Here is a 111420-nt window from a genome sequence, read left to right on the forward strand (position 1 = left end):
CCCGCCCGTGGTCGTGTCGCCGACACGTCAGTCGCGCGGACTGATCGGGGACGACGGCGACTCGCACCGTCGGCGCCTCGCCTCCTCAGGGGCGGGGTGGGCCCTGGTGGATGGCGTCGAGGAGGGACTCCGGGGTCGCGGTCTCGGGGTTCCAGCGGGACTCGACCCACCAGGTGGCGCCCGCGTCGGCGAGGCCGGCGAGCTGGTCCGCCGCTGCCGAACGGTCGGACGGGAGCTCGCCCTGGACGACGACGTCGAACGGGCGGCCCGTGTCGAGGCCCAGCTCCGCACGGCGCGTGGTGAGCCAGGCGACCAGGGCGGAGACGTCGTCGGGCGTGGGGACGTCGAAGCCGCGCTCGCCGCGGAGCTGCAGCACGATCCCGTCCGCGCGCAGCGTGCGGTCGAGCGAGCGCAGCGGCGGGCGCTCGGCGTCCCAGACGCCCACGGGCCACACCGGCACGTGGTGCCCGACGACCGGGCGCTCCACGGGTCGGGGGAGGAACAGCATCTCGCCCGCGTGCACGTGCGTGCCGTCGAAGGTGAACTTCTCGCCCGACCAGGCGCGGTCGAGGTAGGCGATCGCGTCGTCGAGCAGCTCCGCGCGCTCACGCAGGGACTGGGGCTGGCCCGGGACGGCGGAGAAGCCGCCGTCGTCGAGCACGCCCACGCCGACGGGCAGGACCAGGCGTCCGCCCGACAGGTGGTCCACGGTGAGCGCCTGCCGCACGACCTCCCACGGCCGGCGGCGCGGGAGGGCGAAGACCATCGCCCCGAGCGCGATGCGCTCGGTCCGGACCGCCGCTGCGGCGAGCACCGCCCACGGGTCGAACGTGTCGACAGGCATCGACAGCAGGCTCAGCCCGTCCCACGAGAAGAACCCGTCCCAGCCGGACTCCTCGGCGCCGACCGCCATGTCCAGCACCTGGGCCGCGGAGCCGAAGCTCCCGACCACCCCGACCTTGATCTCCGACCCTGTCTCCATCGCTGCGCTCATCCCGAGGACGCTACGCCCCGCCACCCACACCCGAGCCCGTCGAGTGCTGGGCAGGTGTCGTCTCCGGGCGCCAGCGACGACGAGTCCCCAGCACTCAGGGGAGCGGGGTGACGTCGAGGCGGACGATGCGGCGGCGGGCGACGTCGGTCACGGTGAGACGGCGGTCGTCGACGTCGACGTGGTCGCCCACCGTCGCCAGCCGGCCGAGCTGCGCGACGACGTACCCGGCGACCGTCTCGTAGGGACCGTCGGGCAGCTCGACGCCGGTGCGCCGCGCGAACTCCTCGATCGTCTGGCCGGCGTCGACGCTCGTCGCGGTGCCGTGCTCGCGCGCCGGGGAGGGCTCGTCGGGGTCGTACTCGTCGCGGATGTCGCCCACGAGCTCCTCGACGAGGTCCTCGAGCGTGACGATCCCGTCGGTCCCGCCGTACTCGTCCACGACGACGGCGATGTGCACGCCCTCGCGGCGCATCTGCGACATCGCGGGGAGCACGGTGTTCGTCGCGGGCAGGGCGAGGATCGGGCGGACGACGTCGCGCACCGCGAGGGCGCGCCCCGTCGCCGGGTCGGTGGCCGGGTGGTCGGGGCAGTCGCGCCCGAGGAGGTCGCGGACGTGGAGGAACCCGACGACGTCGTCGAAGTCGTCCCCGGTCACGGGGTAGCGCGAGTACGGGCCCGCCGCGACGGTCTCCGCGGCGTCGGCGAGCGTCGTGTCGGCGCGCAGGAACGCGACCTCGCCGCGCGGGGTCATGGCCTCGGCGAGCGACCGGTCGCCCGCCTGGAACACGTCGTCGAGGATGCGGCGCTCGTCCTCCGGCAGCGACTCGTGCGCGAGCACGATCTCGCGCAGCTCCTCCTCGCTCATCTTCTCGCTGCGCGCCGACGGGTCGCCGCCGAGCAGGCGCACGACGCCGTCGGTCGAGCGCGACAGCAGCCAGATGACGGGCCGCATGAGGGTCGCGAACCGGTCCAGGGGAGGGGCGACGACGAGCGCGACGCCCGCCGAGCGCTGGAGCGCGATGCGCTTGGGCACGAGCTCCCCGAGCACGAGCGAGAGGTACGCGATGACGAGCGTCAGCCCGACGAGCGCGACCGTGTCCGCGAGCCCGCTCGACAGCCCGAGGCCCTCGAGCGACGGCGCGAGGTCAGGGGCGAGCGTCGAGGCGCCGTACGCGGCCGAGAAGAACCCCGCGACGGTGACGCCGATCTGCACGGCGGCGAGGAACCGGTTGGGGTCGCGCGCGACGGCCGCGACCCGCGCGCCGCGCGCGGACTGCTTCTCGAGCCGTGCGACCTGGCTCTCGCGCAGCGAGACGAGCGCGATCTCGGTGCCGGCGAACACACCGCCGACGAGGATGAAGAGCAGCACGAGGCCGATGTTGGCCCAGGTACCGGAGTCCATGCTCCATCCAAGCAGGCCGCCCGGCCCGACGTGGGATCAGCGGTCGGTGGGGCTCCGGCCGGGGTCCGTGGGCTCGGGGTCGCTCGGCTCGGGATCGGCCTGGTCTGCATCGGCCGGGGCGGAGCCCTGCGGCTCGGCCGCCGGTGCGGCGGCCCCGGTCGCCGTCCCGGCCGTCGCGTCGTCGGTCGCGTCGTCGGTCGCGTCGCCGGTCGCGTCGGTCGTGCCCTCGGCGGTGGCCGGCTCGGCGTGCTTGCGGCGCGGGACGACGTGCGCCACGAGGACGACGACGCCACCCACGACGATGCCGACGACCGCCGAGCACGCCGTGTTGACGAGCCAGCCGAGGAACCCGCCCACGCCCGCGACGCCGGTGACCGCGTGCTCGAGGTGGTGCACGACGTCGTACGGGCCGTGCCAGCCGAGGTCGTAGGCGCCCTGCAGCAGGATGTGGCCACCGACCCAGAGCATCGCGATGATGCCGACGAACGAGATGACGGACATGACCCTGGGCATCGCGCCGACGAGCCCGCGACCGAACGACTGGACCCAGGGCGTGTCGCGCCGCGCGAGGTGCAGGCCGATGTCGTCCATCTTCACGATGAGACCCACGACCCCGTACACGAGGACCGTGATGAGCACCGCGACGATCACGAGGATGATCAGGCGCGACCAGAAGGCCTCCGAGGCGACCTCGTTGAGCGCGATGACCATGATCTCCGCGCTGAGGATGAAGTCGGTGCGCACGGCGCTCGACACCACGGAGTCCTCGTCGACGGCCTTCTTCTCGGCCTTCGTCTCGACCTCGGCGTGGTGCCTGCCCGAGACGAGCTCCCACACCTTCTCGGCGCCCTCGAACGCGAGGTAGGTCCCGCCGAGCATGAGCAGCGGCGTGAGCAGCTGGGGCAGGAACTGGCTCAGCAGCAGGATCGCCGGGAGGATGAACAGCAGCTTGTTGCGCAGCGACCCGGTGGCGATGCGCTTGACGACCGGCAGCTCGCGCTTCGCGGCGAGGCCTTCGACGTAGCGCGGCGTGACGGCGGTGTCGTCGATGACGACGCCCGTCGCCTTGGCGCTCGCGCGCCCGGCGGCGGCGCCGACGTCGTCGATCGACGCGGCGGCGAGCTTGGCGAACGCCGCGATGTCGTCCAGGAGGGCAGCGAGTCCGAAGGCCATGGGGAGGTGCTCCGTGCGCCGGCCCGCGTCGCCGCGCACGGGCCCGCTGGTCGTGTGGACGCGGCGGCAGCATCGTAGCGAGTGCGGGCCCCGCGGCGTCGCGCTCGCCCACCGTCGCCCGGCGGCGCCCGGCACGGGGTCGGCGCCCGGTCCCGTCGGGACGCGGGCGCCGACCGTGCTCAGCGTGCCGTGGGGCGGGTCACGACGTTCACGAGGTGCGGCGCGCGCACGACGACGCGCACGACCTCGCGCCCGGCGGTCGCCCGCGCGACGCCGGTCGACGCGAGCGCGAGGTCGTGCAGCGTGCGCTCGTCGACGTCCGCGGGCACCCGCACCCGGCCGCGGACCTTCCCGTCGACCTGGACGACCGCCTCGACCTCGTCGGCGACGAGGAGCGCCGGGTCCGCGACGGGCCAGGTCGCGTCGGCGACCGAGGGATCGCGGCCCAGCCGGTGCCAGGCCTCCTCGGCGGTGTGCGGGGCGAACAGGCTCAGCAGCACCGCGACGACCTCGGCAGCCTCGCGCACGGCCGCCCGGTGCGGCGCGTCGGGCTCGCCCGGCGCCGGGCCGGCGTCGGACGCCCGCCGCGCGGCGGTGACGAGCTCCATGACGCGCGCGACGACCACGTTGAACCGGCTCCGGTCGAGCAGGTCCTCCGCCTCGTGCACGGTCGTGTGGGTCGCACGGCGCAGGTCGTGCGCGCGCGACCCGGGCGCCACCTCGGCGAGCGAGGCGTCGTGGGTCGCCGCGCCCGACCGTGCGCCCGGCCCGACGACCGAGCCTCCGGCCGACCCCACGGCCGGGCCGACGGCGTCGGCCAGCCGCAGCACGCGCGCGCAGAAGCGTCGCATGGCGCCGGGGTCGACGTCCGCCCAGTCCACGTCGTCCTCGGGCGGCCCCGCGAACACCATCGCGAGGCGGACCGCGTCGGCGCCGTGCCGGTCGAGCTGCTCGCCCAGGTCGACGCCGTTGCCGAGCGACTTGCTCATCGCCCGACCACCGTGGAGGACCTGCCCCTGGTTGAGCAGCGTCGCGAACGGCTCGACGACGTCCACCCAGCCCTCGTCGTGCAGGAACTTCGTGACGAACCTGCTGTACAGCAGGTGCAGGATCGCGTGCTCGACGCCGCCCACGTACTGCGCCGCGGGCATCCACCGCCGCGCGTCCCCGGGCCGGAACGGGGCGTCGCCGGGCGGGCCGTCGTCGCCCGGCGAGCAGTACCGCAGGAAGTACCAGGACGAGTCGACGAACGTGTCGAGCGTGTCCGGGTCCCGCTCCGCGTCCGCGCCGCAGCGCGGGCACGGCACGCGCCGCCACACGGCGGCGGCGGGCGACGCGAGCGGCGAGCGCCCGCGGGGGAGCAGGTCGTCGCCGGCCAGGTCCGGCAGCCGCACGGGCAGCTCGTCGTCGGGGACCGGCACGACGCCGCACGCCGGGCAGTGCACGACCGGCACCGGGGCGCCCCAGTAGCGCTGGCGCGAGACCAGCCAGTCCCGCACCCGGTACGACGTCGCGCGCTCGCCCGCGCCGTCGGCCTCCAGCCGTGTGATCGCGTCGTCGACGTCGGGCCACGTCTCGCCCGACCCCGCGGGCAGGCCGTGGGCGGCGGCGAAGCGCGCGTCGCGGTCGTCGTGCGCGGGTACGCCCATGACCGCGCCCGTCCCGTAGCCGGGCAGCACGTGGTCCGCCGCCCAGACGGGCAGCCGCTCGTCCGTCACCGGGTGGCGCACCCACGCACCCAGGAACGTCCCGGCGCTCGTGCGCTGCGCGTTCGTCCGCTCGATCTCACCGGAGGCCAGCGCGGCCTCCCGGTGCCGCGCGAGCGCCTCCGCGTGCTCCGGCGCGCACAGCACCGCCGCGAGCGGTCCGTCCGGCGCGACGGCGACGAACGTCGCGCCGGGCAGGGTGTCGGGGCGCGTCGTGAACACCTCGACGTGCTCGGGGCGTGCGCCCGGCCCGGGCGAGGCGCTCGCGGCGGCGCGGGGGCCGCCGTCGGGCACGACCGCGAAGCGCACGCGCGCGCCCGTGCTGCGCCCGATCCAGTTCCGCTGCATCGTCAGGACGCGGGCGGGCCACGCGCCCTCGAGCGCGTCCATGTCGTCGAGCAGCCGGTCGGCGTACGCGGTGACGCGCACGAACCACTGCGTGAGCTCGCGCTGCACGACGGCCGCCCCGCACCGCTCGCACCGCCCGCCCACGACCTGCTCGTTGGCGAGCACCGTCCGGTCCGCGGGGCACCAGTTCACGGGGGCCGTGGTGCGGTAGGTGAGGCCGCGCTCCAGCAGCCGCAGGAACAGCCACTGCGTCCAGCGGTAGTACTCCGGGCGGTGGGTCTCCAGGCGTCGCGACCAGTCGAACGACACCCCGTACCGGTGCGCTGTCGCGGCCTGCGTCGCGATGTTGGTCTCGGTGAAGACCGCGGGGTTCTCGCCTCGGCGGATCGCCGCGTTCTCGGCGGGGAGCCCGAACGAGTCCCAGCCGATCGGGTTGAGCACGTCGTACCCGCGCAGGCGCCAGTACCGCGCGACGACGTCCTCCAGGGCGAACACCTCGGCGTGACCCATGTGCAGGTCGCCCGAGGGGTACGGGAACATCGTCAGCAGGTAGCGGCGCGGTCGCGCGCCGTCGTCGCGCGCGCGGAACGTCCCGTGCTCGGCCCAGTACCGCTGCCAGCGGTGCTCGATCTCGCGGGTCGACGGGGGAGACGGGGGTACGGAGGGGTGGGGTGGGTGTGCGGCGTCCACGGGGAGGCTCCTCGAGAAGGTGGGCTTCGTCGTCGGGCACTCGCCCGGTCCGTGGGGACGCGCGGGCATCGCCGCGCTGAGCGTGCCCGCCCGGCGGGCTCAGCGCGGCCGGCGAAGGAGGAGCCGCAGGTGTCGCATCCCGGACATCGTGACCTGCCCGACGACGCAGGGTCAACCCTCCCGGGCCCGCGGGTGTGGCGGACGTCGCCCGCGCGGGCGCGCCACGGCCGATCCCGCGCCATTAGGCTGGACGCCATGGCATCCCACTACGACGTCGTCGTCCTCGGTGCAGGTCCCGGTGGTTACGTGGCCGCGATCCGTGCAGCCCAGCTGGGCCTGTCGGTCGCGGTCGTGGAGGAGAAGTACTGGGGTGGGGTGTGCCTCAACGTGGGCTGCATCCCGTCCAAGGCGCTCCTGCGCAACGCCGAGCTCGCGCACATCTTCCAGCACGACGCCAAGACCTTCGGCATCTCCGGAGAGGTCAGCTTCGACTTCGGCGCGGCGTTCGACCGCTCGCGCACCGTCGCGGAGGGGCGCGTCAAGGGCGTGCACTTCCTCATGAAGAAGAACAAGATCACCGAGTACGACGGCCGCGGCACCTTCCGCGACGCGCACACGCTCGACGTGAAGCTCGCCGACGGCTCGACCGACCAGGTGACGTTCGACAACGTCATCATCGCGACCGGCTCGAAGGTGCGCCTGCTCCCGGGCGTCGAGCTGTCCGAGAACGTCGTCACGTACGAGAAGCAGATCCTCACGCGCGACCTGCCCCGCTCCATCGCCATCGTCGGCGCGGGCGCGATCGGCATGGAGTTCGCCTACGTCCTCAAGAACTACGGCGTGGACGTGACGATCATCGAGTTCCTCGACCGCGCGCTGCCCAACGAGGACGCCGACGTGTCGAAGGAGATCGCCAAGCAGTACAAGAAGCTCGGCGTCAACCTGCTCACGTCGACCGCCGTCCAGACGGTCACCGACAACGGCGCGAACGGCGTCACGGTCACCTACAAGGGCGTCAAGGACGACAAGCCGGGCGAGCTCGTCGTCGACAAGGTCCTCATGGCCGTCGGCTTCGCGCCCAACGTCGAGGGCTTCGGCCTCGAGAACACCGGCGTCCAGCTCACCGAGCGCGGCGCCATCGCGATCGACGACGTCATGCGCACCAACGTCGAGCACATCTACGCCATCGGCGACGTCACCGCGAAGCTCATGCTCGCGCACGTCGCCGAGGCGCAGGGCGTCGTCGCGGCCGAGACCATCGGCGGCGCCGAGACCCTCACGCTGGGCGACTACCGCATGATGCCGCGCGCGACGTTCTGCCAGCCGCAGGTCGCGAGCTTCGGCCTCACCGAGCAGCAGGCGCGCGACGAGGGTTACCAGGTCAAGGTCGCGACCTTCCCGTTCATGGCGAACGGCAAGGCGCACGGCCTCGGCGACCCGGTCGGCTTCGTCAAGCTCATCTCCGACGAGACCTACGGCGAGCTGCTCGGCGGCCACCTCATCGGCCCCGACGTCTCCGAGATGCTGCCCGAGCTCACGCTCGCGCAGAAGTGGGACCTCACGGTCAACGAGGTCGCGCGCAACGTGCACACCCACCCGACGCTGTCCGAGGCCGTCCAGGAGTCGATCCACGGCCTCGCGGGGCACATGATCAACTTCTAGGCAGCAGGCCAGGTCGGACGCCGTCCGATCGCATGGTCAGAGGCCCGGATCCGCGGAGTTCCACGGTTCCGGGCCTCTTTCTGTCTGGGGGCCCGGTGCGCACCTGAGACAGGCGTGCCCCCTGCGGGCCACTCGGAGAGGCACGCAGGAGGCGGAACAACGCCTGGGCCGAGGCGCGGACCGGGGTGGGGGGCTGCCCGCGGGATAGACACCGCCGACGTCCCAGCATGCTCGACGCCTTCGACGGGGCCCACCTGCCGTAGCGGTGAGCTCAGCCGAGCAGGTCGGCCGGGGTGAGGATCGTGATGCCGTCGATGCTGCCCCCGGAGCGGGACGCGGCGATCAGCGGGGCGTCCTGGTCGGCCCCAGGGACGACGCTGCGCTGGTTGACCAGCTCGGTGGCGTCATGGAGATCGAAGGGTGCGGTCTCGCGCCACTTGATCGAGCCGATGAAGGTGACGGTCTTCGCGGGTCGCCGATCGGCGCCGACCAGGTCGACCTCGACGTCGCCCTTGCGGTTCCACCAGCCGCCGACGACGGCGGACGCCGGCACGACGTCGTCGTCGAGCGCTCGCTCCCAGAGGAGCCGCCGGACGACGGGCTCGACGGCTCGTCCGCGCCACGTCGACCACCCGCGCTCGATGCGCCGCGTCACGATGTCGCCACGGCCTGCATCGATGAGGTCGGCGGCGTCGTGCAGGAACGCGAGCCAGAAGCGCATGTACGGGTCGTCGATCCGGTACTGCTTGTGGTGGGCAGGCTTGGTCGAGAGGGGCTCGTCGACGGCGACGACGCGCCGCTCGACCAGCTGGTCGAGCGAACGCGAGAGCGAAGCGCGTTGGTCGACCTGGGCAGCCTGGCCGATCGCCGTGAACGTCCGGGCGTCCGCGCCGATCGCGCGCAGCACGTCTTTCGCCTGGGTCTCGGAGGGGAACTCGGAGGACAGGACCCGTTCGCCCGACACGACCAGCGTGCTGATCGAGGTGGACAGGCCGTCGGCGAGGTAGTCCGCGACCGACTGCCCACGTCTCCACGCCGTGACCAGCGGGGGCAGGCCGCCTGTCACCAGATAGGCATCGATCGCTGGTGCCGCGTCCAGGCCCGTCATCGTCGCCACGTCCTGCGGGGTGAGCGGAAGGATCTCCTTGTCGACGCTGCGGCCGTAGAACGGGCGTCCGTGGCTGGTGAGCCGTTCCATCCCTGACTGATTCGACCCCACGAGGACGAGGAGCACGGGCAGCGCCGAGAACCGGGTGTCCCACACGCCTTGGAGCGCGCCCTCGAACCCTGGGTCGCCGGTCAGGTAGGAGACCTCGTCCAGCACGATGATCGACACCCGGTCCGTTGGCAGCGCGAGGGCCAGGACGGTCAGGGCGTCCTGCCAGGAACCGGAGACGGCGTATCCGGCGGCGTCCGCACCGGGCAGACCGGAGGCGGCGACGGTCTCGAGAAGTCGGCGCTGTTCGAGCTCGGGGCGCGATCCGTCTGCCAGGAAGTACAGCGACGGCACCCCTGCACGCTCGACGAACTCGGTGACGAGGCGGGACTTGCCGACCCTGCGACGTCCACGCAGGGCGATCGCCTTCCCCGGCCTGTCGGAGGTCGGGTTCCGCACCTGCTCCAGGACGTAGTCGAGGTCGGCGAGCTCGCGCTTCCGACCGACGAAGCCGGTCACCATGGTTTCCTCCGATGTAGGTCGCATCGAATGTTACCTACTTTTGATGTTACGTACAGGCCCATGATGGCGCCCATCCGGAGCCGGGGAGGGTGCGACCGTTACGAGAGCGTCCGCGTCACGTGCTCGAGCCAGCGGCTCACCGTGGCCAGCTCGTCGGGGGTGAAGCCGTCGGTGAGGCGGTCGTTGAGCTCGGCGAGCGCGGCGCGGACGTCGTCGAGCGCCGCGGTACCGGTGGGCGTGAGGTCCAGGCGGACGGTGCGTCGGTCGTCGGGGTCGGTGCGACGGCGCACGAGGTCCGCGCGCTCCATGCGGGCGAGCAGGCCGCTGGTGCCGGCGGGGGAGGCCTGCAGCGCGGCCGTCACCTCGCCGATCGTCGCGCCGGGGTGGTCGGCGAGGTGCAGCAGGACGCCGGCGGCGGGGGCGCCGAATCCCTGGCCGCCGGTCCCGGTGCCGTGTGCGCTGCCGCGTCGCGCGATCCAGCGCCGCATCTGGCGCTCCGCCGCGGTGGTGAGGAACACCAGCCGCGGCGGGCGACGCGTCATCGTCGCGGCTTCCTGGCAGGGAAGCGGACGTTGCCGTCCTCCTGTGCCGGGGCGGCCCCCGCGCGGGCGTCGAGCCAGGCGAGGAGCTCGGGCCAGAGCGTGTCGCGCAGGCCTCGGCGGAAGAAGCCCATGTGACCGATCGCCTGCACGCCGCCGTCGGCGGGGCTCCACGTCCGTCGCTCGACGCGAGCGGCCGTGAGGCGGTCGGTGATCGCGTCGATCTGCGCGGGGGTGGCCCACGGGTCGTCGGTGAACCCGACGGCGAGGACGTCGCCGGTGACGCGTGCCGCGTCCGCGGCGGCGGTCATGGTCGGGTCGTCGAAGAAGTAGCCCGGCAGGGTGGTCCAGCGGCTCCACTCGAGCATCGCGGCGGCGGGCATGTCCTCCCCGAGGCTCAGGCGACGGCCGGGGACGTAGCCGAGCACCCGGGCCGCCGCGGGGCCGAGCACCCGCAGGATGAGCCTGACGCGCGCTCGCTCCGCGCGGTCGGGGATCGTGGACGTCGCGGCGACGTGCGACGCGACCGTGACGAACCCGGCCAGGCCCCGTGAGCCCTTGCCGAGCGCGAGCGCGTGCCCGCCGATGCTGTGCCCGACGGCGAGCTGCGGCACGTCGCCGAACCGCGGGCGGGCCCACGCGGCGACCGCGGGGACGTCGTCGGCCATCCAGTCGCGCATGCGCAGGCCGCGGTGGGAGCGCGGGCTGCCGGACCGGCCGGTGCCGCGGTAGTCGTAGGTGACGGCCACGTACCCGTGGGTGGCGAGGAACTCCGCGAACCCCGTGTACAGGCGCTCGGGGACCGCCGTCGCCGGGTGGATCACCACGACGCCGCGGGGCGGCTCCTCGGCGGGCCGGCGCACCGTGCCGACGACCCAGCCGCCCGCCGGGATCTGGATCCGCAGCTCCTCGGAGGCCACCGCCGCAGGGTCGTCGTTTCGCATGCGAAGCACCCTAGCGGGCGTGGCGAGCCGTGGCCGAGCGGCCGAGAACGGGTCGTGTGTGGCACGCTTCCGTCGTGAGTTCGCCGAGCCGGCCGCGACGGGGCTTCTGGTACCAGGTGTGGCGACCGTTCCGAGCCCTCGGGCGCGGCATCGCCAGAGTCCTCGAGCTCGTCGACCTCGTCAGCGTCGTCGTGAACGTCGGGCGCGGCGTCGTCTGGCTCGTGCGGGGTGCGGGGAGCGTCGTGGCGCGCGTCGTCGACTGGTGACGGTGCTGGACGCGGCGCGGGGCCGTACTCGCGGCGACGCGGGAGCTGCCCGGCCGACCTCGACCGACGGCTGCCGGCGAACGCGCCGGGCGGCCTCGACGACGGCGGACGAGACGCCACGACGACACGGGAGACCGACCGGCACATGACACTGACGCTCGAACCGATCCTGCGCAGCGGGCTCATCGACCCCGCGGAGGCCCTCGTGATCCGGCACGCCTTCGTCAAGGAGCACGAGGACACGGGCCTGCCGGGCATCCACGCCGACTCGACCGATGACGAGATCCTGGCGTACACACGCCGGCAGTCGGCGTCGCCGCGGATCTTCCCGGCTGCTCCGCCGGGCATCTGGGTCGTGTTCGTCCGCGAGGGTGGAGACCGGGCGCGGCTGTGGTCGGTGCTGGAGAACCGCGGTGAGGTCGCGAACGACGGGGCCCTCCGCACGTTCGACCTGGTCGAGTCCGAGCGGCTCGCGGACCTGAGGGACCGGCTGGTGATCGGTTGGCGGTCGCCGCGCACGTGGCGGCTCAACGGCCCGACCGCGGCGGGCTACCCGGTCATGGAGATCGCCGACGCGCGGCCCGTGCCGTTCCCGGGGTTCGACCGGCTCGTGCTGGACCATGCGCAGCTGCAGGCGGTGATGCGCGAGCACCGCTACGCCGCGTGGCGCACGGCGCTGGCCTCCGTCGTCGGCGTCTACCTGATCACCGACACCCGCGACGGTCGGCACTACGTGGGCAAGGCCGACGGTGCGGAGAGCATCCGGCAGCGCTGGACCGCGTACGCGACCAACGGCCACGGTGGCAACGTCGAGCTGCGCACCGTCGACCCGACCGGCTTCCGCTTCTCGCTGCTGCGGGTGTTCGACCCGTCGACACCGACGCGGGTGATCGACGAGGCAGAGAGCCACTTCAAGGTCGCCCTGGACTCGCGGAGGCACGGCCTGAACCGCAACTGAGCTCCGGGCATCACGAGGCGGGTCTGCCGCGGCGTGGGTCCCCCGTGAGAGCTATCCGGACTGCTCACCCGGGGGTGATTCGCCGGAGCGCCCGGATTCCTAGCGTTGCCGGTGGTCGCCCAGCAGGGCGGTCACGCACAGCGACGGAGGCCCGCATGAGCACGACGACCACGACACCTCGCCCCCGGACCCGGGAGGACGACGGCGGCGGCCCGATGTCCCGCTTCCTGCGGCACCCCCTGACGTGGATGCTGGTCGGCGTGGTCGGCGTCGCCCTCGTCGGAGGTCTGACGGCGTCGGCCGAACAGTTCCTGCTGCTCCCCGTGCTGGGCGCGGCGCTCGCGGTCGTCGTCTACCGGGTGGTCATGCGGTGCGTCGCCCACCGCCGCACGCCCGAGCTCGCGGCCCGCCGCGCCGTGCCGGAGGCGCTGCTGGGCGCCGGGGTCGGGCTCGGCTTCGTCGCGGTGTCCGCGGCCGTCGTCACGGCCCTCGGCGGCTACACGTTCCGCGTCGCCGACGGCGACCTCCTCGCGGTGGTGGCACCGATCGTCGCGGTGACCGTCGGCGCCGCCGTCACCGAGGAGCTCATGTTCCGTGGCTTCGCGCTCCAGGCGCTCGAGCGTCTGCTCGGGAGCTGGGTCGCGCTGGGGATCACGGCCCTGTTCTTCGGTCTCACGCACCTGTTCAACCCCGCCGCGACCGCGTGGAGCGCGCTGGCGATCGCGATCGAGGCGGGCGGACTGCTCGGCGCCGCGTTCCTCTGGCGGCGGAACCTGTGGTTCGCCATCGGCCTGCACCTCGCCTGGAACGCCACGATCGCGCTGCTCGGCATCCCCGTCTCGGGGCACGCCTCCGCGGGCCTGCTGGTCGCCGACGTCTCGGGGCCGAGCCTGTTGACGGGCGGAGCGTTCGGCATCGAGGGATCGGTGGTGACCGTGGTGCTCGGCACGCTGATCGCCGTCCCGATGCTCGTGCTCGCGCGCCGGCGTGGGACGTGGGTCCTGGCCCGCCGTCGTCGCCCGTAGGCTCGGGCCGTGCCCGACAACCCCGTCCTCGACCGGGCGTCACGCCCCGGTGAGCCGCGTCGACGGTGGCGACCGGGACGGCAGGACGCGCTGGACGCGTCGCTCGCGGTCGCCCTCGCGGTGCTCGGGTTCGTCCCGACGCTCTCGACGATCGGCGTCGAGCTCGGTGACCTGCCCGAGCGGCCGACGGACGCGCTGGCGGTGACGCTCGCCCTCGCGCAGTGCCTGCCGCTCGCGTTCCGCCGCCGCGTACCCGGGGTCTGCCTCGCCGTCGTCGGTGCCGCCTTCGCCGCGGCGCAGGTGCTGGCCTGCCCGCCGACGTTCGCGAGCGTCGGCCTCTACGTGGCGCTGTACACCGCCGGGGCCCACCTGGCGCGGTCTCGTCGGGTCATCGCCGCCGTGGTGACCGGGGGCTACGTCGTCCTCGCGGCCACGCTGTCCGGGCTCGGTTCGCCCAACCGGCTGCCCGTGTTCCTCGCGTTCTACCTCGTCCTGGTGGTGATCTGGTCGGCCGGCGCGGGAGTGCGTCGCCGGCGGGCCGAGGAGGTCGAGCGTCGGCGTCTCGCGGCCGCCGTCGCGACCGCTCAGGAGCGCGCCCGGATCGCGAGGGACCTGCACGACGTCGTGACGCACCACGTGACCGCGATGGTCGTGCAGGCCGACGCCGCGCAGTACCTCCTGCCCGCGGCGCCCGACCGCGCCGCCGAGGGGCTCGTCGCGATCAGCGGCACCGGGCGACGCGCCCTGACGGAGCTCCGGCACCTGCTGGGCGTGCTCGAGGCCACGGGCGAGGCGGCCCCGGCGGAGCGGGCGCCGGTCCTCGGCCGCGTGGGCGACCTCGTCGACCAGGCCCGCCGGTCCGGCAACCGGTGGAGTGGACCGAGGAGGGTCGACGGCGCGAACTGCCCGACGCCGTCGGGCTCGCCGCCTACCGGGTGGTGCAGGAGGGCCTGACCAACGCGCTCAAGCACGCGCCCGGGCGCCCGACCACGGTCCGCGTGCGGCACGGCGCCGACCACGTCGAGGCCGAGGTGAGCACCGGCGGACCCGACTCGTCGGTCGCCAGGCCGGGAACTCCGTCGCCGGACGGGCCTGGCACCGTGGATCCGGCGCCACCGGCCGGTCGCGGGCTCGCCGGTCTGCGCGAGCGCGTCCGCGTCCTCGACGGGGACCTGGAGACCGGTCCCACGCCTGACGGGGGATTCCGCGTGCGGGCCCGGATCCCCACCGCCCCGACCACCGCCCCGACCAGGAGCAGCCCATGACCGTCCCGCCGGGGCCACGGCCCCCGATCCGCGTCCTGGTCTGCGAGGACCAGGAGCTGGTGCGGGTCGGCTACGTCACGATCTTCTCCGCGCAGGCCGACATGGAGGTCGTCGGCGAGGCGCAGGACGGCCGGGCGGCCGTCGAGGCCGCACGACGGCTGCGCCCCGACGTCGTGGTCATGGACATCCGGATGCCCGTGCTCGACGGCATCGAGGCGACACGGCAGATCGCCGGGCCCGACGTCGAGACGCCGGCGAAGGTGCTCATGGTCACCACGTTCAACGTCGACGAGTACGTCTACGAGGCGCTGCGCGCCGGGGCGAGCGGGTTCCTGCTCAAGGACGCCCCTCCCGCCGAGCTGGTCGAGGGCATCCGGACGGTCGCCCGGGGCGAGTCCCTGCTGGCCCCGAGCGTCACCCGCGCCCTCGTCGGCCGCTACGCCGAGCGGGTGCGGCCGACCGACACCTCCCGCCCCGCGCGGGACGACGTCGTGCGTGCCCTGACCCCGCGCGAGCTCGAGGTGCTCGAGCAGCTCGCCGCGGGGCTGTCCAACGCGGAGATCGCGAGCGTGCTCGTCATCACCCCCGAGACCGTCAAGACGTACGTGTCCCGGATCCTGGCGAAGCTCGGGCTCCGGGACCGGGTGCAGGCGGTCGTGCTCGCCTACCGCGTGGGTCTGGTCTCGGCGACGGACTAGAGGTGGGTGGGCCGACGGGGCGGTCCCCGCCGGCCCACCGTCGTCGCGCGTCAGTCGCAGGCGACCCCGTCGAGCGTGAACCCGGTGGGATCGGGGTGGGTGCCGGCCGTCGTGGTCGCGCCGTTGTAGCCGAACGTGACCGACTGCCCCGGCGCGATGCTCGACTGCCACGCCGGGTGGGTCGCCGTGACCGTGGTGCCCGTCTGGGCGACGGCCGCGCTCCATCCCGGCGCGTCGACCCGCTGACCCCCGGGGTAGTCGAACGTGACGACCCAGTCGTCCACGGTCGCGGCGGACGTGTTGGTCACCGTGACCGACGCGGTGAACCCGGTGCTCGTGCCGCCCCAGGCGGCCGCGGAGTAGTCGACGGTGCACGCGCCGGTGGGCTCGGGGGTGCCGCCGTCGTCCAGCGTGGTGAACGTGACGTTCCTCGTCCCGGAGACCGCCCCGGTGTGGTCGTTCCGCGACCGGACCTCCACCGTGTACGCCGTGTCGGGCTCGAGACCGGTGAGGTCGACCATGGGCGACCCGTCGGTGCTCGCGAGGACTTGGCCGGTGACGGGGTCGAGCACGTCGTACCCGGTGACGCACCCGGACTCGGCGGCACCCCACATGACGTGCGCGCTGGTCGCGGTGACGGACATGGCCATCACCGTTCCCGGGGCGCCCGGCGCCTCGTCGGGGCACGCGGGCTCGGTCGGCTCGCCGCCGTCGTCGCCGATCCCCGTGACCTCGCCGTCGCCCCCGTCGAACGCGACGTCGGAGCACGAGTAGAAGTTCTCGTTGCTGTCCGAGCGGACCCAGTGGGTGAAGATCATGTGGTCGCCGCTGCGGTCGGCCGGAAGCGTGACGTCCCAGTAGTAGTAGTTCAGGGCACCCGGTCCGCCCGTGTCCGGCGGGTTCGTCACGCTGTCGACGAGCTCGAGGTCGTCCCAGGCGAGCGGGCTCGACGGGTCCCAGCCCTCCCGGGTGACGTACACGTCGAAGCGCCCCGGGTGCTCGGCCCAGTTGTTGTGCTGGAACTGGTAGGTCTCCCCGGCGGTCAGGTGCGTCCGCGGCCAGTCGTCGCGCACGGCGTTGAACCCGCTGAAGTCGTACGGGCCGCGCCCCCCGCCGTCGCAGATCTGCCCGTCGGGGACGTAGCCGACCGTCCGGCCCGCGCCGTTCGAGTCCAGGTTCCCGAACCAGTTGTAGAACGCCGAGGTCCCGCTGACCGCGTAGGCGTTCGCGCACGCCGGGTTCTGCGGGTCGACCTGCCCGTTGCCCGTCTGGCCGTCCACCCAGCACAGGTACTGGCGGCTCCCCGGGAACACCTCCGCCCCGTGCGCGGCGGCCGGGGCGGGTGGCGAGGCCGCCACGAGCCCGGCCGCGCCGAGGACCACGGCGGCGGCCCACGCTGCGATGCGTCGCATCTCTCCAGCTCCTTCGCTCTCGGATGTCGAACGCGACGACCATGCCTCGCCCCCGCCCGCGGCGTCAGCCGCCTAATCGATTCGGGCCGCCACCGTCCCCGCGAGCCCGACGCCGGTGCGGCCGTCCGGGAGCGGGTGCGCCCCGGCGTCGTGCACGGGGGAGGATGGGGGCGGGGGGACACCGACCCGAGAAGGAGACCCATGCCCGCGCCCACGACGCCCACCCGCGAGTTCGTCACCGGCCTGCCCAAGGCGGAGCTGCACCTGCACCTGGAGGGCACGCTCGAGCCCGACCTCAAGCTGCGGCTCGCGCAGAAGAACGGGATCGACATCGGCCAGACGACGGTCGAGGAGGTGCGCGCGACCTACGCGTTCGACTCCCTGACGAGCTTCCTCGCCGTGTACTACCCGGCGATGGAGGTGCTGCAGACCGCGGACGACTTCTACGAGCTCGCCGACGCCTACCTCGCCCGCGCGGCGGCGGACGGCGTGAAGCACGCCGAGATGTTCTTCGACCCGCAGGCGCACACGTCGCGGGGCGTGCCGTTCGAGGCGGTCGTGACGGGCTACCACCGCGCCGCGGCCGAGGCGCCGAGCAAGCACGGCATCGACGCGCACCTCATCCTGTGCTTCCTGCGCGACCACTCCGCACAGAGCGCGGCAGAGACGCTCGAGGCGTCGGTGCCGTTCCGGGACAAGATCCTGGGCGTCGGGCTCGACTCGGACGAGCGCGACAACCCGCCGCAGAAGTTCGCCGAGGTCTTCGCGCGCGCCCGCGAGCTCGGCTACCGGCTCACGATGCACTGCGACATCGACCAGGTCGGCAGCATCGACAACATCCGGACCGTGCTCGACGAGATCGGCGTGGACCGCGTGGACCACGGCACGAACGTCGTGGAGGACCCCGCGCTCGTCGACGTCGTGCGCGAGCGCGGGCTGGGCCTGACGACGTGCCCGATCTCGAACTCGTTCGTCACCGACGACATGAAGGCGACCGAGATCGCCGGCCTGCTGCGCTCGGGCGTGCGGGTCACCGTGAACTCCGACGACCCGGCGTACTTCGGCGGCTACGTGGCCGACAACTACGTGGCGCTCGCGGGCGCGGCGGACCTGACCACGGAGGAGGTCGTGCAGCTCGCGCGGAACTCGTTCGAGGCGTCGTGGCTCGGCGACTCCCAGCGGGCCGCCTACCTCGCCGAGATCGACCGGTACGTCGCGGGGTTCGACCCGACCGCCGTCTGACCCGGCCTCCGGCTGCACCGAGGGAGAGCCCCGGTCCGCCGAGGGAGAGAGCCCTGGTCCGCCCAGGTAGAGCCCTGGTCCGCCGAGGTAGAGGCATGGTCATGACCAGGGCTCTACCTCGCGGGACCAGGGCTCTACCTCGCGGTTCTGGGCGCTCGTCCCGCGCAGGCGTACCGGGGAGTAACGTGTCGGGGACGGCCGCCGCCGTCCGGATGGCGGCGAGCATGCCCGCGGGGGTGAATAATCTCCGGGTGCCGCATGTTGGCGCACTCGGGCCCCGCGCCCGCGGACGAGCCGTCCGCGGCCACGACACGCGGGACCGGGCCCGCAGGGGCACCACGGACCATCGGCTGGCGAGAGGGCGACCAGAGCTCATGAAGGATGTGCTGTACGTCAACGGCGGGACCCCGCTGGACGGGACGATCACCGTGCGGGGCGCGAAGAACTTCGTGTCCAAGGCGATGGTGGCGTCGTTGCTGGGGGAGTCGCCGAGCGTGCTGCGCAACGTGCCGCAGATCCGCGACGTCGGCGTCGTGACGGGGTTGCTGGAGCTGCACGGCGTGGCGGTGAAGTCCGACCCGGACGCGGGGATCCTCGACCTGGACCCCTCCAACGTCGAGTCGGCGCACGTCGCGGACATCGACGCGCACGCGGGCTCGAGCCGGATCCCGATCCTGTTCTGCGGCCCGCTGCTGCACCGCCTGGGCGAGGCGTTCATCCCCGACCTGGGCGGGTGCCGGATCGGCGACCGGCCGATCAACTACCACCTGGACATCCTGCGCCAGTTCGGCGCCGTCGTGGACAAGCGCGAGAACGGGATCCACATCCGCGCCCCGCGCCGCCTGCAGGGCACCAAGATCGCGCTGCCGTACCCGTCGGTGGGCGCCACGGAGCAGCTCCTGCTCACGGCCGTGCGCGCCGAGGGGATCACGGAGCTCGCGAACGCCGCGATCGAGCCCGAGATCATGGACCTCATCGCGGTGCTCCAGAAGATGGGCGCGATCATCTCGGTCGACACCGACCGCGTGATCCGCATCGAGGGCGTGGACCGCCTCGACGGGTACACGCACACGGCGCTCGGCGACCGCATCGAGGCGGCGTCGTGGGCGTCGGCCGCGCTCGCCACGGGCGGCGACATCACGGTCAAGGGCGCGACGCAGCCCGAGATGATGACGTTCCTCAACACGTTCCGCAAGGTCGGCGGCCGCTTCGACGTCCAGGACGACGGCATCCGGTTCTGGCACCCGGGCGGCGACCTGTCGCCGATCGTCCTCGAGACGGACGTGCACCCCGGCTTCATGACGGACTGGCAGCAGCCGCTCGTCGTCGCGCTCACCCAGGCCAAGGGCCTGTCGATCGTGCACGAGACGGTCTACGAGAACCGGTTCGGCTTCACCGACGCGCTGCGCGGCATGGGTGCCACCATCCAGGTCTACAAGGAGTGCCTGGGCGGGCGCGACTGCCGGTTCGGCCAGCGCAACTTCCACCACTCCGCGGTGATCTCCGGCCCGACGCCGCTGGCCGCGGCCGACATCGAGGTCCCCGACCTGCGCGGCGGCTTCTCCCACCTCATCGCCGCGCTCGCGGCGAAGGGCACGTCGACCGTGCGCGGCATCAGCCTCATCGACCGCGGCTACGAGAACTTCCAGGAGAAGCTCGTCGCGCTCGGTGCCGACGTCCGCCGCGACTGACCCCGGGACATCGTCACCGCAGGTCATGACGCCTGTCACGGCGCTGCGGCGCGCGTGCGTGCGACGCTGGTCGACGTGATCACCCGACCACGCACGTTCCTCGACGTGTGGAGCCGTCGGACCGCGCCCGAGCGGTTCGACGCCTACACGCGCTGGTCGCTGTACCTGCTCTCGCTGTTCGAGCCGTTCCTCGCGCTCGCGCTCGTCGGCGTCGACCAGACGTTCCGGCCAGGGGCCGTCAACGCGTGGCTGCTGCTCGTCCTCGCGCACACCGTCACGTGCCTCGCGATGCTCCGGGCGGGGGTGGTGCACTTCCTCGGGGGCCCGGTCGTGCGCCCGTGGCTGCTCGCGCTCCACGGCGCCGTGTCCCTCGCGGTCGCGGTGGTCGGGTTCTGGACCTTCCCGGTCGGTTCGGCGGACGACGTCGCCGGGAGCGCCCGGTACTACGCGCTCCTGCTGGGGTTCGGGTTCGGCACGCTCGCCGTCGTGCCGCTCCTCACCTTCCGGCGCCTCGCCCTCCTCGCCGTCCTGTTCGGCGCGGTCACGGGGTGCTCCGTGTGGGTGGGCACCGGGCCGATCACCTCGACGACCGCGGGCATGGCGTTCGGCCTCGGGCTGTCGGGCACGATCATGCTCGTCGCCGTGTTCGGGTCCTACCGCGTGTCCGTGTGGATGCTCGGCATCGTGTGGGAGCAGGAGCGCACACGCGTGCTCCACGCCCGGCTCGCCGTCGCGGAGGAGCGGCTGCGGTTCTCCCGCGACCTGCACGACGTCTTCGGGCGGACGCTGTCCGTCGTCGCCGTGAAGAGCGAGCTCGCCGCGGAGCTGGCCGCCCGGGGCCGCCCCGGCGCGGAGGAGCAGATGCTCGAGGTGCGCCGGATCGCGCAGGACGCGCTGCGCGAGGTGCGCGCCGTCGTCGCCGGCTACCGCACCGCCGACCTCGGCGCCGAGCTCGTCGGCGCCCGCTCGGTCCTGCGCTCGGCGGGCATCGAGACGACCGTCCACGGCGAGGAGACCCCGGTCGGCGCCGCCGCGCAGGAGGCGCTCGCCTGGGCGGTGCGCGAGGGCGTCACCAACGTGGTGCGGCACTCGACCGCCCGCACGTGCACGATCACGGTGCACCGGGACCGGACGTCGAGCGTCGTCGAGATCGTCAACGACGGCGCCCCCACGGGGACGGGCGACGGGCGCGGCTCCGGGCTGGTCGGTCTCCGGGAGCGGCTGGAGGGCGCCGGCGGGAGCCTGCGCACGTGGTCCGACGGCGGCCGGTACCGCCTCGTCGCGCGCGTGCCCGACGACGGCGCGGCCCGGGGGGCACCGGCGCGGGGCAGCGCTCGCGACCTTCCCGCCCCCACCACCGAGAGGACCACGCGCGCGTGATCCGCATCCTGCTCGCCGACGACGAGAACCTCATCCGCGACGCCGTCGCGTCGCTCTTGGCCCTCGAGGACGACCTGGAGGTCGTGGCGCAGGCGGCCTCGGGTCCCGAGGCCGTCGCCGCCGCCCTCAAGCTCGAGCCCGACGTCGCGGTGCTCGACCTCCAGATGCCCGGGCTCGACGGGGTCGAGGTCGCGCAGCGCCTCGCGCGCGACCTGCCGTCGTGCGGTGTGGTGATCGTCACGAGCCACGGCCGGCCGGGCTATCTCAAGCGCGCGCTGGAGGCGGGCGCGCGCGGGTTCCTGCCCAAGACGGTCTCGTCGCGCGTGCTCGCCGACGTCGTGCGGCAGGTGCGCGACGGCGGCCGCTACGTCGACCCCGAGCTGGCCGCGGAGGCGATCGCCGCGGGCGCGAGCCCGCTCACCGCGCGCGAGGCGGACGTGCTCGAGCTCGCCGCCGACGGGGCGCCCGTCGAGGAGATCGCGACGCGCGCCCACCTCGCCCCAGGAACGGTGCGCAACTACCTGTCGTCGGCCGCCGCGAAGCTCGGGGCGGCGAACCGTCACGAGGCGGCGCACGTGGCGCGGCGGCACGGCTGGATCTGAGCGGCGGGCCGCGCCCGGTAGGCTCGGTGACCGTGCCGAGCCTGCCCGAGACCCCGCGCGCGTACAAGACCCTCGCGTTCTTCCTGCGCCCGATCCTCTTCGCGATCACCCGCCGTGACTGGCGCGGCGCGGAGAACCTGCCCCCGACCGGCTTCATCGCCGCGGCGAACCACGTCACGGAGGTCGACCCCGTGACGCTCGCGCACTTCCTCTACGACCAGGGGCGCGCGCCCAAGATCACGGCCAAGGCGTCGCTGTTCACGGTGCCGGTCCTGGGCGGCATCCTGCGTCGCACGGGCATGATCCCGGTCCACCGCGGTACCGCGGGCGCCGCGCAGTCGCTCGTCGACTCCACCGCGCGCCTCGACGAGGGGGAGTGCGTCGTGTTCTTCCCCGAGGGGACGCTGACGCGCGACCCCGACGGCTGGCCCATGGTCGGCAAGACGGGCGTCGCGCGGCTGGCCCTGACGAGCCGCGCCCCTGTGGTTCCCATCGCGCAGTGGGGCGCCGAGCAGCTCCTCGCGCCGTACGGCAAGGTGTTCAAGCCGATCCCGCCCAAGCGGGTGGCGGTGCACGCCGGCCCGCCCGTCGACCTGTCCGACCTCTACGACCGCCCGCAGGACACCGCGACGCTGCGCGAGGCGACCGAGCGCATCATGGCGGCGATCACGCACCAGCTCGAGGAGATCCGCGGCGCGAAGGCGCCCGCGGAGCGCTTCGACCTGCGTCAGCACCCGGGCTCGGAGCGCCGTCGGTGAGCGGGGACCAGACCGTCGAGATCGGTCCCGCGCCGCTCGGCGCCGACGACGCTCCTGCCCCGGAGCGCGTCGTCGCCGCGGTCCTCGGGTCGGGGAGCTGGGGCACGACGTTCGCCGCCGTGCTCGCCGACGCCGGCTGCGAGGTCCGCCTGTGGGGCCGCGACCCCGAGGTCGCCGCGCAGGTGAACGTCGAGCGCCGCAACGAGAAGCGGCTTCCGGGCATCGAGCTGCCCGCGGGCATCCGGGCGACGACCGACGCGCGCGACGCGCTCGCCGGGGCGGGCCTGGTGGTCGTCGCGATCCCCTCGCAGGTCGCGCGCACGACGCTCGCCGAGCTGCGCCCGCACCTGGAGCTCGACGCCGTCGCGGTCTCGCTCATGAAGGGCGTCGAGCTGAGCACCGACCGCCGCATGAGCGAGGTCGTCGCCGAGTCCCTCGGGCTGCCGCCCGAGCGCGTCGCCGTGGTGTCGGGCCCGAACCTGGCGCGCGAGATCGCGCACCGCCAGCCGACGGCGACCGTCGTGTCGTGCGTCGACGAGGACGTGGCGCGGTACGTGGCGCGTGCCTGCTCGTCGTCGTACTTCCGTCCCTACACGAACCGCGACGTCGTCGGGGTCGAGCTGTGCGGCGCGGTCAAGAACGTCATCGCCCTCGCGGTGGGGATCGCCCAGGGGCGGGGGTTCGGCTACAACACCACGGCCACGGTCATCACCCGCGGGCTCGTCGAGATCACGCGCCTGGGCCTCGCGCTCGGGGCGGACGCCGAGACGTTCCCCGGCCTCGCGGGCATGGGCGACCTCGTGGCGACGTGCTCGTCGCCGCTCTCGCGCAACCACACGCTCGGCAAGCACGTCGGCCAGGGGCTGAGCCTCGACGACGCGATCGCCGCCACCGGCGGCACGGCCGAGGGCGTCAAGTCCTGCCGGTCGGTGCTCGAGCTCGCGCAGAAGGTAGGCGTCGAGATGCCCATCACGGCCGGCGTCGTCGCGGTGCTGCACGAGGGCATGCCCGTCGACGAGATGGCGCGCGGCCTGCTCGCCCGGCCGCAGAAGGCCGAGGGGATCTCGGCGGAGCGCTGAGGACGGCTGCGGGGCCGGGCGCGGAGCGTCAGTCGTCGTCGCGGACGTCGACCACCACGCGCGTCGGGTCCTCGAGCGAGAACGCCCGGAAGGGTCGCTGCTCGTCGTCGACCCCGACGAACGCCTGCGTGTAGCCCTCGAAGACCCCGCGCAGCAGGACCTCCTCGACCTCGCCGTCGTCGCCGGCGCGCACCGGGTTGGGGCCCGCGTACTCGTCGACGCCCGTGTCCATGGGGTATCCCGAGCCGGAGATCATGACCTGCAGGTAGGCGTCGCCGTCGACGGTCGCGACGTTGCCGCTGCCGTCGTCGATCGGCTGGTCGACGTACTCGACGCGCCACCCGGGCGCCCCCGTGCCGCCGAGCTCGAAGACGACGCGGTCGAAGCCGTCGTGGTGACCGATCCGGATGTCCGTCACGGTCAGGGCTGCGTCCGCGGACGGGTCCTGGGTGTCGGGATCGGTGTTCGCGGGGAACGGCAGCGGGGCCTCGGTCGCGTCGTCGGCCGGTGCCGACGAGTCGTCCGTCGGGCTCTCGCCCGACCCGTCGGACGGCGAGTCCGTGGGGCTGGGCGAGTCGCTCGTCGCGGTGCCCGACGGCGACGGGGAGTCGTCCGTGCCGCCCGGCGTGCACGCGGCGAGGGCCAGCACGAGCCCCGCTGCCGCGGCGGCTGCCGCGGGGCGTCGTCGCGGCCTCGACAGGGCGGGCCGTCCTCGCCGGCCTCCGGTCTGCACCGCTCGTCGTGTCCTCATGGCTCGATCGTAGAAAGCGCAGGTCACGCCCGCGCGGCGGACAGGGCACGGTCCGGTTCCGGTCGGGTCACGGCGGTGTCTCGGCACGATGTCGACGTCGTCCCGGGGTCGTGTGCGCGGGGCCTTGCCGTCGTGGTCCGGTCGGGGTGGTCGACGCTAGGCTCGGGAGATGCTGCAGGGGATCGGCGCAGACGTGGTGGGCGTGCTCGTCGCGGTCGCGCTCACGGTGCTGCTCGTCGTCGGGATCACGAGGTTCACCTCCGGCGCCGAGGCGCGCGCCCGCCGCGACGCAGGTGGGGGCGAGAGCGCGTCGTCGGGCATGTTCGGCGAGATCGTCGAGATCTTCCAGCCGAGCCGCACGCACCTCACCGAGGAGAAGGAGCGCCAGCGCCTCGACATCGTGCAGCGCCCCGCGGAGGGGCGTCCGTTCGACGTCGACCTCGACGACGGCGTCTTCTACGTCCCGGCGGGCCCGGTGGGCACGCCCGACCCGTCGCGGCCCGGGCGCCCGGACGTCGAGGCACGGTAGCGCACATCGGGGGAAGTCAGCCGGCGGGTGCCCGCAGCGCGCGGTCGAGGTCCTGCCAGAGGTCCTCGACGTCCTCGATGCCCACGGAGAGCCGCAGCAGGTCCTCGGGGACCGTGAGCGACTCGGTCGCGAACCGTCGGCGACGCTCCAGGCTCGACTCCACGCCGCCGAGGCTCGTCGCCGGCACCCACAGGCGCACGGCCGCGACGACCGCGTCAGCCCCCGACGCTCCGCCGCGCGGGCGGACCCCGAGGATCGACCCGTAGCCCGTCATGAGGCGCGACGCGCGCTCGTGACCGGGATCCGTCGGCAGGCTCGGGTGGCGCACCTCGACGACGTCCGGGTGGTCGGCGAGCCGCCTGGCCAGCTCGGCCGCGTTCGCCTGGGCGCGCTCGACGCGCAGCGCGAGGGTGCGCAGGCCGCGCAGCGCGAGCCACACCTCGAACGGGCCCGGGATCGAGCCGTGCAGGGTCCGGTACGCGCGCAGGGCCGCGACGAGCTCGGGCGTCCGGGCCACCGCGGCGCCGAGGACCACGTCGGAGTGCCCGGCGAGGTACTTCGTCACCGAGTGCACGACGACGTCGGCCCCGTGCGCGAGCGGCTGCTGCCCGAGCGGTGTCGCGAACGTGTTGTCGACGGCGGTGAGCACGCCCCGGTCGCGCGCCGCCGCGAGGAGCACCGGCAGGTCGGCGACCTCGAGCATGGGGTTGGTCGGCGACTCGACGAGCAGGAGCGAGGCGCCGTCGAGAGCGGCGAGGACCTGGTCGGTGTCCGCGACGTCGACGCGGACGACCTCCACGCCCGCGCGCGCGGCGAGGTCGTCCGCGAAGCCGAGCGTCACCTGGTAGGCGTGCCGGGGAAGGACGACCTTGCCACCGGCGGGGACGAACGAGAAGACGGCCGCGACGGCCGCCATCCCCGAGCCGAAGACCACGCCCGGTTCCGCCGCGCCCTCGAGCGCGGCGAGCGCCTCCTCGAACGGGTGCCAGGTCTCGGTGTCCATCCGCGTGTACAGGAGCTCACCAGGCTGCTGTACACCCTGCGAGACGTACGTGGACGACAGGACGATCGGCGGGTTCACGGGCGCCCCCTGCCCGCGTTCGGGCCGCCCGGCGGCGACGGCGACGGTCGCGGGGGAGAGGGCGGCGGGGACGTGCGGGTCGCTCATGGCCGCAGCGTACGCCCGCCTGCGCGACGGCTGCCCCGACCAACCACCCCCTGACCACCACCCGACTCGGCGGGTGGAGGGAGGGAAGGTCAGGCGGGCGGGCCCAGGAGGGACTGGGCGACCGTCGAGTGGGCCGACTCGTCGTCGGACGGGTGGAAGATCCCGGCGAGCACGTCGCGGTACAGGCGGCCCAGCTCGTTGCCGGCGAAGTAGCTCGACCCGCCGGCGACGCGCACCATCTGGTCGACCACCGTCTTCGCGGTCTCCGTGGCGCGCACCTTGAGCCCCGCGGTCGCGCGGAACCAGCCCGCGCCACGGTCGACGAGCGCGTCGAGCTCGCCCGCGACGGTGTCGATCTGCGGCCAGACCGCGTCGAGCGCGAGCGCGGCGTCGGCGAGTCGCCACCGGATGTCCGGGTCCTGCGCGAGCGACGCGCCGTCGTTCTTCATCGACGTGCGGCGGCGCGCCGCGGCGACGCCGAGCTCGAGCGCGCGCTCCGCGATCCCGGTGTAGACGGACGCGAGGAGGGTCTCGAACGTCGTGAAGATCCCCACGACGAGCGGGTCGAGCGTGGGGCCGGGCGCGAGGCGCCGGACGACGCGGTCGGCGGGCGCGTGAGCGCCGTCGAGCACCGTGGACCGGGACTGCGAGGCCCGCATGCCCATCGTGTCCCAGTCGTCGAGCACCTCGACCCCGGAGTCCCGGGGGACGAACGCGTGCACGAGGCGCGGGGCGTCGTCGGACGCAGTGTCGAGGCCGAGGACGCCCAGCCGCGTCCACGCGGGCGAGTTGGACGTGAAGATCTTGCGGCCGTGGAACGTGTAGCCGCCCGCGCCGTCCGGTCGTGCCTCGGTGCGCGAACCGAGCAGGACCAGGTCGTTGCCGCCCTCGGAGTACCCGAAGCCGAACACCTCGCCGCGGCCGGCCTCCTCGAGCAGCCAGTCGAGCGACGAGTCGCCGCGCTCGTGCAGGTAGCGCGCGACGCCGGTCCACACGTGGTGCATGTTCACCGCGAGCGCCGTCGCGGGCGCCGCGCCCGCGAGCCGCGCCTGCTCGTGCGCGACCTCGCGCAGGCCGAGCCCGGCGCCGCCGAACGACGTGGGGACGAGCGCGCGCAGGTATCCCGCGTCGACGAGCGCCGCGAGGTCCTCGTCGAAGAACGCGTTGTCGCGGTCGTAGCCCGCGGCGCGGCCACGGACCGCGTCGAGCAGGTCGTCGGACAGGAGGGAGCGGGGCTCCGGGAACGGGGGAGCGAAGGAGGACGGGGAGGACGACGGGGTGACGGGCGTGGGCATGGCCTGCCTTCGGTCGGGGCGGACGGCGAGGGGCCCCGGCGACGCGCGTCGCCGAGGCCCTCCACCGTACGCCGGGCAGGTCAGCCGACGAGCGCGGGCACCGGATCCTCCGGGGTCGGCAGGATCCGGCGCAGCACGTCGGCGAGCGTCACGACGCCGACGAACCGCTCGCCGTCCATGACGACCGCGAGCTGCTCGCTCGACTCGCGCATGCGCGCGAGCGCGGCGTGCACGGTCGTCCCGGACGCGAGGACGAACCCCGGGCGCGCGAGCTCTCCGGCGGGCCGGTCGTCGGGCTCCAGCAGCGTGTCGCGCACGTGCACGACCTTCGGTACGACGCTCCCGTTCTCGACGAGGATGCGCAGGTGGCCCGACCGGGCGGACGCGGCGCGCACGTCCGCGGCCGTGGCGGTCGCCGGGACCGACGTGGGTCGGCCCTCCGCGGGCACGAGAGCGTCGACAGTGAGGGTCTCCAGCTCGATGACACCGGAGATCTGGACGCGGTACGACGCCTCGAGCGCGCCGACGTTCGCCGAGTGCTCGACGAGGTGGCGCAGGGTCGCGGGGTCCTGACCGCCGCCCTCGACGTGCTCGACCGGCTCGACGCCGACGGCCCGCACGCAGCGGTTCGCGAGCGCGTTGAGCCAGCGCAGGAGCGGGCGGAACGCCCACATGAACCCGCGCATCGGGAGCGCCAGCAGGGTGGCCGAGCGCTCCGGGTGGGCGATCGCCCACGACTTCGGCGCCATCTCGCCGATGACGAGGTGGAGGAACGTCACGACGATCAGGGCGAGCACGAAGCCCGCGACGTCCGCGGCCCACAGGGGCGCGCCCCACGCCTCGAAGACGGGCGTGAGCCAGTGGTGGACGGCCGGCTTGGTGATGGCGCCGAGCGCGAGCGTGCACGCCGTGATGCCGAGCTGCGCGCCGGCCATGAGGAGCGTGAGCTCGTTCGAGCTGCGCAGCGCGGCGCGCGCCGCCCGGCTGGTCGGGGCGGCGTCCTCGAGGCGGTGCCGCTTGGCGCCGAGGAGCGCGAACTCCACGGCGACGAAGAACGCGCTGAGCGCGATGATCGCGACGGTCGCCGCGACGACGACCCAGGGGTTGCTCATCGGGGCTCCTCCGCAGCGGTCGCCGGGCGTGTGGTCGGTCGGGCGCTCTCGCCCGTCTCGTCGGCGGCGGGTGCGTCGCCCCGCTGCTCCACGAGCCGGACCCGCACGAGGCGCGGCACGTGCCGCTCGACCGACAGGACGTCGACGACGAGCGAGCGGTGCACGGGCACGTCGTGGACGAGGTCGGCCGGGTCGTCCGGCAGCGGGACCTCGATCGTGTCGCCCGCGCGCGGCAGGGCGCCGTGCTGGGCGATGAGGAGCCCGGAGACCGTCTCGTGGTCGCCGCGCGGCAGGTCCTGCCCGATCGCGCGCTCCGCCTCGTCGACGTGGACGTCGCCGCCCATGACCCACACGCCGTCGTCCTCGGCCGTGACCGTGACGGGCTGCTCCGGGTCGTGCTCGTCGGTGATCTCGCCCACGAGTTCCTCGGCGAGGTCCTCGACCGTGAGCACGCCGGTGAACCCGCCGTACTCGTCGATGACGCACGCGAGCTGGTTGCGCGTGGCGTTGAGCTGCGCGAGCGCGTCGGGCAGCGTCATGAGCGTGGGCAGCACGACGGCCGGGCGCATGAGCGCGGTGACGGGCGCGCCGTCGGGCAGGTCGGTCGCCAGGACGTCGGCGAGCTGGACGACGCCGAGCGGCTGGTCCGTCTCGTCGACCACGGGGTAGCGGGTGTGGGCGCGGGCCATGAGCTCGCGGACCTCGGCGACGGTCGCGTCGGGGCGGACCGTCCCGACGCGCGAGCGCGGGATCATCGCGTGCTCGACGTCCCGCTGGGGGAAGTCGAGGATGCGGTCGAGCAGCACGGAGAGCTCGTCGGGCAGGTCCCCGCTCTCGCGCGAGTCGGCCACGATGTGCTCGAGGTCGCGCGCGGTCGCGGTGTTGTCGACGTCGTGCACGGGCTCGATCTTCAGGAGGCGCAGCAGGGCGTTGGACGCCTTGTCGAACACCGCGATGAGCCAGCCGAACACCGTGAGGTAGGCGGTCGTGGAGCGGGCCAGGCCCTTCGCGAGCGGCTCGGGCCGCGCGATGGCGAGGTTCTTGGGGAACAGCTCGCCGAAGAGCATCTGGACGATCGTCGAGAGCACGAGGGCGAGCACGGTGCCCACCGCCACGCCGACGCCCGTGGGTACTCCCACGCCGCCGAGCATCGTGCCCAGCGACTCGCCGATGAGCGGCTCGGCCACGTAGCCGACGAGCAGGCCCGTCACGGTGATCCCGAGCTGGGCCCCGGACAGGACGAAGGACGTGCGCCTCGTGACGGCGAGCGCGCGCCGGGCCGACTCGTCGCCGGCCTCCGCCTTGGCTCCCAGGCGGGAGCGGTCGACGGTCATGTAGGCGAACTCCTGGGCGACGAAGTACGCCGTCGCCGCCGTGATCGCGAGAACCACGAGGAGCCCGAGCAGGAGGGAGAGGAAGGTCGTCATCGTGCCCGCACCGCCCTCCGGTCGTCGGGGACGCGTTCGCGCGTCCGCTCGCTGCCGGGGCCGGTGCGGCCGGGACTATGGTCGGGGTCGTCGGCCGCGGGGGCCTCGAGAGTCGTGTCTTCCACGGCAACCCCAACGCGGGACGCCCCCGGATCGTTCCCGGGGCGACGGACCTGCGCGCGTCGGGCGCGCGAGCAGGCGTCCGGTAGGGTCGTCCGCGATGTCCAGCCAGAGCCCCGACCGGTCCGTGCCGTCCACCGACGAGCACCCCACCGGCGCGCCCCGCAAGCCCCGCGTCCTCGTGCTGTTCGGGGGCCGCTCGGGCGAGCACGCCATCTCCGCCGCGACCGCCGCGGGCGTCCTGCGCGCGATCGACCGCTCGCGCTACGACGTGGTCCCCGTCGGGATCACGCCGACGGGCGAGTGGGTCCTCGCGGCCGACGAGCCCGCGCGCTGGGAGATCACGGAGGGGCGCCTGCCGCAGGTGGAGCCGACCGGCGAGGAGGTCATCCTGCCGCTGTCGACCGGGCGCCGGGAGCTGCGCGTCCTCACCCCGGGCGACGTCCCGCGCGTGCTCGGCGAGGTGGACGTCGTCTTCCCGCTGCTGCACGGCCCCTACGGCGAGGACGGCACGCTCCAGGGCATGCTCGAGCTCGCCGACGTCCGCTACGTCGGCGCGGGCGTGCTCGCGTCCGCCGTCGGCATGGACAAGCACTTCATGAAGCTCGTGCTCGCGGGCGAGGGGCTGCCCGTCTCCCCGTACACCGTGATCCGCCCGGGCGCGTTCGAGCGCGACCCCGAGGCGTGGACGCAGACGGTGGCGGCCCTCGGCCTGCCCGTGTTCGTCAAGCCGGCGCGCGCCGGGTCGAGCCTCGGCATCTCCAAGGTCGACGACCTCGCGGACCTGCCCGCCGCGATCGCCGCCGCGCAGGAGCACGACCCCAAGGTGATCGTCGAGGCGGGCGTCGTCGGTCGCGAGATCGAGTGCGCCGTCCTCGGCGGGCGCGGTGGCGCGCGCCCGCGCGCGTCGCTGCCCGGCGAGATCGTCGTCACGGGCGAGGCGCACGACTTCTACGACTTCGAGGCCAAGTACCTCGACGAGGCCGGGGTCGAGCTGTCGTGCCCCGCCGACCTCCCCGAGCACCTCGTGGAGCGCGTGCGCGAGATCGCGGTCCGCACGTTCGAGGCGGTCGGCGCCGAGGGCCTCTCGCGCGTCGACGTGTTCGTCACGCCCGACGAGCAGGTCGTCGTCAACGAGATCAACACCATGCCCGGCTTCACGCCGTTCTCGATGTACCCCCGCATGTGGGAGAAGTCGGGGCTCAGCTACCCCGAGCTCATCGACGAGCTCGTCGCGCTCGCGCTCGAGCGGCCCACCGGCCTGCGCTGACCCCGTGCGCCGACCCGGGCGGGTTCAGCCCAGGTCGCCCGCGCCGACGCACGCGCGCGTCTGCGGGACCTCCATGACCGCGCGCCCCAGGTCGGCGATGAACGACGTGGAGTGGCTCTCGGTCACGGCCGGCGGCACGACGACCTGCACCGCGGGGTCACGGCCGTAGGTCGTGAACGTCCACGTGCCCTGGTCCTCGACGACGAGCCAGTCCACGGTGCCGCCGGCGGACTCGACGCTCTGGCACGTGGTCGTCGTCGGGCCGGGCACCTCGACGCCGCACCGCAGCGTCACCGCGGCGCCCGGCTCGCCCCAGGCCGCGGTGGCCTGGCTCGTCGTCCCGACCTTCGCCAGGTCCTCGCCCAGGGTGTCCGGCAGCGCGAGCACGACGTCCGCGCACAGCGGGTTCTGGGCGTCGTCCGCGACCGGGACGCCGATGCGCGGCGCGCACGCGGCGGTCGCCGCGACGACGCCGAGGAGCGCCGGCACCGCGAGGGCTCGGACGAGGGGGTGCGAACGGCGGGGCCGGGGCGCACCGGGGTGGGTGGACGGCGAGGCGGGAGGGACGGCGTCGAGCACGCGACCACCGTAGCGGCCCGCGGAGGGTGCCCGTGACCGCCCGGGCGGCGACTAGGGTGGCGGCGTGAGCGAGACGCCCCTGCTGGTCCGCGACGTGCCCGAGGAGGCGCTCCTCGCCCGGATCTTCCCTCTGCTGCCCACCGCGCCGACCACCCTCGTCGGTCCGGGGGACGACTGCGCCGTCGTCGCGGCGCCCGACGGCCGCTACGTCGTGTCGACCGACGTCCTCGTCGAGGACCGGCACTTCCGTCGGCGCTGGTCGTCCGGGTACGACGTCGGGTGGCGGGCCGCGGTGCAGAACCTCGCCGACGTCGTGTCCATGGGCGCGCGCCCCGCGGCGCTCGTCGTCTCGCTCGTCATGCCGGGCGACCTGCCCGTCGACTGGGTCACGGGCCTCGCGCGCGGGCTCGCCGACGCATGCACGCCCCTCGGCGCCGCGGTCGTCGGCGGGGACCTCTCGGGAGGAGACCAGGTCGTCGTCGCGGTCACCGTCCACGGCGACCTCGAGGGCCGCGAGCCCGTGCTGCGCTCCGGCGCACGGCCGGGCGACGTCGTGGCGCTCGCCGGGGGCCTCGGCCGGTCCGCGGCGGGCCTCGCGCTGCTCGACGCCGACCGGGCGGACCTCGACGACGCGCTCGTCGTCGCGCACCTGCGCCCCGACCCGCCGCTCGCCGCGGGGCCCGCGGCCGCCGACGCCGGCGCGACCGCGATGATGGACGTGTCCGACGGGCTGCTGCGCGACGCGGGCCGGATGGCGCGGGCGAGCGGCGTCGTCGTGGACCTCGAGCTCGCCGCGCTGGGCGCGGACCGCGACCGCCTGCGCGCGGCGGCGGTCGTGCTCGACGGCACGAGCGGGGACGGCGACGCCGCGACGGACGCCGGCGGCCGCGCCGAGGGCTGGGTGCTGTCGGGAGGCGAGGACCACGCGCTGCTCGCGACGTTCCCCGCCGACGCCGACCTGCCCGACGGGTTCCGGGCGATCGGCACGGTCCGACGTGCGTGGTGCGACGATCCCGGCGTCCGGGTCGACGGCCGCGTGGTGCACCGCGCGACGGGGTGGGACCACTTCCGCGCCTGAGCGCGGCGGTCAGCCCCGGCGGTAGCGGACGGCGGTCAGGTCCTTGCCGCCGATGTCGTCCCGTCGCTCGACGCCGTCCGGCACGAAGCCGTGGCGACGGTAGAAGCGGCGCGCGCGCTCCGCGTCCTCGAGGACCCAGAGCGTGACCGTCGTGCCGGGACGCACCTCGCCGAGCATGGTGCGCATGAGGTCGCGCGCGACGCCGCGGCCCCAGGACTCCGGGTCGAGATAGATGGCGTAGATCTCGAGGTCACCGGGCTCGGCGTCCTCGTCACGGCTCGGGCCGAGCGTCGCGAAGCCGATCGTGCGGCCGTCCGCGTCGGCGAGCCACGTGCGGGCGCCCGCGGTGGCGAGGCTCTGGACCCAGTGCTGCTCGCGCTGGTCGTGGTCGAGCGAGGCCAGGTACTCGTCGGGGACGATGCCCGCGTACGCGCCCCTCCAGGACGCGATGTGCACGGCCGCGATGGCGCTCGCGTCCGCGGGAGCGGCCGGGCGGATGGTTACCTCGCTCAGTTCCGTCACCATGCACAAAGACTGCCACCGCGGCCCGGATCCGCCAAACCGGTTTGTCCCGATCTCCAGGAGATCTCCGCATCTCCGGGGGTCGTCGCCCGTGGTCGCGGGGCTGGTCGTGCCGCAGAGACGACGAGAGCGCCTGCCGGGAACCGGCAGACGCTCTCGTCGCAGAGTCTCGCGATGCTCAGGCGGGGCGGGTGACCTTCCCGGCCTTGAGGCAGGAGGTGCACACGTTGAGGCGCTTGGGCGTCCCCGCGACCACGGCGCGCACGCGCTGGATGTTCGGGTTCCAGCGGCGCTTCGTCCGGATGTGGGAGTGCGAGATGCTGTGCCCGAAGCCCGGGCCCTTGCCGCAGACGTCGCAGTTGGCAGCCACGGTTTCTCCTGATCGTCGTGCACGTCGCGCACGCAGCGGCGACGTCCTGAATGGTCTGTAGGGTGTCTCGCCCGGTGTTCCTCGGCGGCTCCTCGACGGTGTCGAGGGCGCGCGAAGCACCCGGGCAACCTCGTCAGGGTAGCCGATCCGAGGGCCCGAGCTCAAACCGGGCGCTCGTCACACCCGCGCGGCCCGGAGGCGGCCCGGCGGGCGCCCCCACGGCGCGCGGTTGACTACCGTGGTCCCGACGGCCCGCGGTGCCGTCCGACCGTCCGGCCACCCGGCGCGGTCGTCCCCCGAGCGCGAGGAGCCGGTCCGACGTGAGCCCCGGAGCCGACGTGGTCGACGCCGCCGTCGTCGTCGCGTGGGGCCACGGTGGCGTCCGTGCGCTCGCCGCCGCGCGCGAGTCGCTCGACCGCGTGAACGTCTTCCCGGTCGCGGACGCGGACACGGGCACCAACATGTACCTCACGCTCCTGGACGCGGTCCGCGCGCTGCCCGGCGGCGACCCGGCGGGAGGCGGGGAGACGGGGGCCGCGGGCGGCGCCGGCGACCTGCTCGTGCGCCTGGCCCGCGGTGCGCTCGTCGGGGCGCGCGGCAACTCGGGCGTCATCCTCAGCGAGTACCTCCGCGGGCTCGCCCTCGCGCTCGCGGAGCACCGAACCGTGACCGGTGCCGCGCTCGCGGGGGGCCTGGACCGCGCCGCCCGCACCGCCCGCGGCGCGGTGGCCCGCCCCGCACCCGGCACGATCCTCACGGCCGCCGACGCCGCGGCGCGCGCGGCCGCGACCGCGGCGGACGGGCCCGGCGCCTCCTCACCCGCGGTCGTCGCGGCCGCGGCCCGGGACGGGGCGCGCGCCGCGGCGCTGCGCAGCACCGGCGAGCTCGACGTGCTCGCGCGGGCGCAGGTCCTCGACGCCGGAGCCCTCGGCCTGGTGCTGGTCCTCGGCGCGCTCGTCGCGGCGCTCGACGCGCGAGGCACGGGTGCCGTCCCGGCGGTCGACCCCGTGGAGGCCGCCTCGGCACCGGCCCCCGCACGCGACGCCGCGGGGCCGGCAGTGGCGGGTGTGTCGGAGGTGCTCGGCATGATGGCCGGCATGGTTCCGGTGGCGGGCTCGCCCCGGGAGGCAGGTGCCGGTCCGCAGGACGTCCACGAGGGGGGTGCGTTCGAGGTGATGTTCGTGGTCGACGTCCCCGCGGGTGGAGCGGTGGACCCGGCCGGCACGCCCGTCGAGGGCCCCGCCGAGCCGCTCCGTGCCGAGCTCGCGCGGATCGGCGACTCCGTCGTCGTGGTGGGCGGGCCGGGTGACCACGGCTCGGGGCTCTGGCAGGCGCACGTCCACACCGACGACCCGATGGCCGCGGTCGCCGTCGGACGTGCCGCGGTCGCGGGCCTGCGGTCCGCGCGGGGCGTCGGCGAGAAGGCCGCGTCGACCACGGGGGGAGACGACGCCGCGCTGCGCCAGGTGCGGGTCCGGCACCTCCCGGGGCCCCACGAGGAGGGCCACGCCCTGGACACCGCTGCCGACGGGGCGCACGACGCGGCGACCGTGGCGGCGGACGGCCCGGGTCTGGTCGCCGTGACCACGGCGCCCGGTCTCGTCGCGGACCTCGCCCGCGCGGGCGCCGTCGTGCTGCTGCGGGAGGCTCCCGGTCCCGTCGACCTGACCGCCCTGCACCGCGTCGCGGTCGACGCCCGCGCGTCGCACGTCGCGCTCCTGCCCGGCGCGGACCTGCCGGAGGACGACGCCGCGACCCTGCGCGCGACCCTGCGCGAGGACGGGGTCGAGACGCTCGAGGTGCTGCCCGCCGTGACCGACCTGCACGTCGCCGTGGCGCTCGCCGCCGCACAGCTCGTGGAGCCCGGTGCGGCGCAGCGGCTCGAGGCGGCACGGTCGGCGCTCGCCGCCGCCCGGTGGGCTCGGCTCGACGCCCCGGGCGTGCCGGTGCCCGAGCTGGCGCGACGGCTCGCGGACGGGCTCGAACCCCTCCGTGTGCGCGCCGGCACGCTCGTCACGGTGCTCGCCGACGACGACGTGCCGGACGCGGCCCTCGACGCGCTCGCGGCGCGCGCGACCGGGGACGGCGCCGAGGTCGTGCTCCTGCGCTCGGGCCGCGACGGCGGTGCCGTCACGCTCGCCGCCGAGGGGCCGGAGGACGCTGCCGACGACATCGAGGTCACCGTGGAGGCCGAGGGATGAGCGACCGCCTGGCCGAGCCGCTGACCCGCGCGGTCGGCACGCGCAGCGCGGGTCCGCTCGCGAAGCTGGGCCTCGAGACCGTCGGGGACCTCCTGCGGCACTACCCGCGGCGGTACGGCGACCCGGGGCGCCTCACCGACCTCGGGGGCCTCGCGCTCGGCGAGCACGTGACGATCGTCGCGCAGGTCCGCAGCGCGACGGTCCGGCGCATGCGCAACCGCGCGGGCGCGATCCTCGAGGCGGTCGTGACCGACGGTCCGCAGCAGCTCTCGCTCACGTTCTTCGCCAAGAGCCCGAACGTCCTGCGCTACCACGAGCAACGGCTGGCGCCGGGGCGGCACGGGCTCTTCACCGGCGTCGTCGGGCTGTACCGCGGCACGCGGCAGCTCACGCACCCCGACTACAAGATCATCGGGGTCGACGACGACGCCGAGGACGCGGAGAGCGCCGTGCTCGAGGCGAGCCGGCCCATCCCGATCTATCCCGCGAGCGCGAGCATCCCGAGCTGGAAGATCCAGCCCGCGGTGCGCACCGTGCTCGACCCGCTGCGCGAGGAGGACGTCCCGGACCCGCTCCCGGACGCCGTGCGCGAGCGGCACGGGCTCGGGACGCGGCTCGAGGCGCTGCGCGACGTGCACGAGCCCTACGACGAGAAGCAGTGGCGGCGCGGGCGCGACCGGCTGCGGTACGAGGAGGCGTTCGTCCTCCAGGCGGCGCTCGCCCAGCGCCGGGCCCGCGCCGCGGCCGAGCCCGCGACGGCGCGACCCCTCCGTGGCCCGGGGGAGCCGAGCATCCTCGCCGACTTCGACGACGCCCTCCCGTTCACGCTGACGACGGGTCAGCGCGAGGTCGGGGAGGAGATCGCGGCCGACCTCGCGCTCCCGCGCCCGATGCAGCGTCTCCTGCAGGGAGAGGTGGGCTCCGGCAAGACGGTCGTCGCGCTGCGCGCCATGCTCCAGGTGATCGACGCCGGCGGGCAGGCGGCGCTCCTCGCCCCGACCGAGGTGCTCGCCGCCCAGCACGCGCGCACCCTGCGCGCGCTGCTCGGGCCGCTCGCGGAGGGCGGCTTCCTCGGGGGCGCCGAGCACGGGACGCGCGTGGCGTTGCTCACGGGGTCGCTCGGCGCGGCGGCGCGCAAGGAGGCGCTGCTCGACGCCGCGAGCGGCGCCGCCGGGATCGTCGTCGGCACCCACGCCCTGCTGTCGGAGAACGTGCAGTTCGCCGACCTCGGCCTCGTCGTCGTGGACGAGCAGCACCGGTTCGGCGTCGAGCAGCGCGACGCGCTGCGGGCCAAGGCCCGCACGAGCCCGCACCTGCTCGTCATGACCGCGACCCCCATCCCGCGGACCGTCGCGATGACCGTGTTCGGCGACCTCGAGACGTCCTCGCTCACCGAGATCCCGGCCGGGCGCGCCGGCATCACGACCCACGTCGTGCCCGCCGGCAACGCGGCATGGATGGAGCGCACGTGGGCGCGCGTGCGCGAGGAGGTCGACGCCGGGCACCGCGCGTACGTGGTGTGCGCGCGCATCCACCCGGACGAGCCGGACGCCGACGCGCCGTCGAAGCGGACCGACGACTTCGACGAGGTGCCCGACTTCCTCCTCGACCCCGACGCCCCGGACGCCTCGGACCGCGCGCCCTTGCGGGCGGTGCTCGAGGTCGCCGAGGAGCTGCGCGCGCACCCGCGCCTCGCGGGGCTCGAGGTCGGGGTGCTGCACGGGCAGATGCCCCCGGCGGACAAGGACGCCGTGATGGCCGACTTCGCGTCCGGCGCGGTCCAGGTGCTCGTCTCGACGACCGTCGTCGAGGTCGGGGTCGACGTCCCCGAGGCGACGGCGATGGTCGTACTCGACGCCGACCGGTTCGGCATCTCCCAGCTCCACCAGCTCCGCGGGCGCGTCGGGCGCGGGTCCGCGGCGGGGCTGTGCCTGCTCGTCTCGACCGCGCAGCCCGGCACGCCTGCCGCGACCCGCGTCGAGACCCTCGCACGCACCACCGACGGGTTCGAGCTCGCGACCGTCGACCTCGAGCTGCGCAGCGAGGGCGACGTCCTCGGGGCCGCGCAGTCGGGGCGCGCGAGCTCCCTGCGGCTCCTGCGCGTCGTCAAGGACGCGGACGTCATCGCGACCGCGCGCGCCGACGCCGCCGCCGTCGTGGCGGAGGATCCGGACCTGACCGGCCACCCGGCGCTCGCCGACGCGATCCGCGACCAGCTCGACCCGGAGCGCGAGGAGTTCCTCGAGCGGGCGTGAGGCGGTCGTGGTCCACCGTCCCCGTCGTCCCCCGGTCGTCGAGGCCGCGGGCGTCGCGACGGTGCGCGCACGCTCGCGCCCTGTCCCGGACCGGGCCCTGCTACGCCGTCTCGGCCCAGGGCCGTCGTTCGACAGGCTCTAGGCTGGGCGCGTGACGAGGATCGTGGCGGGGACGGTAGGGGGACGCACGCTGCAGGTCCCGCCGCGCGGGACGCGGCCGACGAGCGAGCGCGTCCGCGAGGCGATCTTCTCGCGCCTCGAGCACCTGGGCGTGGTCGACGACGCGCACGTCCTCGACCTCTACGCCGGCTCGGGCGCGCTCGGTCTGGAGGCCGCGAGCCGGGGCGCCGCCGACGTGACGCTCGTCGACTCCGCCCGGGTCGCCGCCGACGTCGCCCGACGCAACGTCGCCGCCCTGGGCCTCCGCGACGTGCGGGTCGTCGCCCAGCCGGCCGAGGCGTTCGTCGCCGGCGTGGCGGCCGCCGCGGCGCAGCGCCCGGCCGGCGGGGCGGACGGAACGCCGGCCTCCGTTCGGGCGGGCCACGGCCCGTACCACCTCGTGCTCGTCGACCCGCCGTACGACGTCACCGCCGAGGCGCTGGAGCGCGTCCTCGCCCACCTCGCCGCGCCCGGCGTCCTCGACCCGGCCGCCGTCGTCGTCGTCGAGCGCTCCACCCGGACCCCGGAACCGGCCTGGCCGACAGGCTGGGAGCTCGTCGCGCGCAAGGACTACGGCGAGACGACGGTCTACTTCGTCGGCCCCGCCCTCCCGTAGCCCATCCCTGACCGCCGAGCGGGTGGTTCTGGCGCGTCCGGTTCGCAGGACGCGCCGGAACCACCTGCTCGACGTGTCGGGAGGGCCTGGTCGGTGGCGAGGCGGGGGGTCAGGGGGGTGGGGCGTGGGTCTCGGAGGGGGCGAGGAGGCCGACCGGGGCGGTCGCGAGGGCGGTGGGGTCGGCCGGGTCGACGAGCGCGACGCGGTCGCCGCTCGCGGCGTCGAGCAGGCGGCGGGTCGCGGTGTCGTCGGCGAGCGTGCCCTCGCTCGCGCGGAGGTTCTCCGCGAGGAAGGCGCGCAGCGGGGCTGCCGGGACGTCGTCGGCGGTGCCCTGGCCGAGCGGGAACGACACGAGCAGGAGCGCCGGGACGCGCTCGCCGCCGGGGCCGTCGCCGGGCTGGAAGTAGGGGAGGGCGAGGACGCGCGCGCCGAGCCGTGCGTAGAACCGCAGCCGCGCGACCGGGTCGCCGTGCGCCTCGCTGCCCAGGTGGTGCGCGGGGTGCTCGACCTCCCCGACGACGAGCAGCGGGTCGAGCGCGCGCCAGTCGTCGAGGGCGGCGGCGACCAGCCGGGCGCCCACCCCGCCGCCGCGCCGACCCGGGGCGATCGCGAGGTAGAGGACGAGGAGGACGCGCGCGTCGGGGAACCACTCGCCGACGACGCCGGCGACGACGCGCCCGTCCTCGACCACCCCGAGGCTGCGCAGGCGCCCGGTCGCGTGGGCGTCGACGAGCTCGTCCCCGTCCATGAGCTCGGCGGGCGGGAACGACGGCGTCAGCACGTCGCGGTGGAGCGAGCGGACGAGCTCGGGCGTGGCGAGCGGGACGACGGCGGGCTCCTCGGGGGCGGTCACGCCGACCATCGTCGCGCGCGGGGCCGATCCGCGCCCGCCCGGCCGTGCCGCCGGGGTCCGCGCGCTCCCGTGTACTACCGTGACGAGGTGACCACAGCCGTCTGTCCCGGGTCGTTCGACCCGATCACCCTGGGCCACCTCGACATCGTCCGACGCGCCCGCGCGCTCTTCGACGAGGTCGTCGTCGGCGTCGCACGGAACGCGTCGAAGTCGGCGCTGCTGAGCGTCGACGAGCGCGTCGCGCTGGCCCGCGCGGCCGTCGACGACGCCGGGCTGGACGGGGTCCGCGTCGAGGTCGTGCCGGGGCTCCTGGTGGACTTCTGCCGCGAGATCGGGGCGGTCGCCGTGGTCAAGGGCCTGCGCGGTGGCGCGGACTTCGACGCCGAGCTGCCGATGGCGCTCATGAACCGGCACCTGGCGGGCGTCGAGACCGTGTTCGTCGCGGGCGACGCCGCGCTGCAGCACGTCGCGTCGTCGCTCGTGAAGGACATCGCGCGGTACGGGGGACCGGTGGACGACCTCGTCCCGCCGGGGGTGGGCGACGCCGTCCGTGCGGCGCTGGCACGGGTGCAGGGGAGCAGCAGGTGAGCACGACGGGGAGGACCGGGTACGTGAGCGAGCAGCAGGACCGGCGGGTGACGCACGAGGAGCGCGCGACGGAGGAGGCGCAGGTCGGGCTGAACGCGATCCTCGACGACCTGACGCACCTCGTGGAGACGGCGCGCGCGATGCCCATGTCGTCGTCGGTGCTGGTGCACAAGGGCGACGCGGTCGCGCTCCTGGACGAGCTGCGCGGCGCGCTGCCGGAGCAGCTCGCGCACGCGGACGAGGTGCTCGCGCAGGCGGACGCCGTGCTGGAGGACGCGCACCGGCAGGCGGAGGAGATCCTCACGACGGCGCGGGCGCGCGCGATCGAGCTCGTGCAGGCGGAGCAGGTCGTCGTGCAGGCGGAGTCACGGGCCCGGGAGATCGTCGACGAGGCCGAGGAGGCCGCGGCCGTGCTCCGACGCGACGCCGACGACTACTGCGACCGCAGGCTCGCGGACTTCGAGGTCGACCTCGGCAAGCTGCTCGCACAGGTCCAGGGCGGCCGCGCCAAGCTCGCGGACCGTCTCGGGGACCGCGTCGCCGAGCCGGAGGAGTCGCCGTTCCCGGCGACGATGCGCGAGCGCACCGGCCGCTGAGTCCCTCACCGGGCCGGCGCGGAGCGCCTGCGGTGCCGACGACCACCGGCTGCTCGGCGGCGGGCCGGGTCGTGGGCTCCCGACAGGACGTGGCAGGTGGCGGTCGGGCCGTGGCGTGACGTAAGATCGATGTTTGGCTCGGCGCGTCGCGCGTCGGCCTGTGCCTGGCAGTCGCCTCGAGCGGCCGTCGGCCCCCGACATCGTTGACCATCCGTCCGCGGGCCCCCACGCCCGCGGCCTGGCGATCCTGGAGCGCGCCATCACCGCCGAGAAGACGTCGCCGCTCGTGCTCGACACGCACGAGCTCGGTCGGCGACCCGGGAGCATGCGGACGGTCGTCGCGACCGTCCCCGCGCCCGCCGACCTCGGGACCGCGGTCATCGGGATCCCCGAGGGCAGCGAGCTCGAGCTCGACCTGCGCCTCGAGGCGGTCATGGAGGGCGTGCTGGTCTCCGGGACGGTGACGGGCCGCGCGGTCGGGGAGTGCGTGCGCTGCCTCGACACCGTCCACGAGGACGTCACGGTCGAGCTCGCGGAGCTCTTCGCCTACCCCGAGCGGGCGAAGGCCGCGGAGGAGTCGGGCGACGACCTGGAGGACGCCGAGGACGTGTACGACCTCGACGGCGACCTCGCGGACATCGAGCCCGCGCTACGGGATTCGGTCGTCACTGCACTACCATTCAGTCCGGTGTGCCGAGCGGACTGCCCGGGGCTGTGCTCCGAGTGCGGTGCGCGCCTGGCGGACGACCCGGGCCACACCCACGAACTTGTCGACCCTCGGTGGTCGGCGCTGGAGAGCATGTTCGACACCTCGAACGTGTCCGACGAGACGAAAGAGAGCTAGCCGTGGCTGTTCCGAAGCGCAAGATGTCGCGCAGCAACACCCGTGCGCGTCGTTCGCAGTGGAAGACGACCGCCGCGAACCTCACCACCTGCCCGCAGTGCAAGGGCGACAAGCTGTCGCACGCGGCGTGCCCGACGTGCGGTACCTACAAGGGCCGCCAGTACGCCGAGGCGCTGCGCACCGAGCACGCAGGCTGAGGCGCGTGGCACCGGCTGCACCGGCATCCGGTCTTCTCGAGAAGCTCGGGGTCCATCTGGACCCCGAGCTTCTCGTGCTTGCGCTCACGCACCGGTCGTTCGCGCACGAGAACGGCGGCATCCCCACGAACGAGCGTCTCGAGTTCCTCGGTGACACCGTCCTGGGCCTCGTCGTCACGGAGACCCTCTACCGCCGCCACCCCGACCTGTCCGAGGGCGAGCTCGCCAAGATGCGGGCCGCGACCGTCTCGCAGAAGTCGCTCGCCGCGATCGCGCGCCGGCTCGGCCTGGGGCAGTACGTGCTGCTCGGCAAGGGCGAGATCCGCACGCGCGGCAACGACAAGGACTCGATCCTGTCGGACACGGTCGAGGCGATCATCGGCGCTGTCTACCTGAGCCACGGGCTCGAGCCCGCACGCGGCCTCGTGCTCCGTCTCGTGGAGCCGACGCTGTCGGCCGCCGCAGGGCTCGGCGCGGGGCTGGACTGGAAGACGTCGCTCCAGGAGGCCGCCGCCGCCGCAGGGCTCAGCGCCCCCTCCTACTCGAGCGACGCCGTCGGGCCGGACCACGCGCGCGTCTTCACGTCGTACGTCCACCTCGACGGCCGGCTCTACGGGACCGGCAGCGGCACCGCGAAGAAGTACGCCGAGCAGGAGGCCGCCGAGCGCGCCTACCGCGCACTGGCGGCCGAGCGCGCGGAGCCGGAGCCGTCCGACGGGCGCGCGGCCACGACGGTGAAGGCGGCCGAGGACGCCGGTGCCTGAGCTGCCCGAGGTCGAGACCGTCCGCGACGGGCTCGGCCGCCACGTGCTGGGCTCCCGGGTCGTCGACGTCGAGGTGCTGCGCGACTACAGCGTGCGGCGCCACGACGGCGGCCCGGCCGACTTCCGGGACCAGCTCCTCGGCCAGCGGCTCGACGCCGCGGTGCGCCGCGGCAAGTTCCTCTGGCTCCCGCTCGTGCCGGGCGGGTCGACGGGCGGGCCGACGGGTGGGCCCGACGACGGCCCCGCGGCCGCGCTGCTGGCCCACCTCGGGATGTCGGGCCAGCTCCTGGTGCGCTCGGGGCCGGGCCTCGGGGAGCGGTCGCCGCACCTGCGCGTGCGCCTCGTGCTCGAGCCTGACGGCGCCGGCCCGGCGGGCGCGCTCGCGCTCGACTTCGTCGACCAGCGCACGTTCGGGCACCTGTCCGTCCAGGACCTCGTGCCCACGCCCGACGGCGCGCCCGGCGGGCTCGGGGCCGACCTCGCCGCGGTGCCCGCCCCGGTCGCGCACATCGGCCGCGACCTCCTCGACCCCGCCCTGCGGCGCGACGACGTCGTCGACGCGATCCGCCGCCGTCGGACCGGCGTGAAGCGCGCGCTGCTCGACCAGACGATCGTGTCCGGCGTCGGCAACATCTACGCCGACGAGGCGCTGTGGCGCGCCCGCCTGCACTACGCGCGCGCCACCGACACGCTGCGCCGCCCCGAGGCGCACCGCCTGCTCGACGCCGCGGCCGAGGTGATGACGGAGGCGCTCGCCCAGGGTGGGACGAGCTTCGACGCGCTCTACGTCAACGTCAACGGGCAGTCCGGCTACTTCTCGCGCTCGCTCGCCGTGTACGGGCAGGAGGGCGAGCCGTGCCCGCGCTGCGGGACGCCGGTGCGCCGCGACGAGTTCATGAACCGCTCGTCGTACACATGCCCGCGGTGCCAGCCGCGCCCCCGCAACGGCCGCTGGTAGGTCGTCGGCCCGCCCCCGCTCCGGCGTCGGCTCTCCGGTTCGTCTCGCCGTCGTCGCCGGGTCAGCGGGGGACGACGTTGCGGAGCTCGCGGCCCGCGCGGAGCGCGTCGAGGTTGGCGTTCACGAGGTCCGATGCGCGCTGGGGGCGGTTGCCCGCGACGTGCGGCGTGAGGATCAGCCGCGGCGCGGCCCACAGGGGTGACGCCTCCGGCAGGGGCTCGGTCTCCGTGACGTCGAGGGCGGCACCGCCGAGGCGGCCGTCGTGCAGGGCCGTGACGAGCGCGTCCTCGTCGACCGTGGCGCCGCGGCCGACGTTGACGAAGACCGCGTGGTCGGGGAGCTGGTCGATCCGGGCGGCGTCGAACGCGTGCCGGGTCGCGTCGAGCGCGGGGAGCAGGGAGACGAGCACGTCGGTCGAGGCGAGCACGTCGGGGAGGTCGTCGTCGGTCACGACGGGGAACCCGTGGCGCTCGCCACGGCGGCTCGCGACGCCCGTCACCTCGGCGCCCAGCGCGGCGAGCAGCGGGGCGAGCCGTGCCGCGATCGAGCCGAAACCCCAGATCGTCACGCGCGCGCCGTCGAGCGTGTACCGCGCGGCCGTCGCGGGGTCGGCCTGGGCGCGGTTCACGGCGGTGTCCCACCGGTGGTCGCGCTGCGCCGCCCCGAGCACGTCGAGCCGGCGCACGGCCGCGAGGACGAGGGCGAGCGCGTGCTCGGCGACGGGACCGTCGTGCAGCGACCGCCCGGACGTGATCGTCACGTCCGGGCCGAACCCCGCGGCCAGCACCGCGTCCGGGCCCGCCGCGAGCGTCTGGACCCAGCGCAGTCGCGTGAGCCGCGCGGCGGCGTCCGCGAGGTTCGCGGGGGTGTTCGCCCACGCCACGAGCACCTCGGCGTCGGCGTCCTCGGGACCGAGCGGTGCCGCGGCGTCGTAGCGGACGACCTGGTCTCCCGGGCCGCCGCGCACGTCGAGGGCGATGGTGCTGGGCACGAGGATCTTCAACGCTGCTCCCGGGGTGGTCCGTCGAGGTCGCGGCCTCCCGGCGCGGGTCGGGCCGCCTCGCGAACGTACCACCGTGCCGTCCGGCGGGCGGCCGGCTGCCGCACGGCTGCTGCTCGGGGGCGCCTCGCCCGTCCCACCTGCGCTTCCGCAGGCGCGACCTCGCCGCCGGGGATATGTTCGCGGTGTTCCGACGACGCGCCGTCCGCGCGCCGTCCCGGTCGGCCCCGCGGGGTCACGGCTTCGGGGGTGGGGATGGGCTCGTCCACGGGCGCGCCGACGCACGCGGAGGTGCGCGCGGCGATCACGGCACGGACGCCGAAGAACTACATCACGTGGCTCACGCTCGCGTTCATGATCACGTCGTCGGTCGCGAGCCTGCGCGCCGCGCCGACGATGGCGGTCTACGGACTCGCGGCGGTGTTCCTCTACATCGTCCCGGCGCTCGTGTTCCTGCTGCCGACGTCCCTCGTGTCCGCCGAGCTCGCCTCCGGCTGGTCGGGCGGGGTGTACCGGTGGGTCGCGGACGGCGTGTCCAAGCCGCTCGGCTTCCTCGCCGTCTGGTGCCAGTTCGCGATGACGATCTTCTACTACCCGAGCCTGCTCGGGTATGTCGCGAGCACGTTCGCGTACGTCATCAACCCGAGCCTCGCCAGCAACGGGCTGTACGTGGCGATCGTCATCGTCGTGCTCTTCTGGACCGGCGTGTGGCTCTCCTCGCAGGGCACCAAGACGGTCGCCGGCCTGTCGAGCTGGGGACTCATCATCGGCACGCTCATCCCGGCCGCGATCCTCGTCGTGCTCGGCATCGTGTTCCTCGGGCAGGGCAACCCGTCGGCCGCGCCGATGGACGCGCAGCACCTGCTCCCCGCCTGGACGGGCCTCGCGTCCCTCGTGCTCATCGTCAACAACTTCCTGTCCTACGCGGGCATGGAGATGAACGCGGTCCACGTCACGAGCCTGCGCAAGCCCTCGACGGAGTTCCCGCGGTCGATGTTCCTCGCGATCGGGCTCGTGCTCGTCATCTTCATCCTCCCGGCCGTGGCGATCAGCTGGGTCATCCCGGCCGACCAGCTCAGCCTCACCGCGGGCGTCATGCAGGCGTTCGACGCGTTCTTCGCCAACTTCGGCGTGAGCTGGCTGACGCCGATCCTCGGCCTCATGCTCATCGCGGCGTCGCTCGGCGGCATGCTCACGTGGCTCGCCGGGCCGTCCAAGGGCCTGCTCACGGTCGCGCGCGAGGAGGGCTACCTCCCGCCGTTCCTGCAGCGCCTCAACAAGCACGGGGTGCAGCAGAACATCCTCGTCACCCAGGGCCTCATCACGACGGGGATCGCGCTCCTCTACGCGTTCATCCCGGACGTGTCGAGCGCCTACTGGATCCTGTCCGTCATCACGACGCAGGTGTACCTCGTCATGTACCTGCTGCTGTTCGTCGCGGCGGTGCGGCTGCGTCGTCGCGCGCCCGACCACCCGCGCGGCTACCGCGCGCCCGTGCTCACGCTCCTGTGCGTCGTCGGGTTCTGCGCGTCGGTGGCCGCGATGATCATCGGGTTCGTGCCGCCGGCCCAGTTCTCCAGCGGGAACGTCGGGGTGTACGTGCTCATCGTGGGCGGCGGGCTCGGCATCATCGGCCTGCTCGTCCCGGCGCTGTTCTACCTGCTGCGCAAGCCGTCCTGGAAGGACCCGGAGGCCGCGGCCATCGCCGCCGCGGACGAGGCGGGGGAGGGCGAGGCGGCATGACCACGACGCGACCGGACCACGTCCCCGTGCACGAGCCCGAGCCGGCCTCGTCCAAGCGGTGGGTGACGTACACCGCCGCCGCGCTGCTCCTGGTCGCGCTGGGGGCGGTCATGCTGATCGTCTTCGACAACGTGCGGTCCACCCGCGACGCGCGCGAGGCCGAGCAGAAGGCCGCCGAGCTGCACGACCGCTTCGCCGAGATCGGGATCACGGCCTTCAGCGAGGAGACCATCGCCGACGTCCTCGGCGACGACGGCGGCGGGTTCTGCACGGACCCGGCGGCCCTCGTCGAGGCGACGGCGAACCTCGGCGCCGCGAACGGGGCGGCCGGGCCGGGGCTGCGGCCGTCCGTCCTCGACGAGCGCCGCCTCGCGGGCGACCGGCTCGTCATCGAGGTCTACTGCCCCGACCAGCTCGACGCGTTCGACGCGTACGTCGACTCGCTCGACCTCGACCCCGGCCGCACGACGGAGCCGGGCAGCGACGCCACCGAGGGCGCCGACGCCACCCCGACCGAGGAGGACGCGTGAGCCAGCCGAGCACCGGAGCACGACCGGGCGCCACGGGGCACGTCGAGGAGGTGCGTGCCGCCGTCCAGGGCCTGGTGCCCCGTGCGCTCGACGACCTGCGCACGCTCGTCGCCATCCCGTCCGTCGCCGACGAGCGCCTCTACCCCCGTGCCGAGTGCGAGCGCGCCGCGCAGTGGGTCGCCGACGCGTTCCGCGCCGAGGGGATCGACACGCGGCTCGAGGTCACGCCCGACGGGTCGCAGGTCGTGCTCGGGCACCGTCCCGGCCCCGACGGCGCGCCCACGGTGCTCCTCTACGCGCACTACGACGTGCAGCCGCCGCTCGACGACGCCGCGTGGACCACCCCGCCGTTCGAGCTCACCGAGCGCGACGGCCGGCTCTACGGGCGCGGGGCCGCCGACTGCAAGGGGAACATCGTCACCCACCTGACCGCGCTCCGGGCGCTGCGCGCGCTCGGCGGCGAGGACTACCCGGTCGGCGTCCGTCTCGTCGTCGAGGGCTCGGAGGAGCAGGGGACCGGCGGCCTCGACCGGTGGGTCGAGGCGAACCCGGGGGCGCTCGCGGCCGACGCGATGCTCGTCCAGGACACCGGCAACGCCGAGCTCGGCCTCCCGACGCTCACCGTGACGCTGCGCGGCGCGGCGAACGTCGTCGTGCACGTCGAGGCGCTCGAGGGCGAGATCCACTCGGGCATGTTCGGCGGGGCCGCGCCCGACGCCCTCGCCGCGCTCGTCGCCGTGCTCGCGAGCCTGCGCGACGAGCACGGCGACACGACGATCGACGGCGTGCCGGACGCCGTCACCCACGGGACCTGGGACGGCGTCGCGTACGACGAGGAGCAGTTCCGCCACGACGCGGGAGTGCTCGACGGCGTCGGCCTCGTCGGGACGGGCAGCGTCGCCGACCGGCTCTGGGCCCGGCCCGTGGTGACGATCCTCGGGATCGACGCCCCGAGCGTCGTCGGCTCGGCCGCGGCGATCCAGCCCCGCGCCTCGGCGCGGCTCAACCTGCGTGTCCCGCCGGGCTCCGACGCCCAGGACCTCCAGGACAAGCTCGTCGCGCACCTGGAGGCCCACGCGCCCTGGGGCGTGCGCGTCCGCGTGGAGCGCGACGCCGTCGGGCAGCCGTTCGCGGCCCGCACGAGCGGGCACGTGTTCGACACGCTCACGGGGGCGCTCGCGGACGCGTACGGGCGCGAGACGGTCACGGCGGGGCAGGGCGGCTCGATCCCGCTGTGCAACGTGCTCGCCGGGCAGTACCCGGACGCGGAGATCGTGCTGCTCGGCGTCGAGGAGCCGGCGTGCCTCATCCACGCGCCGAACGAGTCGGTCGCACCGAGCGAGATCGAGAACCTCGCGGTCGGCGAGGCGCTGTTCCTCGCGCGCCTCGGCGAAGGCTGACGGCTACCACTGACACCGGCCGAGATCGACCCGTCGGTCTCCAGATCGACCCTCGGAGGGTCGATCTCGGCCGCACGGGTCGATCTCGGGGCTACCGCGGTGCGGGCGTCTCCTGGTCGAGCGCCCACCGGTAGGCGGGGAGCCCGAGCAGCTCGGCGTGCGTCCCGCGTGCGACGACGCGCGCCGGGGCGTCGTCCGGCGCGCCGTCCGGGACACCGAGGAGCAGCACCTCGTCGACGGCCTCGAGCGCGCTGAGCCGGTGCGTCGCGAGCACGACGCCGCGTCGGCCACCTCCGGCCGACGCGCCCGCCGGCGCGCGGGTCGTCGCGACGAGGTGCCGCACGAGCGCGTCGGCGCCGGCCGCGTCGAGGTGCTCGGCCGGCTCGTCGAGCAGGAGCAGCGGCGCGGGTGACAACAACGCCCGCGCGACGAGCAGACGACGACGCTCGCCGCCGGAGACGGTCGTGGCGTCCGGGCCGAGCAGCGTCTCGACGCCGTCCGGCAGCGCGGCGAGCCAGGCGTCCAGGCCGACGTCGTGCAGCGTCGCCACGGCCTCCTCGGCCGTGACGTCGCCTCGCGCGACGCGCAGGTTCTCCAGCACCGTCGTGTCGAACACGTGCGCGTCCTCGGCGACGAGCACGACGCCGCGCGCCGTGGCCTCGCGGGGGAGGGCGCTCACGTCGGTTCCGTCGAGCGTCACCCTCCCCGCGAGCGCGGGGACGAGCCCGGCGGCGGTCGCGAGCAGGGTCGTCTTGCCGACGCCCGACGGCCCGACGACCGCGACCGCCCGCCCAGGGCGCAGGTCGAGGTCCACCCCCGCCACGACGACGCGCGCCGCGCCCGGCCAGCCCGCCGCGACGTCGTCGAGCGCGAGCGACGCCTGCTCGGGGGACGACGGCTCCGCCGGACCGGGGACGGACGCGTCCGCGGCGGGGGCCGCCGTCGTGACGCGGGGTGCGGAGCCGTCGAGGAGCGCGACGACGCGCGCCGCGGCCTGGCGCGAGCGGTGGAGCTGGACGGCGGCGGCGGGCAGGGCGTTCGCGGCCTCGAACACCGCGAGCGGCGTGAGCACGATGACCGACAGCTCCACGGGCGCGAGCGTCCCGGCCGTCACGGCTGGGATGCCGAGCAGGAGCGACGCGAGCACGGCGAGGCCGACCGCGAGCGCGGCGATCCCGGCGGCCACCCCGGCGGGGCGGGCGCCGTCGTCGGTCACGCGCGCGAGGGCGCGGTCCGTCGCGCGCAGGTCGTCGAGGCGCGCGTCGAGACGGCCCGAGACGGCGAGCGGGCCGGACTGCTCGAGGATCTCGAGCGTCGTCGCGGTCATCGCCGCGCGCGTCGTCGCGCCGCGCGCCTCGACCTCGCGCGCCGACCGCGCGGAGAGCCACGGCGCGACGACCGCGGCGAGGAGCAGGCACAGCGCGAGCGCGACGCCCGCGGCGGGCAGGAACGCCCCGACGAGCACCACGGATCCCACCGAGATCGCCAGCGCGACACCGGCGGGGACGAGCGCGCGCACGACGACGTCGCCCACCGCGTCGACGTCCGCCCCGACCCGCGCGAGCAGGTCTCCGCGCCGCAGCCCGACGAGCGCGCCCGGGGAGCCCTCCGCCAGCGCGGTGTACAGGTTCGCGCGCAGGGCGGCCATGCCGCGCAGCGCGACGTCGTGCGAGGCGAGGCGTTCGAGGTAGCGGAAGACGCCGCGCGAGATGCCGAACGCGCGCACGGCGACGACCGCGACCGACAGGGTGAGGACGGGAGGCATCTGCGAGGCGCGGGCGATGAGCCACGCGGCGACGGCGGCGAGGCCGACGGCGCTCCCGAGCGAGAGCGTGCCGAGCACGACGGCCCAGGCGACGCGGCGCCAGCGCACGTCGAGCAGCCCGACGGCGCGCCACAGCGGGTCGTTCGCGAGGCGGCGGCGGGGCCCGGTCACGGGTGCCTCCCGTCGGTCGGCGCGGCGGCGGCGGGGGCGAGCGAGGCCGCGTCCTCGTGCCGAGCGTGCTCGGGGAGGGCCGGGTCGTCGAGCGGCGTCGCGCGGACCTCGACGACCTCGTCCGCCGCCCGGACGAGCGACGCGCGGTGCGCGACGACCACGACGGTCCGGCCCTGGTCGCGGAAGGCCCGAACCGCGTCGAGCACGACCTGCTCCCCGCGCGCGTCGAGGTGCGCCGTGGGCTCGTCGAGCACGACGAGCGGGACGTGCGCGGGGTCGCCGAGCAGGGCCGCGGCGAGCGCGACCCGCTGCCGCTGGCCCACGCTCAGCCCGACGCCGCCGCGTCCCACCTCGGTGTCCCAGCCGTCGGGCAGCGTCGTGAGGACGGAGTCGAGGCCCGCGGTGCGCGCGGCACGGTCGAGGTCGGCGTCGCCCACGGGCAGGCCGCCCGCGACGACGTCGCGCAGACGCCCCGGGGCGAGCACCGGCCGCTGGGGGAGCCAGGCGACCTGGGGCCAGTACGTGGCCGGGTCGAGGTCGGCGAGGTCGGCCGCCCGCCCGGACGCGGTGATCGTGACGGTGCCACGGTCGGGGCGGACGAGCCCGAGCAGGACGAGCGCCGTCGTCGTCTTCCCGGCGCCGCTGGGGCCGGTGAGGGCCACGACGCGGCCCGCCGACGTCCCGGGTGCGAGGTCCAGGTCGAGGCCGGCCGGTGCCAGCACGTCGCGGTCGCCGGCGCGGACGCTCACGCCGCGCAGGGCGATCGCCGCGCCGGCGAGCGGCGGCGCGGCGACGGTCCCGGGCTCGGTGGCCTCCTCGTCGAGGATCGCGAACGCCTGCTCGGCCGCGGCGATGCCGTCGGTCGAGGCGTGGAAGTGCATCCCGACCTGGCGCAGCGGCAGGTACACCTCGGGCGCGAGCACGAGCACCGCGAGCGCGGGCTCGAGCTCCATGCCCCCGTGCACCAGCCTCAGCCCGACGCCCACGGCCACGACGGCCACCGACAGCGTCGTGAGGAGCTCGAGGACCATGCCGGAGAGGAAGGCGATGCGCAGCGTGCCCATGGTCGCGCGCCGGTTGGCCTCCCCGAGCGCCCGCACGCGCCGCTCGGGCCCGCGCGCGCGGCCGAACGCGAGCAGGGTCGGCAGGCCCGCGAGCAGGTCGAGCACCTGGGCGCCGAGCCGCTGCATGACGACCAGACGGCGCTCCGACGTCCCGGCGGTGAGCCGACCCACGAGGACCATGAAGAGCGGGACGAGCGGGATGGTCACGGCGATGATCACCGCCGAGACCCAGTCGAGTCCGAGCACGACGGCGAGCGTCGCGGGCGTGACCGTCGCGGCGAGCAGGAGCTGGGGCAGGTAGCGCACCATGTACGGCTCGAGGGCGTCGAGCCCGCGCGTCGCGAGCGTCGCGACCTCCGGTCCACGCCCGGACGCGAGCCACCGCGGCCCGAGGGCCACGGCGTGCGTGACGACCTGCTCGCGGAGCTCGGCCACGGTCCGGGTCGCGGCGCGCAGCGCGAACCGCTCCTGCGCCCAGGACGTCGCCGCCCGGGCCGCGACGACCCCGGCGAGCAGCCCGACCCGCGGCCCGAGGTCGGCCAGGTCGGCCGTCCTCTGGATCGCCGGCGCGAGGACCGACGCGAGGACGACCGCCTGGGCGACGACCAGGGCCGCCGTGGCGAACCCCAGCACCGCCGTCAGGACGACGTACCCTCGCGCGGCCCGCGCGTGGCGCAGGAGCCGCGGGTCGAGCGGCTTCACGCGTCTCCCGACCCGCCGGTCCCGAGGCTGCGTCCGGCCGAGCCACCGGAGGACGCACCGCCGAACGCCGCCTCGCGGACCTTCTTGAGCGAGAGGCCGACGGGCGCGGGGATGTCCTTCGTGGACAGTCGGCGGCGGAACACCCAGTAGGTCCACGACTGGTAGGCGATGACGAGCGGCGTGAGGATCACCGCGACCCACGTCATCACCGTGAGCGTGTAGTCCGTGGACGACGCGTTGTGGATCGTCAGCGAGTTCGCGGGGTCGACGGCGGGCATGACGTCGGGGTACATCGAGCCGAAGATGAGCACGACGGCCGCGACGATCGTCACGGCGGAGGCGGTGAACGCCCACCCCTCGGCGCCGCGCCGGTTGGCGACGAGCGCCGCGACGAGGCCGCCGGCCGCCACCACGACCGCGGCCCACGTCCACGGCACGGAGTACGCGACCTGCGCCCACACGGCCCAGCCGCCCGCGAGCACGAGCGCCGCGACGCCGAAGACCGAGGCGTGCTGCCGGGCCCGGGCGCGGATCTCGCCGTCGGTCTTCAGGGCGACGAACACCGAGCCGTGCAGCAGGAAGAGGCTCAGCGTGACGAGGCCGCCGAGCAGCGCGAACGGCGACAGGAGCGAGAAGAACCCGCCGACGAACTGGTGGTCGGCGTCGAGCTGCACGCCGCGCACGAGGTTGGCGAACGCGACGCCCCACAGCACGGCGGGCACCCAGGACCCGACCTGGATCGCGACGTCGCAGCGGCGCGCCCAGCCCTCGTCGCGGATCTTGCCGCGGTACTCGAACGCGACGCCGCGCACGATGAGCGCGACGAGGATGAGCAGGAGCGGCAGGTAGAAGCCGGAGAAGAGGGTCGCGTACCACTCGGGGAACGCGGCGAACGTCGCGCCGCCCGCGGTGAGCAGCCAGACCTCGTTCCCGTCCCAGACGGGGCCGATGGTGTTGATGAGGACGCGGCGCTCCTTCTCGCGGTGCTCCTTGTCCCCGCGCGGGAGGATCGACAGCAGCATGCCGACCCCGAAGTCGAAGCCCTCGAGCACGAGGTAGCCGGTCCACAGGACCGCGATGAGCACGAACCAGACGACGGCGAGATCCACGGTGGTGTTCTCCTGAGATTCTGGGCGGGTCCGGGCGCGTCAGTACGCGAAGGACAGCGGGCGGTCTGCGGCCTCGGTGCGGTCGTCGGGCGGCTCCTGCGCCTCGGGCGACTCGTCGTGCACCACCAGCGGCACGCCCTCGATCGCGTAGCGGCGCATGAGCGTGAACCAGACCGCGGCGAGCGCGCCGTAGACGAGCGTGAACACGATCATCGACGTGAGCACGACGCCGGGGCTCACCACGGTCGACACCCCCCGCTCGGTGAGCAGGCGGATCTGGTCGATGCCCGTCGGGTTCGGCGCGACGACCCACGGCTGGCGGCCCATCTCGGTGAAGATCCAGCCGAAGGAGTTCGCGAGGAACGGCATGGGGATGGCGACGAGGCCGACGCGCGCGAACCACACGTTGTCGGTGACGCGGCCCTTGCGGGTGAGCCACAGCGCCATGAGCGCGAGGAGCACGGAGCCGGCGGCCATGCCGATCATGAGCCGGAAGGACCAGTAGGTCATCGCGAGGTTCGGCGTGTACGTGACGGGGTCGCCGGCGGCCGTGACGTCGCCGTAGCGCTCGGTCATCTGCTCCTGGACGTCCTCGACGCCGGGCAGGTACGACTCGGGGCCGGAGAAGTGGCCCGTGCCGAGGTACGACGCGAGGCCGGGGATCTCGATGAGGTGCGTGACGTTCTCGCACGAGTTCGACAGGTCGCCGATCGTGAGGATGGAGAACGCGGCGCCCTCCTGCCCCTGGCACAGCGCCTCGGCCGAGGACATCTTTCCGGGCTGCTGCTCGTACATGATCTTGCCCTGGACGTCGCCGGAGACGGCGACGCCGATCCCGCCGACGAGCATCGCGATGACGCCGAGGGTGACGGCCGGGCGGTAGACGTCGCGCGCGAGCTCGACGTTCTCGGCCTTCTTGGTGCGGACCAGCCGGACCATCCACCACGCGGCGATGCCGGTGACGAACGTGCCCGCGGTGAGGAAGGTCGCCGTGATCTGGTGGGGGAAGGCGGCCCACAGGGTGTTGTTCGTGAGGACGGCGCCGATGTCGTTCATCTCGGCGCGCCCGGTCTCGGGGTTGAAGATCGCGCCCACGGGGTGCTGCATCCACGAGTTCGCGGCGAGGATGAAGAACGCGGAGAGGTTCGTCGCGATCGCGACCGCCCAGATGCACGCCAGGTGCACCTTCTTGTTGAGGCGGTCCCAGCCGAAGATCCACAGGCCCAGGAACGTCGACTCGATGAAGAACGCGGCGAGCGCCTCCATGGCGAGCGGCGCGCCGAACACGTCGCCGACGAACCGCGAGTACTCGCTCCAGTTCATGCCGAACTGGAACTCCTGCACGATGCCGGTCACGACGCCGAGCGCGAAGTTGATGAGCAGGAGCTTGCCGAAGAACTTGGTCAGGCGCAGCCACCGCTCGTTGCCGGTGCGGACCCAGGCCGTCTGCATGATCGCGACGAGGGGCGACAGGCCGATCGTCAGCGGGACGAAGATGAAGTGGTAGACGGTCGTGATGGCGAACTGCCACCGGGCGAGATCCAGGGCTTCCACGTGCGCTCCTCGGGGGGCCGACGGGTCGGCGGGCTTCAGGGGGAGGTGCTGAGCTACGGCGCCGGTCAGGACGGTCCGGGAGAGGACCGCCCGTGTCCTGACGCTAGGTCCAATCTGCCCCATCGGCAGGGCGGGAGATGACGGCAAGTGCTGAAAACACGGCGCTTGTGACTATGTTCACAAGCACGCGGGACCATGGTCCCGGTCCGGCGGGACCCGGGGCCCGGGGCGCGGTGCGTGTCGCCGGGGTTCGTTCGCGCCCCTGTGCGATACTGGGCGGAGCCGGGTGGGCTCCGCATCGCCCTCCCGACGAGCACGAGATCGCGGCACCAGCGGACCGCGGCAGTCGGAGCGCCGACCGGGGCGAAGGGCCCGGTGGCAGGCGCCCGCGCCGCGCACGCGGACCGCGGCCGTGGCCGACGACTTCCGTCGCCGGACGACGCGCTCCGGTGCGCTCGTCACGAGCGACGACCGACCGCCCCGAAGGGCCGCACGGTGCGGGGCGGTCCCTGTGGCAGCAGGAGCACGACGCGTGACGCTCGACAGCACCTCCGACAGCACCCCCTCAGAGTCGACGGCGGACGCCGCCGCGACCCAGGACCGGGCCGAGAGCCCGACCACCACCGGGCGCAAGCCCGCCCGCCGCCGCGCGACGCGCAGCGCCGCCCCGCCCCAGACGCCGGCCGTGCCGGACGGGGGCGCGACCGCCCCCACCGACGCCCCCGCGGCTCCCGCCGACGTGGCTCCCGCGGCCGACGTGGCCCCGGCTCCCGACACGGCCGAGAAGAAGCCCGCGCGCCGTTCGCGCCGCGCGACCCGCACGACGTCCGCGCCCGTCGAGCCCGCCCCGGACGCGGCCGAGGCCCCCGCGACGACCGCCACGGACGCGGCGGCGGCAGGCGCCCCCGTGGTCGCCGTCGAGGCGTCCGGCGCCGAGGCGGCACCGGAGGCGAGCGCGCCGAAGGGACGCGCGCGCACCGCGCGCCGCGCCCAGGGCGGCGCCAAGAAGGCTGCCTCCGCCCCGGCCGACGTCCCGCTCGACGTGCTCTCCGAGTTCGGGCTGAGCGCCCCGCCCGCCGCGGAGCCGGCACCCGCGACCACCGGCCCGGACGCGGACGCGCTGCTCGGCGCCCCCGACGCGCCCCGCAAGGCCAAGCGCACCCGGACGACGCGCACGACGGCCGCGGACGACGTCGCGCCCGAGGCCTCCGCGGTGGAGCCCGCCGGTCCGACCGAGCCCGCGCCGGACGCGTCCGAGGCTCCCGCGGAGAAGAAGCCCGCGCGCCGCTCGCGCCGCGCGACCTCCGCGGCCGGCGCCCCGACCACGAAGACCCCGACCACGAAGGCCCCGACCGCGACGGTCGCTGACGCGGCTCCGGCCACGACGTCCGACGCCGACGCACCCGCGGCCGAGGCCTCCGCGCCGCCCGTCGAGCCGGAGGCGACGGCCTCCGAGGAGGCGCCGAAGAAGCCGGTGCGCCGCTCGCGCCGCGCCACCTCGAAGGCCGCCCCCGCCGAGGCCGCGCCCGCGCCGCAGGAGACGGCCGCGCCGACGTCGACCGCCACGCCGGCACCCACGGCCGCGCCCGAGGCGCCCGTCTCGCCCGCCGCCACCGGCGCCGGCACGAGCACGCCGCGCCTCGCGACGACCGCCCTGCTCTTCCAGGCGCCCGACCCCGCGGCCGCGCCGCGGCGTCCTCGCCGGGCCCAGAGCCCGGCCGGTCCGCCGCGCCACGTCGAGCCGGCCCCCGTGGCCGAGGAGCCCCCCGCCGCGGCCGGACCGCGCGAGCGGAGGGAGCCCGCGGCGGCTCCGGTGGCGTCCGAGCGCACGGAGGACGTGACGGTCGAGATCGCCCTCACGGGCGAGGACGCCGCCGCCGTCGAGGAGATCGAGGCCATCGAGTCGGAGCTGGTCGCCGAGGGGATCGAGCTCCCCGACGACGCGTTCGGCCCGGAGGACTTCGCCGACCTGGACGAGGGCGCGCCCGACGGCACCGAGGACCAGGCCGCGTCCGACGACGCGGAGTCCGGTCCCCGGCGCCGCCGTCGCCGCGGTGGCCGCGGTCGCCGCGGTCGCCCGGACACCGGTCGCGACCAGGACGAGAACGACGAGACCCCCGCCGAGGGCGACGAGCCGGTCGACTCCGGCGCGGCCGCCGACGTCGACGAGCCCGAGCACGACGCGGCCGACGCCGAGCCCGGCGAGGACGAGGCGGGCAGCAGCCGCCGTCGGCGTCGCCGCCGCCGCGGTGGGCGGGGCGAGAGCGGCGAGAGCTCCTCGACGCGTTCGCGGCCGCGCGAGCGCAGCCTGGCCGACGAGGTCACGGCGCTCAAGGGCTCGACCCGCCTCGAGGCGAAGCGCCAGCGGCGCCGCGAGGGCCGCGACGCCGGTCGCCGCCGCCAGATCATCACCGAGGCGGAGTTCCTCGCGCGCCGCGAGTCGGTCGAGCGGTCGATGGTCGTGCGCGAGCGCGCGGGCCGCACGCAGATCGCCGTGCTCGAGGACGGCGTGCTCGTCGAGCACTACGTCTCCCAGCAGTCGCAGGCGTCCATGGCGGGCAACGTCTACCTGGGCCGCGTCCAGAACGTGCTGCCCAGCATGGAGGCCGCGTTCATCGACGTCGGCAAGGGCCGCAACGCGGTGCTGTACGCGGGCGAGGTCAACTGGGACGCGGCAGGGCTCGAGGGCCAGCCGCGACGCATCGAGCAGGCGCTCAAGTCGGGCGACTCCGTGCTCGTGCAGGTGACCAAGGACCCGATCGGGCACAAGGGCGCGCGTCTCACGTCGCAGATCACGCTCGCGGGCCGCTACCTCGTGTTCGTCCCGGGCGGCGGCATGACGGGCATCAGCCGCAAGCTCCCGGACACCGAGCGCAACCGCCTGAAGAAGATCCTCAAGGAGGTCGTGCCCGACGGCGCGGGCGTCATCGTGCGCACCGCGGCCGAGGGGGCGAGCGAGGAGGAGCTGCGCGCCGACGTCGAGCGCCTGCGCGGCCAGTGGGAGGCCATCGAGAAGAAGTCGAAGACGGCGTCGGCCCCCGCCCTGCTCCAGGGCGAGCCCGACCTCGCGATCCGCGTGGTCCGCGACATCTTCAACGACGACTTCAGCTCGCTCGTCGTCGAGGGCGACGGGGCGTGGAGCGAGATCTCCTCGTACGTCGAGGAGCTCGCCCCCGACCTGCGCGAGCGCGTCTCGAAGTGGACGGGTACGCAGGACGTCTTCACGGTGCACCGGGTCGACGAGCAGCTCGCCAAGGGCATGGACCGCAAGGTCTGGCTGCCCTCCGGCGGCTCGCTCGTCATCGACCGCACCGAGGCGATGACCGTCGTCGACGTCAACACGGGCAAGTTCACCGGCTCGGGGGGCACGCTCGAGGAGACGGTGACGCGCAACAACCTGGAGGCGGCCGAGGAGATCGTGCGCCAGCTCCGGCTGCGCGACATCGGCGGCATCATCGTCATCGACTTCATCGACATGGTGCTCGAGTCGAACCGCGACCTCGTGCTGCGTCGTCTCGTCGAGTGCCTGGGCCGCGACCGCACCAAGCACCAGGTCGCCGAGGTCACGTCGCTCGGGCTCGTGCAGATGACGCGCAAGCGCGTCGGCCAGGGCCTGGTCGAGGCGTTCAGCGAGACGTGCGAGCACTGTCACGGGCGCGGGTTCATCGTGCACACCGACCCGATCGAGAAGTCCGGCGGCAACGGCCGCGGGGGGCACGACCACGGCGGTGGCGCCGCCACCCCGGCTGCCGCCGAGGAGCCGGCCGAGGCCGGCCGCTCGCGGTCTCGCCGCAAGCGCGGCTCGGGCTCGGGTGCCGCGGCGGCCAAGGACGCCCCGATCACGCTCCCGCAGCCGGCGGTACCGGTCTTGCCGGAGGTGACGTCCGAGGCCCGCGCGGCCGTGAAGGCCACGCTCGCCACGATCGCGGCGGCGGCGGCGCACGCCCACGAGCACGAGCACGACGGCGCGGACTCCGCGCCGGTCCCCGGCGACGACGCGCACGCGGAGCCCGGCGAGGAGTGACGGGCACAGCGCCCGGCGGCGTGCCGCTGTACGCCGCCGGGGCGCGCGCCCGCCTGCGCGGGTGGCGCGCGGACGACCTCGCCGCGTACCGCGAGTGGCTGCGCCCGGTGCACGAGTGGCACCGGTGGGACGGCCCGTACTACCCGGTGCCCGACGACGCCGCGTCCGACGCGGCGGTCGCACGCCTCGCGCGCGCCGCCGCCGCGCAGGCCGCCCGCCCGGGCGGGCTGGACGACGACGGGCTCCCGCCCCGGCGCGTCGTCGTCGCCGACGAGGAGGACCGGCTCGTCGGGACGTGCTCCTGGTACTGGGAGTCCGCGGAGACGCAGTGGGCGCGCGTGGGGATCGGCCTGTACGACCCCGCGGTGCGCGGGCGCGGACTCGGTCGCGACGCGCTCGGCGCGTGGATCACGTACCTCTTCTCGGTGACCGACTGGGTCCGGCTCGACCTCGCGACGTGGTCCGGGAACGCCGCGATGCTGGGCGCCGGCCGGGCGCTCGGCCTCGTGGAGGAGGGCCGGTTCCGCGACGCCCGCGTCGTCGACGGCGCCCGGTACGACGCGGTCGTCCTGGGCGTCCTGCGCCGGGAGTGGGCCGCGCGGGCCTGACCGTTCCGGGTCGTCTTCGTCCGCGTCACCCGCACCTGGCATCATGCCGCCATGGGTTACGACCTCTCGGGCCGCCTCGTCGTCGGCGTCGCCTCCTCCGCACTGTTCGACCTCACCGAGTCCGACCGCGTGTTCCGCACGCAGGGGGAGGCGGCGTACCGCGACTTCCAGGAGCGTCACCGCGACGACGCGCTGGCCCCGGGCGTCGCCTTCGGGTTCGTGCGCCGCCTGCTCGCGCTGAACGACCTGGCGCCGTCGGCCGACGACCCGCTCGTCGAGGTCATCGTCATGTCGCGCAACTCGCCGGAGACGGGCCTGCGCGTCATGCGCTCGATCCGGCACCACGAGCTCGACATCACGCGGGCCGTGTTCCGCCAGGGCCGCAGCCCGCACGAGTTCATCCGCCCGCTGCACGTGGACCTGTTCCTCTCGGCCGACGAGCGGTCCGTGCGCGACGCGGTCGACCTCGGCCTGCCGGCCGGGTACGTGCTGGACCCGACGTTCGCGGACGAGGCGGGCGACGAGCTGCGCATCGCGTTCGACTTCGACGGCGTCCTCGCGGACGACTCGTCGGAGCGCCGGTTCCAGGACGGCGGCCTCGCGTCGTTCCGCGAGCACGAGGAGCTCAACGCCGACGTCCCGCTCGGGCGCGGCCCGCTGCGCGAGCTCCTCGTGGGCATCCACCGGGTGCAGGTCGTCGAGCGGGAGCGGCACGCGGCCGACGCGTCGTACCGGCCGCGCGTGCACGTCTCCCTCGTCACGGCGCGCTCGGCCCCGGCCCACGAGCGCGCGGTCGCGACCCTGTCGTCGTGGGGCGTGACCGTCGACGACGCGTTCTTCCTCGGCGGCGTGGACAAGGACGGCGTCCTCGAGGTGCTGCGCCCGCACATCTTCTTCGACGACCAGCGCGCCGTCGTCGAGGCCACCCGCCGGGTCGCCCCGTCGGTGCACGTGCCGTACGGCGAGCTCAACCGGGGGATCCTGCCGGCAGACCCGGCGGTCGACGATCGGCGGACCCTTCCGGCGGACGCCGTGCCTCCTGCCCCGACGCGCCGCGAGGCCGCGACGCCGCCGGCCCCCGCTGCACCGGCGGCCGAGCACGACGCCGAGGACGAGCCGGCGCGGGAGCGCGCCGAGGAGCCGACCCGACCGGCGGGCACGGGTACGCGCGAGCTCCCGCTCGTGCGGTCGGTCCCGGGCATCGGTGGGGCGGGCCTCGCCGGGATCGCCGCCGGGGCCACCGTCGCGCCGGTCGCGGAGCCGGCGCGCGAGGCCGAGCGACGCGACCCGGCCCCCGCACCGACGGCTCCGGCCGCCCCGGCGGACGGCGGGGCGGCCGCGCCTCCGACGGCGAGCCCGGAGGCCACAGGCCGCCCGTCCGGGGCCGAGGACCCGGGGTCCACGGGGACCACGCTGCTCAGCCGTCGCGACGCCGGTCGCGCGGGCGCGCCCGACCGCGTGTCGGTGCTCGGCCCGGCGGGCGAGCCCAAGCCGCTCCCCGTGCGTCCGTCGTCGAACGGATCGGCCCGGCACCACTGACCCGGGCGCCGGTCCCGCGTCGCGCGCTGCCGGTGCCGGGATGGTTCACTGCTCGCATGAGCGGCGCCGCGCGAGTCCCGGACGCCTCCCGCGCGGGCGGGCGGGTCGAGGTGGTGTGCGGCCCGATGTTCGCGGGCAAGACCGAGGAGCTGCTCCGTCGGGTCCGCCGCGCCGAGGTCGCGGGGCGGCGGGTCGAGGTCGTCGGTCATGTCCTCGACACCCGGCGCGGGACGGGCACGGTGAGCTCGCACTCCGGTCTGGCGATCCCGTCGCGGACCGCCCACGACGCGGCCGACCTCGCGCGCCTGGTGCGTGACGGCGGACCGCTCGACCTCGTCGCGGTCGACGAGGCCCACTTCTTCGGGCCCGACCTGGTCGACGTCGTGCAGCGCCTCGCGGACGACGGGCTCGTGGTCGTCGTCGCCGGTCTCGACGTGACGTTCGACGCACGCCCGTTCGAGCCGCTGCCCACGCTCGCCGCGCTCGCCGAGCGCGTCGACAAGCTCACCGCGGTGTGCGCGGTGTGCGGTGAGGACGCGGCGTTCCACGTGCGGGTGGTCCCGGAGACGACGGCGGAGGGCGGCGGGCCTCGCGACCCGCTGGTCCCCGTCGCCGCCCACGTCGGCGGGGCCGAGAGCTACGAGGCGCGCTGCCGGGCGCACCTGCCGACGGCCCCGTGGCGGCCTCAGGCGGGCGGCTCCTCGACGAGCGGGACGAACGAGTAGGAGCCGTGCTCGCTGAGCCGGACGCCACCGGGCTCGCTCCGCTCGGCCTCGACGAGCACCATCGTGTGCCGGACCGGGACGACCATCCGCCCGCCCGGCGCGAGCTGCTCCACGAGGGCCTGGGGGAGCGCGTCGGCCGCGGCGGAGACGAGGATCCGGTCGTACCGCTCGCCCGGCGTGCCGAGCGCTCCGCGCGACGCCGTGACGATGCGCGCCCACGGGGCGCGGCGGGTCGCGAGGTTCGTCGCCCCCCATGCGGCGAGGTCGGGGTCGCGCTCGACGCCCAGCACGTGTCCCTCCGGGCCGACGAGCACGGCGAGCAGCGCCGTCGTCCATCCCGAGCCGGCCCCGACGTCGAGCACCCGGGCGCCGGGGCCGACGTCCAGCAGCCGCAGCATCGCCGCGACGGTCGACGGCTGCGAGTTCGTCTGGCCGTGCCCGATCGCGAGCGGGCGGTCCTGGCCCGCCCAGCGCCGTTGCGCGCGAGGGAGGAACGCGCGGCGGTCGACGGCGCGCATCGCGGCGGCGACGGCGTCGTGCCCGCGACCGTCGACCCCGTCGTGCGGGCGTACCGGGCGCATGCGACCACCTCCGCCGCCAGCGTAGGCACGGCCGCGCGCGGCCCGCCCTCCGTCGCGGCTGCCCGCGACGTCGAGGGAGTCGGGCCCGGCCCCGGTGGCGAGGGACCGCGGGCGGCGGGATGCTCGACGGGTGCGCGGGCGCGTCGGTGCGCCCGCCCCGGACGGGGGAGCCCGGCATGAGCGGCACGGTGGCACGGATCACGCACATCAGCGCGCGGTCGGACACGAGCTTCGAGGACGCCGTGAGGATCGGCGTCGAGCGCGCGGCGAGCACGCTGCGCAACGTCTCGGGTGCGTGGGTCAAGGAGCAGAAGGTCGACATCGTCGACGGGCGCATCACGACCTGGCAGGTCGTCCTCGAGGTCACGTTCGTCCTCGAGTAGGAACCAGAGTCCGGCACGCCGCGGGACACGGGCCGCCGCGCGGACGAGAGCGGGCAGGCACCGCCCGCGCCATTTGACCTGCCCAGCCGATTTCCGTACTCTTGAACGTCGGCGCGCCCAGGCGCGCCGGTCCCGTGTGCCCACGGACGACTCGCACTCGCACGCCGCGGCGTGGTCGGAGTCTCCAAGACGAACTCGCCGTGACGAGCACGCCAAGACTAGGAGAGATGAGCAGCAACGTGGTGTACGCGATCGTCAAGGCCGGTGGCCGGCAGGAGAAGGTTTCCGTCGGCGACATCGTCGTGGTGGACCGGGTGTCCGCCAAGGTCGGTGAGTCCCTCGAGCTGCCCGCTCTCCTGCTGGTGGACGGGGAGAAGGTGACCACCGACGCGGCGAAGCTCGCGAAGGTCAAGGTCACCGCCGAGGTCGTGCGGGACGAGAAGGGTCCGAAGATCACGATCCTGCGGTACAAGAACAAGACCGGTTACCGCCGTCGTCAGGGTCACCGCCAGCAGCTGACCCGCCTCAAGGTCACCGGCATCAAGTGACCTCGCCCGGCGCGAGGTAGCGGCCACGGGCCGCCCCGCGCCGACCGGCACCCTCCCTCAGCAACCAGCACGAAAGCAGGTTCGTCATGGCACACAAGAAGGGCGCGAGCTCCTCGCGCAACGGTCGCGACTCGAACGCCCAGCGCCTCGGCGTCAAGCGCTTCGGCGGTCAGGTCGTCAAGTCGGGCGAGATCATCGTCCGCCAGCGTGGCACGCACTTCCACCCCGGTGAGAACGTCGGCCGCGGCAAGGACGACACGCTGTTCGCCCTGGCCGCCGGTGCGGTCCAGTTCGGCACGCGTCGTGGCCGCAAGGTCATCGACATCGTCGCCGTCGAGGGCTGAGCGACAGCCACAGGCTTCGAGCAGGAGGGGCGCACCGACGCGGTGCGCCCCTCCTGCTGTTTCTCGCACTCCCACCTCTGAGAGGATCGTTCCATGGCCAGCTTCGTCGACCGTGTCGTCCTGCACGTCTCCGGCGGCAACGGCGGGAACGGGTGCGCCTCGGTCCGTCGCGAGAAGTTCAAGCCGCTCGCGGGCCCCGACGGCGGCAACGGCGGGGACGGCGGGACCGTGCGTCTCGTCGTCGACGCGCAGACCACCACGCTGCTGGAGTACCACCACTCGCCGCACCGGCACGCGACGTCGGGCACCCAGGGGATGGGTGACGACCGCGACGGGGCGAACGGCGAGGACCTCGTCCTGCGCGTGCCGGACGGGACCGTCGTCAAGGCGGCGGACGGGACCGTGCTGGCCGACCTCGTGGGCGACGGCGCGGAGTACGTCGTCGCCGAGGGCGGTCGCGGCGGGCTCGGCAACGCCGCGCTGTCGTCCCCGCGCCGCAAGGCGCCGGGCTTCGCCCTGCTGGGCGAGCCGGGCGAGGAGCGGGACGTCGTCCTCGAGCTCAAGACGATCGCCGACGTCGCGCTCGTCGGGTACCCGAGCGCGGGCAAGTCCTCGCTCGTCGCCGCGATCTCGGCCGCGCGGCCCAAGATCGCCGACTACCCGTTCACGACGCTCGTGCCGAACCTCGGCGTCGTGCAGGCGGGCTCGGCACGCTTCACCGTCGCGGACGTCCCGGGCCTCATCCCGGGCGCCAGCGAGGGCAAGGGGCTCGGGCTCGAGTTCCTGCGCCACATCGAGCGCACCGCCGTGATCGTGCACGTCCTGGACTGCGCGACGCTCGAGCCGGGTCGCGACCCGATCAGCGACCTCGACGTCATCGAGGCGGAGCTCGCCGCCTACGCCCAGGACCTCGACATCGAGGGCGGCCGCGTGCCGCTCACCGAGCGCCCGCGGCTCGTCGTCCTCAACAAGATCGACGTGCCCGAGGCGCGCGAGCTGGCCGACCTCGTCAAGCCCGACCTCGAGGCGCGCGGCCTGCGCGTGTTCGAGATCTCGACGGCCAGCCACGAGGGCCTGCGCCCGCTGACGTACGCGCTCGCCGAGCTCGTCGAGAAGGCCCGGGCCGAGGCGCCTGCGCCCGAGCCGACGCGCGTCGTGCTGCGGCCCCGGGCCGTCGACGAGGCCGGGTTCACCGTCACGCGCAAGGGCGGGGCCACGGACTACTGGTTCGAGGTGCGCGGCGCCAAGCCCGAGCGCTGGGTGCGCCAGACGGACTTCAGCAACGACGAGGCCGTCGGCTACCTCGCCGACCGCCTCGCCCGCCTGGGCGTGGAGGAGAAGCTCTTCGCGGCCGGGGCCGTCGGGGGCGACGAGGTGCGCATCGGCACCGACGCCAACGCCGTCGTCTTCGACTGGGAGCCGACGCTCATGACCGGCTCGGAGCTGCTCGGCGGCCCGCGCGGCTCGGACAACCGCCTCGAGGAGCGCCTGCGCCCCACGCGCTCGGAGAAGCGTCGCGAGCACCACGAGCGCATGGACGCCAAGGCCGAGGCACGTCGCGAGCTGTGGACCGAGCGCGAGGCCGGCACCTGGACGGACCCCGACGCCGACTGACGCGGGCCCGCTGTGGGCATGGAATGGGCCTGGTCTCCTTCTCGGGACCGGGCCCCTTCCATGCCCACAACCGGTCCGGGGCGTCCTGGTCCGTGAAATCGTGCGCGCCCGCGACCGTCCGGCGGCGATGATGGACGCGTGAACGCGCTGTCCTCCCGCTCCGAGATCGCCTCCGCCCGCCGCGTGGTGGTGAAGATCGGCTCGTCCTCGCTCACGGGCGCGGACGGTCACCTCGACCTCACGGCGCTGCGGGCTCTCGTCGACGTCCTCGCGGCGCGACGCGCCGCGGGCGGCCAGGTCGTGCTCGTCACGTCCGGTGCGATCGCCGCCGGCATCGGGCCCCTGGGGCTCGCGAGCCGACCGCGCGACCTGGCGACGGCGCAGGCGACCGCCTCGGTCGGCCAGGGCATGCTCGTCGCCCGCTACACGGAGGCGTTCGCCGGGCACGGGCTGCGCGTCGGCCAGGTGCTGCTCACCGCCGAGGACACCGTCCGCCGCGGGCACTACCGCAACGCCCAGCGCTCGCTCGAACGTCTGCTCGACCTCGGCGTCGTGCCGATCGTCAACGAGAACGACGCCGTCGCGACCGACGAGATCCGGTTCGGCGACAACGACCGCCTCGCCGCGCTCGTCTCCCACCTCGTGCGTGCCGACGCGATGGTCCTGCTCACCGACGTCGACGGCCTCTACGACGGCCCGCCGTCGCGCCCCGGCACGCGCCGCATCGCCGAGGTGCGCTCCGCGGCCGACATCGAGGGCGTCGAGGTCACGGGCCGGGGGAGCGCGGTCGGGACGGGCGGCATGCTCACCAAGCTCGAGTCCGTCTCCATCGCGACCGGGACGGGCATCCCCGTCGTGCTGACCCAGGCGCAGAACGCCGCCGCCGCGCTCGCGGGCGACCCCGTCGGGACGTGGTTCGCCGCGACGGGCAAGCGGACGACCCGCCGTCGCCTCTGGCTCGCGCACGCCGCGCGCACGCGCGGTCGCCTGGTGCTCGACGACGGCGCGGTGAAGGCCGTGCAGGGCGGGCGCGCGTCGCTCCTGCCCGCGGGGATCACGGCCGTCGAGGGGGAGTTCGACGCCGGGGACCCGGTCGAGCTGGTGACGTCGGACGGGCGCGTGGTCGCCCGCGGGCTCGTCGCGTTCGAGTCCCGTGACATCCCGGACCTCCTCGGCCGGTCGACGGGCGAGCTGCGGGCCGAGCTGGGCGAGGGCTACGACCGGGAGGTCGTGCACCGCGACGACCTCGTCCTGGTGCGCAAGCGGCCCCGCTGACCGGCCGTCGGACGGCGCCCCCGGGGTGAGCCCGGCCGACGTAGGCTCGGTCCATGACCACCACCGAGGACGCGCCCGTCGTCGCGGGCGCCACCGAGCCCCAGCCCGCCGGTCCCGCCGCAGCCGGCCCCGCGACCGACGTCGCGACCGCCGTCGAGGACGTCGCGCGCCGCGCGAAGGTCGCCTCGCGCACGCTGGCGACCGCCACGCGCGCGACCAAGGACGCGGCTCTCCTCGCGCTCGCCGACGCGCTCGTCGCGGCGACGGACGAGATCGTGGCCGCGAACGCCGTCGACCTCGCGCGCGAGCGCGCGAACGGGATGAGCGAAGGCCTGCTCGACCGGCTCGCGCTCGACGGCCCGCGCATCGCCGCGATCGCCGACGCGCTGCGGGCGCTCGCGGGCCTGCCCGACCCGGTGGGCGAGGTCGTGCGCGGCTCGACGCTGCCGAACGGCCTGCGCCTGCGCCAGCTGCGCGTGCCCATGGGCGTCGTCGGCATGATCTACGAGGCGCGGCCCAACGTCACGGTCGACGCCGCGGGACTCGCGCTGAAGAGCGGCAACGCCGTGATCCTGCGCGGCGGGTCCGCGGCTGCGAGCTCCAACGAGGTCATTGTGGGCGTCCTCGCCCGCGCGCTCGAGGCGCAGGGGCTGCCCGGCGACCTCGTGCAGTCGATCGACCGCCACGGGCGTCCGGGCGCCGTCGCGCTCATGCACGCGCGCGGGCTCGTCGACGTGCTGGTGCCGCGTGGCGGGGCGGACCTCATCCGCACCGTCGTGCGCGAGTCGACCGTGCCCGTCATCGAGACGGGCGTCGGCAACGTCCACGTGTACGTCGACGCGAGCGCCGACCGCGCCATGGCGCTCGAGATCCTGCTCAACGCCAAGACGCAGCGCGTGGGCGTGTGCAACGCCGCGGAGACGCTCCTCGTCCACGCGGACGCCGCATCCGAGTTCCTCCCCGCCGCGCTCGCCGCGCTCACCGAGGCGGGCGTCGTCGTGCACGGCGACGACCGCACGGCCGGCCTCGCGCCCGAGGGCACGGAGGTGCTCGCGGCGACGGACGAGGACTGGGCGACCGAGTACCTCGCGCCCGAGATCGCCGTGCGCGTGGTCGACGACCTCGACGCCGCGATCGAGCACGTCCGCACGTGGACGTCCGGGCACACCGAGGCGATCGTCACGCGCGACCTCGCGGCGTCCGAGCGCTTCGTCGCCGAGCTCGACTCCGCCGCCATCATGGTCAACGCCTCGACCCGGTTCACCGACGGCGGGCAGTTCGGCCTCGGCGCGGAGATCGGCATCTCGACGCAGAAGCTCCACGCGCGCGGCCCCATGGGCCTGGCCGAGCTCACGACGACGAAGTGGGTCGTGCACGGCGACGGTCACGTCCGTCCGTGACGAGCGGTTCGTCGGCACGTACCTGATACCTGCCGGACCGGGCCGCCGAGCGGTCGTGAGAGACTGGTCGGCGACCGGAGCCCGTCCGGTCCGCCGTCGGGCCGGTCCCGGCAGGCGAACCGTTCCACCGCACCACCCCGGACCGCGGCACGACACCGTCCGCCCCGGGGACGACCTTCGAGGAGGACGTCGTGATCTCTGCCGTCGTGCTGGCCGCCGAGGAAGGCGCCGAGGCCGCGTCGCACCTGCCCATCCCGCCGCTCGCCTACGGGCTGCTCGGGTTCGGCGGGCTCGTGGCCCTGCTGCTCGTGACCTACGCGTTCCGCAGCGTCGGCACGCGGCACTGACCGGTAGCGAACGACGGAAGCGCCCGCGACCGATGACGTCCCGATGAGCCCGCGCCGTCCCCGCCTGGGGGTGATGGGTGGCACGTTCGACCCCATCCACCACGGCCACCTCGTCGCGGCGAGCGAGGCCGCGGCGCGGTTCGACCTCGACGAGGTCGTGTTCGTCCCCACGGGAAAGCCGTCGTTCAAGCAGCACCAGAGCGTCAGCCCGGCCGAGCACCGGTACCTCATGACGGTCATCGCGACCGCCTCGAACCCGCGCTTCACGGTGAGCCGGGTCGACGTCGACCGGCCGGGACTGACCTACACGGTCGACACGCTGCGCGACCTGCGGGCCGCGCGTCCGGACGCGGAGCTGTTCTTCATCACGGGTGCGGACGCGATCGAGCAGATCCTGACCTGGAAGGATGCCGACGAGCTGTGGAAGATGGCACACTTCGTGGCTGTCTCCCGCCCGGGCCACAGCCTGAGCGTCGAGGGTCTGCCGCCGGGCGTGGTCACCACGCTCGAGGTCCCGGCCCTCGCCATCTCGTCGACGGACTGCCGTCGGCGTGCGGAGGAGGGCCAGCCGGTGTGGTACCTGGTTCCGGACGGCGTGGTCCAGTACATCGCCAAGCACGGTTTGTATCGAGGTCAGCACGATGAGTGACAACGGCAACATGCAGCCCGTCCGCCCGCTGACGCGGCGCGAGATGCGCGAGCGCGAGCAGGCCGCCGCGGCCGAGCGGTCCGCGCAGCCCGGCACGCCTCCACCCGCCCCGGCGCCCGGCGCCGGCGGGTGGCAGCAGCCTGCTCCCGCGCGGCCCGCCGCCCCGGCGACCCCGCCGCCGTCGCGCCGCACCCTGCGCGAGACGACCGGTCCGACGGACTTCCCGTCGCAGCCGTCCGTCGTCCGTCCTCCGGCCGCCTCGGGCGGCATGCGGGGCCTCGACGAGACGGGTCGCCTCACCCCGGTGCAGGAGACCGCGGAGCGGGTCGCGATCCGTCCGCCGGTCCCGACGCCCGTGGTGCCGACGCGCACGAGCTCCCGCCCGCCCGCGGGCCCGCCGCGGCCCGCCGCGCCGGGCGCCACCGGCCCCGTCCGTCCCCCGACGCCGTCCGCCCCCGCGGGTGGCTTCGGGTCCGCGCCGGTCGGCCGGGTCGGAGCGCCCGAGGCGCCGCCGGCCCAGCCGCAGCGGCTGTCGGCCTTCTCGGCTCCCGCGGCAGCACCTGCCGCGCCCCCCGCCACACCGTCTCCCGCGCCCGCTCCGTCGCCGTGGGGTGCGACCGCGGCGCCCGCGCCCGAGCGCACGCCGGCCGCCGCGCGGCCGGCGGCTCCGCCCGCCGCGGCCGCGCCCGCCGAGGCCCCGGGAGCGGCGCTCCCGTGGTCGGCGATCACGTCCGGGTCGGCGCCCGAGCCGGCGAGCGCGGGCCGCGAGCCCGCGCCTCCCTTCGGCGGCGTGCGCGAGACGGCGGCCGCGGCACCCGCTGTCGGCGGCTCGTCCGACGACCTCTTCCCCCGTGTGCGCGGCCGTGCCGACGAGCTCGACGGCGAGGCGGACGACGACCTCGACGACGAGCCGCGCGGCCCCTCGTACACGTGGCTGCACTACCTCATCCTCGTCGCCGTGGCGTTCGTCCTCGGCCTGCTCGTGTGGACGCTCGTCTCGCGCGACGACCCCGGTCTCGCCACCGAGGACACGAGCGCCTCGGCGACCGCCGTGTCGTGGGACGACCCCGGCACCCTCGACACCGGCCGCTGAGCGGCCGCACCACGAACGGAGACACGTGACTGCCACCGAACGAGCCGTAGAGCTCGCCGTCATCGCGGCGCGGGCGGCGTCCGACCGCAAGGCCGAGGAGATCATCGCCCTCGACGTGAGCGAGCAGCTCGTCCTCACGGACGTGTTCCTCATCGCGTCCGGGTCGAGCGAGCGCCAGGTCTCCGCGATCGTCGACGCGGTCGAGGAGGCGATGTTCAAGGCGGGTTCCAAGCCGATCCGCCGCGAGGGCAAGCAGGAGGCCCGCTGGGTCCTCATCGACTTCGGCGACGTCGTCGTGCACGTGCAGCACTCCGAGGACCGCGTCTACTACGCGCTCGAGCGCCTGTGGAAGGACTGCCCCGTCGTCGAGCTCCCCGAGGACGCGCGCGGCGGTGACGGCACGGCCGACGACGCCGACGACACGACCCGCGGCGACGGCGCCATCCGCCTCTCGGGGGAGCCCCTGGCGTGAGCGCCGGAACGCTCGTCCTCCTGCGCCACGGCCGGACGGCGTACAACGCCGGGATGCGCCTGCAGGGCCAGGTCGACATCCCGCTCGACGGCGTCGGGCAGTGGCAGGCCGAGCACGGCGCGAAGGCGCTCGCGAGCGCGCACCGCGCCACGCGCGTCGTCGCGTCGGACCTCGTGCGCGCCACCGACACCGCGCGCGCGTACGCGGACGCGATCGGCGCGGACGTCCTGCTCGACCCTCGGCTGCGCGAGCGCGGGTTCGGGGAGTGGGAGGGACTGACCGGCCCGGAGATCGCCGAGCGGTGGCCGGAGGAGTACGCGGCGTGGCGCCGGGGCGAGGAGCCCACGCGCGCGGGCGCCGAGACCAAGGCCGCCGTGGCCGCGCGCCTCGTGGAGGCCGTCACCGAGCACGTCGAGGAGCTGGAGCACGACGACACGCTCGTCGTCGTGTCCCACGGCGCCGCCATCACGCTCGCCGTCACCGCGCTGCTCGGGCTGGACCCCGAGGGCTGGCGCGGGATCTCCGGCCTGCACAACGTCCACTGGTCCCACCTGCACCGCTCCGCGCCCGCCGCGACGCCCGCGTGGCGGCTCGTGGCGCACAACGTCGGCGCCGGGTTCCCGCTCGACGAGTGGAACGCGGGACCGGATTGGAATCTGGAGCCGGTTTCTGCGTAGACTAGCGACGCTCCGCAGGACGGGAAACCGGCCGGGGGAGTGTTCATCCAGTGTTTGACCAGGATCTTCGCAGATCCACGGGGCTGTGGCGCAGCTGGTAGCGCACCTGCATGGCATGCAGGGGGTCAGGGGTTCGAGTCCCCTCAGCTCCACCGGATCGAAGCGGGGCGTCGTTCATCGGCGCCCCGCTTTCGTCGTTTCTGCGCTGCGTCGGGTCGTCGCTCTCGCTCTCCTGCTCGGCGCGCCTCGGCGGCCATGAAGTCTGGCCGGTAGGGTCGGCCCCGCCTGTGCTGCCGTCCGGCGGCTGGGTGGTCCCCACGGGAAGCGGAGGCTCGCATGCCGGGTTCGACAGGCGTCTTCGCCGTGCTGGCGGACGCGATCGGCGCACCACGCGCCGAGCAGGTGCTGACCCGGTTCGACCGCTACTCGAACCAGCCGAACGCCATCCAGGGGGCCGTGCGCCTCCCGAGTGACCCCGCGCTGGAGCGTGCGGCGTTGCGGGTGTTCGAGGACCCGGGCCTCAGGGCGGTTGCCGGTCTCGACGCGTCGAGCCTCGCGGAGGCGCTCGACGCACGGACGCTCTGGGCGCTCCTCGCGCTCGCGGCCCGGGCGGACGTGACCGTCCTCGACCGGCTCCCCGCCGAGACCGCAGAGCGGGGCGCTCCGAAGATCGCGACGATCCGCCGGGCGGCCGCGAAGCACGCGGCGGCGCTGGGGTCCGTGCCGGCGGCTCCGGCGTCGGCTGAGGCTCCTGACGTGCCGCTCGCGACCGCGGGGAGCGACGTCCCGGCGCTCCCCGAGAAGGTGGCGCAGGTGGCGCCGTGGCTCGCGGCTCGTCCCGGCGCGGACCCCCGGTGGTTCGCGGCACGCCCGGGGCAGCGGGCGGCCGAGCGGCGGGTGGCCCTCCGGGCGCTGGGAAGCATCGGGACCCCGGCGGCGCTCGACGTGCTCGCCGGGTACGCGCGCGACGGCTACCCCGACGTCGAGCTCGCGGAGCTGCACCGCGCGTGGGGGAGGTTCGACCGGCGGGAGTTCGCCGCGACGATGTTCCGCCCCGGGGGTGCCGTGCTCCAGCTCGGTGCGTGCCCGTCCGTCGAGGGCATCGGCGCGGTGCAGGGACTCACGGGCCTCCGCATGGTCCTCACCGAGCGCGCGGACCTCGCGCCCCTGGCGGAGTGCACCGATCTCCAGCGGCTGGACGTGACCGTCACCGGTGGCCCTGGCAGCCCCGACCTCACGGGCGTCGAGGCGCTGTCCCAGCTGCCCGCGCTCACCGAGCTGCACCTGCTCGGCACGACCCGGGGTGCCGACCTCACCGCGCTGCGGCACACCGCCGTCGAGCGGCTGTCGCTGAGTCTGGACGGCGCCGACGGCGCGTTCCTCACGCACGTGCCGCACCTGCGGTCGCTCAAGCTCTCGGGCGGGTCAGGCCCGGAGGACGCCGGGTACGACGACGAGGACGGCCTCGCTCCGCTGCCTGCGCACCCCGGGCTCGTCGACGTGGTGCTGCGGCTGGTCGCCGACGGCGTCCAGGTGGTCGTCTCTCACCACGAGCGTTCCTGGGTGTCGCGCCTGACGGCCGCGGTCCCGTCCGACGTCTTCGTCGTCGAGCGCAGCGGCTACGTGGGGCTGACCCGTGACGGGTCGGACGTGGACGCCCTGGGCAGGAGGCTGTTCTCCAACGTCGTGCCGTGACCGTGCGGTCGTGGCCTACGACGTGCTGACGTGCACGTGGTCGAAGTGGTTCGCGGTCGTGCCGCCGCGGTCCTCCATGCCGGACCACGCGCTCGCGGGGTCTCCGGCCATCCAGATCTGCTGCTGGTAGATGAGGTAGGTGATCCCGAGGGCGCCGGCGTTGGCCTGGAGGTAGCGCGCGATCTCCCAGCCCGTCTCGCCCGTGATCATGATGTCGAGGGCGCGGCCGGTGCCGTGGTCGCCGCTGTCGCCCGGGCGGATCCCGCCGTAGGACGTCACCTGCGGGAAGATCGCGCACACCGCCCGGTAGACCGCACGGGCGTTGGACCGGAGCGAGGACTCGATCCCGGAGCTCACCGAGCAGGCGGCGTCGGAGATGCCGCTCGCGCTGGACCCGCCGCTCGCGGCGGTCGCCGCCGGCGCCTCCGGCTGGGAGTCCGCGAGGAAGCTGGACTTGATCCAGGCCGCCGCGCCGTCCCAGACGACCTGGCTCCACTCGCCCTCGGTCGTCCCGGTGACGTCGACGGCGGTGCCGAACGCGGCGGTCGCGACGCGCCCGGCGTCGGCAGACGGCCCGGTGCGGACGTTGACGGCGTCGGTGGTCCAGAGCTGGCCGGTGGCGACGGGGACGACCGGGGCGACCTCGGCGGCCGGGACCACGGTGATCGTCGCCGAGGTCTCGACGAGCGGGGCCTCCTGGGCTGCCGCCGGGGGAGCCGTGCGCTCGGACGAGCGGCTGGCGGCGCCGGTCCCGCGCTCGACGGTCGATCCGCTGGCCGGCTCGACGCTCAGCGGCGCGAGGTCGGGGTTGCCCTCGGCGGGCTGCGGCCCTGCACCGACGACACCCGCGCCGAGCAGCCCGACGAGCGCCAGCGCCGGGAGCTTGAGGGCGCGCGCCGGGAGTGCCGGGAGGGCGGGCAGAGCCGGGAGCCGGAACGAGCGTGCGGGAGCTGCGGGGGCTGCGCTGTGGCGGCCTCGGGACATGATGCGCTCCGGTTCGTTCGTGGTCAGGACCGCGCCCATGTAACCAAACCGTGATCTACAAAGTCCAGCCCGGATCTCGCGCAGCAGGTCAGGGACTCATGAGCGGGAGCGCTGAGTCGCACGACCCGCGGTCGTTGGACGGCTGGACGCCCCGTTCCTAGGCTGGAGGGCATGACCGCTCCCACTGTCCCGACCGTGACGCTCAACTCCGGGCACACCATCCCCCAGCTCGGCTTCGGCGTCTTCCTCGTGCCGCCGGACGAGGCCGAGAAGGCCGTGAGCGAGGCCCTCGAGATCGGCTACCGCCACATCGACACGGCGGCGATCTACCGCAACGAGGAGGGCGTCGGCGCCGCGATCGCGAAGAGCGGCGTCCCGCGCGACGAGCTCTTCGTCACGACGAAGCTCTGGAACGACCGTCAGTCCGGCGAGCAGCCGCACGACGCGATCCGCGAGAGCCTCGACAAGCTCGGCCTCGAGTTCGTCGACCTCTACCTCACGCACTGGCCGGCGCCCGCGCAGGACCAGTACACGAACGCGTGGGCCAAGCTCGTCGAGATCCGCGACGCCGGCCTGGCGCGCTCGATCGGCGTCTCGAACCACCTGCCGGAGCACCTCGACCGGATCATCGCGGACACGGGCGTCGTCCCCGCCGTCGACCAGATCGAGCTGCACCCGGCGTACCAGCAGCGCGACGTGCTCGCGTGGGCGGACGCGCACGGCACCAAGGTCGAGGCGTGGGGCCCGCTCGGCCAGGGCAAGTACCCGCTGTTCGAGCGGCAGGCCGTCGTCGACGCCGCGACCGCCCACGGCGTGACGCCCGCGCAGGCGGTCCTGCGCTGGCACCTGCAGCGCGGCTTCATCGTGTTCCCCAAGTCGTCGCGCAAGGAGCGCATGGCGGAGAACTTCGACCTCTTCGGCTTCGAGCTCACGGCCGACGAGGTCGCCGCGATCGACGCCCTCGACACCGGTGACGGCTCGGGCCGCGTGAGCGCCCACCCGTCCGAGGTCAACTGACCCGGTCCCGCCGCGGACCCACGACGAAGGGGCGCCGTCCGGTCGGACGGCGCCCCTTCGTCGTGCGTCGGGGGACCCGGTTCAGCCGCAGTCGTCGCAGATGCCCGTCGCGGGCAGGACCGTGAAGCACGTGGGGCACACGGCCGGCGGCTTCTCGGGCTCGGACGCGCGCGGCGTCGTGGTGCGCCGGGGGGCGCGAGGCGTGGTGGCGGCCTTCGCCGCGGTCCGACGCGCGGGCACCGGCGCCGTAGGAGCGGCGCCGGGCACGTCGAACCCGCGCTTGCGGAGCAGGTCGGCGACGCCGACGGGGCTGTTGCGGAACTCCTCGGCCGTCGCCACGCGCCCGGTCGCGTAGCGGTGCGCGACGCCGAGGATCGCCTGGGCGTCGTACGCCCGGTCCTCGTGCAGGAGAGGCGTCCCGGGGCTGGCGGTGAAGCCGTAGACCCCGAGGAACGCGTCCCGACCCCGGTCGTCCCAGTCCGCGATCGCCTGGAGGATGTGCTGCCGGGTCACTGCCGAGAAGGTTGCCACGGCACGAGCCTAGACCGCCCCGCGGGGCGGCCCGGACGGCCCGTGCGTGACCTTCGGCACGGGCGTCCGGGACGCCCCGCGCGGGACGCCCGTCAGGGGACGGTGTAGCCCGCGGCGCGGAACAGCTCGTACCACTCGGCGCGCGTGAGCGGCACGTCGGAGCCGAGGGCCGCGCCTGCGACGCGCTCCGGGTTCGTGGTCCCGAGCACGACCTGCATCCGTGCCGGGTGCCGCGTGATCCAGGCGGTCGCGATCGCGATGGGCGGCACGTCGTACTGCGCGGCGAGCCGGTCGATCACGGCGTTGAGCTCGGGGTACTTCTCCGAGCCGAGGAAGACGCCGGTGAAGAACCCCGCCTGGAACGGCGACCACGCCTGGACGGTGATGTCGTGCAGGCGGCAGTAGTCGAGGATCCCGCTGTCGCGGCTCATCGACTGGTCGAGTCCCTGCATGTTCGCCGCGACGCCCTGCGCGACGATCGGCGCGTGCGTGATCGAGAGCTGGAGCTGGTTCGCGACGATCGGCTGCTCGACGTACCGGCGCAGCAGCTCGATCTGCCCCGGCGTGTGGTTCGAGACCCCGAACGCGCGCACCTTGCCCGCGGCGTGCAGGTCGGCGAACGCGCGCGCGACCTCCTCGGGCTCGACGAGGGCGTCGGGCCGGTGCAGCAGGAGGATGTCGAGGTAGTCCGTGCGCAGCGCGTCGAGCGAGCCCTCGACGGACGCGACGAGGTGCTCGTAGGAGAAGTCGAAGTACGGGCCCTCGCGCACGATCCCGGCCTTGGACTGGATGACCCACTCCGCGCGCTCGGCGGGGGAGAGGGCGAGCGCCTCGGCGAACCGGCGCTCGCAGCCGTGCAGGTCGGTGCCGTAGACGTCGGCGTGGTCGAGGAAGGTGATCCCGGCGTCCCGGGCCGTGCGCACGAGCGTGCGGACCTCGTCGTCGGTCTTGTCCTGGATGCGCATGAGGCCGAGCACGACGTCCGGGACGACGAGGTCGGTGCCGGGGAGGGTGAAGGTCTTCACCGCTGAGCTCCTTCGCTGGTGGGGACGCGGTGGACGTCACGCGGCGGACAGCCGCGCGACCTCCTCCGGGGTGAGGACGACGTCGGCGGCGCCCGCCGAGTCGAGGATCGACGCGGGCCGCGAGGCGCCCGGGATGGGGATCACGACGGGCGCGAGCGCGAGCTCCCACGCGAGCGTCACCCGGTAGACGCTCACGCCGTGCGCGTCGGCGACCTCCTGGAAGACGGCGTGGCGCGCGCCGAGCTCGGCGGCGTTCGTGATGCCGCCCAGCGGGCTCCAGGGCAGGAACGCGACGCCGAGCGCCGCGCAGTGCTCGAGCTCGCCCTGGCTGGACCGGAAGCGGGGCGAGAACTGGTTCTGCACCGACGCGAGGCGACCGCCGAGGAGCTCGTGCGCGAGGTCGATCTGCGCGACGTCGGCGTTGGAGATCCCCGCCTGCTCGATCACGCCCTCGTCGAGCAGCTCGACGAGCGCACCGACCGAGTCGGCGTACGGGACGGCCGGGTCGGGCCGGTGGAACTGGTAGAGGCCGATCGCGTCGACGCCGAGCCGGCGGGCGGACTCCTTCGCGGCCCGCTTGAGGTAGGCCGGGTCGCCGTCGCGGGTCCAGGTGCCGTCGCCGGGGCGCAGGTGACCGCCCTTGGTCGCGACGAGGACGCCGGACGTGTCGGCGCCGTAGGAGCGCAGGGCGCGCGCGATGAGCTCCTCGTTGTGCCCGACCTCGTCGGCGTGCAGGTGGTAGGCGTCGGCCGTGTCGATCAGCGTGACGCCCGCGTCGAGCGCGGCGTGGATCGTCGCGACGGACCGGGCCTCGTCCGGGCGACCCTCGATCGACATCGGCATGCCGCCGAGACCGATCGCGGAGACCGTCCGGGATCCGAGACTGCGCTGCTGCATGGGGGACTTCCTCACGGGGTCAGGGGTAGGAAGGGACGTCGCCCGCCGGCGAGGCGGGCGCCGGGCGGGACGAGACGATCGACCCGGCACTGCTCGAGCCTAGGAAGCGATAACCTAGAAGTCCAACAACTAGTAGTTGTCATATAGAGAAGTGCGAGTGGTCAATGGATCTTCGTCAGATGGAGTACCTCGTCGCGCTCGCGGACGAGCGCCAGTTCACCCGGGCCGCCCAGCTCGTCGGGGTCTCGCAGTCGGGCCTGTCCGCCGCGGTCCGGAGCCTCGAGGAGGAGCTGGGCGCGAGCCTGTTCACGCGCACGACCCGCCGCGTCGAGCCCACCGAGGCGGGCCTGGCGCTGCTGCCCCACGCACGCTCCATGCTCGCGCAGGCGGCCGCCGGGCGCGACGCGGTCGTCCGCGCGACGCGCGCCCTGTCCGGCTCGCTGCGGGTCGGCTCGGAGCAGTGCCTCGGCGTCCTCGACGTCACCACGCTGCTCGAGCGCTTCCACCGCCGCTACCCCCAGGTGGAGATCCACTTCGCGCAGGCCGGCTCGCACGACCTCCTCGCACGCGTGCGCGAGGGCGACCTCGACGTCGCGTTCGTCGCGACCACCGAGCACCTGGGGTCGTTGTCGCAGACCGTGCTGGGCAGCGAGCCGCTCGTGCTCGTGTGCGCCCCGGAGCACCCGTTCGCCGCGCGGGGCAGGGTCGACTGGGCCGACCTCTCCGGCCAGGAGTTCGTCGACTTCGACCCGTCGTGGGGTGCGCGTCCCGTCAACGACGCCACGTGCGCGGCGCACGGCGTCCACCGGCGCGTGCGGTGCTCGGTCAACGACGTGCACACGCTCCTCGAGCTCGTCGACCGCGGTCTCGGCATCGCCCTCGTGCCCCGCCACGTGGCCGCGAAGCCGCAGGCCGAGCGCCTCGTGACGATCCCGCTGCCGGAGGGCGGCGCGCCGAGCTGGGTCGTCTCCGTGGTGACCGGACGCTGGGACAGCACGGCCTCCGCCGCGCCCCAGCTCCTCGAGCTCCTCGCCGACGCTCCCGCGTGCCGCGGGGCGGAGGTGACGCGGCCGGACGACGAGCCGGTGGGCGTCGAGGCCGCGGCGGAGGTGCGGTGACCGCCCCGGCGGGCACCGACGCGCCGCTCTTCCCGCTCCGCAGCGTCGTCCTCGGCGCGTTCGTCCCGACCCTCGTGCTCGAGATCGGCGTCGGCGCGATGCTGCCCGTGGTCGCGGTCACCGCGACCGGTCGCGGCGCGAGCCTCACGGTCGCGGGGCTGATCGCCGCGCTCGTCCCGATCGGCAAGATCGTGTTCGACCTCCCGGCCGGGTCGCTCGCCCAGCGCCTCGGCGACCGCGCGGCGATGCTCCTCGCGGGCGGCGTCGCCGCGGCGGCGTTCACGGCGGTCGCGGTCACGCCGAGCCTGTGGGGCCTCGCCCTGGGCGTCCTCGCGCTCGGGGCGTCGACGGCCGTCTTCAACCTCGCGCGGCAGGCGTACCTCACGGAGATCACCCCGCCGCTGCGGCGGGCGCGCGTCCTGTCCACGCTCGCGGGGGTGCACCGCATCGGACTGTTCCTCGGCCCGTTCGCCGGTGCTGCGGTCATCGCGGCGACGGACGTGCGGGGCGCGTACTGGCTCGGGGCCGGGGCGGCGCTCGCCGCGGTGGCGGTGCTCGCCGTCGTGCGCCCCGACGCGAGCGAGCGCGACGATCGGGCCAGGTCCCGGGCGAGCCGTGCGTCGAGCGGCCCACGCGTCACGATCGCCGCCGTCGCGCGCGAGCACCGGCGCCTCTTCGCGACGCTCGGCGTCGCGATCCTCCTCGTGAGCGCGGTCCGCGGGGCGCGCCAGACCGTCATCCCGCTCTGGGGCGAGCACCTCGGGCTGGACGCGGAGGTGACGTCGTTGGTCTTCGGCGTCTCCGGCGCGCTCGACATGCTGCTGTTCTACCCGGCGGGCAAGGTCATGGACCGGTTCGGGCGCCTGTGGGTCGCCGTGCCGTCGATGCTCACCATGGCCGTCGGCCTCGCGCTCCTGCCCTTCGCCCACACCGTCGCCGCGGTGACGGTCGTCGCGGCCGTGCTCGGGGTCGGCAACGGGATGGGGTCGGGCATCGTCATGACGCTCGGGGCCGACGTCGCCCCCGCGGACGTGCGCCCGACCTTCCTCAGCGTGTGGCGGCTCTTCCAGGACACCGGCGACGCGCTGGGCCCCCTCGTGCTCTCGGCGGGGGCCGCGCTGGGGTCGCTCGCGGCCGGCGTCTGGGCGACGTCGCTCCTCGGCGCGGGGTCCGCGGCGGCTCTCGCGCGCTGGGTGCCGCGCTACTCGCCGCTCGCGAACCTCGTGCGACCGCGCGCCGGGCAAAAGGCGGTGCGCGCGTCGTCCGACGCGCCCTAGCGTGGCGGGATGACGAGCGACCGCACACCCCCCGACCCGTTCCCCGACCCGTTCGACCACCAGGTGACCAAGGACGGCCGCGTCCGGGTCGCGCGCGGCGGTCGCGTCGTCGTCACGGTCGCGGGGGCGGCGGCCGACCGCCTCGTCGCGGCCCTGGAGCGGGCCGAGGTGCGCGACGACGAGGTCGAGGTCCAGCTCCTGCTCGCGCGGGCGACGGGGAACTACCGGCGGGGCAACGAGAAGCGCGCGCACCGGCCGTGACGCAGGTCACGCGCGGGCGTGTCACGCGCGGCCCGCGGCGCGCGTCTGGATGGTCGACCCCGCGCTCGACCGGCGCGCACCGCGCCGGCTGACGGAAGGAGACCCTCGTGGCCCGCATCTCGCTCGACCCGCCCCGGACCCTGCTCAACCGCACGCTCGCGGTGCTCTCGCGCCGGCGGTACGGCGCCGTGCTCGAGCCGCTCGCCGCCGTCGGGCACAACCCGCGCGTCGCGACGACGTACTGCGTCCTCGAGGCGGGCGTCGCGCGCTGGCGGACGCTCGACCCGACCCTCTCGGCGCTCGCGGTCATGGCGTCCGCGGTGCGGATCGGCTGCTCGTGGTGCGTCGACTTCGGCTACTGGGAGTCCGAGCACGGCGACGTCGACCCCCGCAAGCTCCACGACGTGCCCGCGTGGCGCGACAGCGACGCGTACACCGCCGTCGAGCGGCGCGTGCTCGAGTACGCCGAGGCGGCCACCGCGACCCCGCCGACGGTGACGGACGAGCTCGCGGCCGCGCTGGTCGACGACCTGGGCGAGCCCGCGTTCGTCGAGCTCACCGCCGTCGTCGCGCTGGAGAACCTGCGCAGCCGGATCAACGCGGCCCTCGGCCTGTCCAGCCAGGGCTTCAGCGACCGCTGCGAGGTCCCGCTCGACGGCGGGCTGCGCGCGGCGGCGACGGCTGGCAGGCTGGCCGGGTGAGCGACGACGCCGAGACCGCGCCGCCCGACGACGTCGCGGACCGTCGCGGCCCCGACCCGGTTCTCGTACCGTTCAGCGCCCACCGCCGGCTCCTCTTCACCGTCGCCTACGAGATGACGGGCTCCGCGGCCGACGCCGAGGACGTGGTCCAGGAGGCGTGGCTGCGCTGGTCCTCTGCGGACCGGTCCGACGTCCTGGACCCGCGCGCCTACCTCGTGCGCGTCACGACCCGGCTCGCGCTCGACCGGCTGCGCGCGCTGCGGGCGCGCCGCGAGACGTACGTGGGGTCGTGGTTGCCCGACCCGCTCCTCACGACGCCGGACGCCGCGCTGCAGGTCGAGCGCGCGGAGGACGTCTCGATGGCGCTGCTCGTCGTGCTGGAGACGCTGAGCCCGCTCGAGCGCGCCGTGTTCGTGCTGCGCGAGGTGTTCGACGTCCCGTACGACGAGATCGCCGAGGGCCTCGACCGCTCGGCCGAGTCCGTGCGTCAGACCGCGCACCGCGCGCGCGAGCACGTGCGGGCGCGTCGCCCGCGGTTCACGCCGCCCGACGACGCGCAGCGTGCCGCCGTCGAGCGGTTCATGGCCGCGTGCGCCACGGGTGACACGACCGCGCTCGTCGAGGTCCTCGCGCCGGACGTCGTCGTGGTGAGCGACGGCGGCGGGAAGGCGCGCGCGGCGCTGCGACCCGTGACGGGGGCGGACAAGGTGGCGCGCATGCTCGTGGGCCTCTCGGCGAAGCCCGAGACGACGGCGATGGCCTTCGAGCCGGCGCTGGTCAACGGCGCGCTGGGCGGGGTGTGGACCGTGGAGGGGGCGCCGGCGATGGCGGCGTCCGTCGAGTACGACGGCGAGCGCGTCGTGCGCGTCCTGCTCTTCCGGAACCCGGAGCGGCTGGCCGGGCTCAGACGAGCGTGAGGACGCCGAGAGCGCCGACCGCGACGGCCAGCACGAGCGAGACTGTGATGAGCACGACGTGGACGGTGAGGAAGCGGGTCGCGCGGCCGTCGGCGTCGCGCGAGCGCGGGTCCTTGGCGATGCGCTGGAGGAAGCGCGGCCAGATGAGCAGGTTCCACGCGGCGGCGACGAGCAGGACGACGGACCAGGCGACGGGGAGCTCCACGCGTCGAGCATGCCAGCGGAGCGCGGTGCCTCCGGACCGGGGAGGGTCACGGGGTGTGTGGGATCGGCCACATCGACGGTGACCCGCAGGTGAGGATAGCCTTGCCTACGGTCACCGTGGTCGCGGGGCCGTCGTCCGCCCGGGAGGCCCGGGCCGCACCCCGAGGAGCCGCTGGTGGCCACGTTCAAGATGGTCAAGCCCGCCGACGCGCACGTCGTCACGCTGAGCGTGGTGGGCAGCAAGCGGGTGAGCCCGAACGTCGTGCGGGTGACCCTCGGCGGCGAGGACATGGACCTCTTCACACCCATGGGCTTCGACCAGTGGTTCCGGATGTTCCTCGCCCGCGACGACCAGGAGTCCCTGCGCCTGCCCACGCGCACGTCGGGCATGTGGTACGTCCAGTACCTCGCGACGCCCAAGGCGCGCCGGCCCTGGGTCCGCAACTACACGGTGCGCGCCGCGCGGCCCGACCTGCGCGAGATCGACGTCGACTTCGTCGTCCACGGGGAAGCCGGGCCCGCGTCGTCGTTCGCGCTGTCCGCGCAGCCGGGCGACCGCGTCGGCGTGCTCGACCAGGGTGTGGGGTACAACCCGCGCGTCCCGCACGACTGGACCCTCGTCGTCGCCGACGAGACCGGGCTGCCCGCGGTCGCGGGCATCTGCGAGTCGCTGCCCGACGACGCGCGCGGCCTCGCGATCGTCGAGATCCCCGAGGCGGCGGACGCGCAGGACTTCCGCGTCCCGGCCGGCGTTGAGCTGCGCTGGGTCGTGCGGGAGGGCTCCGCGCCCGAGGGCACCGACCCGCACACGCTCCTGCCCGGCGCGCTGGCGCTCGAGGCGGTGCGGTCGGCCGACCTGCCGTCCGCTCCCGTCTACGCGTACGCGGTGGGGGAGTCGACGCTCGCGACCGGGGTGCGCCGCCACCTCGTCAACGACCGCGGCGTGCCCAAGGCGCACGTCGACTTCGTCGGGTACTGGCGGCACGGGCACGCGGCGTCGGCCTGACCGGCCCGGGCGTCGTCGAGCCTGAGGGCCCGGCGCCTCTGTCCCGTCAGACCTTGCGGAGCTGCCGGAACATCGGGCAGTCGAACGGGTCGCGCGCCGAGAGCCCCACGCGGTTGAGGTAGCGGACCACGATGCCGTACGACTGCACGAGGCTGGTCTCCGTGTAGGGCAGGCCGAGGTTCGCGCAGTGCTCGCGCACGATCTCGCGCGCCCGCGCGAGGTGGGGACGCGGCATGCTCGGGAAGAGGTGGTGCTCGATCTGGAAGTTGAGCCCGCCCATGAGGACGTTCATCCACCAGCCGCCGCGGATGTTGCGCGACGTGAGGACCTGCTTGGACAGGAAGTCGATCTTCGCGTTCTCGGGGATGATCGCCATGCCCTTGTGGTTGGGCGCGAACGACGCCCCCATGTAGACGCCGAACACGGCGAGCTGCACGCCGAGGAACGCGAACGCCATGCCGAGCGGCAGGAACCAGAAGATCGCCCCCACGTAGAGCGACAGGCGCAGCGTGAGGATGACGAGCTCGCGGACCCGGTCGCGGACGTTGCCGCGCGTCCGGCCACCCGCGAGGAGCGAGCGGTACGCCTGGACGTGCAGGTTGAGGCCCTCGAGCGTGAGGAGCGGGAAGAACAGCCACCCCTGGTAGCGGTTGATCACCGAGCGGAAGCCCTTCGCGGCGGCGGCGTCCTCGTCGAGGAAGACGACGACGTCCGGGGCGATGTCCGGGTCCTTGCCGCGCTGGTTGGGGTTCGCGTGGTGGCGCGTGTGCTTGTTCATCCACCACGAGTGGCTGATCCCCACCACGCCGTTCGCGAGGATGCGACCCAGGCGGTCGTTCGCCGGGCCGGACGCGAAGACCTGCCGGTGCGACGCCTCGTGGGCGACGAACGCGAACTGGGTGAAGACCAGGCCGAGCGCCCCGGCGATCAGGAGCTGGAACCACGAGTCGCCGAGGAGGACGAACCCGGCGACGGCGCCGCCGAGCGCGAGCGTCAGCACGGCGAGGGTCCACAGGTAGTAGCCGTGCGTCCGGTGGAGCAGGCCGGCGTCGCGCACGGTGCGCGACAGCGCGCTGTACGTGCTGGTGACGGCGCCCGGCTCGTCGGTGCGGGGACGGGTGGCCCGGAAGCCCGGGCGCACTGCGGCAGAGGTCATGTGCGGCCTCGCAGGGTGTCGGTGTCGACTTCCCAGCCGCGGAGGTGAGCGGGTGCTCGTGCTGCAGATGACCCCCACCCTACGGGACCGTAGGTTGCGCACGCGAGCGCGTCACGTGAAGAACTCGCGCAGGAGCCGGACGGGCGGCGTCGTCGTCAGGCGGCGAAGCGGAACGTCTGGCGGTACTCCGTCGGCGTGATGCCGACCGCGCGCCGGAAGTGGTGGCGCAGGAGCGCCGCCGACCCGAACCCGCAGCGCCGCGCGACCTCCTCGAGGTCGAGCGACGACTCCTCGAGCAGCGACTGCGCGTGCGCGACGCGCTGCGACGTCAGCCACGCGAGCGGCGTCGTGCCCGTCTGGGCGACGAACGAGCGCGCGAACGTCCGCTCCGACGTGTGGGCCCGGCGCGCCAGGTCGCGCACCGTGAGCGGCTCGTCGAGGTGCTCGGTCATCCACTCCAGCAGCTCGGCGAACGAGTCCTCCTCGCACTCCGGGACCGGGCGCTCGATGAACTGGCGCTGACCGCCCTCGCGCTGGGGCGCCACGACCATGCGCCGCGCGATCGTGTTCGCGACCTTGGCCCCGAGCTCGCGCCGCACGAGGTGCAGGCACGCGTCGATCCCCGCTGCGGTCCCGGCGCTCGTCACGAGGTTGCCGTCGTCGACGAACAGCACGTCCGGGTCGATGTCCAGGCTCGGGTACCGGCGACGCAGCTCGTCGGCGTGCATCCAGTGGGTCGTGACGCGCCGCCCCTCGATCACGCCGGCCGCGGCGAGCACGAACACCCCGGAGCACACGCTCAGCAGCAGCGCGCCGCGCTCCGACGCGCGTCGGACCGCGTCCAGCACCTCGGGCGGGTAGTGCGAGCCGATGCGGATCGCCGGGACGATGACGAGGTCGGCGTCGTCCGTGGCGTCGAGCCCGTGGTCGGGGACGACCTGCGCGCCGACCGACGTGCGGACGGGCGACCCGGCGACCGGGCCGCACACGCGGAAGTCGAACGGCGGGACGCCGTCCTCGCTCCGGTCGAGGCCGAACACCTCGCACACGACGCCGAACTCGAACGGGGCCAGGCCGTCGCACACGACGGCAGCGACGGAGTGCACCATGCACGGCACGCTACGCCCGTGGCGGGATCTTGTCGAGAGGTGTCAGTCCTGCCACTCGTCGGCGGAGCCGACCGGCGGAAGGGTGGGGGCATGGACATCATCTGGGGTGTGGTGGTTCTTCTCCTCGTCGGCGGCCCGACCGTCGCGGCGCTCGCGGTGCGGCGCGAGGACCCCGCGCGACCGTGGTTCCCCGCGGGGTCCGACGGCGCGTGGCCCGGTGCCGGCGCCTGGGGCGACCGGTCGGTCGACGGCGAGCGCCCGGACCGCGACGCGCAGCGCCTCGACGCCGACCTGCGGGCGGCGGCCTCGCGCCCTGACGCGCAGGGCGCGCACGTCGACCCGCACGAGGTCGCGGCCGAGCTCGTCCTGCGGCGCGTCGTCCCGAACCCTGCCGTGCGCGACGGCGTGCGGGGTGCCCCGGCGCAGGCGTCGGCGACGCTCGCCGAGCCGCCGACGTCGAACCGGCGTCCGCCGAGCGCGGCGCGGCGCGTGCCGCTCCCGCGCTGACGCGGTCGGTGCCCGCGTCGGACGCACGACGACGGACGCGAGACGGCCAGGACGGCAAGGAGGCGGCTGCAGAGACGCCGCGACAGAGAGGGGGCGACAGAGACGTGGCGACAGAGACGCGACGGCCCGGACCTCGTGGAGGTCCGGGCCGTCGTGGGGGAGGGGCGTCAGATCCTGGTCAGGCGCGCGAGCCGACCGCGTCGACGTCCGCGCCGCCGGTGAGCTGGTCGAGACCCTCGAGCTCCTCGGCCTCCCAGGGGGCGTGGCCGAGGCTCGGGACCATCGTCGCGAGCTCGGGGCGCCACTTGGTGAAACGCGCGGGGAAGCAGCGCTCCAGCAGGTCGATCATCGCGGGGACCGCGGTCGACGCGCCCGGCGAGGCCCCGAGCAGGCCCGCGATGGAGCCGTCGCCGGCGGCGATGACCTCGGTGCCGAACTCGAGGACGCCCTTGCCGTCCTTGTCCCTCTTGATCACCTGCACGCGCTGGCCGGCGGTGATGGTCTCCCAGTCCTTGGGGTGCGCCGTCGGCATGAAGCCCTGGAGCGCCGTGAACTTGGTCTCCGGGCTCGCCAGGAGCTGGCCGACCAGGTACTGGGTGAGGTCGAGGTTCTTCAGGCCCGCACCGACCATCGAGCCGAGGTTGTGCAGGCGCAGCGACGTGAACAGCCCGAGGTACTTGCCCTTCTTGAGGTACTTGGGGCTGAACCCGGCATAGGGGCCGAACATCAGGTAGGTCTTGCCGTCGACGACGCGCGTGTCCAGGTGCGGGACGGACATGGGCGGGGAGCCGACGTCGGCCTTGCCGTACACCTTGGCCTGGTGCTGCGCGACGAGCTCGGGGCTGTCGGTGCGCAGGAACTCGCCGCTGATGGGGAAGCCGCCGTAGCCCTTGGCCTCGGGGATGCCCGCGGCCTGGAGCAGCGGCAGGGCGCCACCGCCTGCGCCGACGAACACGAACCGCGCCTCGACCGTCGAGCGGCGCTTCGGGGCGTTCCACGAGCGGTCCTTGACCGTCAGGCGCCAGCGGCCGTCCTTGGTCTTCTTGAGGTTCTTCACCTCGTGCTCGAGGTAGAGCTGCGTGCCCTGCGAGACGAGGTAGTCGACGAGCTGCTGCGTGAGGGCGCCGAAGTCGACGTCCGTGCCGCTCGTCGCGCGCGTCGCCGCGACCGGCTCGTCGCCGTCGCGCTCCGCGACGAGGAGCGGGGCCCACTCGGCGATCACGGCCGGGTCGTCGCTGAACTCGAGCTCGCTGAAGAGCGGGTGCCGGCGCAGCGTCTCGAACCGGCGGCGCAGGTAGTCGACGTTCTCCGCGCCGCGCACGAAGGTCATGTGCGGCGTGCGGGAGATGAAGCTCGCGGGCTGGGGGAGCGCGCCGGTGGTGAGCAGGTGGTGCCAGAACTCGCGCGACACCTCGAACTGCTCGTTGATCTTCACCGCCTTGGTGATGTCGATCGAGCCGTCCGCCTTCTCCGGCGTGTAGTTCAGCTCGCACAGGGCGGCATGGCCGGTCCCGGCGTTGTTCCACGGGTTCGACGACTCCTGCGCCACAGCGTCCAGACGCTCGTAGATGCGCACGGTCCAGGAAGGCTCCAGGACCTTGAGGAGGGCTCCCAGCGTGGCGCTCATGATGCCACCGCCGATGAGTGCTACGTCGATCTGGTCTGCGCTGCTTGCGGGGTTGCTCGCTCGACTCGACACGCTCCGATTCTACGCTTGTGAAAGAGTGCACTAAGTGTGGGTTCCGTCACGGGCGTGCGTCACACTTTCGCGGGACGAACGTCCCGACCGGCACAGGCCGGACGTCTCACCCGCACCCCGGGACCCCCGTCCGCCGAGGGAGAGCAGGTCGCGGAGGGCTCAGAGGCTCGACGGCTGAGCGCGGGTTCGGCTCGCGCCCGAGACTCGGCCGCGCGCCGAACCCCGCCGCGGGTCTATTGCGGCGGCGAGTACGGGGAGGGCCAGGGGCCGATCTCGGGGAGGGCGACCGGTTCGCCGGAGCGGAAGGCGAGGGGTTCGGCGTCGGCGGTGCGGCCCGCGAGCCAGGCGGCGACGTCGGTGAGGCGACCCCGGACGACGACACCGGCTCGCGCGTCGAACCCGGGGTCGGTCCCCGGGGGGGTCTCGGAGTCGGGAGGAACCCCGGGTTCGGCGAGGCGGAGGCCGCCCGGACCCACCCCGAGCGCGGTGGGCTCGCTCGCGAGCTCGACCGTGACGTCGTCCGTGAGCCGGACCCCGAGGAAGTCGAGGAGGTGGAGGTCGAGGGAGCGCGGCCACGTGTCGAGGCCGATCCCGGCGTCGAGGTCCACGGCGTGGATGCGGACCTCGCGCCACCATGCGACGAGCGCGTCGGCGACGGCCCCGTCGCGGTAAGTCACGGGGGCGTCCCACCCGGACGACCCGGGCCCCGGCCACGCGGCGTCGAGGCGTTCGGCGAGCGTCTCGAGCGCGACGACGTGCGCGGCGACGGACCGGCGCGCGCCCGCCTGGATGCCGGCCTCGCGGCCGGCGGCTCCGCCGTCGTACACCTCGACGAGCGCGCCGCGGGCGGCGTGCTCCGCCTGTCGGGCCATGGCCTCGCCGATCGCCGTGACGTGCGCGAGCACGTGGCTGCGCGACCAGCCGGGAAGGGTCGAGGGGCCGGCGAGGCCGTCGTCGCCGAGGGTGCGCGTCGCGGCGGTGACGGCGGCGAGCGCGGACCGTGCGTCGTGGCGCGCGTCCTCGACGTCGGGGAGGGCGAGCGGGCTGGTTCCGGTCAGGGCCACAGGAGCTCCTTCGTCCAGGTGGGGGGTGCTGCGGTCCGGGTGTCCGCGGCGGCGGCGTAGCGGAGGCGGGTCTGGCCCTCGGGCGAGGACGCCCAGAACTCGACGCTCGTGGGCTCCAGGGCGTACGCGGTCCACGCGTCGAGGACGAGGCCGGGCTCGCTGCGGACCCGTGCGAGCGCCGCGTCCCACGCGGTCCGGTACGCGTCCTGCGACGCGAGCGGGTCGCTCTGCGGTCCCGCGAGCGCGGTCGCGCGGGAGGCGTCGGAGCGCGCGAGGAAGTCGGCGGCGGACGCGTCGGAGCCGAGCGGGACCACCGGACCGCGCACCCGCACCTGGCGGCCGTGCTCGCGCCAGAAGAACGTCAGTGCGGCGTTCGGGTTCTGCGCGAGCGCCAGGCCCTTGGGCGAGTCGGCGCGGGTGGCGAAGACCCAGCCGTCGCCGTCGACGTCCTTGAGGATCAGCGTCCGGGCGTCGACCCGGCCGCTCGCGTCGGCGGTCGAGAGGGTCGCGGCGTGCGGTGCGGGCAGGCGCGCGTCGATCGCCTCCTCGAGCCAGCGGACGAAGAGGGTGCTCGGCTCGTCCGGTGCTGCGTCGACGTCGAGGCCGGGCAGGTCGTCGCCGAACACCGGGAGCGCGCGCAGGCGCTCGCGCAGGGACGGGCGGTCGGGGGTGTCGGTCATGCGTCCTCCAACGGGTCTGCGGGGCGGGGGTCGAGCAGCGCGACGAAGCCCCGCGCGGCGGCGGTCATCGCGTCGGGGTCGTCGAGGGCGCGCGCCAGGACGTACCCGCCCTGCACGATCGCGACGGCCGCCAGCGCGCGGTCGCGGGCGGCGTCGTCGGGCAGCCCGTCCTCCGCCAGGACGGCGGCGGCCAGGTCGACGAGCCCGCGGAAGTAGGTCCGGACCTCTGCCGCCAGCGTGGCGTCGTCCATGACGGCCTGGTCGCTCACGAGGCGCCCGACCTTGCACCCGGCGAGCGCGGGCCGCGGCCGTTCGAGGTAGCGGACGAGGCGCTCGACGGCGGTCCCGTCGGCGTCGAGGTCGCGGTGCGCCGCGTCGAGCCCGGCGGCCGTCGTGGCGTGGACGGCCGCCGCGGCGAGGTCGTGCTTGGTGGGGAAGTGGTGGTACAGGCTGCCCTGGCCCACGCCGCTCGCGGCGAGGACCTCGCGCGGGCTGGTCGCGCCGACGCCCTGGGCCCAGAACAGCTCCTGCGCGGCGGCGACGAGGCGCGCGCGGGCGTCGGTCGTCGTCATGGCCGCCACCATACCTACCTCTAGGTATGGTGGCGAGCCGGCCGCCGTGCGCAGCACCGCACGTCACGCCGTGCCGGTCGCCTCGGCCGGGACGGCATGAGAGTCGAGTCGTACGGTGGGTCGGTGACGGTGCAGCAGCGGGTGCTGGTGGTCGCGGTCCTCGCGTCGTTCGTGTCGTTCCTGGACGGCTCGGTGGTCAACGTCGCGCTGCCCGCGATCTCCGCCGAGCTGACGACCGGGCCGGTCACGGGCCTCGCGCTGCAGCAGTGGGCCGTCGACGCGTACATGATCACGCTCGGCGCGCTCATCCTCCTGGCGGGCTCCCTGTCCGACGTCCACGGCCGGCGCCGCGTCATGGCGATCGGCCTCGTCGGCTTCGCGGTGACGTCGGTCGCGTGCGCGCTCGCCCCCGACGGGCTGTTCCTCGTCGTCGCGCGCGGGCTCCAGGGCGTCGCGGGTGCGCTGCTCGTGCCGAGCTCGCTCGCCATGATCATCTCGACGTTCGACGGCGAGCGGCAGTCCCGCGCGATCGGCTCCTGGACCGCGTGGACCAGCACCGCGTCGCTCGTCGGCCCCCTGCTCGGCGGGATCCTCATCGACACCATCTCGTGGCGCTGGGTGTTCTGGATCAACGTGCTCCCCGTCGCGGTGACGCTGTGGCTGCTGCGCGGCGTCCCGCGGTCCGCGGCGGAGGAGCCGGGGGCCGCGGGTGGCCCAGACGGGCGACGGCGCATCGACGTCGCCGGGGCGACGCTCGCCGCCGTCGGGCTCGCCGGCACCGTGTTCGCGCTCATCGAGCAGGGCCGGTTCGGGTGGGCGAGCCCGGTGGTGTGGGGGCCGTGCGTCGTCGGGGTCGCGTGCCTCGTGGTGTTCGTCGGGTGGGAGCGTCGCGCCCCCGACCCCATGCTCCCGCCGCGCCTGTTCCGCGTGCGCAACTTCGCGTGGGGCAACCTCGCGACGGCGGCCATCTACGGGGCGCTCTACTTCGGCGGGTTCGTCGTCACGCTGTTCCTCCAGCAGGTCGGCGGGTACAGCGCGACGGCCGCCGGCCTCGCCCAGCTCCCGGTGACCCTCGTGCTCCTCGCGCTGTCCACGCGGTTCGGGGCGCTCGCGGGCCGGTACGGCCCGCGCCTGTTCATGACGGTCGGGCCGATCGTCGGCGGGGCCGGCTATCTGCTGCTGCTCACGACGACCGACGACGCCGTCTACGTCACCCAGGTCCTGCCGGGCCTCGTGCTCTTCGGCCTCGGCCTCGCGATGACCGTGGCCCCGCTCACGTCCGCCATCCTCGGCTCGATCCCCGCAGGGGACGCCGGGATCGGCTCGGCGGTGAACAACGCGGTGTCCCGCGTCGCGGGCCTGGTCGTCATCGCGTTCGCGGGCGTGATCGTCGGCGGCGTGCTCGATCTCGACGGCTTCCACCGCTCGCTCGTCGTCACGGCGGCGCTGCTCGTCCTCGGCGGCGTGCTGAGCTGGGTCGGCATCCGCAACGAGAAGGTGCGCACGACCGCGGACGCCGCCGCCTGAGCGTGCACGTTCAGCCCGGTGCTCGGGCGACCACGGCGTACGTGTGCCAGTGCTTCGGCCCGCTGAACGCCTCGCCGTCCTCCTCGACCTCGTCGAGCACGACGACGTCCAGCCCGGCGAGGAGGTCGTCCACCTCGGCGCGCGACAGGAAGGTCTCGTCCTGCGCGCCGACCCACGAGTCGCGGTCGCCGAACAGGTCGACGGCGAGCCACCCGCCCGGGGAGAGCGCGGCGCGGACCTGCCGCCACGCGTCGTCGAACACCGCTCGCGGCACGTGCGGGAGCGCGTAGCTCGCGTGGACGAGCTGCACGGCCGCGGGGCGGACCAGGCTGGAGACGTCCGCGAAGCCGGCCTCGTGCACGGCGAGCCGACCGCGGTCGCCCGGCCCGACGACCGCACGCACCAGGTCGCCGGTCCCCGGGGCCGGGTCGAGCGCGACGACGCGCCACCCGGCGTCGAGCATCGCGGCCGTCTCGACGCCCGCCCCGCAGCCCAGGTCGAGCGCGAGGCGCCCGTCGCCCGGACCTGCGAGGTCGAGGACCCGGCGGCACAGGTCGCGCACGGGCCGCCCGCTCTGGGCCGCGTTGTCGGCGGGCCAGCGCGCCGGGTCCCTCACCGGACGGTCTGGAGGTCGTGCGTCGAGGTGTTGAGGCGGCGTGCGCCGTCGGGCACGTCCGGCGGGAACGCGACGACGATGTCCTCGATCCGCACGCCGAACCGTCCGGGCAGGTAGATGCCCGGTTCGACGGAGAAGCACATGCCGGGCTCGATCGGCCGGTCCTCGCCCTCCACCATGTACGGCGGCTCGTGGGTCGTGGTGCCGATGCCGTGCCCCGTACGGTGCACGAAGAACTCGCCGTAGCCCGCGTCGGTGATGACGGCGCGCGCCGCGCGGTCGACGTCCTGGCACGTCGCGCCGGGTCGTACGGCGTCGACCCCTGCCTGCTGGGCGCGGCGGACGACGTCGTAGACCTCGCGCTGCTGCGCGGCGAGCGCGTCGTCGGTGCCACCGTCGACGAGGACCGTGCGCGTCGTGTCCGAGCCGTAGCCGTCGCGGAGCCCGCCGAAGTCGAGCACGACGAGGTCGCCCGGCTCGATGACCCGGTCGCCCGCGTCGTGGTGCGGGTCGGCGCCGTTCGGTCCCGCGCACACGAGCGTGAAGTCGACCTGCTCGTGCCCGTGCTCGCGCAGGAACCGGTCGAGGTCGGCGGCGACCTCCCGCTCGCGCCGGCCCGCGAACGCGACCTCGCGGATCTGGCCGAAGGCGGCGTCGGCGGCGGCGCCCGCCGCGGCGAGGCGCTCGACCTCCTGCGCGTCCTTGACGGCGCGCAGCGTCGGGACGGCGTCGGTGAACGCGGTGAACCGCGCGTCCGGGAGGGCTCGCTGGAGACCGAGCACGTGCAGCGCCCACGTCGAGTCCGAGACGGCATAGGTGCCGGTCCCGTCGAGGAGGCGTGCGGCGGCGTCGTGCTCGTCGTCGCCGTCGCGCCAGGTCACGACGTCGAGCCCGTCGGCGCCCGGGGCCGAGACCAGGTCGCCGCGCTCGAGCAGCGGCACGACGACGGACGCGCCGGCCCGTGCGCCGGGCTCGCCCGCGGGGATGGCGAGCAGCGTGAGGCGCTCGGTGTCCGGCGGCGCGTAGCCGGTGAAGTAGGCGAGGTCGGGCCCCGGCGAGACGAGGAGCCCCGCGAGCCCGGCGTCGCGGGCGTGCGCGGCGGCGCGCTCGCGGCGGGCGGCGTAGACCTCGGGGCCGAACGCGGCCCCCGGACGTGCGGCGTCGGTGCTGCTCATGGTGCCAGCGTGGCACCGCTCACCCGCGAGATCGACCCGAGCGCTCCGACGTCGGCCCTCTGAGGGTCGATCTCGGACGTGCGGGTCGATCTCGCGGCGCGCAGGGGAGTGGCAGGGTGGGCACATGACCGACGCGCGCAACCTCTTCGCCGCCCTCGACACGTTCGACGGGCACTGGCAGCCCCACCGGGTCGCGAGCCTCAACGACCAGGACGTCAAGGTGGTCAAGGTGCGCGGCGAGTTCGTCTGGCACACCCACCCCGACACCGACGAGCTGTTCCTCGTGCTCGCGGGCGAGCTGACGATCGACCTGCGCGAGGACGGCGTCGAGCGGGCGGTCGTGCTGGGGCCGCACGACCTGTTCGTCGTGCCGCGGGGTGTCGAGCACCGGCCGCGGGCCGCCGTCGAGACCTCCGCCGTGCTCGTCGAGCGCCGAGGGACCGTGAACACGGGAGACGCGGGTGGCGACCTCACGTCGCCGTTGCGGGAGCTGCCGGACGCCTGACGACGACGAGATCGACCCGAGCGGCCGAGATCGACCCTCGGTGGGTCGATCTGGGGACGCTCGGGTCGATGTCGCGGGGGTCAGACCCGGACGACGATCTTGCCGCGCACGTGGCCGGACTGGCTCGCGCGGTGCGCGTCGGCGGCGTCGGCGAGGTCGAACACCTCCGCGACCTCCGGACGCAGTACGCCCTCCTCGCCGAGTTGCGCGAGCTCCGCGAGGTCCGCCGCGTCGGGGCGCACCCACACGTAGTGCCCGCCGAGCTCGTCGCGCGCCCGGGCCTCCGTGATCGAGGCGACCGTGCCGCCGTCGCGCAGCACCTGGGGCACGGTGTCGAGCGCGTCGCCGCCCACGTAGTCGAGGACGACGTCCACGCCCTCGGGCGCGAGCGCCCGGACGCGGTCCGCGAGCCCGTCGCCGTACGTGACCGGCTCGGCGCCGAGCGAGCGCAGGAAGTCGTGGTTGCGCTCGGACGCGGTGCCGATCACGCGCGCGCCGAGCGCCCGCGCGATCTGCACGGCGAACGACCCGACGCCGCCGGCCGCGGCGTGCACGAGGACCGTCTGCCCCGCCGCGACCCCCGCGCGCCGGATCGTCTGGAATGCCGTCAGACCCGCGAGCGGCACGGCGGCGGCCTCCTCGAACGACCACGCCGCGGGCTTGCGCGCGAGCGTGCGGACCGGCGCCGCGACGAGCTCGGCGAACGTCCCGCCCGACACTTCGCCGCCGATGACGTCCTTGCGCACGTACCCGTACACCTCGTCGCCCACCTGGAGCTCGGGCGTGTCCAGGCCCACGCGCTCGACGACGCCCGCGACGTCCCAGCCGGGGACGACGGGGAACGCCACGTCCATGATCTGGTCGAGGTAGCCCTCGCGGACCTTCCAGTCCACCGGGTTGACGCTCGCGGCGCGCACGCGCACGAGCACGGAGTCGGGCCCGACCTTGGGGGTCGGGAGCTCGGTCGTCTCGAGGACGTCGGGGCCGCCGTAGCGGGAGTAGGTGATGGCTCGCATGATGGCGGCAACGGCACGCGCGCCCGCCCGATTCCCGAGACCGACCGTCACGAGAGAGAGCGTCCGGTCTCGAGGGAGGACACGCGGGGTTCTACCTCGAGACCGGACGCTCTACCTCGTGCGGTGCGTCAGCCCTCGAACGCGGTCGGGTCCATGAAGAGGACCTCCCACTGGTGGCCGTCGAGGTCGGCGAAGCTGCGGGAGTACATGAACCCGCCCTCCTCCTGGGGGTCCTTGACCGGGGTGGCGCCGGCGGCGAACGCGGCGTCGGCCAGGCGGTCGACCTCCTCGCGCGTGCCGACGCTCAGGGCGTTGATGACCTCGGTCGTCGCCGTGGCGTCGGCGATCGACTTGTTCGTGAACCGCTTCGCGAACTCCTCGGTGAGGAGCATGACGTAGATCGTGTCGCTGAGGACGATCGAGGACGCGTTCTCGTCCGTGAACTGCTCGTTCACCGAGTACCCGAGGGACGTGTAGAACGCCTTGGAGGCGTCGAGGTGCTTGACGGGCAGGTTGACGAAGATCTGCGTGCTCATGAGTGTGCCTCCGGCGTCGTGGGCGGTTCGCCCGGTACGTGTGTCGTGGAGGTAGACGACCGGTGCCCCACGAACTCATCGCCCGGCCGCGCGCGGGTGGCGGCCGGGCGACGGCCCGCCTCGGGGAGGGCTCAGACGAGCACGTCGCCGTCGCGCGCGACGACCCGGCCCGCGGCCACGACGAGCGCGCGGCGCGGGGCGCGCACGACGGCGTCGGGCACGTTCTCGGCGTCCACGAGGACGACGTCCGCGGGCGCGCCGACGACGAGGTCGTGCACGTCGCGGCCGACGAAGCGCGCGGCGTCGGACGTCGCGACGCGCGCCGCGGTGACGAGCTCCTCGTCGTACCGGAACCGCGACAGGCGCGCGAGCTGCGTCGTGAGGGCGAGGAGGTCCCCGGTCCCGTACGGCGACCACAGGTCGCGGATCCCGTCCGTGCCGAGCCCGACGGCGACGCCCGCGGCGCGCAGCGCGTGCACGGGCAGGGGCGCGGCGCCGATCGGCGCGACGGTCGTCATGGTGATGCCCGCCTCGCCCATCGCGGCGACGAGGTCCGCCTGGCGCGACGCCGGGACGTCGCCGACCGCGAAGCCGTGCGCGACGTTGACCTTGCCCTGGAGCCCCGCGCGCAGCGTGCGGTCGATCATGAGCTCGACCTGGAACGCGCCGAGGTCGCCGCCGTCGTGGAGGTGCACGTCGATCCCGACGCCGCGGCGCTCGGCGATCGCGAAGAGCCCGTCGAGCTGGCCGACCGGGTCGCGGTCGATCGACGCGGGGTCGAGCCCGCCGACGTGCTCGGCCCCCGCGGCGGCGGCCGCGTCGAGGAGGTCGAGCACGCCCGGGCGACGCAGCACGCCGTCCTGGGGGAACGCGACGATCTCGGCGTGCACGGCGCCGCCGAGCGCGGCGAGCGCCTCGCGCACGACCTCGATGCCGCGCAGGCCCAGGCCGAGGTCGACGTCCACGTGGGTGCGGATCGCCGTCGTGCCGTGGCGGACGAACTCGCGCAGCACCGCGAGCGTGACGTCGACGCCGGGGATCCCGAGCTCGTCGCGGTGCGCGCGCTCGTGCGCGATGCGGCCCTGCGTCGTCGCCTCGCCGCCGTAGCTGACCCACGGCTTGCCCCACCAGCTCTTGTCGACGTGCGCGTGGGCGTTGACGAGGCCGGGCAGCGCGAGCAGACCGCGTCCGTCGACGACCCCGTCCGCCCCGGCGGCCGGCGCGTCCGACGACGTGCCCGACGGCGCGGGCGCGGCAGGGTCGTGCGGCGTCACCGCGGCGATCCGTCCGTCGGCGACGTGCAGGTCGACCCGCTCGCCGCCCCAGGGGCGGACGTCGCGCAGGACGGTGACGGTCTCGGGGGCGCTCGGGCTGGTCATGCGGCGGGTCCTTCCGGGAGCGGGACGACGACCTGGGGCCGTCCGGGGATCTGGATCTCGTACGTGGCGAGGGTGGCGAGGTCGACGACGGTCGCGCCGTCCCACGCCTCGGCCTGGGTGTAGCCGCCGGCGAGCACGGCGTTGAGGGCCCCAGTCGCGGGGTCGGTCCACGTGGTCGCGGTCTCGTGCCGGCGCGTCAGCGGCGCGACCTGCTCCGACCCGGTCGCGGGGTCGAGCACGGCCACGTTGGGGCCGCCCGCGGCGTTGCCGAACGGGCCGTTGCCCACGACGACGACGCGGCCGTCGGGCGCGCGGGCGACGCCGTGCTGGTGGCTGTCGGCCGCGGACGGCACCGTCGTCGTCGTGCCGGTGGCCGGGTCGAGACGGACCAGGACGCGTCCCTGGTAGGGGAGGAGGAGTGACCCGTCGTCGTCGAGGACGGCGTAGTGCGGCTTCTCGAACGACGCGAGGCCGCCCTCCGTGCCGAAGGGGGCGACCTCGATCCGCCGGGCCTCGAACGTCGTGGTGTCGACGACGTGCACGGAGAACTCGTCGTGGTCGACCGTGTAGACCTCGCGGCCGTCGGCCGCGACGAGCACGTCGAACGGCCGCAGGCCCACGGGCGTGCTCGCGAGGACCTCGCGCGCGGCGACGTCGATCGTCTCGAGCGTGGACGAGTCGCCCCGGTGGACGGCCACGTAGACGCGGGTGCCGTCCGGCGACACCGCGACGCCCATGCCGCCGCGTCGGTACTCGCCGAACCCGACCCGGGCGGGCGTGTCTCGGTAGGGGATCAGGTCGACGCGCTCGCGCGTGGTGAGGTTGACGACCGCGACGCCCTGCGCGGTCGAGACGTACGCGCGCATCGTCGGGGCGTGCACGGCGATCCCCCAGGGCGCGGCGCCGACCTCGACGCGGTCGACGACGGCGCTCCCGTCCCGGATCGTCGGATCGACGACGGCGAGCCCGTCGGACTCGGCCTCCGTCGCGAGCAGGTAGCGCGCGGGGGCCTCCACCGGCTCCCCGGGGACCGCGGGCTCGTCCGAGGGGTCGGGCGCAGGGGTCGGGGCGGGGGACGTGGCGCCGGGGGTCCGCGCGGGATCGGGAGAGGCAGCGTCGCCCGGATCGCCCGGATCGCCCGGCGAGCAGGCGGCGAGCAGGCCGACGACGACGGCCGTCGCCCACGCCGCGACGGCGCGCCGGGTGCGGCGCGTACGCCGCCGCAGGGGCGCGGCGCCACCGGGAAGGGGGAGATGTGCCATGGCGAAATGGTATACCAATTGCACGGACGCCCCTTCGACGTCCCGGACCGGTTCCGGACCAGGCCGAGAGCCGCGCCGAGCACCGGGTGACGACCGGCGGGACGCGTCGGCAGCGCCCCTCGCCCTACGCGCCGTCGCCGGCCGGCGCCTCTGCGGGACGGGGCTCCAGCACGACGACCGCGGTCTCGGTCGGGCGGCGCGCGGCGAACCCGTCCAGCGCGTGGTCGAACGTGCGCCACCGCTCCCAGAGCCGGGCGCGCTCCGCCCCCTCGGCCGCGCGACCGTGGACGGCGCGCGTCTCGCCGTGCAGCTCGACGGTGGTGTCGGGGTGCGCCTGGAGGTTGAGCCACCACGCCGGCTCGGGCGCGGCCCAGCCGTTCATCGCGAGCGTGACGAGGTTCGGGCCGTCCTCGACGTAGCCGACGATCACGTCGTGCTCGCGGCCGGATCGCCGCCCGACCGTGCGGAGCAGGAGCGTGCCCCACTTCTCGGGCTGCGGGCGCCACAGGCCCCGCCGGTGACCCGTGACCCGGTAGTACGCGCGGTGCACGACCCAGGCCGTGCGGACGAACCAGCGCGGCGGGAGCCGGGGCGGGCGCTCGGGGGCGGGAGGTGCGGAGGACGTGTCGGTCATGGTCACCGTCCTGCGTCGGAGGGGCGCCGAGGAACCTCGACGCAGCAACGGTCCCGCGGGTCGCGGGCCGCGTCAACGGGCCGTCGACGGTCCGTCACCTGTCGAGCGTCGCGGGCTCCTCGCGCACGACGTCGGCCGGCGACCTGTCGTGCCGCCACCCCTTCCACACGGGGTGCCGCAGCTTGCCGAACGGGATGTCGTCGCCCTCGCCCTCGCCGGGCCCCGTCCACTCGGCGTAGACGACCTCGGCGACCCGACGCGGCGAGACCCAGCGCGCGTCCCGCGCGTCCTCGCGGGGCACTCCCGTCGCGGGCGCCGTCGTGCGCTCGATCCGGCCGAGCTCGGCGACGAGGTCGCGTCGCTCGGCGTCCGTGAAGCCCGACCCGACGCGGCCCACGTAGACCAGCCGGTCGCCGTCGGGCACCGCGAGCAGGAGCGACCCGACGAGGTGCGTCCGGTCGCCGTGTCCCGGCCGCCACCCCACGACGACGACCTCCTGCGACTGCGCGTGCTTGAGCTTGAGCCACAGCGTCGACCGGCGGCCGGACGAGTACGTGCCGTCGCGCCGCTTGGCGACGACGCCCTCCAGGCCGAGCCGCTTCGACGTCTCCATCGCCGCGTCGAGGTCGCCGTCGAACGCGGGCGGCACGTGGACCGGCGCGCGTGCGTCGCCCAGCGCCTCCTCCAGCACCGAGCGCCGCTCGTCGTACGGGCGCTTGGCGAGCGAGCGGCCCGCGGTCTCCAGGACGTCGAACACCATGAGGTCGACGGTGACCTTGCGCCGCGCCGCCGCGACGTCCCCCGGCTTGGCGATGTTCGCGCGCTGCTGCAGGCGCCGGAAGCTCGGCCGCCCCCGCGCGTCGAGCGCGACGATCTCGCCGTCCAGCACGACGGGCAGCGCCGCGGCCGGGACCTGCTCGGCGAGCGCCTGCAGCTCCGGGTACGTCACGGTCATGTCCTTGCCCGAGCGGCTCACGAGCCGCACGTGACCGCGCGACACGTGCGCCAGAGCCCGGAACCCGTCCCACTTCATCTCGAAGGCCCAGTCGTCGCCGTCGTGCAGGTCGCCGGCCGACGCGGGCGAGGCGAGCATGGGCCGCCAGTCGGTCCGCGCGGGCTGTGGTTCGTCGTGGCTGGGGTCGGGTCGGGTGGCGGGTGGGGCGCTCGCCTTCTTCGTCTCACCACGCGGGGCCATGAGGTGGATGAGCCAGTTGTCCTCGTCGCGACCGTCGCGGCCGCCCGTGTGGATGAGGGCGAGTCGGCGCGTGCCGTGCTGCTCGCCGTGGAGGGTGACGATGACCTCCTTGCCGTCGCGCCACTTCTCGAGCTCGTACGTTCCGGCGTCCCAGATCGTCACCTCGCCCGCTCCGTACTCGCCCTGCGGGATCGTGCCCTCGAACGACCCGTACGCGAGCGGGTGGTCCTCGGTCTGGACGGCGAGGTGGTTCTTCTTCGGGTCGGTCGGCTCGCCGCGGGGCAGCGCCCAGCTCACGAGGACGCCGTCGTGCTCGAGCCGGAAGTCCCAGTGCAGCCGCCGGGCGTGGTGCTCCTGGATGACGAAGCTGTTGCCCGCGCTCGGGGGCGGTGCGTCGTCCGGCACCGGCTCGGGCGTGCGCTGGGCGTCACGCATCGAGCGGTACCGGTGCAAGCGGTCGGGTCGGTCGTCGTCGCTCGCCCCGGGGCCGTCTCCGCCGCTGCCCGACGTCGCAGCGCCCTTGCGCTCGAACGTCGCCATGCGCTCGGGCGTGGGCTCGAGCGCGGAGAGGTGGCCGAGGGTGAGGGCCGCGAGCGGGTCGCCGATCGTGCGCACGCGCTCGACCACCTCGTCCTTGTCGAGGTGCCGCAGGTCGGGGTCGTCGAGCTCCTCCCACGTGCGGGGCGCGGCGACGGTCGGGTGCTCGCGCCCGCGCAGCGAGTACGGCGCGATGGTCGTCTTGTTGCCGTTGTTCTGGCTCCAGTCGACGAGCACCTTGCCGCCGCGCAGCGACTTCTTCATGTCGCTCACGACGAGGTCGGGGTGCTCGGCCTCGAGGTAGCGCGCGAGCTCGTGCGCGACGGCGGAGACGGCCGCGGCGTCCTGCTTGCCGTCGAGCGCGGCGTACAGGTGGATGCCCTTGGACCCGCTCGTCACGGGCAGGGGCTCGAGCCCCATGCCCTGCAGGATCTGCCGGGCCAGGCGCGCGACCTCCGCGCACTCGGCCAGCCCGGCCCCGGGCCCCGGGTCCAGGTCGAGGACGAGCCGGTCCGGGTTCAGGTGGACCCCGGTGCGGCCGAACTGCCACTGCGGCACGTGCAGTTCCAGCGACGCTGTCTGGCCGAGCCACGTCAGCGTGGCCAGGTCGTCGACGAGCACGTAGTCGTTCGCGCTGCTCTTGTGCTGGATGCGGCGCGTGCGCACCCACGACGGCACGCCCTGCCCCGCGTTCTTCTGGAAGAACACCTGCCCGTCGACCCCGTCCGGCCAGCGCTTGCGCGTCGCGGGCCGGTGGGCGCAGTGGGGGAGCATGACGTCGGCGACGGCCGCGAGGTACGCGAGGACGTCCGCCTTCGTCGTGCCGGTGGCGGGGTAGAGGACCTTGTCGAGGTTGGTGAGCCGCAGGCGGTGGCCCCCGACGCTCACCGTCTCGCCCGCGCCGCGGCTCGATGAGGTGGCCATGGGCCCATCGTGGCGCGCACGGGTCCGCGCCGCCCGCCGGACGGGACCCGACGCGGGACCAAGGGCCCTGCCCGCGGGCCGCCGCGGGAACTTCCCGGCGCCCCCGACCGTGCACACTGGAGGAGGCGGTCCGACCCAGCCGGGGAGACCGCCGGGACGAGGCAGGACCGAGAGGAACACCGTGACGCACCTGACGACCGACGACGTACCGCTCCCCGCGGAGATCGGTCCGCGCGTCCGCGAGTTCCGGCGCCTGATGATGAACTACAAGTTCGGCATCGACGAGGTGATGACCAAGATCACCGTCCTGCGCGACGAGTTCCGGCACGTCCACGACGACAACCCCATCGAGCACCTCGGCTCGCGCCTGAAGTCGCTCGACTCGATCGTCGCGAAGGCGCGGCGCAAGGGGATCCCGCTCACTCCGGAGGGCGTGCGGGAGAGCATGTTCGACGTCGCGGGCGTGCGCGTGACGTGCGCGTTCGTCTCGGACATCTACCGCGTGCGGGACCTGCTCGTCGGCCAGCGCGACCTCACGGTCCTGGAGGAGCGCGACTACATCGCCCACCCCAAGGGCAACGGGTACAAGAGCCTGCACCTCATCGTGCAGGTGCCGGTGTTCCTGTCGGACCGCGTCGAGGACGTCGTGGTGGAGATCCAGCTCCGGACGATCGCGATGGACTTCTGGGCGAGCCTCGAGCACAAGATCTACTACAAGTACCAGCGGGACGTGCCGCAGCACCTCACCGACGCCCTCAAGCTCGCGGCCGACGTCGCCGCGACGCTCGACACGACGATGGAGCGCATCCACGACGAGGTGCGCGGCCTCGACGGCGTGCCCGAGCCCACGGAGAACACGGACGAGCTCGCCACGCCGCGCGAGGTGATGGAGAGCTTCATGCGGACGGCGCAGGTCGCCGACGAGGCGTTCCACGAGCGCCGCCACGACGGCTGACGCCACCCACCCCGCGGATGGGCGGCGCCGGTGGCCGGCGGAGCCGGCCTCAGGTCCAGCGGAACCAGCGCGCCGCGCCGACGGTCCCGACGACGACCGCGCCGCCGAGCGCGACGAGGTGCGCCGGCTCCACGGGCTGCCCTGCCCACGCGTCGCCGAGCGCCTGCACCGCGGCGCCGAAGGGCAGCATCTCCCCGACCCGCGCGACCGGTTCGGGGAGGTTCGACACGGCGCCGAACATGCCGCCCGTCGCCCCGAACGCGAAGAACGCGACGAGGCCGAGCGCGAGCGCGGCGTTCGGGGTCGGCGCGACGGCGGCCACGAGCATCCCGACCGCGTACATCGCCGCCGACGCCAGGGCGAGCACGCCGAGCGCGACCCCGGGGGAGGCGGGGAGCCGTGCGTCGAACGCGACCGTCGCGACGCCGAGGGCGAGCGCGACGCCCCCGGCGGTCTGGGCAAGGCTCACCACGACCTGCGCGACGAGCACCATCGCGGGCGACGCGGGCGTGACGGACAGACGCTTGAGGATGCCGGACCGCCGGTAGTAGGCCAGGAAGCTCGGCATGTTGACGACGCCGATCATGCCGACGACGACGGCGAGCACGACCGGCACGACGAAGACGTCGAACGCCGTCCGTCCGCCCGAGCCCGGGAGGACCGTCGTCGTGGCGTCGCTGAGCCCGTACATGACGAGGATCAGCACGGGCATGCCGAACGGCATGACGAGCCCGGCGGTGTCGCGCGCGACCATCCGCGCCTCGGCGCCGACCAGCGCCGCCCACGCGCGCGGCCCGGGACGCGTCGAGGCGCCCCGTCCGGACGGGGTCGTGACGGCGGGGACGGTGGTGGTCATGCGGCCTCCTCGGTCGGGGCGGTCGTCGCCCGGGACTCGCCCGGCAGGTCGTCGGTCAGCGGGCGTCCCGTCAGGGCGAGGAACGCGTCGTCGAGCGTCGCGCGCTCGAGCCGGGTCTCGGTCGCGACGACGCCGGCCCGCACGAGCGCGGTGCTCACCTCCTGGAGCAGGTCGCCGCGCCCGGTCACCACGACCTGGTCCCCGCGGACCGCGACGTCCTCCACGCCGGGGACGCGGTCCAGGAGCGCGGACGGGAGCGGCTCCGCGACGCGGAAGCGCACGCGCTGGTCCAGCCCGGCGCCCGCGACCAGCCCGGCCGGGGTGTCGTGCGCGACGACACGACCGCTCTCGATCAGGGTCACGCGGTCGCACAGCCGCTCGACCTCCTCCATGAGGTGCGAGACGAGGAGCACGGTCGCTCCGCCGTCGCGCAGGTCCTCGACGACGCCCCACACCTGGCGGCGCGCCTGCGGGTCGAGCCCCGTGGTGAGCTCGTCGAGGATCACGACGCGCGGGTCCCCGACGAGCGCGAGGACGATCGCGACCCGCTGCTGCTGGCCCCCCGAGAGCCGCTCGTAGCGTACGTCGCGCTGCTCCTCGAGCCCGAGCGTCGCGACCAGCTCGTCGGGGTCGCGGCCCGCGCCGTAGAACGTGCGGTAGAGGTGCGCGAGCTCGCGCACCGTCAGCGCGCCGTGCAGGAAGCCCGACTGGAGCTGCACCCCGAGCACCTGGCGCACCGCGGCACGGTCGGAGAACGGGTCGAGGCCGAGCACCCGCACGGACCCGTGGTCGGGTCGGCGCACGCCCGCGACCATCTCGACCGTGGTCGTCTTGCCCGCACCGTTGGGACCGAGGATCCCCAGGACCTCGCCCTCGACGGCGACGAGGCTGACGTCGTCCACCGCCGTCGTGGTCCCTCCCTTGCGGCGGTAGCGTTTCGTGAGGTTCCGTGCGTCGACGGCGTCCATGTCGTCCTCCTGCTCGTCCGCGGCGTGCGTGCCACCGTTCGGGTCGTCCTGCCCAGGTGCGTGCTCCGACGCTAGGGACCGCGGGGACCGGCCCGCGCGTGCCGGTCGTCACCGACCCCGCCCATGACTTCCGGCACGTCGCGCCCGGCCGGCGGGTCCGTAGGGTGGAGGGATGCGACGGACCGACCCGGAGGTGTGGGCGGGCATCGCGATGCTCGTCGTCATCCTCGGCATCGGGGCGCTCGTCCCGATCGCCGCCCCCGATGCCCTGACGCTCCCCGTCGTGGCCTGGCTCGCGGTGTTCGCGGCGTTCGTCCTCGCCACCGTCGGGATCGTCCTCGGGTCGGGCTTCGCCACGCCCCGCGCGTACACGCTGCTGGGCGCGCAGGTCGTGCTCGTGGGGACGCTCGTGCTCACGGCGCCCGGCGCGGGCTGGCTCCCGATCCTGCTCGTCGTCGTCGCGGCGCTGAGCGTGTACGTGGTGCCCGTGCCGGTCGTCGCGGTCGTCGTCGCGGTGAACGCCGTGGTCGTCGGTGCCGCCGTCGGGCTGCGCGGCTCGGCGACCGACGCCCTGCTCACCGCGACGATCTACCTGCTGCTCCAGGTCGCGAGCGTCGGCTCGACCCTCGCGCTCCAGCGCGAGCGCCGCATGCGCGAGCAGCTCGCCGTCGCGCACGTCGAGCTGCGCGCGGCGGCGGTGCTGCGGGACGAGTCGACGCGCTCCCAGGAGCGCCTGCGGATCGCGCGTGAGCTGCACGACGTCCTCGGCCACCAGCTCACCGTGCTCGCCCTCGAGCTGGAGACGGCGAGCCACCAGGACGGCGGCCCGGCGCGCGAGCACGTGCTCCGGGCCAAGGACGTCGCCCGTGAGCTGCTCGGCGACGTGCGCGCCACGGTGGGCGAGCTGCGGCGGCAGGCGCCCAGCCTGCAGGAGTCGCTCGGCGCGCTCGCCGAGCGGGTGACCGTGCCGCGCGTGCGAGTCGCCGTCGCCGACGACGTCACGGTCGACGAGGACCAGACGGTCGTGCTCGTGCGCGTGGTCCAGGAGGCGCTGACCAACGCGATCCGGCACGCCGAGGCGACCGTGCTCGACGTCGTCGTCACCGCCGACGAGGGCCGGGTGCGGCTCGTCGCGCAGGACGACGGGTGGGGCGCCGCGCGTGTGGAGCCCGGCAACGGGCTGCGGGGGATCGAGGAGCGGGTCCGCGCCGCCGGCGGGACCGTCCGGCTCGACGGGCGGAACGGGTTCCGGGTCGAGGTCGAGCTCGACCCCGTGCGGCGGAGCGTCGTCGAGCGCCGCCGCGTCGACGGCGACGGCCGAGCCCTCGTGCGGGGTGCCGGACCGGTCGGCTCGACCGTGACCGGAGCATGAGCGACCCCGCGGTGCGCGTCCTGCTCGTCGACGACCAGACCCTCGTGCGGCAGGGGATCCGCAGCCTCCTCGAGCTCGCGCCGGACATCACCGTCGTCGCGGAGGCGGAGGACGGGATGACGGCGCTCGCGGCCGTGCGCGAGCACGAGCCCGACGTCGTCCTGCTCGACCTGCGCATGCCGCGCCACGACGGCATCTGGGCTCTCGAGGCGATGGCCGAGAGCGGGCACGACGTGCCCGTCCTCGTGCTCACGACGTTCGACGACGACGCGCTCGTGCTCCGCGCCCTGCGGGCGGGAGCCCGCGGCTACCTCCTCAAGGACGTGACGCTCGAGCAGCTCACGGGCGCCGTCCGCGCGCTCGCCACCGGCGGCACCCTCGTGCAGCCGTCGATCACCGACCGTCTCCTCCGGGCGGTGCGAGCCGGGACCGTCCCCGCCGACGACCTGGACGACGGCACCGGCCCGGTGCAGGAGCTGACCGACCGTGAGCTCGAGGTGCTCCGTCTCGTCGCGGCGGGGTTCTCCAACCGCGAGATCGCGCACGCGCTCTTCCTCGCCGAGGGGACCGTGAAGAACCACGTGTCGACCGTGCTGCTCAAGCTGGGGACGCGCGACCGCACGCGCGCCGTCCTGCGCGCGCTGCACGTCGGCCTGCTCGGCTGACGCCCGTCAGAGCAGGGTCTCGACGCCGATCGTCACCCGGTCGCCGACGTCGACGCCCTCGGCGCGCCGCACCGCGGCCTTGATGGGCACGACGAACGTCTTGCGCCCCGCGTCGGGGAACACCGACGTCGACCAGCGCTGCGCCCCGAGCGTCACCTCGACCTTGACCGAGCCGAACCCCGCGGGCGGGAGGGGCAGCTCCGCGATCTCGTCGCTCACGTCCTCCGGCAGCGCGGCGAACACCCAGCTGTCGGTGCGCGCCTCCCACCGCCACAGCTCTGCCTCGAACTCGAACCTCGTCCCCGCCACGAGACCATGGTGCCGCGGGCCACCCACACGCGGGCGTCGTCGGGCGGGGGCGCGCGTCGCTCGCCTGCGACCCGGAGCCGCCGCCCCCTCGCGGGCGGGCGCGCAGGGCGCCACCATGGACGCATGAGGGCCATCTGGAAGGGCGCCATCACGTTCGGTCTCGTCAACGTCCCCGTCAAGGTGTACTCCGCGACGGAGGACCACGACGTGCCGCTGCACCAGGTGCACGACAAGGACGGCGGGCGCATCCGCTACCGGCGCGTGTGCGAGATCGACGGCGAGGTCGTGCCGTACGAGCACATCGACAAGGCGTACGACGACGGCGAGCGCACCGTCGTGCTCACGGGCGAGGACTTCGCGGCGCTGCCCGCCGAGCGCAGCCGCGAGATCGAGGTCGTCGAGTTCGTGCCGAGCGAGCAGATCGACCCGCTCCTGCTCGACCGCAGCTACTACCTGGAGCCCGACTCGAAGTCCAACAAGGCGTACGTGCTCATGCGGCGCACGCTCGAGGAGACCGACCGGACGGCGATCGTGAAGTTCGCGCTGCGTCAGCGCACGCGGCTCGCTGCGATGCGCGTGCGCGACGACGTGCTCGTGCTCCAGACGCTGCTGTGGGCCGACGAGGTGCGCGAGGCCGCGTTCCCCTCGCTGGACGACGAGGCGAAGGTGACCGACAAGGAGCTCGCCATGTCCGCGCAGCTCGTCGCGAGCTTCGAGGCGGACTTCACGCCCGAGGAGTACGAGGACGACTACCAGGTGCAGCTCCGCCAGCTCATCGAGGCCAAGCTCGAGCAGGGGGACGCGCTCGACACCGCCGAGACGTTCGGCGAGCAGCCCGAGAAGGGCGAGGGCGCCGAGGTGATCGACCTCATGGAGGCGCTGCGCAAGTCCGTCGCGTCCTCGAAGAGCAGCCGCGCCGGCGGGTCGGGGTCGTCCGGCGGGTCGACGGCGAAGGGCGGCTCGGGCCGCAAGGCCGCCTCGTCGTCGGGCAAGGGCTCCTCCGGTTCCCGGGCCAAGGGCGGTGGCGCGAAGGACGAGGGCTCGAAGCCCGCGGCCAAGAAGACCTCGGGCCGCTCGTCGTCCTCGAAGGAGAAGACGACGGCGAAGACGACGCGGAAGAAGGCGTCCGCGTAGGGCGGTCCCCGCCGTCCCCGCCCACCCGACGCGGGGCCAGGGGCGCGCGATGAGTTCGGCCCCCGGGACGCGTCGGAACCGGTGGGTGGTCGTCCGGCCGCCCGCAAGACCGACGAAGCGAGACGACGATGCGCGCGATCGTGCCGAGCCTGTGGTTCGACGGCAACCTCGAGGAGGCCATCACCTTCTACGCGAGCGTGTTCCCCGACGCGACGGTCGGCGACGTGTTCCGCCAGCCCGATGGCACAGCGGTGTCGGCCGACTTCGAGCTCGCCGGGCACCGGTTCGCCGCTATCAACGGCGGCCCGCAGTTCCCGTTCACCGAGGCGGTGTCGTTCGTCGTCGAGTGCGAGTCGCAGGAGGAGGTCGACGCGTACTGGGCGGCGCTCACCGACGGCGGTCAGGAGTCGCAGTGCGGCTGGCTCAAGGACCGCTTCGGGTTGTCCTGGCAGGTGGTCCCGGTCGAGTTCCTCGCGATGCTGCAGGACCCGGACCCCGCCCGCGTCCAGCGCGTCGTCGACGTGATGATGACGCAGGCCAAGCTCGAACTCGGTCCGCTGCGGGCGGCGTACGACGGCTGATCCGCCGTCCGCTCCCGGTCCCGGCGCACAGGCGGTTCGTCGGGGATGTCCAGGTCGTGCCCAGGTCTGGTTGAATGCGCTCGACATCTCCGCCGACGGCGCGCGCCGTCCTCTCGTGAAGGACCACGACACCGAGTGAAGAAGCTCCTTGCCAGCACCGTGGGGACGGTGCTGGCCCTCGGCGGCATCGCCGTCGCCACGGCAACCCCCGCAGCCGCCGCCGTCCCGGACGTCCAAGCCGGCTGCTCGTCCCTCTACGTCACGCTCGACGGATACCCGGACGGTACGGCGTTCGTCGCGACCGTCGACGGTGAGACCGTCGAAGACGTCGTCTTCGACGGCTACCACACGCTCTGGTACGACGTCGACGGCTCGGTCGCGCACGACTGGAGCGTCGTCGTCGACGCACCCGGTGAGGTCGAGGAGGACTTCTCGGGCGGCGGTACGACGACGCCGTGCGGAGAGCCGCCCAGCGACTGGTTCTCCGCCGACGCGTACTGCGGGAACCTCAACGTCTCGCTCGGCGGCTTCCCGGCCGGCTCGGCGGTCACCGTCGTGGTGGACGCCGAGGTCGTCACCGAGGGCCGCGTCGACGAGTACGGCTCCTACTGGTTCGGCACCCGGCTCGACGAGTGGTCGGGCCAGACGTGGCAGGTCGTCGTCGACGCGGCGGACGACGCCTTCGACCGCAACGAGTCGGGCGTCTCGTCCTGCGGTTCGGGCGGCGAGATCGTCGTGCCCGAGACGCCCCGAGCCCTGACGGACTGCGCGGCGACGCCGCAGGACGTGCACCTCCCGCCGGACACCGCGCAGGTGTCGTACGCGCGTGGCGACGACGGCATCGTCGCGACGGCGGCGGCCGGGTACGAGTTCCCCGGCGGCGCCGGCACGACGGGTGAGTGGCGAGCGCTCGGGGACGGGCGGCTGCTCCTCGAGTGGTACTCCGTCGTGCGGCCGCGGTGCGCGCTCGACGTCGTCTCGGTGACGCCGGTGTGCGAGGCCGGCGAGCCGTTCGTCGACATCGCCGTCGACCCCCCGGCGGGAGTGGACGAGAGCTCGTTCCTCATCTCGTGGGAGGGGCCGAACACCGGGTACGACGTCGTGTACGGAGACGCCGGCTTCGGTCACCCGTGGGTCACTCGTGAGCCCTGGCCGGGGTTCGTCACGCACGGCGACGGTACGGTCTCGCCGGCCTACGACGAGACGTGGAGGCTCGACGACATCGATCTGGTGCTCGGCGCGTCGGCGTGGGTCGACGGGTGGGCGTACTCACGGTCCTACGGGGCCGTCTGGGAGGACGCGCCGACGGCCGACCCGTGCGCCGACGACCCCGGGCCGCACTTCTCCGTCGACGTGAGCCCGCGCTGGCTCGCGGGCAAGCTCTACCTCAGCGTGCGCGTGCTCAACGAGGGCGACAGCACCGCGGACGTGAGCGTCGTGACGCCGTTCGGGCGCAAGCACTTCCCGCGCGTCGAGGCGGGGGCGAGCGCCTACCAGGCGTTCGCCGTGCGCACGACGGAGCCGGTCGAGGGCCAGGTGGACGTCTCGTTCGCCGCCGACGTCGACGGTGAGCAGGTCACGCGGGAGCGTTCCGTGGCGTTCTCGTTCGGCGGGTAGCGGCAGGCAGCACCCCCGGGATCCGGAGGCCCGGTGGCACGTCGACAGGCGTGCCACCGGGCCTCCGGCGTCGCGGGACGGTCCCGGCTCAGGCGGTCGACGCGCGGCGCAGCGCGACGAGCTCGTCGATGAGCCGCAGGAGGTCGTCGACGTCGTCGCCGGGCCGGGGCCCGCGGAAGGCGAGGTCCTCCTCGGGGACGCCGTCGCCGTCGCCGTCGTCGGTCGCGGCCGTGCCGCCCGTGACACGACCGAGCACGTCGCTGCTCAGCGCGGCGTGCGCGTAGAGCCCGTCGCTGAGCAGGACGATCGCGCGCGCGACGACGGGGTCGCCGACCTCGTCGAGGACGGCGCGGGTCCAGGCGTCGTGCGCGCCGTCGAGCGCGGCGCGGGCGCGCGGGAACGACCCCTGCGCCAGGCGCGAGACGGCGAGGTAGACGAGCTCGAACTCGGTGTCGACGAGCGTCGACGTGCGGATGAGGTAGTCCACGGCCCCGGCGGGCGCCGCGCGCATCGCCGCGACGTCGGCGGCGGTGAGCTCGCGCAGGTGCTCGGTGAGACCGTCGGCGAGCGCGTCCTTGGAGCCGAAGTGGTAGAGCAGCCCGCCCTTGGACACCCCGGCGCGCTCGGCGACGGCCTCGAGCGTGGCGGCGCGCTCACCCTGCTCGACGAGGAGGGACGCGAACGCGCGCAGGACCTTGGCGCGGGCGGCGGGGGGCGGCGGCATGGTTCCGAGGGTAGTGGGAGGGCGCGGCGCACCGGCCGTCCGGACGGATCGGCGCTCGCTCGGACGGCGGCGGTGCGCAGCGTCACACCGTCCTCGGGATGACGGCGAGCGTCGAGATCGTTACTGTACCGTCTGGACGGTTTGGAAGTTCGGCGCCACCGCGCCGCCCCGACCGCCCGCAGAACGTGGAAGGACCTCTCGCCGTGACGACCCCCGTGACGACGACCCAGACGACCCCGACGGCCGCCCCGGCCGCCCAGAACGCGTCCGCGACGCGCGGGCCCGCGCGCGGCGCCGCCGGCCGCTGGTTCGCGCTCGCCGTGCTGATGCTCCCGGTGCTGCTCGTGTCGATCGACAACACCGTGCTGAGCTTCGCGCTGCCGCAGATCTCCGAGTCGCTGCGCCCCAGCGGGACGCAGCTCCTGTGGATCATCGACATCTACCCGCTCGTGCTCGCCGGCCTGCTCGTGCCGATGGGCTCCTTCGCCGACCGCGTCGGCCGCCGCCGGCTGCTCCTCGTCGGGGCCGTGGGGTTCGCGGCCGTGTCGGTCGTCGCCGCCTACGCGCCGACGGCCGGCGCGCTCGTCGCGTCCCGCGCCGCGCTCGGTTTCTTCGGCGCGATGCTCATGCCGTCGACGCTCTCGCTCCTGCGCAACGTCTTCGTCGACCGCGAGGAGCGTCGGCTCGCCATCGCGATCTGGGCGGCGGGGTTCGCCGCCGGGTCGGCCCTCGGGCCCATCGTCGGCGGGTTCCTGCTCGAGCACTTCTGGTGGGGCTCGGTGTTCCTCCTCGCCGTCCCCGTGCTCGTGCTGCTGCTCGCGCTCGCGCCGTTCTTCGTGCCCGAGTCGCGCGACCCCGCACCGGGGCGCGTCGACGTGCTGTCGATCGTGCTCGTCATGGCGACCATGACGCCCGTCGTCTACGGCATCAAGATGCTCGCCAAGTCCGGGGTGAGCACCCCCGCGGTGGGGAGCGTCGTCGTCGGGCTGGTCGCCGGGGCGCTGTTCGTGCGACGTCAGCTCCGCCGGCCCGACCCGATGATCGACGTGCGGCTCTTCACCCACGGCGCGTTCAGCGGCGCCGTGCTCGTCAACCTGCTGTCCGTGTTCTCGCTCGTCGGGTTCCTGTTCTTCGTCTCGCAGGACGTGCAGCTCGTGCTCGGGCTCGCCCCCATGCAGGCGGGCGTCGCGCTCCTGCCCGGCCTGCTCGTCATGATCGTGGCGGGCCTGGGCGTCGTGCGGGTCGTGCGCCGCGTGCGCCCCGCGCACGTCGTCGCCGTCGCGCTGCTCTTCTCCGCGACGGGGTACGCGATCGTCGCCGCGGGCGCGGGGCAGAGCACGCTCGCGCTGCTCGTGGTCGCGTTCGTCGTGCTGTCGCTCGGCGTCGGCGCCGCGGAGACCGTGTCCAACGACCTCATCGTGTCGTCGGTCCC

At 74.6% G+C, this 111420-nt stretch carries 107 protein-coding genes and 1 tRNA gene (1 of these 108 only partly in view); 62 read left to right on the forward strand and 46 right to left on the reverse strand.

Features of this window, described 5'->3' with window-relative positions; translation table 11 throughout:
• Positions 1–85: 85 nt before the first annotated feature.
• The 4 genes from ACTJIY_RS16055 to ACTJIY_RS16070 form a co-directional block, all read right to left on the reverse strand.
• Positions 86–994 (reverse strand): LLM class flavin-dependent oxidoreductase, encoded by a 909-nt coding sequence (locus ACTJIY_RS16055; RefSeq protein ID WP_440673846.1) that lies wholly within the window; start codon positions 992–994, stop codon positions 86–88.
• A 94-nt stretch (positions 995–1088) separates the two neighbouring features.
• Complete coding sequence (locus tag ACTJIY_RS16060; RefSeq protein WP_440673847.1) at positions 1089–2396, reverse strand: hemolysin family protein; 1308 nt, start codon at positions 2394–2396, stop codon at positions 1089–1091.
• Positions 2397–2432: 36 nt separating this feature from the next.
• Positions 2433–3569, reverse strand: coding sequence for a DUF808 domain-containing protein (locus ACTJIY_RS16065; RefSeq protein ID WP_440673848.1), 1137 nt, complete (start codon positions 3567–3569; stop codon positions 2433–2435).
• A 179-nt stretch (positions 3570–3748) separates the two neighbouring features.
• Positions 3749–6382 carry a leucine--tRNA ligase gene (locus ACTJIY_RS16070; RefSeq protein WP_440673849.1) on the reverse strand — a complete coding sequence of 878 codons (2634 nt, stop codon included), beginning with the start codon at positions 6380–6382 and terminating at the stop codon, positions 3749–3751.
• 186 nt (positions 6383–6568) lie between these two features.
• Between ACTJIY_RS16070 and lpdA the strand changes: the two genes are divergently transcribed.
• A complete protein-coding gene (gene lpdA, locus ACTJIY_RS16075; RefSeq protein WP_253050522.1) occupies positions 6569–7975 on the forward strand; it encodes a dihydrolipoyl dehydrogenase in 1407 nt (468 codons plus the stop codon).
• Positions 7976–8246: 271 nt separating this feature from the next.
• On the opposite strand, the gene ACTJIY_RS16080 is transcribed toward lpdA, so the two are convergent.
• From ACTJIY_RS16080 to ACTJIY_RS16090, 3 genes are all read right to left on the reverse strand, one after another.
• Complete coding sequence (locus ACTJIY_RS16080; RefSeq protein ID WP_440673850.1) at positions 8247–9650, reverse strand: ATP-binding protein; 1404 nt, start codon at positions 9648–9650, stop codon at positions 8247–8249.
• A gap of 101 nt (positions 9651–9751) precedes the next feature.
• A complete protein-coding gene (locus tag ACTJIY_RS16085; RefSeq protein ID WP_440673851.1) occupies positions 9752–10195 on the reverse strand; it encodes a MarR family winged helix-turn-helix transcriptional regulator in 444 nt (147 codons plus the stop codon).
• On the reverse strand, positions 10192–11136 hold the full coding sequence (locus ACTJIY_RS16090; protein ID WP_439157251.1) for an alpha/beta hydrolase family protein: 945 nt from the start codon (positions 11134–11136) through the stop codon (positions 10192–10194). The genes ACTJIY_RS16085 and ACTJIY_RS16090 overlap by 4 nt, the downstream gene beginning before the upstream one ends.
• Positions 11137–11210: 74 nt before the next feature.
• On the opposite strand from ACTJIY_RS16090, the gene ACTJIY_RS16095 reads away from it, so the two are divergent.
• The 6 genes from ACTJIY_RS16095 to ACTJIY_RS16120 all read left to right on the forward strand — a co-directional run bounded on the left by ACTJIY_RS16095 (position 11211) and on the right by ACTJIY_RS16120 (position 15348).
• Positions 11211–11402, forward strand: coding sequence for a hypothetical protein (locus ACTJIY_RS16095; RefSeq protein WP_440673852.1), 192 nt, complete (start codon positions 11211–11213; stop codon positions 11400–11402).
• Between the two features lie 145 nt (positions 11403–11547).
• Positions 11548–12360 (forward strand): GIY-YIG nuclease family protein, encoded by an 813-nt coding sequence (locus ACTJIY_RS16100; protein ID WP_440673853.1) that lies wholly within the window; start codon positions 11548–11550, stop codon positions 12358–12360.
• 155 nt (positions 12361–12515) lie between these two features.
• Positions 12516–13385, forward strand: coding sequence for a lysostaphin resistance A-like protein (locus tag ACTJIY_RS16105; RefSeq protein ID WP_440673854.1), 870 nt, complete (start codon positions 12516–12518; stop codon positions 13383–13385).
• A 9-nt stretch (positions 13386–13394) separates the two neighbouring features.
• Complete coding sequence (locus tag ACTJIY_RS16110) at positions 13395–14339, forward strand: histidine kinase dimerization/phosphoacceptor domain-containing protein (RefSeq protein ID WP_440673855.1); 945 nt, start codon at positions 13395–13397, stop codon at positions 14337–14339.
• A complete protein-coding gene (locus ACTJIY_RS16115) occupies positions 14324–14650 on the forward strand; it encodes an ATP-binding protein (RefSeq protein ID WP_440673856.1) in 327 nt (108 codons plus the stop codon). The genes ACTJIY_RS16110 and ACTJIY_RS16115 overlap by 16 nt, the downstream gene beginning before the upstream one ends.
• The gene (locus tag ACTJIY_RS16120) at positions 14647–15348 is read left to right on the forward strand and encodes a response regulator (RefSeq protein WP_440673857.1); all 702 of its coding nucleotides are present in this window, start codon (positions 14647–14649) and stop codon (positions 15346–15348) included. Before ACTJIY_RS16115 ends, ACTJIY_RS16120 begins: the two co-directional genes overlap by 4 nt.
• 50 nt (positions 15349–15398) lie before the next feature.
• Here the strand turns inward: ACTJIY_RS16120 and ACTJIY_RS16125 are convergent, their stop codons facing one another.
• Complete coding sequence (locus tag ACTJIY_RS16125) at positions 15399–16760, reverse strand: lytic polysaccharide monooxygenase (protein WP_440673858.1); 1362 nt, start codon at positions 16758–16760, stop codon at positions 15399–15401.
• A 201-nt stretch (positions 16761–16961) separates the two neighbouring features.
• On the opposite strand from ACTJIY_RS16125, the gene ACTJIY_RS16130 reads away from it, so the two are divergent.
• The 6 genes from ACTJIY_RS16130 to ACTJIY_RS16155 all read left to right on the forward strand — a co-directional run bounded on the left by ACTJIY_RS16130 (position 16962) and on the right by ACTJIY_RS16155 (position 23512).
• A complete protein-coding gene (locus ACTJIY_RS16130; protein ID WP_440673859.1) occupies positions 16962–18002 on the forward strand; it encodes an adenosine deaminase in 1041 nt (346 codons plus the stop codon).
• 374 nt (positions 18003–18376) lie between these two features.
• Positions 18377–19693, forward strand: coding sequence for a UDP-N-acetylglucosamine 1-carboxyvinyltransferase (gene murA / locus ACTJIY_RS16135; RefSeq protein ID WP_064317243.1), 1317 nt, complete (start codon positions 18377–18379; stop codon positions 19691–19693).
• Positions 19694–19768: 75 nt separating this feature from the next.
• Positions 19769–21073, forward strand: a complete 1305-nt coding sequence (locus ACTJIY_RS16140) for a sensor histidine kinase (protein ID WP_440673860.1) — start codon at positions 19769–19771, stop codon at positions 21071–21073.
• Positions 21070–21675, forward strand: coding sequence for a response regulator transcription factor (locus tag ACTJIY_RS16145; protein ID WP_047232570.1), 606 nt, complete (start codon positions 21070–21072; stop codon positions 21673–21675). Before ACTJIY_RS16140 ends, ACTJIY_RS16145 begins: the two co-directional genes overlap by 4 nt.
• Before the next feature lie 32 nt (positions 21676–21707).
• Positions 21708–22433, forward strand: coding sequence for a lysophospholipid acyltransferase family protein (locus ACTJIY_RS16150; protein WP_440673861.1), 726 nt, complete (start codon positions 21708–21710; stop codon positions 22431–22433).
• A gap of 20 nt (positions 22434–22453) precedes the next feature.
• On the forward strand, positions 22454–23512 hold the full coding sequence (locus ACTJIY_RS16155; RefSeq protein WP_440673924.1) for an NAD(P)H-dependent glycerol-3-phosphate dehydrogenase: 1059 nt from the start codon (positions 22454–22456) through the stop codon (positions 23510–23512).
• Between the two features lie 28 nt (positions 23513–23540).
• On the opposite strand, the gene ACTJIY_RS16160 is transcribed toward ACTJIY_RS16155, so the two are convergent.
• Positions 23541–24263 (reverse strand): AMIN-like domain-containing (lipo)protein, encoded by a 723-nt coding sequence (locus ACTJIY_RS16160; RefSeq protein ID WP_440673862.1) that lies wholly within the window; start codon positions 24261–24263, stop codon positions 23541–23543.
• A 169-nt stretch (positions 24264–24432) separates the two neighbouring features.
• Here ACTJIY_RS16160 and ACTJIY_RS16165 point away from each other — a divergent pair, with 169 nt between their 5' ends.
• On the forward strand, positions 24433–24792 hold the full coding sequence (locus ACTJIY_RS16165; protein WP_253050493.1) for a DUF6191 domain-containing protein: 360 nt from the start codon (positions 24433–24435) through the stop codon (positions 24790–24792).
• Between the two features lie 16 nt (positions 24793–24808).
• On the opposite strand, the gene ACTJIY_RS16170 is transcribed toward ACTJIY_RS16165, so the two are convergent.
• From ACTJIY_RS16170 to ACTJIY_RS16185, 4 genes are all read right to left on the reverse strand, one after another.
• Positions 24809–25960: a trans-sulfuration enzyme family protein gene (locus ACTJIY_RS16170; protein WP_253050491.1), complete on the reverse strand. Its 1152-nt coding sequence runs from the start codon at positions 25958–25960 to the stop codon at positions 24809–24811.
• A gap of 89 nt (positions 25961–26049) precedes the next feature.
• Positions 26050–27255: an acyl-CoA dehydrogenase family protein gene (locus ACTJIY_RS16175; RefSeq protein ID WP_253050489.1), complete on the reverse strand. Its 1206-nt coding sequence runs from the start codon at positions 27253–27255 to the stop codon at positions 26050–26052.
• An 80-nt stretch (positions 27256–27335) separates the two neighbouring features.
• Positions 27336–28367: a hemolysin family protein gene (locus tag ACTJIY_RS16180; RefSeq protein WP_440673863.1), complete on the reverse strand. Its 1032-nt coding sequence runs from the start codon at positions 28365–28367 to the stop codon at positions 27336–27338.
• Complete coding sequence (locus ACTJIY_RS16185) at positions 28364–29794, reverse strand: hemolysin family protein (protein ID WP_440673864.1); 1431 nt, start codon at positions 29792–29794, stop codon at positions 28364–28366. The genes ACTJIY_RS16180 and ACTJIY_RS16185 overlap by 4 nt, the downstream gene beginning before the upstream one ends.
• A 220-nt stretch (positions 29795–30014) precedes the next feature.
• On the opposite strand from ACTJIY_RS16185, the gene ACTJIY_RS16190 reads away from it, so the two are divergent.
• On the forward strand, positions 30015–31184 hold the full coding sequence (locus ACTJIY_RS16190; RefSeq protein ID WP_047232575.1) for a D-alanine--D-alanine ligase family protein: 1170 nt from the start codon (positions 30015–30017) through the stop codon (positions 31182–31184).
• A gap of 24 nt (positions 31185–31208) precedes the next feature.
• Here the strand turns inward: ACTJIY_RS16190 and ACTJIY_RS16195 are convergent, their stop codons facing one another.
• Positions 31209–31763 (reverse strand): DUF3515 family protein, encoded by a 555-nt coding sequence (locus ACTJIY_RS16195; RefSeq protein WP_353708877.1) that lies wholly within the window; start codon positions 31761–31763, stop codon positions 31209–31211.
• 64 nt (positions 31764–31827) lie between these two features.
• On the opposite strand from ACTJIY_RS16195, the gene ACTJIY_RS16200 reads away from it, so the two are divergent.
• Entirely contained in the window at positions 31828–32841 is a 1014-nt protein-coding gene (locus tag ACTJIY_RS16200) for a thiamine-phosphate kinase (protein ID WP_440673865.1), read from the forward strand.
• A 9-nt stretch (positions 32842–32850) separates the two neighbouring features.
• Here ACTJIY_RS16200 and ACTJIY_RS16205 read toward each other — a convergent pair whose 3' ends face one another.
• On the reverse strand, positions 32851–33366 hold the full coding sequence (locus ACTJIY_RS16205; protein WP_253050479.1) for a GNAT family N-acetyltransferase: 516 nt from the start codon (positions 33364–33366) through the stop codon (positions 32851–32853).
• Between the two features lie 175 nt (positions 33367–33541).
• Positions 33542–33733, reverse strand: a complete 192-nt coding sequence (gene rpmB / locus ACTJIY_RS16210) for a 50S ribosomal protein L28 (RefSeq protein WP_024840757.1) — start codon at positions 33731–33733, stop codon at positions 33542–33544.
• Between the two features lie 320 nt (positions 33734–34053).
• Here rpmB and ACTJIY_RS16215 point away from each other — a divergent pair, with 320 nt between their 5' ends.
• From ACTJIY_RS16215 to rsmD, 3 genes are all read left to right on the forward strand, one after another.
• Positions 34054–35934, forward strand: coding sequence for a DAK2 domain-containing protein (locus ACTJIY_RS16215; protein WP_440673866.1), 1881 nt, complete (start codon positions 34054–34056; stop codon positions 35932–35934).
• On the forward strand, positions 35931–38189 hold the full coding sequence (locus tag ACTJIY_RS16220; protein WP_440673867.1) for an ATP-dependent DNA helicase RecG: 2259 nt from the start codon (positions 35931–35933) through the stop codon (positions 38187–38189). Before ACTJIY_RS16215 ends, ACTJIY_RS16220 begins: the two co-directional genes overlap by 4 nt.
• Before the next feature lie 151 nt (positions 38190–38340).
• On the forward strand, positions 38341–38964 hold the full coding sequence (rsmD, locus tag ACTJIY_RS16225; RefSeq protein WP_253050473.1) for a 16S rRNA (guanine(966)-N(2))-methyltransferase RsmD: 624 nt from the start codon (positions 38341–38343) through the stop codon (positions 38962–38964).
• 109 nt (positions 38965–39073) lie between these two features.
• On the opposite strand, the gene ACTJIY_RS16230 is transcribed toward rsmD, so the two are convergent.
• Complete coding sequence (locus ACTJIY_RS16230) at positions 39074–39817, reverse strand: GNAT family N-acetyltransferase (RefSeq protein WP_440673868.1); 744 nt, start codon at positions 39815–39817, stop codon at positions 39074–39076.
• An 87-nt stretch (positions 39818–39904) separates the two neighbouring features.
• Between ACTJIY_RS16230 and coaD the strand changes: the two genes are divergently transcribed.
• From coaD to mutM, 6 genes are all read left to right on the forward strand, one after another.
• Positions 39905–40405 carry a pantetheine-phosphate adenylyltransferase gene (coaD, locus tag ACTJIY_RS16235; protein ID WP_253050469.1) on the forward strand — a complete coding sequence of 167 codons (501 nt, stop codon included), beginning with the start codon at positions 39905–39907 and terminating at the stop codon, positions 40403–40405.
• Positions 40406–40428: 23 nt separating this feature from the next.
• Positions 40429–41001: a hypothetical protein gene (locus ACTJIY_RS16240; RefSeq protein WP_308202259.1), complete on the forward strand. Its 573-nt coding sequence runs from the start codon at positions 40429–40431 to the stop codon at positions 40999–41001.
• A gap of 325 nt (positions 41002–41326) precedes the next feature.
• The gene (locus tag ACTJIY_RS16245) at positions 41327–41845 is read left to right on the forward strand and encodes a YceD family protein (protein WP_439157295.1); all 519 of its coding nucleotides are present in this window, start codon (positions 41327–41329) and stop codon (positions 41843–41845) included.
• Positions 41846–41847: 2 nt separating this feature from the next.
• Complete coding sequence (rpmF, locus tag ACTJIY_RS16250) at positions 41848–42042, forward strand: 50S ribosomal protein L32 (protein WP_021482203.1); 195 nt, start codon at positions 41848–41850, stop codon at positions 42040–42042.
• A 5-nt stretch (positions 42043–42047) separates the two neighbouring features.
• Entirely contained in the window at positions 42048–42806 is a 759-nt protein-coding gene (gene rnc, locus ACTJIY_RS16255) for a ribonuclease III (RefSeq protein ID WP_440673869.1), read from the forward strand.
• On the forward strand, positions 42799–43764 hold the full coding sequence (mutM, locus tag ACTJIY_RS16260) for a bifunctional DNA-formamidopyrimidine glycosylase/DNA-(apurinic or apyrimidinic site) lyase (protein WP_440673870.1): 966 nt from the start codon (positions 42799–42801) through the stop codon (positions 43762–43764). The genes rnc and mutM overlap by 8 nt, the downstream gene beginning before the upstream one ends.
• Before the next feature lie 61 nt (positions 43765–43825).
• Here the strand turns inward: mutM and ACTJIY_RS16265 are convergent, their stop codons facing one another.
• Entirely contained in the window at positions 43826–44767 is a 942-nt protein-coding gene (locus ACTJIY_RS16265) for an NAD(P)-dependent oxidoreductase (protein ID WP_440673871.1), read from the reverse strand.
• 252 nt (positions 44768–45019) lie between these two features.
• On the opposite strand from ACTJIY_RS16265, the gene ACTJIY_RS16270 reads away from it, so the two are divergent.
• Genes ACTJIY_RS16270 through ACTJIY_RS16280 form a run of 3 tightly spaced genes read left to right on the forward strand, consistent with a single transcriptional unit; the run spans position 45020 to position 48437 of the window.
• On the forward strand, positions 45020–46507 hold the full coding sequence (locus ACTJIY_RS16270; protein ID WP_253050461.1) for an APC family permease: 1488 nt from the start codon (positions 45020–45022) through the stop codon (positions 46505–46507).
• On the forward strand, positions 46504–47037 hold the full coding sequence (locus ACTJIY_RS16275; protein WP_440673872.1) for a hypothetical protein: 534 nt from the start codon (positions 46504–46506) through the stop codon (positions 47035–47037). The genes ACTJIY_RS16270 and ACTJIY_RS16275 overlap by 4 nt, the downstream gene beginning before the upstream one ends.
• A complete protein-coding gene (locus ACTJIY_RS16280; protein WP_253050457.1) occupies positions 47034–48437 on the forward strand; it encodes a dipeptidase in 1404 nt (467 codons plus the stop codon). The genes ACTJIY_RS16275 and ACTJIY_RS16280 overlap by 4 nt, the downstream gene beginning before the upstream one ends.
• A gap of 91 nt (positions 48438–48528) precedes the next feature.
• Here the strand turns inward: ACTJIY_RS16280 and cydC are convergent, their stop codons facing one another.
• The 4 genes from cydC to ACTJIY_RS16300 are packed head-to-tail and all read right to left on the reverse strand — an operon-like array spanning position 48529 to position 54802.
• Positions 48529–50373 (reverse strand): thiol reductant ABC exporter subunit CydC, encoded by a 1845-nt coding sequence (gene cydC, locus ACTJIY_RS16285; RefSeq protein ID WP_440673873.1) that lies wholly within the window; start codon positions 50371–50373, stop codon positions 48529–48531.
• On the reverse strand, positions 50370–52139 hold the full coding sequence (gene cydD / locus ACTJIY_RS16290) for a thiol reductant ABC exporter subunit CydD (protein ID WP_440673874.1): 1770 nt from the start codon (positions 52137–52139) through the stop codon (positions 50370–50372). The genes cydC and cydD overlap by 4 nt, the downstream gene beginning before the upstream one ends.
• Positions 52136–53248, reverse strand: coding sequence for a cytochrome d ubiquinol oxidase subunit II (gene cydB / locus ACTJIY_RS16295; RefSeq protein WP_353708888.1), 1113 nt, complete (start codon positions 53246–53248; stop codon positions 52136–52138). Before cydB ends, cydD begins: the two co-directional genes overlap by 4 nt.
• A 39-nt stretch (positions 53249–53287) precedes the next feature.
• Positions 53288–54802 carry a cytochrome ubiquinol oxidase subunit I gene (locus ACTJIY_RS16300; protein ID WP_440673875.1) on the reverse strand — a complete coding sequence of 505 codons (1515 nt, stop codon included), beginning with the start codon at positions 54800–54802 and terminating at the stop codon, positions 53288–53290.
• A 532-nt stretch (positions 54803–55334) separates the two neighbouring features.
• Here ACTJIY_RS16300 and ACTJIY_RS16305 point away from each other — a divergent pair.
• From ACTJIY_RS16305 to ACTJIY_RS16320, 4 genes are read left to right on the forward strand one after another with little or no spacing between them, the layout of a single operon-like run.
• Positions 55335–58826, forward strand: coding sequence for an Rne/Rng family ribonuclease (locus ACTJIY_RS16305; RefSeq protein WP_440673876.1), 3492 nt, complete (start codon positions 55335–55337; stop codon positions 58824–58826).
• Positions 58823–59434, forward strand: a complete 612-nt coding sequence (locus ACTJIY_RS16310) for a GNAT family N-acetyltransferase (protein ID WP_439157263.1) — start codon at positions 58823–58825, stop codon at positions 59432–59434. The genes ACTJIY_RS16305 and ACTJIY_RS16310 overlap by 4 nt, the downstream gene beginning before the upstream one ends.
• Before the next feature lie 51 nt (positions 59435–59485).
• Positions 59486–60973: a 5'-nucleotidase gene (locus tag ACTJIY_RS16315; RefSeq protein WP_440673877.1), complete on the forward strand. Its 1488-nt coding sequence runs from the start codon at positions 59486–59488 to the stop codon at positions 60971–60973.
• A 56-nt stretch (positions 60974–61029) separates the two neighbouring features.
• The gene (locus ACTJIY_RS16320) at positions 61030–61698 is read left to right on the forward strand and encodes a thymidine kinase (protein ID WP_440673878.1); all 669 of its coding nucleotides are present in this window, start codon (positions 61030–61032) and stop codon (positions 61696–61698) included.
• Here the strand turns inward: ACTJIY_RS16320 and ACTJIY_RS16325 are convergent.
• Positions 61659–62279, reverse strand: coding sequence for a protein-L-isoaspartate O-methyltransferase family protein (locus ACTJIY_RS16325; protein WP_440673879.1), 621 nt, complete (start codon positions 62277–62279; stop codon positions 61659–61661). The two genes, ACTJIY_RS16320 and ACTJIY_RS16325, sit on opposite strands and share 40 nt — an antisense overlap.
• 176 nt (positions 62280–62455) lie before the next feature.
• Between ACTJIY_RS16325 and ACTJIY_RS16330 the strand changes: the two genes are divergently transcribed.
• The 13 genes from ACTJIY_RS16330 (at position 62456) to ACTJIY_RS16390 (ending at position 72776) form a co-directional block, all read left to right on the forward strand.
• On the forward strand, positions 62456–62662 hold the full coding sequence (locus tag ACTJIY_RS16330) for a dodecin family protein (protein WP_205206126.1): 207 nt from the start codon (positions 62456–62458) through the stop codon (positions 62660–62662).
• A gap of 227 nt (positions 62663–62889) precedes the next feature.
• Positions 62890–63210 (forward strand): 50S ribosomal protein L21, encoded by a 321-nt coding sequence (gene rplU / locus ACTJIY_RS16335; RefSeq protein WP_047234734.1) that lies wholly within the window; start codon positions 62890–62892, stop codon positions 63208–63210.
• A gap of 86 nt (positions 63211–63296) precedes the next feature.
• Entirely contained in the window at positions 63297–63554 is a 258-nt protein-coding gene (gene rpmA / locus ACTJIY_RS16340; protein ID WP_047234735.1) for a 50S ribosomal protein L27, read from the forward strand.
• A gap of 93 nt (positions 63555–63647) precedes the next feature.
• A complete protein-coding gene (gene obgE / locus ACTJIY_RS16345; RefSeq protein ID WP_253050440.1) occupies positions 63648–65168 on the forward strand; it encodes a GTPase ObgE in 1521 nt (506 codons plus the stop codon).
• 147 nt (positions 65169–65315) lie between these two features.
• Complete coding sequence (proB, locus tag ACTJIY_RS16350; protein WP_253050779.1) at positions 65316–66443, forward strand: glutamate 5-kinase; 1128 nt, start codon at positions 65316–65318, stop codon at positions 66441–66443.
• Between the two features lie 53 nt (positions 66444–66496).
• Positions 66497–67843 carry a glutamate-5-semialdehyde dehydrogenase gene (locus tag ACTJIY_RS16355; RefSeq protein ID WP_440673880.1) on the forward strand — a complete coding sequence of 449 codons (1347 nt, stop codon included), beginning with the start codon at positions 66497–66499 and terminating at the stop codon, positions 67841–67843.
• Positions 67844–68034: 191 nt separating this feature from the next.
• On the forward strand, positions 68035–68190 hold the full coding sequence (locus tag ACTJIY_RS16360; protein ID WP_021483496.1) for a hypothetical protein: 156 nt from the start codon (positions 68035–68037) through the stop codon (positions 68188–68190).
• Between the two features lie 43 nt (positions 68191–68233).
• Complete coding sequence (nadD, locus tag ACTJIY_RS16365; RefSeq protein ID WP_440673881.1) at positions 68234–68839, forward strand: nicotinate-nucleotide adenylyltransferase; 606 nt, start codon at positions 68234–68236, stop codon at positions 68837–68839.
• On the forward strand, positions 68832–69932 hold the full coding sequence (locus tag ACTJIY_RS16370; protein WP_440673882.1) for a hypothetical protein: 1101 nt from the start codon (positions 68832–68834) through the stop codon (positions 69930–69932). The genes nadD and ACTJIY_RS16370 overlap by 8 nt, the downstream gene beginning before the upstream one ends.
• A 25-nt stretch (positions 69933–69957) precedes the next feature.
• Positions 69958–70404 carry a ribosome silencing factor gene (gene rsfS, locus ACTJIY_RS16375; RefSeq protein WP_440673883.1) on the forward strand — a complete coding sequence of 149 codons (447 nt, stop codon included), beginning with the start codon at positions 69958–69960 and terminating at the stop codon, positions 70402–70404.
• Entirely contained in the window at positions 70401–71081 is a 681-nt protein-coding gene (locus ACTJIY_RS16380; RefSeq protein ID WP_253050430.1) for a histidine phosphatase family protein, read from the forward strand. Before rsfS ends, ACTJIY_RS16380 begins: the two co-directional genes overlap by 4 nt.
• 79 nt (positions 71082–71160) lie before the next feature.
• Positions 71161–71233: transfer RNA gene (locus ACTJIY_RS16385), tRNA-Ala, on the forward strand.
• 184 nt (positions 71234–71417) lie between these two features.
• A complete protein-coding gene (locus ACTJIY_RS16390) occupies positions 71418–72776 on the forward strand; it encodes a hypothetical protein (RefSeq protein ID WP_440673884.1) in 1359 nt (452 codons plus the stop codon).
• Between the two features lie 15 nt (positions 72777–72791).
• Here ACTJIY_RS16390 and ACTJIY_RS16395 read toward each other — a convergent pair whose 3' ends face one another.
• Positions 72792–73760 (reverse strand): SH3 domain-containing protein, encoded by a 969-nt coding sequence (locus tag ACTJIY_RS16395; RefSeq protein WP_440673885.1) that lies wholly within the window; start codon positions 73758–73760, stop codon positions 72792–72794.
• A 171-nt stretch (positions 73761–73931) separates the two neighbouring features.
• Between ACTJIY_RS16395 and ACTJIY_RS16400 the strand changes: the two genes are divergently transcribed.
• Positions 73932–74777 (forward strand): aldo/keto reductase, encoded by an 846-nt coding sequence (locus ACTJIY_RS16400; protein WP_440673886.1) that lies wholly within the window; start codon positions 73932–73934, stop codon positions 74775–74777.
• An 81-nt stretch (positions 74778–74858) separates the two neighbouring features.
• On the opposite strand, the gene ACTJIY_RS16405 is transcribed toward ACTJIY_RS16400, so the two are convergent.
• The 3 genes from ACTJIY_RS16405 to ACTJIY_RS16415 all read right to left on the reverse strand — a co-directional run bounded on the left by ACTJIY_RS16405 (position 74859) and on the right by ACTJIY_RS16415 (position 77230).
• Entirely contained in the window at positions 74859–75308 is a 450-nt protein-coding gene (locus tag ACTJIY_RS16405; RefSeq protein WP_440673887.1) for a hypothetical protein, read from the reverse strand.
• A 92-nt stretch (positions 75309–75400) separates the two neighbouring features.
• Positions 75401–76333 carry an aldo/keto reductase gene (locus ACTJIY_RS16410; RefSeq protein ID WP_440673888.1) on the reverse strand — a complete coding sequence of 311 codons (933 nt, stop codon included), beginning with the start codon at positions 76331–76333 and terminating at the stop codon, positions 75401–75403.
• A gap of 36 nt (positions 76334–76369) precedes the next feature.
• A complete protein-coding gene (locus tag ACTJIY_RS16415) occupies positions 76370–77230 on the reverse strand; it encodes an aldo/keto reductase (protein WP_253050419.1) in 861 nt (286 codons plus the stop codon).
• A gap of 164 nt (positions 77231–77394) precedes the next feature.
• On the opposite strand from ACTJIY_RS16415, the gene ACTJIY_RS16420 reads away from it, so the two are divergent.
• From ACTJIY_RS16420 to ACTJIY_RS16440, 5 genes are all read left to right on the forward strand, one after another.
• Entirely contained in the window at positions 77395–78348 is a 954-nt protein-coding gene (locus ACTJIY_RS16420) for a LysR family transcriptional regulator (RefSeq protein ID WP_253050417.1), read from the forward strand.
• Positions 78345–79625 carry an MFS transporter gene (locus ACTJIY_RS16425; RefSeq protein ID WP_440673889.1) on the forward strand — a complete coding sequence of 427 codons (1281 nt, stop codon included), beginning with the start codon at positions 78345–78347 and terminating at the stop codon, positions 79623–79625. Before ACTJIY_RS16420 ends, ACTJIY_RS16425 begins: the two co-directional genes overlap by 4 nt.
• 9 nt (positions 79626–79634) lie before the next feature.
• Positions 79635–79886: a hypothetical protein gene (locus ACTJIY_RS16430; RefSeq protein WP_440673890.1), complete on the forward strand. Its 252-nt coding sequence runs from the start codon at positions 79635–79637 to the stop codon at positions 79884–79886.
• Between the two features lie 107 nt (positions 79887–79993).
• Positions 79994–80587 carry a carboxymuconolactone decarboxylase family protein gene (locus ACTJIY_RS16435; RefSeq protein WP_440673891.1) on the forward strand — a complete coding sequence of 198 codons (594 nt, stop codon included), beginning with the start codon at positions 79994–79996 and terminating at the stop codon, positions 80585–80587.
• A complete protein-coding gene (locus ACTJIY_RS16440; RefSeq protein ID WP_353708902.1) occupies positions 80584–81504 on the forward strand; it encodes an RNA polymerase sigma-70 factor in 921 nt (306 codons plus the stop codon). The genes ACTJIY_RS16435 and ACTJIY_RS16440 overlap by 4 nt, the downstream gene beginning before the upstream one ends.
• Here the strand turns inward: ACTJIY_RS16440 and ACTJIY_RS16445 are convergent.
• Complete coding sequence (locus ACTJIY_RS16445) at positions 81491–81709, reverse strand: SCO4848 family membrane protein (RefSeq protein WP_440673892.1); 219 nt, start codon at positions 81707–81709, stop codon at positions 81491–81493. The genes ACTJIY_RS16440 and ACTJIY_RS16445 overlap by 14 nt on opposite strands.
• 174 nt (positions 81710–81883) lie before the next feature.
• On the opposite strand from ACTJIY_RS16445, the gene ACTJIY_RS16450 reads away from it, so the two are divergent.
• On the forward strand, positions 81884–82714 hold the full coding sequence (locus ACTJIY_RS16450) for a siderophore-interacting protein (RefSeq protein ID WP_440673893.1): 831 nt from the start codon (positions 81884–81886) through the stop codon (positions 82712–82714).
• A 46-nt stretch (positions 82715–82760) separates the two neighbouring features.
• Here ACTJIY_RS16450 and ACTJIY_RS16455 read toward each other — a convergent pair whose 3' ends face one another.
• Entirely contained in the window at positions 82761–83870 is a 1110-nt protein-coding gene (locus ACTJIY_RS16455) for a fatty acid desaturase family protein (RefSeq protein ID WP_440673894.1), read from the reverse strand.
• A 155-nt stretch (positions 83871–84025) separates the two neighbouring features.
• Entirely contained in the window at positions 84026–84979 is a 954-nt protein-coding gene (locus tag ACTJIY_RS16460; protein ID WP_440673895.1) for a helix-turn-helix domain-containing protein, read from the reverse strand.
• 90 nt (positions 84980–85069) lie between these two features.
• Between ACTJIY_RS16460 and ACTJIY_RS16465 the strand changes: the two genes are divergently transcribed.
• Positions 85070–85486, forward strand: a complete 417-nt coding sequence (locus tag ACTJIY_RS16465; RefSeq protein WP_440673896.1) for a hypothetical protein — start codon at positions 85070–85072, stop codon at positions 85484–85486.
• A 178-nt stretch (positions 85487–85664) separates the two neighbouring features.
• Here ACTJIY_RS16465 and mqo read toward each other — a convergent pair whose 3' ends face one another.
• The 4 genes from mqo to ACTJIY_RS16485 all read right to left on the reverse strand — a co-directional run bounded on the left by mqo (position 85665) and on the right by ACTJIY_RS16485 (position 89501).
• On the reverse strand, positions 85665–87185 hold the full coding sequence (mqo, locus tag ACTJIY_RS16470) for a malate dehydrogenase (quinone) (RefSeq protein WP_440673897.1): 1521 nt from the start codon (positions 87183–87185) through the stop codon (positions 85665–85667).
• Between the two features lie 233 nt (positions 87186–87418).
• On the reverse strand, positions 87419–88249 hold the full coding sequence (locus ACTJIY_RS16475; RefSeq protein ID WP_440673898.1) for a maleylpyruvate isomerase family mycothiol-dependent enzyme: 831 nt from the start codon (positions 88247–88249) through the stop codon (positions 87419–87421).
• Positions 88240–88929, reverse strand: a complete 690-nt coding sequence (locus tag ACTJIY_RS16480) for a pyridoxine/pyridoxamine 5'-phosphate oxidase (protein WP_440673899.1) — start codon at positions 88927–88929, stop codon at positions 88240–88242. The genes ACTJIY_RS16475 and ACTJIY_RS16480 overlap by 10 nt, the downstream gene beginning before the upstream one ends.
• Positions 88926–89501 (reverse strand): TetR/AcrR family transcriptional regulator, encoded by a 576-nt coding sequence (locus ACTJIY_RS16485; protein WP_440673900.1) that lies wholly within the window; start codon positions 89499–89501, stop codon positions 88926–88928. Before ACTJIY_RS16485 ends, ACTJIY_RS16480 begins: the two co-directional genes overlap by 4 nt.
• 123 nt (positions 89502–89624) lie before the next feature.
• Between ACTJIY_RS16485 and ACTJIY_RS16490 the strand changes: the two genes are divergently transcribed.
• Positions 89625–91028 (forward strand): MFS transporter, encoded by a 1404-nt coding sequence (locus ACTJIY_RS16490; RefSeq protein WP_440673901.1) that lies wholly within the window; start codon positions 89625–89627, stop codon positions 91026–91028.
• 10 nt (positions 91029–91038) lie between these two features.
• Here ACTJIY_RS16490 and ACTJIY_RS16495 read toward each other — a convergent pair whose 3' ends face one another.
• Together ACTJIY_RS16495 and ACTJIY_RS16500 are read right to left on the reverse strand one after the other, a co-directional pair.
• Positions 91039–91644, reverse strand: a complete 606-nt coding sequence (locus ACTJIY_RS16495) for a class I SAM-dependent methyltransferase (protein WP_440673902.1) — start codon at positions 91642–91644, stop codon at positions 91039–91041.
• Positions 91641–92819: a M24 family metallopeptidase gene (locus tag ACTJIY_RS16500; RefSeq protein WP_440673903.1), complete on the reverse strand. Its 1179-nt coding sequence runs from the start codon at positions 92817–92819 to the stop codon at positions 91641–91643. Before ACTJIY_RS16500 ends, ACTJIY_RS16495 begins: the two co-directional genes overlap by 4 nt.
• 124 nt (positions 92820–92943) lie before the next feature.
• On the opposite strand from ACTJIY_RS16500, the gene ACTJIY_RS16505 reads away from it, so the two are divergent.
• Positions 92944–93324, forward strand: coding sequence for a cupin domain-containing protein (locus tag ACTJIY_RS16505; RefSeq protein WP_440673904.1), 381 nt, complete (start codon positions 92944–92946; stop codon positions 93322–93324).
• 80 nt (positions 93325–93404) lie between these two features.
• Here the strand turns inward: ACTJIY_RS16505 and ACTJIY_RS16510 are convergent, their stop codons facing one another.
• The 6 genes from ACTJIY_RS16510 to ACTJIY_RS16535 form a co-directional block, all read right to left on the reverse strand.
• Positions 93405–94340, reverse strand: coding sequence for an NADP-dependent oxidoreductase (locus tag ACTJIY_RS16510; protein WP_440673905.1), 936 nt, complete (start codon positions 94338–94340; stop codon positions 93405–93407).
• A 128-nt stretch (positions 94341–94468) separates the two neighbouring features.
• Positions 94469–94876, reverse strand: coding sequence for a VOC family protein (locus ACTJIY_RS16515; RefSeq protein WP_440673906.1), 408 nt, complete (start codon positions 94874–94876; stop codon positions 94469–94471).
• A 131-nt stretch (positions 94877–95007) separates the two neighbouring features.
• A complete protein-coding gene (locus tag ACTJIY_RS16520) occupies positions 95008–96255 on the reverse strand; it encodes an amidohydrolase (protein WP_440673907.1) in 1248 nt (415 codons plus the stop codon).
• Positions 96252–97517: a hypothetical protein gene (locus tag ACTJIY_RS16525; protein ID WP_440673908.1), complete on the reverse strand. Its 1266-nt coding sequence runs from the start codon at positions 97515–97517 to the stop codon at positions 96252–96254. The genes ACTJIY_RS16520 and ACTJIY_RS16525 overlap by 4 nt, the downstream gene beginning before the upstream one ends.
• A gap of 124 nt (positions 97518–97641) precedes the next feature.
• Positions 97642–98151 carry a nitroreductase/quinone reductase family protein gene (locus ACTJIY_RS16530; protein ID WP_440673909.1) on the reverse strand — a complete coding sequence of 170 codons (510 nt, stop codon included), beginning with the start codon at positions 98149–98151 and terminating at the stop codon, positions 97642–97644.
• Positions 98152–98245: 94 nt separating this feature from the next.
• A complete protein-coding gene (locus ACTJIY_RS16535) occupies positions 98246–100807 on the reverse strand; it encodes an ATP-dependent DNA ligase (protein WP_440673910.1) in 2562 nt (853 codons plus the stop codon).
• A gap of 256 nt (positions 100808–101063) precedes the next feature.
• On the opposite strand from ACTJIY_RS16535, the gene ACTJIY_RS16540 reads away from it, so the two are divergent.
• The gene (locus tag ACTJIY_RS16540) at positions 101064–101762 is read left to right on the forward strand and encodes a GTP pyrophosphokinase (RefSeq protein ID WP_440673925.1); all 699 of its coding nucleotides are present in this window, start codon (positions 101064–101066) and stop codon (positions 101760–101762) included.
• Between the two features lie 49 nt (positions 101763–101811).
• Here the strand turns inward: ACTJIY_RS16540 and ACTJIY_RS16545 are convergent, their stop codons facing one another.
• Entirely contained in the window at positions 101812–102618 is an 807-nt protein-coding gene (locus tag ACTJIY_RS16545) for an ABC transporter permease (RefSeq protein WP_440673911.1), read from the reverse strand.
• Positions 102615–103586 carry an ABC transporter ATP-binding protein gene (locus tag ACTJIY_RS16550; protein WP_440673912.1) on the reverse strand — a complete coding sequence of 324 codons (972 nt, stop codon included), beginning with the start codon at positions 103584–103586 and terminating at the stop codon, positions 102615–102617. Before ACTJIY_RS16550 ends, ACTJIY_RS16545 begins: the two co-directional genes overlap by 4 nt.
• 172 nt (positions 103587–103758) lie before the next feature.
• Between ACTJIY_RS16550 and ACTJIY_RS16555 the strand changes: the two genes are divergently transcribed.
• Positions 103759–104958 (forward strand): histidine kinase, encoded by a 1200-nt coding sequence (locus tag ACTJIY_RS16555; protein ID WP_440673913.1) that lies wholly within the window; start codon positions 103759–103761, stop codon positions 104956–104958.
• Positions 104955–105623: a response regulator gene (locus ACTJIY_RS16560; protein WP_440673914.1), complete on the forward strand. Its 669-nt coding sequence runs from the start codon at positions 104955–104957 to the stop codon at positions 105621–105623. Before ACTJIY_RS16555 ends, ACTJIY_RS16560 begins: the two co-directional genes overlap by 4 nt.
• A 6-nt stretch (positions 105624–105629) precedes the next feature.
• Here ACTJIY_RS16560 and ACTJIY_RS16565 read toward each other — a convergent pair whose 3' ends face one another.
• Positions 105630–105932 (reverse strand): DUF1905 domain-containing protein, encoded by a 303-nt coding sequence (locus ACTJIY_RS16565; protein WP_253050372.1) that lies wholly within the window; start codon positions 105930–105932, stop codon positions 105630–105632.
• Between the two features lie 123 nt (positions 105933–106055).
• Here ACTJIY_RS16565 and ku point away from each other — a divergent pair, with 123 nt between their 5' ends.
• From ku to ACTJIY_RS16580, 3 genes are all read left to right on the forward strand, one after another.
• On the forward strand, positions 106056–107066 hold the full coding sequence (gene ku / locus ACTJIY_RS16570; protein WP_253050370.1) for a non-homologous end joining protein Ku: 1011 nt from the start codon (positions 106056–106058) through the stop codon (positions 107064–107066).
• 128 nt (positions 107067–107194) lie between these two features.
• Complete coding sequence (locus ACTJIY_RS16575) at positions 107195–107647, forward strand: VOC family protein (protein WP_440673915.1); 453 nt, start codon at positions 107195–107197, stop codon at positions 107645–107647.
• Positions 107648–107782: 135 nt separating this feature from the next.
• Complete coding sequence (locus tag ACTJIY_RS16580) at positions 107783–109264, forward strand: hypothetical protein (RefSeq protein WP_440673916.1); 1482 nt, start codon at positions 107783–107785, stop codon at positions 109262–109264.
• An 88-nt stretch (positions 109265–109352) separates the two neighbouring features.
• Here the strand turns inward: ACTJIY_RS16580 and ACTJIY_RS16585 are convergent, their stop codons facing one another.
• Positions 109353–109988, reverse strand: coding sequence for a TetR/AcrR family transcriptional regulator (locus tag ACTJIY_RS16585; RefSeq protein WP_440673917.1), 636 nt, complete (start codon positions 109986–109988; stop codon positions 109353–109355).
• A 203-nt stretch (positions 109989–110191) separates the two neighbouring features.
• Between ACTJIY_RS16585 and ACTJIY_RS16590 the strand changes: the two genes are divergently transcribed.
• Positions 110192–111420, forward strand: partial view of an MFS transporter gene (locus ACTJIY_RS16590; RefSeq protein ID WP_440673918.1) — the 5' portion only. The gene runs 343 nt beyond the window's last position; 1229 of the gene's 1572 nt are visible here — the first part of the coding sequence; its start codon is at positions 110192–110194; the stop codon falls past the right edge of the window.

The sequence above is a fragment of the Cellulosimicrobium sp. 22598 genome, assembly GCF_052044445.1.
Lineage (GTDB): Bacteria > Actinomycetota > Actinomycetes > Actinomycetales > Cellulomonadaceae > Cellulosimicrobium > Cellulosimicrobium cellulans_G.

What these genes read in the sequence shown, in the direction of transcription:
- ACTJIY_RS16055 (WP_440673846.1), bottom strand. Translation starts at nt 994, where the DNA reads ATGAGCGCAGCGATGGAGACAGGGTCGGAGATCAAGGTCGGGGTGGTC.
- ACTJIY_RS16060 (WP_440673847.1), bottom strand. Translation starts at nt 2,396, where the DNA reads ATGGACTCCGGTACCTGGGCCAACATCGGCCTCGTGCTGCTCTTCATC.
- ACTJIY_RS16065 (WP_440673848.1), bottom strand. Translation starts at nt 3,569, where the DNA reads ATGGCCTTCGGACTCGCTGCCCTCCTGGACGACATCGCGGCGTTCGCC.
- ACTJIY_RS16070 (WP_440673849.1), bottom strand. Translation starts at nt 6,382, where the DNA reads ATGCCCGCGCGTCCCCACGGACCGGGCGAGTGCCCGACGACGAAGCCC.
- lpdA (WP_253050522.1), top strand. Translation starts at nt 6,569, where the DNA reads ATGGCATCCCACTACGACGTCGTCGTCCTCGGTGCAGGTCCCGGTGGT.
- ACTJIY_RS16085 (WP_440673851.1), bottom strand. Translation starts at nt 10,195, where the DNA reads ATGACGCGTCGCCCGCCGCGGCTGGTGTTCCTCACCACCGCGGCGGAG.
- ACTJIY_RS16090 (WP_439157251.1), bottom strand. Translation starts at nt 11,136, where the DNA reads ATGCGAAACGACGACCCTGCGGCGGTGGCCTCCGAGGAGCTGCGGATC.
- ACTJIY_RS16100 (WP_440673853.1), top strand. Translation starts at nt 11,548, where the DNA reads ATGACACTGACGCTCGAACCGATCCTGCGCAGCGGGCTCATCGACCCC.
- ACTJIY_RS16105 (WP_440673854.1), top strand. Translation starts at nt 12,516, where the DNA reads ATGAGCACGACGACCACGACACCTCGCCCCCGGACCCGGGAGGACGAC.
- ACTJIY_RS16120 (WP_440673857.1), top strand. Translation starts at nt 14,647, where the DNA reads ATGACCGTCCCGCCGGGGCCACGGCCCCCGATCCGCGTCCTGGTCTGC.
- ACTJIY_RS16125 (WP_440673858.1), bottom strand. Translation starts at nt 16,760, where the DNA reads ATGCGACGCATCGCAGCGTGGGCCGCCGCCGTGGTCCTCGGCGCGGCC.
- ACTJIY_RS16130 (WP_440673859.1), top strand. Translation starts at nt 16,962, where the DNA reads ATGCCCGCGCCCACGACGCCCACCCGCGAGTTCGTCACCGGCCTGCCC.
- murA (WP_064317243.1), top strand. Translation starts at nt 18,377, where the DNA reads ATGAAGGATGTGCTGTACGTCAACGGCGGGACCCCGCTGGACGGGACG.
- ACTJIY_RS16160 (WP_440673862.1), bottom strand. Translation starts at nt 24,263, where the DNA reads ATGAGGACACGACGAGCGGTGCAGACCGGAGGCCGGCGAGGACGGCCC.
- ACTJIY_RS16165 (WP_253050493.1), top strand. Translation starts at nt 24,433, where the DNA reads ATGCTGCAGGGGATCGGCGCAGACGTGGTGGGCGTGCTCGTCGCGGTC.
- ACTJIY_RS16170 (WP_253050491.1), bottom strand. Translation starts at nt 25,960, where the DNA reads ATGAGCGACCCGCACGTCCCCGCCGCCCTCTCCCCCGCGACCGTCGCC.
- ACTJIY_RS16175 (WP_253050489.1), bottom strand. Translation starts at nt 27,255, where the DNA reads ATGCCCACGCCCGTCACCCCGTCGTCCTCCCCGTCCTCCTTCGCTCCC.
- ACTJIY_RS16180 (WP_440673863.1), bottom strand. Translation starts at nt 28,367, where the DNA reads ATGAGCAACCCCTGGGTCGTCGTCGCGGCGACCGTCGCGATCATCGCG.
- ACTJIY_RS16185 (WP_440673864.1), bottom strand. Translation starts at nt 29,794, where the DNA reads ATGACGACCTTCCTCTCCCTCCTGCTCGGGCTCCTCGTGGTTCTCGCG.
- ACTJIY_RS16190 (WP_047232575.1), top strand. Translation starts at nt 30,015, where the DNA reads ATGTCCAGCCAGAGCCCCGACCGGTCCGTGCCGTCCACCGACGAGCAC.
- ACTJIY_RS16205 (WP_253050479.1), bottom strand. Translation starts at nt 33,366, where the DNA reads ATGGTGACGGAACTGAGCGAGGTAACCATCCGCCCGGCCGCTCCCGCG.
- ACTJIY_RS16220 (WP_440673867.1), top strand. Translation starts at nt 35,931, where the DNA reads ATGAGCGACCGCCTGGCCGAGCCGCTGACCCGCGCGGTCGGCACGCGC.
- ACTJIY_RS16245 (WP_439157295.1), top strand. Translation starts at nt 41,327, where the DNA reads ATGCGGACGGTCGTCGCGACCGTCCCCGCGCCCGCCGACCTCGGGACC.
- ACTJIY_RS16270 (WP_253050461.1), top strand. Translation starts at nt 45,020, where the DNA reads ATGGGCTCGTCCACGGGCGCGCCGACGCACGCGGAGGTGCGCGCGGCG.
- ACTJIY_RS16275 (WP_440673872.1), top strand. Translation starts at nt 46,504, where the DNA reads ATGACCACGACGCGACCGGACCACGTCCCCGTGCACGAGCCCGAGCCG.
- ACTJIY_RS16315 (WP_440673877.1), top strand. Translation starts at nt 59,486, where the DNA reads ATGGGTTACGACCTCTCGGGCCGCCTCGTCGTCGGCGTCGCCTCCTCC.
- ACTJIY_RS16320 (WP_440673878.1), top strand. Translation starts at nt 61,030, where the DNA reads ATGAGCGGCGCCGCGCGAGTCCCGGACGCCTCCCGCGCGGGCGGGCGG.
- ACTJIY_RS16325 (WP_440673879.1), bottom strand. Translation starts at nt 62,279, where the DNA reads ATGCGCCCGGTACGCCCGCACGACGGGGTCGACGGTCGCGGGCACGAC.
- ACTJIY_RS16330 (WP_205206126.1), top strand. Translation starts at nt 62,456, where the DNA reads ATGAGCGGCACGGTGGCACGGATCACGCACATCAGCGCGCGGTCGGAC.
- rplU (WP_047234734.1), top strand. Translation starts at nt 62,890, where the DNA reads ATGAGCAGCAACGTGGTGTACGCGATCGTCAAGGCCGGTGGCCGGCAG.
- rpmA (WP_047234735.1), top strand. Translation starts at nt 63,297, where the DNA reads ATGGCACACAAGAAGGGCGCGAGCTCCTCGCGCAACGGTCGCGACTCG.
- obgE (WP_253050440.1), top strand. Translation starts at nt 63,648, where the DNA reads ATGGCCAGCTTCGTCGACCGTGTCGTCCTGCACGTCTCCGGCGGCAAC.
- ACTJIY_RS16355 (WP_440673880.1), top strand. Translation starts at nt 66,497, where the DNA reads ATGACCACCACCGAGGACGCGCCCGTCGTCGCGGGCGCCACCGAGCCC.
- nadD (WP_440673881.1), top strand. Translation starts at nt 68,234, where the DNA reads ATGAGCCCGCGCCGTCCCCGCCTGGGGGTGATGGGTGGCACGTTCGAC.
- ACTJIY_RS16370 (WP_440673882.1), top strand. Translation starts at nt 68,832, where the DNA reads ATGAGTGACAACGGCAACATGCAGCCCGTCCGCCCGCTGACGCGGCGC.
- ACTJIY_RS16390 (WP_440673884.1), top strand. Translation starts at nt 71,418, where the DNA reads ATGCCGGGTTCGACAGGCGTCTTCGCCGTGCTGGCGGACGCGATCGGC.
- ACTJIY_RS16395 (WP_440673885.1), bottom strand. Translation starts at nt 73,760, where the DNA reads ATGTCCCGAGGCCGCCACAGCGCAGCCCCCGCAGCTCCCGCACGCTCG.
- ACTJIY_RS16400 (WP_440673886.1), top strand. Translation starts at nt 73,932, where the DNA reads ATGACCGCTCCCACTGTCCCGACCGTGACGCTCAACTCCGGGCACACC.
- ACTJIY_RS16415 (WP_253050419.1), bottom strand. Translation starts at nt 77,230, where the DNA reads ATGCAGCAGCGCAGTCTCGGATCCCGGACGGTCTCCGCGATCGGTCTC.
- ACTJIY_RS16420 (WP_253050417.1), top strand. Translation starts at nt 77,395, where the DNA reads ATGGATCTTCGTCAGATGGAGTACCTCGTCGCGCTCGCGGACGAGCGC.
- ACTJIY_RS16430 (WP_440673890.1), top strand. Translation starts at nt 79,635, where the DNA reads ATGACGAGCGACCGCACACCCCCCGACCCGTTCCCCGACCCGTTCGAC.
- ACTJIY_RS16455 (WP_440673894.1), bottom strand. Translation starts at nt 83,870, where the DNA reads ATGACCTCTGCCGCAGTGCGCCCGGGCTTCCGGGCCACCCGTCCCCGC.
- ACTJIY_RS16460 (WP_440673895.1), bottom strand. Translation starts at nt 84,979, where the DNA reads ATGGTGCACTCCGTCGCTGCCGTCGTGTGCGACGGCCTGGCCCCGTTC.
- ACTJIY_RS16465 (WP_440673896.1), top strand. Translation starts at nt 85,070, where the DNA reads ATGGACATCATCTGGGGTGTGGTGGTTCTTCTCCTCGTCGGCGGCCCG.
- ACTJIY_RS16480 (WP_440673899.1), bottom strand. Translation starts at nt 88,929, where the DNA reads ATGACCGACACCCCCGACCGCCCGTCCCTGCGCGAGCGCCTGCGCGCG.
- ACTJIY_RS16485 (WP_440673900.1), bottom strand. Translation starts at nt 89,501, where the DNA reads ATGACGACGACCGACGCCCGCGCGCGCCTCGTCGCCGCCGCGCAGGAG.
- ACTJIY_RS16500 (WP_440673903.1), bottom strand. Translation starts at nt 92,819, where the DNA reads ATGAGCAGCACCGACGCCGCACGTCCGGGGGCCGCGTTCGGCCCCGAG.
- ACTJIY_RS16505 (WP_440673904.1), top strand. Translation starts at nt 92,944, where the DNA reads ATGACCGACGCGCGCAACCTCTTCGCCGCCCTCGACACGTTCGACGGG.
- ACTJIY_RS16510 (WP_440673905.1), bottom strand. Translation starts at nt 94,340, where the DNA reads ATGCGAGCCATCACCTACTCCCGCTACGGCGGCCCCGACGTCCTCGAG.
- ACTJIY_RS16515 (WP_440673906.1), bottom strand. Translation starts at nt 94,876, where the DNA reads ATGAGCACGCAGATCTTCGTCAACCTGCCCGTCAAGCACCTCGACGCC.
- ACTJIY_RS16520 (WP_440673907.1), bottom strand. Translation starts at nt 96,255, where the DNA reads ATGACCAGCCCGAGCGCCCCCGAGACCGTCACCGTCCTGCGCGACGTC.
- ACTJIY_RS16525 (WP_440673908.1), bottom strand. Translation starts at nt 97,517, where the DNA reads ATGGCACATCTCCCCCTTCCCGGTGGCGCCGCGCCCCTGCGGCGGCGT.
- ACTJIY_RS16530 (WP_440673909.1), bottom strand. Translation starts at nt 98,151, where the DNA reads ATGACCGACACGTCCTCCGCACCTCCCGCCCCCGAGCGCCCGCCCCGG.
- ACTJIY_RS16535 (WP_440673910.1), bottom strand. Translation starts at nt 100,807, where the DNA reads ATGGCCACCTCATCGAGCCGCGGCGCGGGCGAGACGGTGAGCGTCGGG.
- ACTJIY_RS16540 (WP_440673925.1), top strand. Translation starts at nt 101,064, where the DNA reads ATGATGAACTACAAGTTCGGCATCGACGAGGTGATGACCAAGATCACC.
- ACTJIY_RS16545 (WP_440673911.1), bottom strand. Translation starts at nt 102,618, where the DNA reads ATGACCACCACCGTCCCCGCCGTCACGACCCCGTCCGGACGGGGCGCC.
- ACTJIY_RS16550 (WP_440673912.1), bottom strand. Translation starts at nt 103,586, where the DNA reads ATGGACGCCGTCGACGCACGGAACCTCACGAAACGCTACCGCCGCAAG.
- ACTJIY_RS16555 (WP_440673913.1), top strand. Translation starts at nt 103,759, where the DNA reads ATGCGACGGACCGACCCGGAGGTGTGGGCGGGCATCGCGATGCTCGTC.
- ACTJIY_RS16560 (WP_440673914.1), top strand. Translation starts at nt 104,955, where the DNA reads ATGAGCGACCCCGCGGTGCGCGTCCTGCTCGTCGACGACCAGACCCTC.
- ku (WP_253050370.1), top strand. Translation starts at nt 106,056, where the DNA reads ATGAGGGCCATCTGGAAGGGCGCCATCACGTTCGGTCTCGTCAACGTC.
- ACTJIY_RS16575 (WP_440673915.1), top strand. Translation starts at nt 107,195, where the DNA reads ATGCGCGCGATCGTGCCGAGCCTGTGGTTCGACGGCAACCTCGAGGAG.
- ACTJIY_RS16585 (WP_440673917.1), bottom strand. Translation starts at nt 109,988, where the DNA reads ATGCCGCCGCCCCCCGCCGCCCGCGCCAAGGTCCTGCGCGCGTTCGCG.